Raw genomic sequence first — 113,370 nt, forward strand, 5'->3', positions numbered from 1 at the left:
CTGGCGTTGACTTTTGGCACGCTGTTGAGTTCTCAAGGAACGGACGCTTCCTTCGGACTGCCTTCCAGCAGGCCCTCCGGGCTTCGTTCTTTCGTATTTCAAGCTTATCAGATGTTTTCCGCTCCGTTTTCCGGAGTTTCATTCATTCGATTTCCCGAACTGGTTGGTGTTGCTTTTCGCGACGTCCACCACATTAGCGCATTTCGAGTGTTACCCGAAATTCACTCTCTCGCCTGATTGACGGAACGCCAATGAGCCCATATTCATGGGGGTCAGAATGAGAGTGGGTCTTGCTGAGTGGGGTGGCCGCTCCAGCGACTCGTTCAACACTAGGCCACCCGGAGGACATCGTCAAACGTCGAGGGCCGGATCTGTCCAGATCCGGCCCTCGGGACTCAGAGCCGCAGCTCAGAGTGGATTCGTTTTCAGCCAGCCTCGGCCGGACGGTCGCTCAGCCGCCGATCAGCCGGCGGCGACCAGCTCCGCCGCTGCCAGGTTCCGCTTGCCGCGCCGCAGCACGAGCCAGCGACCGTGCAGCAGATCGGCCTCGGTCGGCACCGCCTCCTCGTCCGTCACCTTGACGTTGTTGAGGTAGGCGCCGCCCTCCTTGATCGTCCGACGGGCGGCCGAACGACTCGGCGACAGGCCCACGGCGACCAGCAGGTCCACCATCGACTGGAGTTCGGGCACCACGGCCTTCGGGACCTCGGCCAGGGCTGCGGCCAGGGTCGGGGCCTCCAGGTCGGCGAGGTCGCCCTGGCCGAACAGCGCCTTGGACGCGGCGACCGCGCGCTCGTACTGGTCGGCACCGTGCACCAGCGTGGTGAGTTCCTCGGCGAGGGCTCGCTGGGCGAGGCGGGCGGCGGGGCGCTCGGTGGTCTCGCGCTCCAGCTCCTCGACCTCCTCCTTCGAGCGGAAGCTGAAGATCCGCAGGAAGTTGGGGATGTCCCGGTCGTCCGCGTTCAGCCAGAACTGGTAGAAGGCGTACGGGGTGGTCAGCTCGGGGTCGAGCCAGACCGTGCCGGACTCGGTCTTGCCGAACTTGGTGCCGTCGGCCTTGACGATCAGCGGCGTGGCCAGCGCGTGGACGGACTTCCCGTCGGCCTTGCGGATCAGGTCCGTACCGGCGGTCAGGTTGCCCCACTGGTCGCTGCCGCCCGTCTGCAGGGTGCAGCCGTAGCGGCGGTTCAGCTCCAGGTAGTCCATGCCCTGGAGGATCTGGTAGCTGAACTCGGTGTAGCTGATCCCCGCGTCGGAGTTGAGCCGTCGGGCGACGGCCTCCTTGGCGATCATGTTGTTGACCCGGAAGTACTTGCCCACGTCACGCAGCAGGCTGATCGCCGACATCCCGGACGTCCAGTCCAGGTTGTTGACCATGCGCGCCGCGTACGGGCCCTCGAAGTCGAGGAAACGCGAGATCTGGCCACGCAGGCGTTCGACCCAGCCGGCCACCGTATCCGGGTCGTTGAGCACCCGCTCGGCAGTGGGCTTCGGGTCGCCGATCAGGCCCGTCGCGCCGCCGACCAGGCCCAGCGGGAGGTTCCCCGCCTGCTGGATGCGGCGCATGGTGAGGATCTGAACCAGGTTGCCGAGGTGCAGGCTGGGGGCCGTCGGGTCGAACCCGCAATAGAACGTGACCGGGCCGTCCGCGAACGCCTTGCGCAGTGCGTCCTCGTCAGTGGACAGGGCGATCAGCCCTCGCCACCGCAGCTCGTCGACGATGTCCGTCACGGTCACGCTTCTCCTTCGATCGGGCGTCCGCCCGGTGCCGGCCCGGTTCGATCGGGCCCCGGGTCGGTACGACTCCAGCCTGATAGAGCCTACGCGGTTCCGGCCAGCGAGTTTTCCCCGAGGCACCCCTCCCGGCCGGGCCGCCCACGCACCGGGCCCCTCCCGGATACCGGAAATTCCGTTGTTCGACGGCTGTGGGCCCATTCAGAGTGGTTCCACCGCCGTGCGGCGGCAGTGACGTGTGTAAAGACGGTCGTGCCGCCGTGGCACGCCCGCGGGAAGGGGTGTGCCGAGTGCGCAACACGCTGGTTCTGAACGCGAGCTACGAGCCCCTGACGACGGTGTCGCTCCAGCGCGCCGTCGTCCTGGTGCTCCAGGACAAGGCGGTGGTGGAGCAGGCGCATCCGCTGCGCTCGATCCGGGGAACCGGCGTGGCCGTCCCGGTGCCCCGGGTGATCAGGCTGCAACGGTACGTACGGGTGCCGTTCCGACAACAGGCTCCGTGGTCTCGGCGGGGTGTCCTGGCCAGGGACCAGCACCTGTGCGCGTACTGCGGTAGGCGGGCCACCACGGTGGACCACCTCCAGCCCAGGTCGCGCGGTGGTGCGGACAGCTGGATGAACACCGTGGCCGCCTGCCCGGAGGACAACCAGCGCAAGGCGGACCGCACGCCGGAGCAGGCCGGGATGAAACTGCTGCGTCGGCCGTTCGTGCCGACACCGCAGGCCAGCCTGATGCTGGCGCTGGGCCTGCGCAGCTCGGAGGTCCGGGACCTCGCCGACTGGCTGCCGGGCCGGCCGGTCTCCGCGGCGTGAGGCGGTACTGAGGAGGACTGAAGTGGTTCCGGGACAACTCTCGGGACCGAGGACACTCTCGGTGTGAGAACGGACCGGTCGCCGACGCGAACGGCGGTGGGCGTGTGCCGGGCGGAAGGCTCAGTCCTTCGCCTGGTACCCCGCCGCCGTGCCGTAGTTGGTCGAGTGCTCGGGCACCACGACCACCTGCCCACCGCCGATCAGCACCCGCCCGGAGATCAGCAGCGAGCCGGTGCCCGACGGGAAGTTGCCACCGGTCGCCTCCTGGCCGCCCGCCAGCGGGAACCGGCTGAGGCGGGCCGGCTGGTCGCGGCGCTCGTCGGCGGCGAGCACCAGGGATCCCCCGTCGATGCCGACCGCCCGGGCGGCGCCTGCGGCGGAAGTCGGCACCTTCCAGTACTGCTTGCCGGTGTCCAGGTCGTAGCCGATCGCGGCCACCGGCCCGCCACCGTTCGCCGGGGCCAGCGTGGTGACCATCGTGCGGCCTTCGAAGTACACACCGGGAGTGGCCGAAAACGTCCCGTGGGCGACGTCCAGCCGGCCGCCGTCGACGGCCACCGGAATCTCGGCGGCCGGGTCGCCGCCGGCGCCCCAGGCGAACACCCGGTCGTCCTCGGGCTTCTCTCCCGTGGTGAGGACCACGGACGGCTCGGCCGACAGCACCGTCACCGTCTTCGGCTGGTTGTTCAGGCCCCGCCACCAGCCGATCTTGCCGTCCGCGATGTTCAGTGCGACTGCCTGGGCGGGGGGCGTCGAGTCGGCGCACGAGGAGGCGACGAGCACGGTCTTGCCGCTGACACCGCCGGAGAGGGTGCAGAACTTGCCCTGACCGGTGTACTGCCAGACGTCCTTCCCCTCGGCCGACTCCCACGCCACCGCCCGGTCGTCGCCGACGGCGACCACCTTGTCCTCGGTGACGCCGACCCGGGCCGAGTACGCGCCCTTGGTGTCCGAGACGGTCTTGGTCCAGGCGGTCTTGCCGGTCTTGGTGTCCACGGCGGCGACCAATGTGCAGGGGCTCTTCGGGTCGGCCTGCGGACGGAACAGCGCCGCCCCCAGGCCCGCCTGGCTCACACTCGCCGAGAGCCCGCACGGAACGGCGCCGACGGCCGGCGGCTCCACCGACCAGGTCTGCTTGCCGCCCGCCCGGTCGTACGCGTGCACCCCGGAACCGTCGGCCCGGACCACCGCGTCGGCCAGCAGCCAACTGCCGACCAGCGTGTCGTCGCCCCCGGACGAACCGGCCGCGGCGGGCTGCGCCGCCCACACCCTTGCGTGCGCCACCGTGAAGCCCGGCTCACCGCCGCCGCTCGCCGCCGCGCTGCCACCGCCCTCGGCGCCGACCATCAACCCGGCCGCCACCAGCACTCCCAGTGCGGCCACCCCTGCGCCGGTCCGCACCAGCAGTGCCTTGCGGCTGGGCATGTGATCCCCGGTGAGCACCGCGTCGGCGGCCTTCCGGGCCCTGGCGGAGAACGAGGAACCGGAGTCCGAAGCTGTGCCGGACCGGCCACCGGCGCCTCGACGGGCGGCCCGCGACGGCGCTGCGGGCTCGGCCGGGCGCTCGGGGGTGTGCTCCGGGGACGTCGCCGCGGGCTCCTCCGGGACGGGCACGGTCGTCGGCCCGGCCTCCTCGATGTGCACGTAACCATCCGCCGAGTACTCCGCGCCCGCCGGAACGTACAGCCCCTCCCCTAGGGGCTGCTGCGAGGCGGCGTACGACGTGTGTGGCTGCTGCTGCGTGTGGTCCGGATACTGCGGGTACGGCTGGTACTGCTCCTGGCCGCCGCCGTACTGGCCCTGGACGTAGCCGCCTTCGACATAGCCGGTCCGGCCGTACCCGCCCTGGTCGTAGCCGGTGTGCCCGTACGTGTCCTGGCCGTAGACCTCCTGGCCGTGCGGCGGCTGCTGCCCGTACTCGGCGGAGCCGTAGCCCGGCTGCGGTTGCCACTGGATCGGCTGCTGCGGCGACTGGTGCGACGTCTGGTGCTGCTCGGAGTACCCGCCGTACACGTCGTTCTGCCAGTCCGGGGGGTTCTGCGGCTGCCACGGCTGCTGGGCGTGGGCGTCTCCGAAGGGCTCCTGGGCCATCCGTTGCGTCCCTCCCGAACCGTCTGCCTGCCGATGCGCCAGTCAGCATCTCACGCCCGCACGGGAACGCGGCCCGGGCCCTCGCTCGTACGGTCCCGGGCTCTCGGCCGTGCGCGTCAGGCCGCCGACTCGGCGCGCAGGGCCTCGTCGATGCGGGTGGCGAGGGTGAAGTCCAGAGCGGTGAGGCCGCCTGCGCTGTGGGTGGACAGGACGAAACGCAGCGTGCGCCAGCGGATGTCGATGTCGGGGTGGTGGTCGAGCGCCTCGGCCTGCTCGGCGACGGCGGCGACGACCCGGATCGCCGCCGGGAAGTCCGGGGCGTCGGCGCCGCGGGCGATGCTCTCGCCTTCCCGCGTCCACTGGGGCAGTGCCGCCAGGGCCGCCGTGATCTCGTCCTCGTTCAGCCGGGCCCTGTTGCTCATCGCCGCGCTCCTGGTGGGTCGTCATCCTGGGTGCCGGGATTCCGGGAGGTCCGGGGTCCCGGTGTCAGGCGGCCTTCCGCCGCGGCCGGGCCGCCAGTTCGCCACCACAGTTGGGGCAGGCGGCGGCCATGGCCTCGGTGCAGTCCGGGCAGAAGGTGCACTCGTAGGAACATATCGAGGCGGGGCCGTCTGCGGTCAGCGACACCGCGCAGCGCTCGCAGGTCTCACGCATCTCCAGGGCCATGACGTACTCCTCCGACGTGCATACGGTCTGACGGTCGTTCAACTCACCAGCAGCTTGGTGACGGCCGCCAGGCCGACCACCACGATGACCCCGCGCAGCGCGGTCGGCGGGAGGCGGCGGCCGACCCTGGCACCGAGCAGGCCACCGAACAGTGAGCCGGCCGCGATCAGACCGGCGGCGGCCCAGTTCACGGTCGAGGTGAACAGGAAGAACAGCGCGGCGACGCTGTTGACGATCATCGCCAGGGCGTTCTTCACCGCGTTGATCCGCTGGAGGTCCTCCTGGAGCAGCATGCCCATCAGCGCCATCAGCAGCACGCCCTGCGCGGCGCCGAAGTAGCCGCCGTAGATGCCGGTGAGGAACACCCCGACCAGCAGCACCGGGCTGCCGTCCGGATCGCCGCCGGGGCGGCGACGGGCGGCGACGACCTTGGCGACCCGGGGCTGGATCACCACCAGGACGAGGGCCAGCAGGATCAACACCGGGACGATCGCGTCGAAGGCGCCGCTCGGCAGCTTGATCAGCAACAACGCGCCGACCAGGCCGCCGAGCAACGAGGCCGTGCCCATGCGCAGCACGCGGCGGCCCTGGCCGGCCAGTTCCCTGCGGTAACCGATCACGCCACTGAGCGAACCGGGGACCAGGCCGAAGGAGTTGGAGACGTTGGCGGTGATCGGCGGGATGCCGACGGCGAGCAGGACCGGGAAGGTGATCAACGTGCCGGAGCCGACAATCACGTTGATCATCCCGGCACCGACGCCGGCCACCAGGACGGCGATCGACTCCCAGAGCGTCATGGGTCACCTCTCCTCTCGGTCCTGTCCGAGGGGATCATGCCGGACCTCCCTGCCGCCCGACCAGACCCGCCCGTGATTCGGGACGTACGCCACAGTGCCGGGGCCGCAGGCTTCGCCGCAGTGAACGGCCAAGGGCCCGTCACCTCTCGGCAGCGGGCCCTCGGCGAAGCACGAATCGACCAATCACTCCGGGTCGATCTTCGGGTACTCCCGCGCAGAGTCGACCCGGGGGCGAGCAGCACCCTTCTCGGTGTCCACCGGCCGCGGGCCGGACGCCGGGTCCAGCGGCACCTGAGTGGCCGCCGGGGCGGTCTGCGGGATACTGGGCGCCGCAAGCGCGCCTCCGTTCACCCCGCCGTTGCCGGTCAGGCCGGTGAAGGCACCGCCGAGGCCCTTGAGCGCGTCGCCGACCTCGCTGGGGATGATCCAGAGCTTGTTGGAGTCGCCCTTGGCCAGCTCGGGCAGGGTCTGGAGGTACTGGTAGGCGAGCAGCTTCTGGTCGGCGTCGCCGTCGTGGATGGCCTCGAAGACCGTCCGGATCGCGGCCGCCTCACCGTCGGCGCGCAGGACCGCCGCCTGCGCCTCACCCTCGGCCTTGAGCACCTCGGCCTGCTTCTCGCCCTCGGCCTTGAGGATCTGGGCCTGGCGCTGGCCTTCGGCGGTGAGGATCGCGGCGCGCTTGTCCCGGTCGGCGCGCATCTGCTTCTCCATCGAGTCCTGGATGGAGGTCGGCGGCTCGATCGCCTTCAGCTCGACACGGTTGACCCGGATGCCCCACTTGCCGGTGGCCTCGTCCAGGACACCGCGCAGGCCGGCGTTGATGACCTCGCGCGAGGTCAGGGTGGACTCCAGGTCCATCGAGCCGATGATGTTGCGCAGCGTGGTGACGGTGAGCTGCTCGATCGCCTGGATGTAGCTGGCGACCTCGTATGTCGCGGCGCGGGGGTCGGTCACCTGGTAGTAGATGACGGTGTCGATGTTGACGACCAGGTTGTCCTGGGTGATCACCGGCTGCGGCGGGAACGGCACGACCTGCTCGCGCAGGTCGATCCGGTTGCGGACACGGTCGATGAACGGGACAACGATGTTCAGCCCTGCGTTGAGCGTCCGGGTGTAGCGGCCGAAGCGCTCCACGATCGCGGCGCTGGCCTGCGGGATGACCTGGATCGTCTTGATCAGCGCGATGAAGGCCACCACGACCAGGACGACCAAAACGATAAGGACGGGTTCCACGGACTCTCCCCTAGACGACCAGGGCGGTCGCGCCCTGGATTTCGACGACGTCGACCTGCTGCCCGGGTTGGTACACCTGGCCCGGGTGGAGTGCACGGGCCGACCAGATCTCGCCGTTCAACTTGATCCGCCCGCCCTCCCCGTCGACGGTTTCCGCGACGACCGCGGTGGCACCCTGGAGCGCCTCGATGCCCATCTTGACGTGCGGGCCCTTCTGGAGCTGCCGGTAGGCGATCGGGCGGACGAACACCACCAGCGCGACCGAGACGACGACGAAGGTCAGGGTCTCCAGGACCACTCCCCCGCCCAGTGCGCCCACACCCGCGGCGGCCAGCGCCCCGACCGCGAACATGGCAAACTCCGGCATCGCGGTGAGCACCAGCGGTATGCCAAGCCCTGCGGCGGCCGCAAGCCACCAGATCCAGCTGTCCACACGTCCATCCTAGGGAGCGAAGGCTTTCGAAGCGGACAGTTCCCGCAGGTCGAGGGGCGGAAACCGGTCGCGCGTGCGACCGGTTCCGACAGCCCTCCCGATGACGGGCGAACAGAGCCTCAGCCCAGCGGCAGACCCTGGGCCGACCAGCGGTCGCCGTGCCGCTCCAGGGTGAGCGGCAGACCGAAGCACTTGGAGAGGTTGCGGGCGGTCAGCTCGGTGTCGATCGGACCGGCCGTGAGCACCTTCCCCTGGCGGATCATCAGGACGTGGGTGAAGCCCGGCGCGATCTCCTCGACGTGGTGGGTGACCATCGCCATGGCCGGAGCGAACTCGTCCTGAGCGAGCGCACCGAGCCGGCGGACCAGGTCCTCGCGGCCGCCGAGGTCCAGGCCGGCGGCGGGCTCGTCGAGCAGCAGCAGCTCGGGGTCGGTCATCAGGGCGCGGGCGATCAGGGTGCGCTTGCGCTCGCCCTCGGAGAGAGTGCCGAACTTGCGGTCCGTGAGGTTCGCCATACCGAGGCGGTCGAGCAGGGCGAGGGCACGGGCCTCGTCCGACTGCTCGTAGGTCTCCTGCCAGCTGACCGTCATGCCGTATGCGGCGGTCAGCACGGTCTGGAGCACGGTCTGCTCGGCCGGCAGCTTGTCGAACATGGCGGCACCGGCCAGGCCGATCCGGGAACGCAGCTCGAAGACGTCGATCTCGCCGAGCTTCTCACCCAGCACCGTGACCTTGCCCGAGGTCGGGAACAGGTACGAGGAGGCGATCTGCAACAGCGTGGTCTTGCCGGCGCCGTTCGGGCCCAGGATGACCCAGCGCTCGCCCTCGGAGATGGACCACGAGACCTGGTCGACCAGCGCGCGCCCCTCTCGGACCACGGATACGTCCACCAGCTCCAGCACGTCGCTCATGCCTATGCCTTCCCCAAAAACAAGATTCTCGGCCGTCGGTGCGGGCGGCGAGCCTACTCCGGCAGCCGGTGGGCACGGAGTGGGTGCGCCGCACACGCATGGGCAAACCTACGCCACGCGGATGACCGCCGATTCCGTAGGCTGGCCGGATGCTCGCGACTCCTCCCGACAATCCGTACGAAGAGCCCCGTTCGGGGCGGCTCACCGCATGGGGCAACGCCCTGCTGGCGGGCCTGGTGCCGCCCGACGACGCCGCTGCGGCTGTCCTGGGAACGGACGAGATCCACCGAGTGTCCGGGCTCCCCGGGGACGAGCCCGGCGAGCGGCACGGGCTGACCTGGGCGCTGGGACGGCTACGGGTACTCGGTGTGAAGGGTCTTCGCCTCGCATTGCCCTCAGCCGGGCATCCGCTGGGACTGACCGGCCCAAGGGCTTTCAACGAGCGCGCCATGAGTGCGGGCGAGGCCGTCCTGGCCGTGGGCGCACCGCTTGGGCTCGTGCCGGAGGTGGAAGTTCACGGCCCGGCCTGCGACCGCTCGGTCACCGTGCTGTGGCGGTGTTCCGACGTCAACGATGCCCCGCCGGCGGACGTACCGTCGCTGCACGAAGCCGAGCGTGAACTGGCAGACGGGCTCCGGGAGGCGACCATCATGCTCACCCGCCTCGATGTGGCCGGCGCCGGACCGGAAGCCCTTCGTGCCCTCGATGCCTACCGGCGGCGCGGCCACGGCGAGCTTCTCGCTCCCGGCTACCCGCCCCGGGCCGTTCGTGTCCTGGAGTCGGCCCGCCAGGTGTCCGTCTTGCTGTCGATCGCCTCCGGCGGGCACGGCGCCGCCGTCAGCGCCTCCGAGATGGTTGCCCGCCAGACCGTCCTGGCTCCGCTGTGGCGCACCGCCCGGCGTGCCCAGGTGGCCGCCTACAACACCCTTGTCGACGAACGAGACGACCGCTGAGACGTTCCGACTCCGAGGGCCGGCAGCAACGAGCGCAAGCACCTCGGCGCGCTCGTACCTGCCGTCGGCGCCAGGGGCCAAACCTTCCTGAGCTGCGGTGGCCTCCAGCCTGCGCAGGGACCACCCCAATACCTCGGCTGCCTCAGCTGCCGAGAAGCTCTCCCCGAGGCGCCGCTCCAGGGCCTCGACCGCGGCCCGTGCCGTGGCCGCAGCCCTGTGCAAGCGTTCGGTGACCGCCTGCTCCACTGCGGCATACGAGACGGCGGCCAAGGACTCCCGGCTGTACGTCGGCCAGCCTCGGTATCCGCCGCAGGGGCGAAGATCCCCTGCGGCGGCAAGCCGCCTGACGTCCTCGGCGATCACCAGCAGGCCAGTGGTGTGCCCCAGGACCGTGGCCGCCTTGGCCGCCCCCACCGGTGGCACGACGCCCAGCGCAAGGACGATCTCCTCGGCACGGACCTTCAGCTGTGCCTCGACCATCGCCGACCAGGCGCCGGTGGCGAGGTCCGGCTCCGGGATCAGTTCACGTTCCCGTGCCAGGTTGAACTGCCATCGCCGCATCCGGAGTCGGCGCCTCAGCAACTCCGGGCCATAGGCCTCCCGGTCTCGGACCGTGTCCTGGACCGACCTCGCTGCGCGTTCGACAACCACGCCTGTACAACCGCCGGTGCACGTCTCCGGACACTCGGACAAGGGGCGGCCTTCCTCCCGCCCTCGACTTCCGCCTCCACTCCCGGCAACCGGCCTCGACCGAGACTCGGAACCCGACGGGCCGTCGAACAGGCGGCATGTCAACTGAAGCTCGTGGGCCAATACGACAGGCCCGCACTCACTGCGCATCGCGTTCATCCGGCCCTCCCTCGGGATCGGTGTCGGCGCTCAGCCTGGCACAGCTGAATGGCGGCACATCGCCCGAATTCGGGCTTCCCCTGCCGAACGGCATACCCTGGGCCGCTGTTTGACGCCTGCCTTGGCCGAAAACCTGTCGATCGGCACGGCGTCCGCGTCGACGTCCCGCGCCCCCGGCGCACTACTCCTCGCGGGTTTCGCCGTGGCGAACGGCCCAGAGTGCGGCCTGGGTTCGGTCGGCCAGGTCCAACTTCATGAGGATGTTGGACACATGGGTCTTCACCGTCTTCTCCGACAGGTGCAGGCTGCGGGCGATCTCCCGGTTGGACCGGCCATCGGCGATGTGGCCGAGTACCTCACGCTCGCGCTCGGTGAGGGTGCCACCGCGGCCCTGGGAAACGCGTGGGCCATCGTCGGAAAGCAGGGCTTCGGCCAGTTCGGGCTGAAGCAGGACGTGTCCGGCATGCACTGAACGGATCGCCCCGGCCAGCGCCTCCGGATCCACGTCCTTGTAGACGTAACCGGCCGCGCCGGCCCGCAGCGCGGGCACCATCGTGCGGTGCTCGGTGAAGCTGGTGACGATCAGGATCCGGGCCCTGCTGCCCTCACCCTTGAGCGTGCGCAGCGCCTCGATGCCGTCGACGTTGGGCATCTTGAGGTCCATCAGGACGACGTCGGGGTCGAGTTCACGGGCTCTCTCGACGCCCTCCGCCCCATCGGCTGCCTCCCCGACCACCTCGATGTCGTCCTGGACCTCCAGAAAGGTACGCAGCCCGCGCCGAACCACCTGATGGTCGTCGACCAGCAGGACACGGATCGACGGTGTGCTCTCAGGCACCGGGGACCTCCATCTCGACGAGCGTCCCCCGGCCGGGGGCCGACTCAAGGGTGAGCGTGCCGCCGACGGCGGCCGCGCGGTCGCGCATCGAGGCCAGGCCGAGGTGGCGGCCGGCTCGACGAACGGATTCCGGATCGAAGCCGCGCCCGTCGTCGTGCACCCGCAGCACCGCACCGCGCGCGGGCGTCCCGGCCAAGATGACGGAGACCCGGCCGGCGCCGGAGTGGCGCAGCGCGTTGTGCAAAGCCTCCTGGGCGACTCTCAACAACGCGGCTTCCTGAGCGGGCGGCAGCGCCCGGACGCCGGCGGCGGCGAAGGTGACGTCGGCGGCGTGCGCCCGGTCGAGGACCTGCACCTGGGAGGCCAGGGTCGCGCTCAGCCCGTCCTCCTCCAGAGCGGCGGGGCGCAGCTCCACGACTACGGCACGCAGCTCGTCAGCGGCCTCTGCGGCCAGCCGGGCGACCTCGGCGAGTTCGGCCCGGGCCCGGGCCGGGTCCCGGTCGACGAGCTTCGCGGCGGCCTTGGCAGTGAGCCGGAGCGAGAAGAGCTTCTGCGAGACGGCATCGTGCAGGTCGTGCGCGATCCGGGCACGCTCACCGGCCAACGTGAGCTCACGGCTGCGCTCGTACAGCCGTGCGTTGGACAGGGCAAGGGCCGCGTGCGCGGCGAGGATCCGCAGCAGTTCCTCGTCGTGATCGGTGAAGAGGCCGCCGCCACTCTTGTTGGCGAGGAAGATGACGCCCATCACCTCCGGCTCGTCCTCGGCCGCGTCGGTGTCCAGGATCGGCATGCCCAGGAAGGCGTCCATGTCGGGGTGGGCGGCGGGCCACCCTTCGAAGGCGGGCGCTTTGCGGACGTCCACGAGCCGGGTGGGCCCGGTCTCGTGCAGCATCGCGGCGAGCACACCGTGCTGCCGGGGCAGTGGACCGATCGCCCGCCACTGCTCGTCGGTGACGCCGTCGACCACGAACTGGGCGAAGCCCCCGTGGTCGTCGGGCACGCCCAGGGCCGCGTATTCGGCACCGAGCAGCCCCCGGGCCGAAGCGGTGATGCGGCGCAGCACCTCGCGGACCTCCAGGTGCCGGCTCATGGCGAGCAGCGCCTGGCTGACGGCCTCGATCCCGGACAGGCAGGATTCGCAGGCGGGAAGCGGACCCGGGTGGGCCCGGTGGTCTCCGGTGGTGCTGGACATACCGCCAAACTACCGCCGCCCCGACGAGCGCCGCGTCCGTCCGCGGCCGCCCCGGGCCCGGGTCCGGGGACCTAGGCCGCAGGGCCCGCCCGGGATCGCCACACGACCGAGGGGAACGCTGAGGGGCGGCTCTCCCCCATGGGAGAACCGCCCCTCAGCCTGTCGGAGAAGAGCTCAGCCCTTCTGCATCACCTCGGGCTCGTGCCGGCGCTGGAGCCGGGTCACGATGACGCCGATGATGACCGAGACGACGATCAGCACGCCCGCGTCGATCGCCCACTGGGCGACGCTGTGCTCCCAGAGCGGGTCGTAGTTGGGGTTCTGGAAGTCCTTGTTCCAGGGGCCCATGAGCTTGGACAGGTCGAGCGTGGTGGCCACGATGCCGGTGCCCCAGCGGGCCGGCATCAGCCAGGCGCCCTGCTCCAGTCCGGGCTTGCTGAAGATCTGGAAGAGGCAGCCGGTGAAGACGACCTGGATGATGGCGAACATGACCAGCAGCGGCATGGTCTTCTCGGCGGTCTTCACCAGGGCCGAGATCATCAGGCCGAACATCATCGCGGTGAAGCTGAGCAGGATCATGCCGATGGTCATCTCGATGACCGGGAGGTTCTTCACGATCAGGCCGGTCTCGGGCAGCTTGCGCGGCAGGAAGCCGACGGCGGAGATGATGGCGCCCTGGATCACGCTGAAGAATCCCAGCACGATGACCTTGGACATCATGTACGCCGAGCGGGAGAGCCCGGTGGCTCGTTCTCGCTCGTAGATCGCCCGTTCCTTGATCAGTTCTCGGACCGAGTTGGCCGCTCCGGAGAAGCAGGCGCCGATCGCGAGGATCATGATGATCGTGGCGGCCCCGCTGTTGAGGTGGAGCTGTGTCTTCGGGTTGGCCGCGAGACCCGCCTCGTTCGGTACCAGCACACTGACCGCGCCGATGACGGCCGGCAGCAGTACGGACAGCGCGAGGAAACCGCGGTCCGAGGCGAGCACCGACATGTAGCGGCGCATCAGCGTCCACAACTGCGAGCCCCAGCTCTGCGGCTTCGGCGGTTTGACGGCCTCCTGGGCGACCTGGACGTGCTGCACCTCGCCCGCCTCCGCGACGGGCGCGGAGTACTGCTGGTAGTGCACGGAGCCGCGGTAGCGGCCGGCCCAGTCGTGGTCCGGGTAGTTCTCGAAGGCCTGGAAGATGTCCGCCCAGGTCTCGTACCCGAAGAAGTGCAGCGCCTCGTCCGGCGGGCCGAAGTAGGCCACCGAACCGCCCGGCGCCATCACCAGCAGCCGGTCGCAGAGCGCGAGCTCGGCCACCGAGTGGGTGACGACCAGGATGGTGCGGCCGTCGTCGGCGAGGCCGCGCAGCATCTGCATGACCTCGCGGTCCATGCCCGGGTCGAGGCCCGAGGTGGGCTCGTCCAGGAAGATCAGCGAAGGCTTGGTGAGCAGCTCCAGGGCGACCGAGACGCGCTTCTGCTGGCCGCCGGAGAGCGCGGTGATCTTGTTGTCGGCCCGCTTGTCCAGGCGCAGCTCGTACAGCACCTCGTCGATCCGGGCCTCGCGCTCGCGCGGCTCGGTGTCGCCGGGGAAGCGCAGCCGGGCCGCGTACTTGAGGCCGTTGCGCACGGTGAGTTCGCGGTGCAGGATCTCGGACTGCGGCACCAGGCCGATGCGCGAGCGGAGCTCGGCGAACTGCTTGTAGAGGTTGCGGCCGTCGTACAGCACCTCGCCGCGGTCGGCCGGGCGGTAGCCGGTGAGGGCGCGCAGCAGCGTGGACTTGCCGGAGCCGGACGGGCCGATGACCGCGACCAGGGACTTCTCCGGGACGCCGAAGCTGACGTCGTTGAGCAAGATCTTCTTGCCGCCCTTGTGCTCGACCTCGACGGTCAGGTGGCGGGCGGAGAAGGAGACCGCGCCGGTGTCGACGAACTCCTGGAGCTGGTCGCCGACCAGGACGAAGCCGGAGTGGCCGACGGTCAGCCGGTCCTGCGGGCCCATCAGCTGACGCTGCACCCGCTGGCCGTTGAGGAAGATGCCGTTGTGGCTGCCGAGGTCGATGATCTCGTAGCGGCCGTCCGGGAGCTGACGCAGCTCGGCGTGGTGACGGGAGACCTGGAGGTCGGACACCACGATGTCGTTGTCCAGCGCACGACCGATCCGGACGGTGCGCATGGCCGACGTCAGGTTGCGGATGATGGTCGGCTGCGGGCCGCCGCCGCCGTCCTGCTGCGGCGGGGCCGGGAAGCCCTGCTGCGGGAAACCGCCGTGCTGGGGCTGCTGCTGCGGGGCCGGCTGGGCCTGCGGCGGCGCGTACTGCTGCTGCGGGAACGGCTGCTGGGCCTGCGGCTGCCCCGGCCAGGCCTGCTGCTGCGGCTGCTGGTACGGGTCGTGCTGTGGCCAGCCCTGCTGCGGGGCGGGCGGCTGGGGCGTCGGCACCGGACCGCGGCTGGTGGCGGCCTCGTGCATCGGGGTGGCCGACGCCGCGGCGGCGTGCGCGGGTGCGGAGAAGCCGAGCCGGGGGCCGTTCTCCGGGTTGCCGAGGTTGACCACGGCACCGGGGAACAGCTGGGCCTGCATGGTGCGGGCGCCGGCCACGTACGTTCCGTTGGTGCTGCCGTGGTCGTCCAGCTGCCAACCGCTGCCGTTGAAGCTCATGGTCCCGTGGTGCCAGGAGACCCTGGCGTCGTCGAACGGGAAGTCCGACTGCGGGTTGCGCCCGATGGTGTAGGACCGCCCGGGCTCCAGAGTCCGCTGCTGTCCGTTGATCTCAATGACGAGTTGCGGCACTGCTCGCCTGCCCCGCTCTCTCGGTTCCCCCGAATTGTGGCCCCCGGCCGGGGCTGCGATGTTCCTCTGACTGACGGGGGGAATCATTCCAGCCCGCCGACCGGCGATGAAAGTCACCCCGGGTGACTGTGACCAGGCTGCTACCCGCCGCGGTCCCGCGGCGTCCCGCGAGGTGGGACGGGTGCTCCCGGCCCATCGGGCGCCCGGTAGCGTGGGAGGCACCATGAACGCATCGCCCCTGGCCGCTGAGCCCCTTCCCGCCGCCCAGCACCGGACCGCGGACGAGCGCACCCTGCTCGTCAAGGTGTTCGGCAAGGACCGCCCCGGCATCACCGCCGGCCTCTTCGCGACGCTGGCCGGCTTCGGCGTCGACGTCATCGACATCGAGCAGGTCGTCACCCGTGGCCGCATCACGCTGTGTGCCCTGGTCACCCCGCCCCCCGCACCCGGCGCCGAGGGTGGGCTGCGGGCCACCGTCCACCGCTGGGCCGACGAGCAGAAGCTCCAGGCCGAGATCCTCTCCGGCATCGGTGACAACCGGCCGCGCCGCGAGGGCCGTTCGCACGTCACGGTGCTCGGCAACCCGCTGACCGCCGCCGCCGTCTCCGCGCTCACCTCCCGGATCACCGCCTCGGGCGGCAACATCGACCGTGTCTTCCGGCTCGCCAAGTACCCGGTGACGGCGGTCGAGCTGGCCGTCTCAGGTGTGGCCACCGACGAGCTTCGGGCCGCGCTGGCCCAGGAAGCGGCTACCCAGCGGGTGGACGTCGCGGTGGTCGCCGCCGGGCTGGAGCGCCGGGCCAAGCGTCTGGTGGTCATGGACGTCGACTCCACGCTCATCCAGGACGAGGTGATCGAGCTGTTCGCCGCCCACGCGGGCTGCGAGGAGGAGGTCGCCGAGGTGACCGCGGCGGCGATGCGCGGCGAGCTGGACTTCGCCGAATCGCTGCGGGCCCGGGTGGCGCTGCTGGCCGGGCTGGACGCCTCGGTGACCGAGAAGGTCCGCGCCGAGGTCCGGTTCACTCCGGGCGCCCGCACCCTGATCCGTACGCTCCAGCGCCTCGGCTACCAGGTCGCGGTGGTGTCCGGCGGTTTCACCCAGGTCACCGACCACCTGGTGGAGCAGTTGGGGCTGGACTTCGCCGCCGCGAACACCCTGGAGGTGGTGGACGGCAGGTTCACCGGCCGGGTGGTCGGCGAGATCGTGGACCGCGCGGGCAAGGCCCGCTGGCTGGCCCGCTTCGCCGAGCAGGCGAAGGTGCCGCTGGAGCAGACGGTGGCGATCGGCGACGGCGCCAACGACCTGGACATGCTGAACGCGGCCGGGCTCGGCGTGGCGTTCAACGCCAAGCCGGTGGTGCGTGAGGCCGCCGACACCGCGGTGAACGTGCCGTTCCTGGACACCGTGCTGTACCTGCTGGGCATCACCCGCGAGGAGGTCGAGGCGGCCGACGCGCTGCACGGCACCCCGACCGAGTAGAACCCCACCCGCCCTCCGGCCGAGCGGGGCCGTCCCCCGCCCCCGGCCGACGGAGTGAGGCCCGCCGGAAGAGGGCCTGTGGACGCACACGAGGGGCGCGCGGATCCAACCGCGCGCCCCTCGCGTTCGTGCACGTTCCGGGGTCAGTCCTGCGGCGTGTGGTACGAGACCAGCTCGGCCACCCCCGGCTCGACGCCCTTCCAGGAGCCGTCGAAACTGAGCACCGCGATCCCCGCCGTCGGGAAGCCCCCGAGCCGCAGCCGCTCCAGCGCGTCCGGGTCCCCCGCGTCGCCGGCCAGCACCTGGGTGAGGCCCAGCACGCCCGGGTTGTGCCCGACCAGCACCACGTCCGCGTACTCCTCCGGGGTCTCCTGGAGCACGGCGATGATCTCGCCGGGGCTGGCCTCGTAGACCCGCTCCTCGTACACCGTCTTGCGGGCCCGCTTGGCCAGCTCGTGCGCCGCCGTCTTCCAGGTCTCGCGGGTGCGCAGCGCGGTGGAGCAGAGCACGTAGTCGGGGTTGATGCCGGAGTCCGCCAGCCAACGGCCGGCGTCCTGGGCCTGGTGGCGGCCCCGGTCGGCCAGCGGCCGCTCGTGGTCGTCGACGCCGTCCGGCCAGTCGGCCTTGGCATGGCGGAGAACGATGATCCTGCGGGGCGTTTCGGCGCTCATACCCAGCAAGCTTGGCAGAAAAGCGGCCCGGCGGCGCGACGCTCCCGGGTGCCGCCACTCCGAGGGACGACGGGTGCCATCGCACCCCGCCCGCCGGGGCGTCGTGCGGCGTACGGACCGCGGTCAGCCCATCGCCGTGGCGACGGAGGCGATGACCGCCACCAGCACCGCGATGGCGGCGAAGGCGAGGGCGATGCGGCCGAGCTGCTTGCGGCCGTCGGTGGGATCGGGATCGAGAACGGGCATGTCCGGGATTCTTCCATCCCGAACACGCCCGCCGTCCGCCGACCCCACCGCCTTGGCTGGGGCTTGACCTTCCGCGTCAGGCCTCGGCCCGCACGACCGGGCCAGGCCCGTCGCTCTCCCCCGCCCCGTCGGGTGTCACGCCTTGGCCTGCTCCGCCCGGTGGACCGCCTCGTCCTCGATGTGCCGGGCGAGCGCCGCGCGCAGGCCGAACAGCATCTGCGGCACCAGCAGCAGGGCCAGGAAGCCCAGCGGCCAGTGCCACTGGCCGGTGACCTCGTAGATCCGTCCGATCAGGATCGGGCCGGGGATGGAGATCAGGTAGCCGACGCCCTGGGCGAAGGCGGACAGCTGGGCGACGCCGCCGGCCGTCCGGGCGCGCAGTCCGATCATCGTCAGCACCAGCGGGAAGGCGCAGTTGGACAGGCCCACCAGGACCGCCCAGACCCACGGAGCACCGGCCGGGGCGAGCGCCAGCCCGGCGTACCCGGCGATGCCGCAGAAGGCCAGCACGACCACGAACAGCCGCTGGTCGCCGCGGCGGGCGGCGAGGTTGGGCAGGACGTAGGAGACCGGAACGCCGATCGCCATGGTGACCGCGAGCAGCACCCCGGAGGTGCCCTTGTCGATGCCGGAGTCCTGGAAGATCTTCGGCAGCCAGCCCATCACCACGTACGCACCGGTGGCCTGGAGGCCGAAGAAGCAGGCCATCGCCCAGGCCGTACGGCTGCGGGTGATCGGCAGCTTGGCCGGGACGGCGCCGTCGGCCTCCCGCCCGCCGCGCTCGCGCTTGGCGATCAGCACCGGCAGCCAGAGCACCAGCGCGAGCGCGCCGATCCCCGCCCAGATGCCCAGGCCGTAGCGCCAGTCGCCGCCGAACGCGTTGGTCAGCGGCACGGTGACGGCGGCGGCCAGCGCGGTGCCGGCGGACAGTGCCATGGAGTACAGGCCGATCATCGGACCGACCTTCTCCGGGAAGTACCGCTTGATCACGACCGGGAGCAGCACGTTGGAGACCGCGACACCGGCCAGCGCGAGCGCGGTCAGCAGCAGGAAGACGGCGGTACCGCCGGCGAAGGAGCGGGCCAGCACGCCCGCGGTGATCGCGCCCATCCCGGCCGTGACCACGGCGATCGGGCCGAGCCGGCGGGCCGCGGCCGGGGCGGCGAAGCCGAACAGCGCGAAGCACAGCGACGGGACGGCGGTGAGCAGTCCGGCGAGCGTCGGGTTCATCCCGAGGTCGTCGCGGACCTGGTCGAGCAGCGGCCCGAGGCTGGTGACCACGGGGCGCAGGTTGAAGGCGGCGGCGGCGATCGCGACGGCGAACAGCCAGCCCAGGTACTTGACGGAGCCGGAGGCGGCGGGCCGCTCGGTGGTCGGCGGCCGGCTCTCGGTCCGGTTGGAAGCGGTGGTGTCTGCTGCGGGCATGAGGAGCATCATAGAATGATGGGATGAATTGATGCACCCTGGAATTGGCATGATGTGCCGACCGTTCATCCACCGGCCACCTCCACCCAGGCCCCACCCGAGCCGTAGTCGCAAGGAGTACCCGTGGCGCTGTCCTCGCCGAGGCGCACCCCGCTGTCCGACCAGGTGATCGCACAACTGCGTGCCCAGATCACTTCCGGTGAGTGGCCGGTCGGCTCGCGCATCCCCACCGAGGCCGCCCTGGTCGAACAGCTCGGCGTCGCCCGCAACACCGTTCGCGAGGCCGTCCGCGCCCTCGCCCACAACGGCCTGCTCGACATCAGACAGGGCTCCGGCACGTACGTGCTGGCCACCAGTGAGCTGGCCGGAGTGATGCACCGCCGCTTCGCGGACGCCGACCAGGCACAGGTCGCCGAGCTGCGGGCTGCCCTGGAGACCTCCGCTGCCGGCCTGGCCGCCCACCGCCGCACCGCACGTGACCTGGAGCTGCTGGACGGTGCGATGGCCCGCAGGGAGGCCGCCTGGCACTCCGGTGGCGCCGAGGACTTCGTCCAGGCCGACGCCGCCTTCCACCACGCCGTGGTGTCCGCCGCCCACAACGACGTCCTGCTCGCCGTCTATGCCGACCTCGGCGAGGTCACCCGCGAGCACCTGCGGCACGATGTCGGCCCCGAGCTGATCGCCGAGCGCTACATCGGCCACCAGAGCATCCTGGAGGCCATCCGGGCCGGCGACGCCCAGCGCGCCTCGGTCGAGGCCGGCCGCGCCATCGGCGCCTGCGGCACCACCGAGTGCGGCACCGCCAAGGTCTGACCCCCGCACCGGCACCCGGCCCGGCGACGAGACCCACGCGCCAACCCACACCCTCGCCCACGCCCCTGCGCACGCCCACACCCCCGACCTCGCCGGCCCCCGCCCCGAGAGCGCACCGACGTAAACGCCGCTGCCCGGCACCCCGTGAAGGGGCGCCGGGCAGCGGCGTACGGCCGGCAGTACGGCCGGGGCGTCAGGCGCCGATGGCGTGCAGACCGCCGTCGACGTGGACGATCTCACCGGTGGTCTTCGGGAACCAGTCCGACAGCAGCGCGACGATGCCGCGGCCGGCCGGCTCCGGGTCGCTCAGGTCCCACTTCAGCGGAGAGCGCTGGTTCCAGGTGTCAGCCAGGTCGCCGAAGCCCGGGATGGACTTGGCGGCCATAGAGCCGATCGGACCGGCCGAGACCAGGTTGCAGCGGATGTTCCGCTCGCCCAGGTAGCGCGCGAGGTAGCGGTTGGTCGACTCCAGGGCGGCCTTGGCCGGGCCCATCCAGTCGTACTGCGGCCAGGCGAACTGCGCGTCGAAGGTCAGGCCGACCACCGAACCGCCGTCCTGCATCAGCGGCAGCAGCGCCGTGGTCAGCGACTTCAGCGAGTACGCCGAGACGTGCATCGCGGTGGCCACGGACTCCCACGGGGTGTCCAGGAAGTTGCCGCCCAGCGCGTCCTGCGGCGCGAAGCCGATCGAGTGGACGATGCCGTCCAGGGTCGGCAGGTGCTCGCGGACCTGGTCGGCGATGCCGGCCAGCTGCTCGGGGTTGGAGACGTCCAGCTCCAGCACCTTGACCGGGTGCGGCAGCTTCCTGGCGATCCGCTCGGTCAGGCTCGGGCGCGGGAAGGCGGTGAGGATGATCTCCGCGCCCTGCTCCTGCGCGAGCTTGGCGGTGTGGAACGCGATGGAGGACTCCATCAGCACGCCGGTGATCAGGATCCGCTTGCCTTCGAGGATTCCACTCATGATCAGTGACCCATGCCCAATCCGCCGTCGACGGGAATGACGGCTCCGGTGATGTACGCGGCCTCGTCCGACCCGAGGAACCGCACGGTGGACGCGACCTCGGCGGGCGCCGCGTAGCGGCCCAGCGGCACGCCCGAGACGATCTCCGCGCGGCGCTCGTCGCTGAGCACAGCGGTCATGTCGGTGTCGACGAAGCCGGGCGCGACCACGTTGACGGTGATGTTGCGCGGGCCGAGTTCGCGCGCCAGCGACCGGGCGAAGCCCACCAGGCCGGCCTTGGAGGCGGCGTAGTTGGCCTGGCCCGGGGAGCCGGACAGGCCCACCACGGACGAGATCAGCACGACACGGCCCTTCTTGGCACGCATCATCAGCTTGGACGCGCGCTTGACCACCCGGAAGGTACCGGTCAGGTTGGTGTCCAGGACGGAGGTGAAGTCCTCCTCGGACATGCGCAGCAGCAGGGTGTCGTGGGTGATGCCCGCGTTGGCGACCAGCACCTCGACCGCGCCGTGCTTCTGCTCGATCTCGGTGAAGGCGGCGTCGACCTGCCCGGCGTCCGTGATGTCGCAGCGCACCGCGAGGACGTCGTACTTGGCCAGCGCCTCGGGCACCTCACCCGAGCGGCTGGTGATGGCCACCTTGTCGCCCGCTTCGGCGAAGGCCTGGGCGATCGCGAGGCCGATGCCCCGGTTTCCTCCGGTGACGAGAACCGAGCGGCTCAACGATCCACCTCTCTCCGTGTGTGAACACGTACGTCAGAATGCGTACGCAGTGTGACGCTATCGGGCGGTCGGCGGCGGCGGCGCATCGGGCTCCCACAGCGCCACCCCGAAGGATCTGTCGCAATCCGACAATCCGTGCCCGCCCCAGCCGTCCCGGCCGCGGACATCGCCCAGGCCCGGGCGCCGCCCGGATCCGAGCGACTGTACGGGAACAACACGGGCGGGCGCACCCGTTGCCCCCGTGGTGCGGGCCGCCCCGGGACGGGCCGTGCCGATCCCCGACCATCCCGGCGAGTGACGAAGGCAGAGCGGATGACCATGGCACGGCCCGGGAGCACCCACCGACGCGGACGACTGCTGGCCCTCACCGCCCTGGCGGCCGGCCTGGGCGCGACCGCCTGGGCCCTGCGCGACCTGCCGGCGGCGTTCGGCCGGCGGCCGGACGGCGAGCGCGAGGAGCGGGTCCGCAACTCCCCGCAGTACCGCGACGGCGTCTTCCACAACGCACCCTCCACCCTCGCCCGCGCCGCCGGCGTCCCCGGCTTCGACGGCGCCACCGCCCGTCGGATGATCTTCGAGCGCGAGGGCCGCGTCCCCGCCCACCCGGTGCCGACGGTCCGCCCCGCCACCCCGCCCGGGCCGGCCGCCGAGGGCGTGGAGGTCACCTGGTACGGGCACGCCTCGGCGCTGGTGGAGATCGAGGGCTTCCGGGTGCTGCTCGACCCGATCTGGAGCGACCGCTGCTCCCCCGCCGCGCTCGTCGGCCCCAAGCGGCTGCACCCGGTGCCGGTGGAACTGGAGGAGCTGCCGCAGGTCGACGCGGTGCTGATCTCGCACGACCACTACGACCACCTGGACATGGCGACGGTCAAGCGCCTGGTGCGCAGCCAGTCCGCGCCCTTCGCGGTGCCGCTCGGCATCGGCGCCCACCTGCGCCGCTGGGGCGTCCCCGAGCACCGGATCATCGAGCTGGACTGGGACGAGACCTGCAACCTGGGCGACCTGGTGCTCACCCTGACCGCGGCGCACCACTTCTCCGGCCGCGGCCTGACCCGCAACACCACCCTGTGGGGCTCCTGGGTGGTCGCCGGCCCGAGCCGCAGGGTCTTCTACACCGGAGACTCCGGGTACTTCGAGGGCTACGCCCGGATCGGCGAGCAGCACGGGCCGTTCGACGCCGCGCTGGTCCAGATCGGCGCCTACGACGCGGCCTGGGCGGACATCCACATGACCCCCGAGGACGCCGTCCTCGCCCACCGGGACCTGTCGGCCGGCCTGCTGGTGCCCGTCCACTGGTGCACCTTCAACCTGGGCCTGCACCCGTGGGCCGAGCCGATCGAGCGGCTCGTCAAGGCGGCCAAGGAGCAGGCCGTCCCGCTGGTCGTGCCGCGCCCCGGCGAGCGGGTGGACGTCGACAACCCGCCGGAGCCGGACGGCTGGTGGGAGACCGTCGGCTGACGGCCCGCACCGGCTCGCCTACTCACCTACTCACCTGCGCGCCGAGACAGCGGGGCCCGCCGGCACAGCGGCGACCGACGGCGCACCAGGGACCACCGGGACAACGGGCCCCGTGGACGGACCGTACTGGCCGAAACCGCAGCGCACCGGTCGAAATGCGCTGGCCGGAAACCCGCTGGACGGAAATGATGCGATGCGGGCGCCCCTTTGGCGCCGCACCGCCACCCTCCGCGACCTGGGAGCCCGATTGCCTCCGATCCCTCCGGCCGATCGCTCCGGCGCCCCGCACGGGCGCGCCGTCGACCCGCTGTTCCTCGCCCTGCCGCTGCGCTCCCTCGCCGACGCCGCTCTGACCCGGGCCCGCGAACTGGGCGCGAGCCACGCCGACTTCCGCCTGGAGCGGATCCGCAGCGCCTCGTGGCGGCTGCGTGACGCGCGTCCGGCCGGCACCTCCGACAGCGTGCAGCTCGGTTTCGCCGTCCGGGTGGTGCTGGACGGCGCCTGGGGCTTCGCCGCCGGCGTGGACCTCACCCCCGCCGCGGCGGCCCGGGTCGCCGAGCAGGCCGTCGCGGTGGCCCGGCTCTCCGGCGGGATCAGCCGGGCGGCCGGTTCCACCGAGCGGGTCGAACTGGCCGACGAGCCCGTGTACCGGGACGTCACCTGGGTGTCCGCGTACGAGGTCAACCCCTTCGAGGTGCCGGACGCCGAGAAGACCGCGCTGCTCGCCGAGCGCAGCTCCCGGCTGCTGGCAGCCGACGGCGTCTCGCACGTCCAGGCGGCGCTGCGGACCGTCCAGGAGAACAAGTTCTACGCGGACACCGCGGGCACCGTGACCACCCAGCAGCGGATCCGGGTCCACTCCGATCTGGAGGCCACCTCGGTCGACGAGCGCACCGGCGCCTTCGACTCGATGCGGACCCTGGCCCCGCCGACCGGCCGCGGCTACGAGTACCTCACCGGAACCGGCTGGGACTGGGACGCCGAGCTCGCCGAACTGCCCGTCCTGCTGGCCGAGAAGATGAAGGCCCCGAGCGTCGAGGCGGGCCGCTACGACCTGGTCATCGACCCGACGAACCTCTGGCTGACCATCCACGAGTCGATCGGCCACGCCACCGAGCTGGACCGCGCGCTCGGCTACGAGGCCGCCTACGCCGGCACCTCCTTCGCCACCTTCGACCGGCTCGGCTCGCTCCGGTACGGCTCCGATCTGATGCACGTCACCGGTGACCGCACCGCCGAGCACGGCCTGTCCACCATCGGCTACGACGACGAGGGCGTGGCCACCCAGTCCTGGGACCTGATCAAGGACGGCGTCCTGGTCGGCTACCAGCTCGACCGCGGCATGGCCGGTCTGAAGGGCTTCGAGCGCTCCAACGGCTGCGCCTTCGCGGACTCCCCCGCGCACGTCCCGGTGCAGCGGATGGCCAACGTCTCGCTCCGGCCCGCCGCCGACGGCCCGGACACCGAGGGCCTGTTCGCCCAGGTCGAGAACGGCCTCTACATCGTCGGCGACCGCTCCTGGTCGATCGACATGCAGCGCTACAACTTCCAGTTCACCGGCCAGCGCGCCTACGCCATCAAGGACGGCGAACTCGCCGGGCAGGTCAAGGACTTCGCCTACCAGGCCACCACCACCGACTTCTGGGGTTCGATGGCGGCCGTCGGCGGCCCGCAGACCTACCTGCTCGGCGGCGCCTTCAACTGCGGCAAGGCGCAGCCCGGCCAGATCGCGGCGGTCAGCCACGGCTGCCCGTCGGCGCTGTTCCGCAACGTCAACGTGCTCAACACCCAGCAGGAGGCGGGTCACTGATGACCGCGATGCAGCCCCACGAACTCGTCGAGCTGGCGCTCGGCCTCTCCCGCGCCGACGGCTGCGTGGTGATCGCCGACGAGGAGTCCACCGCCAACCTGCGCTGGGCGGGCAACGCGCTGACCACCAACGGCGTCACCCGCGGCCGCCGCCTCACCGTGATCGCCACCGTGGCCGGCGCCGAGGGCACCGCCGCCGGCGTGGTCTCCCGCGAGGCCGTCACCGCGGAGGAGGTGGAGGACCTGGTGCGGGCCGCCGAGGAGGCCGCCCGCGCGGCCGGCCCGGCCGAGGACGCCCAGCCGCTGATCGCCGACCGCCCCGCCTCTCCGGGCTTCACCGAGCCGCCCGCGCTGACCTCCGTCGAGGTGTTCAACGCCTTCGGCCCGGCCCTCGGCGAGGCCTTCGCCCGCGCCGCCGCGCGGGGCGAGCTGCTGTACGGCTTCGCCCGGCACGAGGTGACCTCCAGCTACCTGGGCAGCTCCACCGGCCTGCGGCTGCGGCACGACCAGCCCACCGGCACGGTCGAGATCAACGCCAAGACCGCCGACCTGTCCGGCTCGGCCTGGGTGGGCGCCGCGACCCGGGACTTCGCCGACATCGACGTCGCCGCCCTGCACACCGAGCTGACCAAGCGGCTCGGCTGGGGCGCCCGCAAGGTGGACCTGCCCGCCGGACGGTACGAGGCGCTGCTGCCGCCCTCGGCCGTCGCCGACCTGATGATCGTCCTCAACTGGTCCTCCGGCGGCCGGGACGCCCAGGAGGGACGGACGGTCTTCGCCAAGCCCGGCGGCGGCACCCGGCTCGGCGACAAGCTCGGCGGCCTGCCGCTGACGCTGCGCTCCGACCCGCACGAGCCCGGCCTGGAGGCCGCGCCGTTCGTGCTCGCCCACTCCAGCGGCGGGGACTGCTCGGTCTTCGACAACGGCCGGCCGGTCGCCGCCACCGAGTGGATCCGCGAGGGCGTGCTGAACTACCTGATCACCAGCCGCCACACGGCCGGCCTCACCGGCCTGCCGCTGCGCCCGGCGATCGACAACCTCGTGCTGGAGACGGCCGACCAGGAGTCGGCGCCGACCCTGGACGAGATGGTCGCCCGCACCGAGCGCGGTCTGCTGCTCACCTGCCTCTGGTACATCCGCGAGGTGGATCCGGCGACGCTGCTGCTCACCGGCCTCACCCGGGACGGCGTCTACCTGGTGGAGAACGGCGAGGTCGTCGGCGAGGTCAACAACTTCCGGTTCAACGAGTCCCCGGTGGACCTGCTGAACCGGATCACCGAGGTGGGCCGCACCGAGCGCTGCCTGCCCCGCGAGTGGAACGACTGGTTCACCCGCACCGCGATGCCACCCGTGCGTGTCACGGACTTCAACATGAGTTCGGTCAGCCAGGCCTCTTAGCCACTGACCATCGGGGGATACGAGAGACATGATGGACGAGAAGCGCCTGGTCAGGTCGAGCAAGATGCTGTCGCGCATCCTGCGGCACGAGCCCGGGCTGGTGGGGGTCACGCTGGACGAGGCCGGCTGGGTCAGGGTCGACGAACTGCTCGCCGCGATCGCCGCGCGGGGCAGGCCGCTCACCCGGGCCGAGCTGGACCACGTCGTGGCGACCAACAACAAGCGCCGCTTCGGCTACTCGCCGGACGGTCTCTCGATCCGTGCCAACCAGGGCCACACGGTGGCCGTCGACCTCGGTCTGGCCGCCGCCGTACCGCCGCCGGTGCTCTACCACGGCACCGCGGACCGTCACCTGGCGGCGATCTTCCGCGAGGGCCTGCGCCCGATGGCCCGCCAGGACGTCCACCTCTCGGCGGACACCGAGACGGCGACCGGGGTCGGCGCCAGGCACGGCCGACCGGTGGTGCTGACCGTGAACGCGGCGGCGATGACGGCGACCGGCCACGAGTTCCGGCTCAGCGAGAACGGAGTCTGGCTCACCGACGCCGTGCCCCCGCAGTACCTCTCGCGCCGCTCGTAGTCCGCCGCAGCATCGCACCACCGTTCGCCGTTCGCCGCCGAAGGGCCTGTCCGCTCCGCCGGGCAGGCCCTTCTCGTACCCGACCGGGTGCGCCCGGCCCACCCGGTCTCGTCGCCGCCCGTGTCCGGGCGTACCGTGAGGAGGCCGCGCGGCCAGGCGCGCGGGTGCGTGACGAGGGCGGTAGGACAATGGGCAAGAGCGCCGACGACGGGCACGTCTTCCGGATCACGGGAGCGCGCAGCAGCCTCACCGAGGACGTCCGGGGACGTCAGCGCCGCTACGTCATCTCGATGCTGGCCCGTACGGTCTGCGTGCTGCTCGCGGTGGTGCTCTGGGACGTCCAGCGGGTGCTGGCGTTCGCCGCGCTGGCGGGTGCCGTGCTGCTTCCGTACTTCGCGGTGCTGATCGCCAACGCCGGCCGGGAGCGGGCACCGGGGCTGCCGAGCACCTTCGACATTCCGCTCGACACTCCGCTGATGCTCGGCCCCGGTGGCACGGGTGGGAGAGGCGGGGCCCCTGCGACGGCTGGTACAGCAGAGGCAAAGGTCGCTGCCACCGATCCTTCACAGGACGTGAACTGACCATCCTTTTCAGGTCGGTTCGCCCCTGCCCGGCTCGACGAAAGCTCAAAAGAAGCTCAGATTAATCATGCAAGACCTCCCCATCCGAGGGTCTTCGCGTGACATACTGCGTACGCGCTCCGCATCCCCCGTCGGAGCGACGGACCGACGCCGGGCGGCTCCCCCCGTGGCTGCCCGGCGTCGCCATGCCCGGATTATTTCGGCCGGAGCGAGCGTGACAGACTGGCGGTGCAGAGACCCGCCGATCGTGGAGGACGGCCCGATGGACACCCCGCAGACGCCGATCTGCTCCGCCAAGGGCTGCCGGGCGGAGGCCGGCTGGGTGCTGGTGTGGAACAACCCCAAGCTGCACACCCCGGACCGCCGCAAGACCTGGCTCGCCTGTGACGAACACCGCGAGCACCTGTCCCAGTTCCTCGGGGTGCGCGGCTTCCTCAAGGATGTCGTCGCCTTCGCCGACTGGACCCCCGAGACCGCCGGGGCACCCGAGGAGCCCGTCTAACCGCCGATCGCGGACATCGGACGCTCGGGCTGTAGGAACTCCGGGTCGTCGATCCCGGCCCCGGCCTTCTTACCCCACATCGCCGCCCGCCACAGCGCGGCCAGCTCGGCGTCGTCCGCGCCCGAGCGCAGCGCGGTGCGCAGGTCGGTCTCGCCGGTCGCGAACAGGCAGTTGCGCACCTGGCCGTCGGCGGTCAGCCGGGTGCGGTCGCAGGCGCGGCAGAACGGGCGGGTGACCGAGGCGATCACGCCCACCCGGCCCGGGCCGCCGTCCACCACCCAGCGCTCGGCGGGTGCCGCGCCCCGGCGCGCGGACGGCTCCGGGGTGAGCGCGAAGCGGGCCCGCAGCAGCTCCAGGATCTCCGCCGCGGTGACCATCGACGAGCGGTCCCAGCCGTGCTGGGCGTCCAGCGGCATCTGCTCGATGAAGCGCAGCTCGTAGCCGTGCTCCAGGCACCACGCCAGCAGGTCGGCCGCCTCGTGGTCGTTGACCCCGCGCATCAGGACCGCGTTCAGCTTCACCGGTGCCAGCCCGGCGGCCTCCGCGGCGGCCAGTCCGTCCAGCACGTCCTGGTGGCGACGGCGACGGGTGAGCGTCTGGAACACCTCGGCGTCGAGAGTGTCCAGCGAGACGTTGACCCGGTCCAGCCCGGCCTCGCGCAGCGCGGTCGCGGTACGGGCCAGCCCGATGCCGTTGGTGGTCAGCGAGAGTTCGGGGCGGGGCTCCAGCTCGGAGCAGGCGGCGACGATCGCGACCAGTCCCGGGCGCAGCATCGGCTCTCCGCCGGTGAAGCGGACCTCGCGCACGCCCAGGTCGCGCACGGCGACGGCGACCAGCCGGACGATCTCCTCGTCCGTCAGCAGGTCGGGCTTGGCCAGCCACTGCAGGCCCTCCTCCGGCATGCAGTAGGTGCAGCGCAGGTTGCACCGGTCCGTGAGGGAGACCCGGAGGTCGACGGCCTGTCGTCCGAAGGTGTCGAGCAGCACGTGGGTCCTTCCCCGAGATGCGGCCGGCCCGACCACCATCATGGCGGGCCGGGCCAGCATAGTCATCGTGGGTCGATCAGTGGGCGCCCAGCCCGGTCAGCGAGCGGACCTCCAGTTCAGCGTACTTCGCCGGATCGGGGCGTTCCCTGGACAGCAGCGTGCCGAGCCAGCCGGCCAGGAAGCCGACCGGGATGGAGACCAGGCCGGGGTTCTCCAGTGGGAACCAGTGGAAGTCGGAGTGCGGGAAGAGCGAGGTCTTCGCGCCGGAGACCACCGGGGAGAAGACCACCAGCGTCACCGAGGTGACCAGTCCGGCGTAGACCGAGCTGACCGCGCCGACGGTGGTGAAGCGCTTCCAGAAGAGTGAGTAGAGCAGGGTGGGCAGGTTCGCCGAGGCGGCGACCGCGAAGGCCAGGGCGACCAGGGCCGCGGTGTTGAGCTTGTCCGCGAAGAGGCTGAGCACGATCGCCACCGCCCCGATCGCGAACGCGGCCCACTTCGCCGACCGCACCTCCTCCTTCTCGGAGGCCTTGCCGCGCCGGATCACGTTGGCATAGAGGTCGTGCGCGAAGGAGGCCGAGGAGGCCAGGGTGAGGCCGGCGACCACGGCCAGGATGGTGGCGAAGGCGACCGCCGAGATCACCGCGAGCAGGATCGCGCCGCCGGTGGTCCCGGCACCTCCCCCGAGCGCCTCGGCCAGCTGCGGAGCCGCCGTGTTGCCCGCCGCGTTCGCGCCCTTGATCGTCTTGGAGCCGACCAGCGCGGCCGCGCCGAAGCCGAGCGCCAGGGTCATCAGGTAGAAGACGCCGATGATGCCGATCGCCCAGAGCACCGACTTCCGGGCCGCCTTGGCGGTGGGCACGGTGTAGAAGCGGACCAGGATGTGCGGCAGTCCCGCGGTGCCCAGCACCAGTGCGATGCCGAGGCTGATGAAGTCGAGCTTGGCGGTACTGCTTCCGTACTTCTGGCCCGGTTGGAGGAAGGCCTCGCCCTTGCCGCTCGCGCTGGCCGCCGCGCCGAGCAGTTCGGAGGGGTTGAAGTGGTACTTGGCCAGCACCAGGACGGTCATCAGCGCGGCGCCGGCGATCAGCAGGACGGCCTTGACGATCTGCACCCAGGTGGTGCCCTTCATTCCTCCTATCACCACATAGACGATCATCAGCAGGCCGACCCCGACGATGGTCCAGCGCTTGGCGGCGTTCCCCTCGGCCCCCAGCAGCAGCGCCACCAGGGTGCCGGCGCCGACCATCTGGGCGAGCAGGTAGAAGATCGACACCACGATGGTGGAGACGCCCGCCGCGGTGCGCACCGGGCGCTGGCGCATCCGGAAGGCGAGCACGTCCGCCATCGTGAAGCGGCCGGAGTTGCGCAGTGGTTCGGCGATCAGCAGCAGCGCGACCAGCCAGGCGACCAGGAAGCCGATCGAGTAGAGGAAGCCGTCGTAGCCGCTGAGCGCGATGGTCCCGGCGATGCCGAGGAAGGAGGCGGCGGACATGTAGTCGCCGGAGATGGCCAGGCCGTTCTGGAAGCCGGTGAAGCCGCGCCCGCCGGCGTAGAAGTCGGAGGCGCTCCTGGTCTGCCGCCCGGCCCAGACGGTGATGCCGAGGGTGGCCAGGACGAAGACGCCGAACAGGGCCATCGTCAGGCCGCGGTGCTCGGTGGCGGAGCTGGCGAGCAGGCTCATTCGGCGGACTCCCGGGGGGCGTGGACGACGGCGCCGTGCGCCTCGCGGATCGCCGTGGCGGACGGGTCGATCCGCCGGTCCGCGTAGCGGGCGTACCAGGCGGCGATGGCGAAGGTGGTCGCGAACTGCAGCAGCCCGAGCACCAGGGCCACGTTGACGTGCCCGATGACCTTGGTCCGCATCAGTCCGGGGGCGTAGCAGGAGAGCAGGACGTAGAGCAGGTACCAGAGCACGAAACCGATGGTGACCGGGAAGGCGAAGCTCCGGAACGAGCGCCGCAGGGTACGGAACTCCTCGCTGTCATCGATGAGTTGGACGTCCGTGGCGGCGGTGGTGCTCGGCGGCGAATCCACGCGGGTCTCCTCACTCCTTCGGCGTATGTGTCACACGGGGGGGACGATCGAACGTGAGGGGCGTCACATGTCTGGTGTGCGCCGCGCAATGCTAGGAGCGTCCTGCCCGCCCCGGAAGGGGTTGACCGCGATCAGTCGACCGTTCACCCCCTCGCACCATCCGATTGGCCGAAAAGCAGTCCATCCCAGTGCCCGCACCGCCCATCGACCGGATCCCGGCCGCCGTCGGCACACCCCCTGGAGGAACACCACCGGCCCGTGCCGCACCCCGAACGGGGGCGGCACGGGCCGGTGCGGGAGACCGACGTCTCAGAACGCGATGCGCACTTTCAGCGCCGAGCGGTCGTCCATCGCGCGGTAACCGTCCGGAACACCGTTCAGGTCGACGGTGCGGTCGAAGACCAGGCCCGGCTCGATGGCGCCCGAGAGCACGTCCGGGAGCAGCTCGGGGATGTACGCGCGGGCCGGGGCGACGCCGCCGTTCAGCGAAACGTTCCGGCCGAACATCTGACCGATGTCGACGCCGGCGCTGCCGCCGTGCGGCACCCCGACGTAGCCCACCGCACCGCCGTCCCTGGCGATCGAGATCGCCGTCCGCATGGACTCCTCGGTGCCGACCGCCTCCAGCACCGCGTGCGCGCCCTGGCCGCCGGTCAGCTCCTTCACCGCCTCGACGGCGGCCTCGCCGCGCTCCGCCACCACGTCCGTCGCACCGAAGCGGCGGGCCAGCTCGGTGCGGGCCGTGTGCCGGCCCAGCGCGATGATCCGGCCCGCGCCCAGCCGGTGCGCGGCCAGCACGCCGCACAGGCCCACCGCGCCGTCGCCGACCACCGCGACCGTCGCACCCGGGCGCACCCGGGCCGAGACCGCCGCGTGGTGCCCGGTCGCCATCACGTCGGACAGCGCCAGCAGCCCGGGCAGCAGCTTCTCGTCACCCGCCGCCTCCTTCGGCAGCTTCACCAGCGTGCCGTCCGCGAACGGCACCCGCACCGCCTCGCCCTGGCCGCCGTCCGAACCGACCTGTCCCCAGAACCCGCCGTGCGGGCAGGAGGTCTGGAGGCCCTCGAGACAGAAGTCACACGACCCGTCCGACCAGACGAACGGCGCCACCACCAGGTCGCCCTTGGCGAAGCCGCGCACCTCGGCGCCGGCCTCCTCGACCACGCCCAGGAACTCGTGCCCGATCCGCTGCCCGGCCACCCGCTGCGCCACCCCGCGGTAGGCCCACAGGTCGCTGCCGCAGATACAGGCGTTCACCACCCGGAGCACCACGTCCGTCGGCTGCTGGACCACCGGGTCCGGCACCTCTTCGATCCGGATGTCGTTGGGGCCGTGGATCACGGTGGCACGCATGCGCTGTTCCTTAGCTGAAAACGATCTCGACCAGGTGTACGACACCCCCGCCGACCACTCTATTCCGGCCGGTCGGCCGGAACACTCCGACCGGAGCGTCCCCTCCCGCCCCTTATCCTGTTGGACCATGCAACCGATCCAGCCCGAGACGTACGGAGTGCCGCGGACCGCCCCGGTCCCCGCCCAGCGCTCCGCCGCCCCCACCGGGGGCTTCGCGGTCGTCGACGTCGAGACCACCGGTCTCGGCCGCTCCGACCGCGTCATCTCGGCGGGCGTCTACCGGCTGGACCCGGACGGCGACGTCATCGACCACTGGTACACCCTGGTCAACCCCGGGCGGGACCCGGGCCCGGTCTGGATCCACGGCCTCACCGCCGAGCTGCTCTCGGCCGCCCCGACCTTCGCGCAGGTCGCCGACGAGTTCGCCGACCAGCTGCGCGGGCGGGTCCTGGTCGCGCACAACGCGCTCTTCGACTGGAACATGATCTCCCGCGAGTTCTCCCGGGCCGGCCTGGACGCTCCGGTCGAGCAGCGGCTGTGCACCATGGTCCTCTCCCGCGACCTGCGGCTGCCGCTGCCCAACGGCAAGCTGGCCTCGCTCGCCGCCCACTTCGGCGTCCAGCAGCGCCACGCCCACAACGCCCTGGACGACGCCCGGGTGCTCGCCGAGGCCTTCCGCCCCAGCCTGCACCTTGCCCGCGACGGCGGCGTGCCGCTGCCGCTCCAGAACTGCGTCGCGGTCACCGACCTCGGCGAGGAGGAGCCCGCCACCCCCGGTCGCAGCACCTGGACCGGTGCCACGTACCGCCAGAGCAAGAAGCGCCTGCCCTGCCCGTACCCCAACCCGGGGCGCTGGGAGGACGGCAAGCCACTGGTCCAGGGCATGCGGGTGGCCATCACCGGCGACACCGCCACCGACCGCGAGGTCCTGGAGGACCGCGCGGTCGAGGCCGGCCTGCACATCGCCACCTCGGTGAGCCGCCTCACCAGCCTGCTCGTCACCAACGAGCCGGACAGCTGGAGCGGCAAGGCCCGCAAGGCCCGCGACGTCGGCACCCCGGTGGTCGGCGAGGACGCCTTCCTCCAGCTGTTGCGCGAGGTCGCCCCGCACCCCGGTGCGTGAGCCCGTTGTGAGGTCGGCGTACCGTTCCCATGTGTACCGTTTTCTGCTGACCCGACAGTGGCTGATCACCATGCTGATCGCGCTGCTGCTGATCCCCGCGACGATCAAGCTGGGCTTCTGGCAGCTGCACCGCCACGAGGCGCGGGTGGCCAGGAACGAGCTGATCGGCCAGGCCCTCACGGCCGCGCCGGTCCCCTTCGACACCCTGTCGGCGACCCCCGGCTTCGCGGTCCCCAAGGACCTCACCTGGCGCGCGGTGACCGCCACCGGACAGTACGACCCGGCACACGAGTTCGTGGTCCGCAAGCGGACCGACTCCAACGGGAGCATCGGCTACTTCGTCGTGACCCCGTTCCTGCTCGCCGACGGCAAGGGCACCGTCCTGGTCAACCGCGGCTGGGTCGCCTCCGGCAACGGGGCCGTCGAGTACCCGCCCGTCCCGGCCGCCCCCACCGGTGAGGTCTCCCTCGCCGGCCGCCTGCGCGCCGAGGAGACCTACGGCGACAGCGGCATCAAGGACCGCACCGGGCTGCCCGACCGCCAGTTCAACCTGATCAACACCGACGAGCAGGCCAAGCGGACCGGCGCCGCCCTCCTCGGCGGCTACCTCGAACTCGCCGGCACCACCCCGGCCCCGGCCGACCAGCCCCAGCTGATCCCCGAGCCCAACCACTCCGACATCGGCCCGCACATGGCCTACGCCATCCAGTGGTGGCTGTTCACCGCGATGATCCCGGTCGGCGTCTGGGTCCTCGCCCGCCGCGAGGCCAAGGACCGCGCCAAGCAGGCCGCCGAAGCCGAGGTCCCGCTCGACGCCGTCCCCGCCTAGCTAGAGCACGTCCTCGAGCTCCCGCAGCAACCGCGCCTTCGCCCGCGCGCCCACCACCGACCGCACCGGCTGCCCGTCCCGGAACACCATCAGCGTCGGCATCGACAGCACCGCGTACGCCGCCTGCGTCCGCGGGTTGTGGTCCACGTCCACACTCACCACCCGCAGCCGGTGCGCCTCCTCCCGTGCGATGTCCGCCAGCACCGGCGCCATCATCCGGCACGGCGGGCACCAGTCCGCCGTGAAGTCGACCAGCACCGGTCCTTCGGCCGCCAGCACCTCGGTGGCGAACGTCTCGTCCGTCACCGCCGGCACACCCGTGATCTGCACCATCGTCTACTCCTTCACCAGTTCACACAGAGGCGGTTCCTCGACGGCGGCCAACTCGTCCCGGGCCTTCACCGCCCGCTCGAACTGCCCCGCCACCTGAGCCCGCACGTCCTGGAGCCGGGCGATGCACTCGTCCAGCTCCCCCAACTTCCGCCGGTACACCTCCAGAGAGGCCGGGCACGAGTCCCCCTCCGGGTGCCCCGCCCGCAGGCACTCCACGAACGGCCTGGTCTCCTCCAGCCCGAACCCGAAGTCCTGCAGCATCCGGATCTCCCGCAGCAACCGCAGATCCCCCTCGTCGTACGCCCGGTACCCGTTGCCCGCCCGCCGGGCCGGCAACAATCCCAACTGCTCGTAGTACCGCAACGCCCGCGTGGTCGTCCCCGCCCGCTCCGCCAACTCCCCGATCCGCATGCCGAACCACTCCTCCCGCACTTCCGACAACGACCGTAAACCTTCCCCTCAACGTCAACGCCAGCCTCAACCCCGCAGACGCACAGCCGCGCAGGCACGCAGGCACGCAGGCACGCAGGGCGAAGCCCACCCCATCAGCAACTCCCAGCGGGCACTATGTCCCCATGGATCTCGGACTGAAGGACAAGGCCTACATCGTCACCGGCGCCACCCGAGGCCTCGGCCTCGCCGGCGCCCGCGAACTCGCCGCCGACGGCGCCCGTGTGCTCATCAGCGGCCGAACCCGGCAAGCCGTCGACACCGCCGTCGCCGAACTCGAAACTCTCGGCACCGCCCGGGGCCTCGTCGCCGACAACGCCGCTCCCGACACCCCGGAGCGCCTCATCGCCGAGGCGCGTCGGCAGTTCGGCCGCCTGGACGGCATCCTGATCAGCGTCGGCGGCCCCAAGGCCGGGCCCGTGGAGACCACCCCCGAGGACGCCTGGCGCGACGCGTTCGAGTCCGTCTTCCTCGGCGCCCTACGCCTCGCCCGCGCCACCGCAGCCGCACTCCCCGACGGCGGTGTGATCGCCTTCGTGCTCTCCAGCTCGGTCCGCCAGCCGATCCCCGGCCTGGCCATCTCCAACGGTCTGCGCCCTGGCCTCGCCATGGCCGCCAAGGCCCTCGCCGACGAGCTCGGCCCCCGCGGCATCCGGGTACTCGGCCTGCTCCCGGCCCGGATCGACACCGACCGGGTCCGCGAACTCGACGGTCTCGCCGCCGACCCGGATGCCGCCCGCACCGCGGCCAGCGCCGCCATCCCGCTCCGCCGATACGGCTCCCCCGAGGAGTTCGGCAAGGTCGCCGCCTTCCTGCTCTCCCCCGCCGCCTCCTACCTGACCGGCATCATGGTCCCGGTCGACGGCGGCGCTCTCCGCTCCCTGTGATCTCCGCCCCTTGCATCACTCCCGACTATTCCAATCCTGACTAGTCACGATCGACCAATCACCTCCGACCAGTCCGCTCCGCTCATTCCACCCGTGGCTGCCTGCGCCCCCGCCGACCCCGCCCCCGCCGCGGCGCGGCGGGGGCCGCCTGCAAGACCCGGATCCGTAGCTCGGCCGGCAGCTCCGCCAGCCGCAGGCTCCCGAGGGCGTCCGCCCGAGGCCCGTCCTCGAAGTGCTCCACCAGCGCTGCCGGGTCCCCGCCCGGCTTCAGCCGCACGGCACCGCGCAACCGTGGATGGCCGGGCGCCCGCACCAACCGCACTCCGGCCCGCTCGACCTCCGGCAGCACCGCCGTCCCACTCTCCAGCGCCTCCTCCAGCGCCCGCGCACCGACCCGCAGCCGAAGCCCGCTCACCCCCGGCGTCGGCACCGCGATGCTCGACAGCCCACTGCGCCTCAGCTGCGCCACCAGCCACCACGCCGTCCCCGCCACGAGCACGGCCAGCCCGCCGATCACCGTCGGCCACCACCACGCCGACGCCACCCAGCGCCCCCTCGACCGCGCGCTCACCACCGGCTGGTCCGGCGAGGTGAGCGGCCACCACCCCGGAGGCTGGACGCCCAGCCTCCGGTACAGGTCGAGCCCACCCGCCAGCACCAGCACCCCGACACCGAACAGCACCACCCCCACCGCCCCCAGCAGCACCCGATTGACGACCGTCCGCCTCACCCGGCCGCCCCCGGCCCCTCGCCACCGGCCACCCCGGCGCCGCCGTCCCCGGGCCCGGGCCCGGGGACGGCCGCCTCGTCCTCCCCCACCACACCCGCCGTCCCCCGCGCCGCCCGCACGTCCAACCGCATCGGCCGCCCCAGCCCCACCCTCCCCAGCTCGTCCCGCAGCTGCCGCTGCACCAACGCCGGCTCCGCCGCCCCGGCCAACGAGATCCGGATCCGCCGCCGCCCGACCCGGATCCGCAGCCGGTCGATCCCGTCCAGACCTGCCGCCCGGTCCGTCAGCAGGTGCCCGACACCGGTCCGGTCGATGGCCGCCGTCGTCCCTCCGTACGGCCGCAGTACGAGCCACCTCCGCAGCCCGGGGGCGACGGCCAGCCACAGCAGCCACCCACCGAGCAGGGTCGCCGCCCCGGCCCCCACCAGCACCCAGAGGTCGTCGAGGTGCCGCGTCGCCAGCTCATCCGCGATCTGCGCCCGCCACCTCCGCGCCGGCTGCCCCACCCGCACCGCGACCACGTCGTACAGCAGGGCACCCGCCACCACCAGCACCGCCGTCGCCACCAGCGCGGCCGCGGCCGTACGAGGCGCCCGCAGCCGCCGTACCTTCCCCGACCGGCCCCCCGGACCAGCCCCCTGGTCCGCCCCCTCGGTCCCCTCCGCCCCGGAAGCCTCCGTACTCACGACGCGCCCCCTGTCACCAACTTCTCGACCACGACCACCACTTCCGACACCCTGGTCCCGGTCAGCCCAACCACCCGCTCGGCGATCCGCCGCCGCACCGCCCCGGCCAGTGCCGCGATGTCCGACGGAAACGGCAGCTCCACCGTGACCCTGACCGTCACCGTGCTCCCCGGCACGGTCACCGAGACATGCGGCGGCGCCCCCTTCGCCCGCCCGGCGGGCCAGGCCTCGGCCAGCACCTCCCGGACGGCCCGAGCCGCGATCCGGGCGTACACCCGATCAGCCACCCGAAGCCGCCCCCGGCGTCCGGGCACGGAACCCGAAGCCGGACCGGCGACCGAACCGGAAGCCGAAGCCGGAACCGACGCGGGCCCCGCCATCAGCGGCGCCGGTCGCGGCCGCGGAGCAGCTCCCCGAGGTCGCCCAACTCGATGTCGCCCTCCAGCAGGCGCCCGACCACGAAGCCGACCAGTCCGAGCACGGCCACCAACAGGAAGGCCGCGAACCCGCCGAAGTACCCGGCGAAGCCGAGGGCCATGCCCACCACCAGGCCGACGATGGCCAGGTTCATCCGCTACTCCCTCGTCTCCCGCTACCTCGTCCAGCCGGACCCCGGCCCGCCGCCTCCGCCACGGGCCTCACCATCGCGCCGCTACTTGAGCTTCGGCCGCTGACCTGACGTCGCGACCGGTTCCTCTTCCTCCTCGTACTCCGGTTCGTCCGGCAGGTGGACGTCGTTGACCGCGATGTTGACCTCGACGACTTCCAGGCCGGTCATCCGTTCGACCGCGTTGATGATGTTCTCCCTGACCTGCCGGGCCAGTTCGGGAATGACCACGCCGTACTCGACCACCAGGGCGATGTCGATCGCGGTCTGCTTCTCGCCGACCTCGGCCTTGATGCCCCGTCCGACGCTGGGCTTGCCGCCGGGCACCCGGTCCCGCATCGCGCCGAAGGTGCGGGCGAGCCCGGAGCCGAGCGCATGGATGCCGGTGACCTCACGGGCCGCCATCCCGGCGATCTTCTCCACCACACCGACGGCCAGCGCCGTACGGCCGCGTTCCTCCACCGGCTTGGCGCCGCCCCCGGCGCCGGGCGGCGAACCGGGGGGCGGACCGCTGCCGGCGTGCTTGTGCATGGTCGCGGGCGTCGGAGTGTCAGGCATGGGCACATCTCCCGTCGTACGGCTCCAGCTATATCGCAAACCTCCCCAACTCTGGCATTCCGCCGCGTCCCCCGCCCGCCGAGCGGCGCCAACCCGACGCCCGTCCGGCCGTACGCGAACCCCCACGGCCGTACGACCCCGCACCCCGGCCGGAACGCCCCCGGCGCCGCCGGCGCCCCCGGAAACACCGAAAGGGCCCGCCCCCGGGAGATCCCCCGGGGGCGGGCCCTGCGTCGGTGCCGTACGGCGGTCAGTCGCCGATGCCGGCGAGCTCCCGCAGCCGACGGGCCTGCGCCGCCCGTTCGGCCGAACGCTGCTCGTCGAAGGAACGCCCGGCGGCCCCCTGCAGCAGGGCCTTGGTCTCGATCACCGCTCCGCGCGGAGCGGCCAGCAGGGCCGCCGCGAGGTCGCGGGCAGCCGCCTCCAGTTCCTCCCCCGACACCGCCAGGTTGGCCAGCCCGATCGCGGCGGCCTCCTCGGCACCCACCCAGCGTCCGGTCGCGCAGATCTCCAGTGCCCGCGCGTAGCCGACGAGTTCGGTGAGCGGCTTGGTGCCCGCCAGGTCCGGTACGAGGCCCAGCGAGGTCTCCTTCATCGCGAACCGGACGTCCTCGGCGACCACCCGCAGGTCGCAGCCGAGGGCGAGCTGGAAGCCCGCTCCGACGGCGTGGCCCTGGACCGCCGCGATGGAGATCAGGTCCGGACGGCGCCACCAGGTGAAGGCCTCCTGGTACGAGGCGATGGCGTCGTCCAGCTCCCCGTCGGCGGAGGCGGCCAGCTGGAGGAAGGTGGGCTCACCCGGGATGCCCTCGGGGGTGAACATGGCCCGGTCCAGCCCCGCCGAGAAGGAGACCCCCTCCGCGCGCAGCAGCACCACCCGGACACTGCCGGGCAGCTCGCGGCCGGCGTCGGCGAGGGCGCGCCAGAGCGCGGGCGACTGGGCGTTGCGCCGCTTGGGCTGACACAGGGTGACAACGGCGAGTTCGCCTTCGATCTCCAGGCGGACGCCGTCCCGCTCCCAGCTCGGGGCCTGCGGGTCGGTGGCGGGGGCGGTCATGCGGGGACCTCCGGTGGCGAGGGACTTGGCTACCGGAGAGTAACAAATCTGGGCGCGCCAGGGCAGGGCCCCGACCCCGGAAAGATCGACAGGGCCACGAAGACCGGCAATGAGTGAAAGGAAAACGAACGGAGAAAAGAAACGGGGGACGGGCGACACCCCGGACATGACGATCGGCGGCCGGTCCACACGACCCGAGGGCGGACGCCCAGCCGACGCTCAGCTGACGTCTCCTCGGTCGGCGCCCTGCCGCCGCGTCATCCAGCCTATGGCTGACGAACCGTCAGGAACCTGCCCCGGCAGTCGCCTTGCTCTTGCCCCGCGTGGCACCGCCACGACCCCGGAGAATGACTCCGGATTCGCTCAACATCCGGTGCACGAAGCCGTACGAACGACCGGTCTCCTCCGCGAGAGCGCGAATGCTCGCCCCGGAGTCGTACTTCTTCTTGAGATCGGCCGCGAGCTTCTCACGCGCGGCACCGGTCACCCGGCTGCCCTTTTTCAGAGTCTCGGCCACCCGTGCCTCCTCGTAGCGTTGCTCGGTCAGATTCCCATGATCACCCATCCACCGCGTCCTGGCCACCCATTCGACAAGGTCGATGTCGGAAATGCGTGGTCCGCCGGTGGTGATCCGAGCGCATCGGGGCGCTCACACAGAGTGTGCGCCCCCAGGTGGAAGTCGCCATTCGCCGAGAAAGAGCTGATCAGCAGCGTCGGCCCGACCACGATCGAGTGGCGGGCCGACGGGAAGTCCTCAAACGGAATCCAGGTCTACTTCATTCCCGGACACGCCGAAAGGACTAGATATTCTCATCCGAAAAGCGGATGTCGCGTCTACTTCCGGTCAGGCGAGGGAGACCAGATCGGCGTAGGCCGGGCTCCAGAGGTCCTCCACCCCGTCCGGCAGCAGGATGATCCGCTCCGGCTGGAGCGCGTCGACCGCGCCCTCGTCGTGGGTGACCAGGACGACCGCCCCGGCGAACTCGCGCAGCGCGCCCAGGATCTCCTCGCGGCTGGCCGGGTCGAGGTTGTTGGTGGGCTCGTCGAGCAGCAGCACGTTGGCGGAGGAGACCACCAGGGTGGCCAGCGCCAGACGGGTCTTCTCGCCGCCGGAGAGCACCCCGGCCGGCTTGTCGACGTCGTCGCCGGAGAACAGGAAGGAGCCGAGGATCTTGCGGATCTGCACCAGGTCGGTGTCCGGGGCGGCCGAGCGCATGTTCTCCAGCACGCTGCGGTCCGGGTCCAGGGTCTCGTGCTCCTGGGCGTAGTAGCCGATCTTCAGGCCGTGGCCGGGGATCACCTCGCCGGTGTCCGACTGCTCCACCCCGGCGAGCATCCGCAGCAGGGTGGTCTTGCCGGCACCGTTCAGGCCGAGGACGACGACCCGCGAACCGCGGTCGATCGCCAGGTCCACGCCCGTGAAGATCTCCAGCGAGCCGTAGGACTTGGAGAGGTCCGCCGCGGTCAGCGGGGTCTTGCCGCAGGGGGCCGGGTCCGGGAAGCGCAGCTTGGCGACCCGGTCGTTCTGGCGCACCTGCTCCAGCCCGGACAGCAGCTTCTCGGCACGGCGGGCCATGTTCTGCGCGGCCACCGTCTTGGTCGCCTTGGCGCGCATCTTGTCGGCCTGGGCGTTGAGGGTCGCGGCCTTCTTCTCGGCGTTGGCCCGCTCGCGCTTGCGGCGCTTCTCGTCGTCCTCGCGCTGCTGCTGGTACTGCTTCCAGCCCATGTTGTAGACGTCGATGGCCGACCGGTTGGCGTCCAGGTAGAAGACCTTGTTGACGACCGTCTCGACCAGGTCGACGTCGTGCGAGATGACGATGAAGCCGCCCTTGTAGGTCTTCAGGAAGTCCCGCAGCCAGGCGATCGAGTCCGCGTCCAGGTGGTTGGTGGGCTCGTCGAGCAGCAGCACGTCGGAGTCCGAGAAGAGGATCCGGGCCAGCTCGACGCGGCGGCGCTGACCACCGGAGAGGGTGTGCAGCGGCTGGGCGAGGATGCGGTCCGGCAGGCCCAGCGCGGCGGCGATGGTGGCGGCCTCGGCCTCGGCGGCGTACCCGCCCTTGGTGAGGAACTCGGTCTCCAGCCGGGCGTACTTCTTCATCGCGTTGTCCTGGGTGGCACCCTTGCCGTTGGCCATCCGGTCCTCGTTCTCGCGCATCTTCCTCAGCACGGTGTCGAGGCCGCGGGCGGACAGGATGCGGTCCTTGGCGAGGACGTCCAGGTCACCGGTGCGCGGGTCCTGCGGGAGGTAGCCGACCTCGCCCGAACGGGTGACGGTACCGGCGGCCGGCAGGCCCTCGCCGGCCAGCACCTTGGTGAGCGTGGTCTTGCCTGCGCCGTTGCGGCCGACCAGGCCGATCCGGTCGCCGGCGGCGACCTTGAAGCTCGCGGACTCGATCAGGATTCGGGCACCGGCACGCAGTTCGAGGGCGTTGGCGGAAATCATGGCTGGGTACTACTCCTGGGACGTGGGCGGGCGGCCGGGTGCGACGGACCCGGGGCCGGTTGACGTGAGGGGGACTTCATCGACGGTCGGCGCGGCCTTCGTGGCGCCGCCGCCCGCTATTGCCCGGAGAAAATAGCCATGGCGGCAAGTCTACCGGGCCCCACACGGCCCCCGGGGAGTCGCCGGCCAGGGGGTGCCCGCCGCTCCGCGGGCCGTCCCGGCTACTGCGGCTGCGCGGCCGGCCGATCCCCCACGGGGGCGTCGATGGCGTCCGGGGCGGGGGCGGGCGCTCCCGCTCCCGCGCTCGCCGGAGCCTGGGCCTGGGCCTGGGCCTGGGCCGCCGACGGGTCCGCGCAGCCGCCCTGCGGACGGACCGCCGCGAACGGGGCGTCCACGCTGCCGCAGGCCGTCTCGGGCGCGGCTGCCTTGGTGTCGAAGACCCTGGGCGGGACGATCGGGCCGTCGGTGATCTCCACCCTGCTGCGGTCCAGGACCTTGACGGTGGCGGTCGGGCCGGTGTTCGTCGTCCAGCCGCTGCTGTCCAGCCGGTAGCCGGTGATGCCGCCGGAGACGGCCTGCCCGCCGCTGTTGGCGCAGGTGCGCGGGACGAGCACGGCGTAGTCGGTGTGGACGGCGCGCAGCGGGTCGTAGACGCAGCTGCCGGACGGCTTGTCGTTGTAGCGCAGGTCGCCGTCGGCGTCGCGCAGGCCCATGGTCAGGTTCGGCGTGACCAGGGCGAGCCAGGGCGAGCCGTCCCGCTGGACGGTGTGCAGCGCGGCCGCGGCCCGCTGCTTGGCGAGCGCCGTGCGCTGGGCGTCGGTCCGCTTGTCGGCGCCGGGCTCGCCGTCGCCGCGCAGCCAGTCGGCCAGGCCGGGCACCGCCCGGTGCCAGCGCACCTCGTGGTCGCCGGGGCGCACCGAGGTGACCAGGCCGTCGTCCCAGACCACGATCGCGTTGTCGCCGGCCATCGCCAGGTGGAGCGCCTCGGCGCCCTCGCGGCGGTAGGACCAGGCCTGCTCGCCGGTCTGCTTGTGGAAGGCCTCCAGGCCGGGGCCCACCCGCAGGTCGAGGTCGGCCGAGCTGAGCGACTCGGAGTTCACCGGCGCCGCCCCCGCGTCGCCGGGTCCCGCCACCCGGTCGCCGAACGGCACCGGCTTGTTCGCGTGCGCCGCCGCTCCGGCCGCAAGGACCAGCATCACCGCCGAGACAGGCAGGATCGAGCGGGGGGTCAGTACACGCAGCGGCTTCCAGGACACCGCCGGAGCGTACCTTTCGCCGGGCCCGCGAGTCAGCCCGGTTCCGCCGCCCGCCCGTCCCGCCCAGCGCGCGCCCGGCACCGTGCGCCCTCCCCGCATGCCCGCCCGCCCACCTGCACCGTCGGGGCTCCGGCCGCTGCGCGGGGCGTGCCGGAGCGGGCCGGACGGGCCCGACCGGACCGTTACAGAGCTGATACATGGCCGCCGGTCGCCGAGCGTTGCGACAGACGGCGTTCGAATGGCGCCCACTTTAGGGTGACATTCGGCTTTTTCGCCCTCCGTCGGCCCTACTGTCGGCGAGCGGGGCGCCACGGTCCGTCCACGCCGAGACCGGGCGCCCCGCTCACGCGACGTCCGGAGGAGAGAGCATGCGAATCGGCCGCCTGACGCTGGCCGCCGCCACCCTGTTGCTGATGGCCACGGCCAGCGTTCCTGCCGGGACGCCGTTCAGCCAGACCGAACGGCACACCCTCTCCTCGGACGCCGTCGAGCCACGCGGCGCGGCCCCCCGCCCCCTGGTCCAGCGACCGGCGCACGAGCCCCCGTTCGGCGCCTTCGTCGGTTCCTGGGACGACTACATCCCGCAGATCGGCCGGTACGCACAGTGGCTGGGCGACGCGAACATGCAGGTCGGCCACACCTATCTGGCGGGCAACGGCTGGAGCGACGTCGAGGGCGAGCCGTTGGTGCTCGGCCTGTGGTCGCAGTGGCGGCAGGCCGACCCGTCCCGGCTGCTGGTGCTCGGCGTGCCGATGCTGGTGCCCAACGAGGCGGACGTCCCGGACGGCGAGGTCGCCAAACTGCTCGCCCAGGGGGCGCGCGGAGACTTCGACGGGCACTTCCTCAAGCTCGCGCGCCGGTTGGTCGCGCTGGGCGGCGCGGACACCGTGCTCACTCTCGGCTGGGAGATGAACGGCACCACGTACACCCACCGCTGCAAGCCCGACCCGTCCGCGTGGAAGGAGTACTGGCGGCGGATCGTCGGGGTGATGCGCTCGGTGCCCGGGCAGCGGTTCCGCTTCGACTTCGCCCCCAGCCGGGGTCTGGACGCCGTCCCGTGGACCAAGTGCTACCCCGGCGACGACGTGGTCGACATCATCGGCATGGACAACTACGACCAGCCCGCCGGGGGCACCTTCGACGACTACGTGCGCGAGCCGTACGGCCTCCAGGACCAGGTGGAGTTCGCCGCCAAGCGCGGCAAGCCGGTCTCGTACCCGGAGTGGGGGCTGTTCCGCAACGGCGACAACCCCGAGTTCGTGCAGCGGATGGTCGACTGGATCCGCACCCACGACACCGCTTACCAGACCGTCACCGACTACTGCCCGCACGGCTTCTTCCAGTGCGACCGCAATCCGCGCTCGGCGGCGAGGTTCAAGCAGCTGATGTCCGGTTCGAAGGGGGCGCCGGAGCCGTCCGGCGTACCGACGGCGCCCACCGCCCCCGTAGCGCCGGGCGTACCCGCGGTGCCGGGCCCGCCCGAGGCGCCCGAGACGCCGGCCGTGCCGACCGCCCCCGCCGTGCCCGGCGGTGCCGCCGCACCGAGCCGGACGGCGAGCCCGTCGGCCCGGCCGGCGACCGGCAAGTCGACGGGCAGGCCGACGCAGGCGGCGCACGCCCGGCACTGAGCGGTCAGCTGCGGCGGCGGGCCAGCAGCGCCTCCTTGAGCCGGGGGAAGCGGGTGCGCAGCTGGTGCGCCGCCGCCTGCCGGGTGCGCACCGCCCCGGCCCGGGCGGCGGCCGCCGGGGCCGCCCCCACCGGGCCGAGCAGCAGCCGCTGGTTGGACAGCCGGTCCGGCCGCCAGCGCTGCTTGTACGGCTCCTGGCCGCGCAGCAGGCCGAGCACCGGGACGCCCGCGCCGACCGTCTCGTCCAGTGCGGCGCTGAACAGCAGCCCGGCGATGTCCAGTCGCTCGCGCAGCACCGGGTGCGCGCCGTACATGTACAGCCCGCCGAAGGACGGGCAGAGCAGCAGCAGGTTCACCGCGACGAGCTGGCCGTCCAGGTGGAACCGGTGGACGGTGGCCTTGCCGGCGGCGACCAGACCGGTGGTGGAATCGGCCAGGTGCCGGGAGAACCGCTCGGTGCGGTGCTCGGGGGTGACACCGCGCGCCTGCCACTGCAGGAAGTGCAGCCGCAGCAGACTCTCCAGGGCCTGCGGCACCTCGGCCGCCGGGGTCGTGCTGACCGTCACCCCGGCCTCGGCGATCTTGCGGAGCTTCACCCGGCTGCGCTGGGCGGTCTTGCCGGGCACCCGCTTGAGCAGTCGCTCCATCGACACGGCCGGCAGGTACTGGCAGAGCGAGTCCTGGTGACGGCGGCGGCTGCCGCGCCAGTGCTGGTACACCCGCTGCACCGCCGCGTCGGGGTGCACCTCGCGCAGCTCCAGCCAGTGCCAGGGGCGGGTGAGCGGGAGGGTGGCGGCGAACTCGGCGGCGGCCCGGTCGGCGAACTCGTCGTCGAGCAGGACGTCGGTGTAGTCGATCAGCCCGCCGCCGAGGCCGGTCAGGCCGCCGAGCGGTCCGCCGCGGCGCAGGAAGGCGCCCGCGCCGACCAGCCGGCCGCCCCGGCGGACCAGCACCACGAGCAGGCTGCCCGGGCGGCCGTAGTGGCGCCACCAGGAGCGCTGCCAGGCGGCGGCCTGGAAGAAGGTGGCGGTCCGACAGCGGGCGGCCAGGTCGTCCCACTCCTCGGCGAGGGTGTCCAGGGCGTCGTCCTCGCGCCGCAGCTCGGTGGTCCAGGACGGCGCGGTCGACTGGGTGGGCAGGCTGCTTCTGCGGGTCTCGGTGCTCATCGGCCGCTCCCGGCCGGGGTCTTGGCCTGGGCGACGGACTGCTGCGGCACTGCGGGCTGCTTCGCCGTCGCGGGCGGCTCCTCGGCGGGGGCCTGCCCCGCGGCCGGGGGCTGCTCCGCCGCGGCGGGTTCGGCAGCGGGCTTCTCGTCGCCCTGGGGGTCGGCCTGGCCGTCGGTCTTCTCGCCCGCCTTCTCGTCGGCCTTCTCGTCGGCCTTCACGCCCGCGGCCCCGGACTTCGTCCTGGCCTTGGTCTTGGCCTCGGCCCCGGCCTTGGGCTCGGCCTCCCTCTCCGGCTTGGCCTCCGTCTTGGTCTCCACCTCGGTCTTGGCCTCGGTCTTGGCCTCGGTCCCCGTCTTGGTCTCCACCTCGGCTTTGGCCTCGGTCTTGGTCTCGGCCTTGGCCTTGGCCTCGTCCTTGGCCTCGGGCGTGACCCCGGCCTTGGGCTCGGACTTGGCCGGCTCCTCGCCGCGCGGGCGCGGCGGCGTGGGCGACGCGGCCGGCGTGGAGGCGGCGGGGACGCGCGCTGCCGGCGCGGCCTGCGGCGTTCCGGGGCTCGCGGCGGCCTCCGGCGTCCCGGCGCCACCGCGACGGCGGGTCATCATCACCAGCGCGCCCACCAGCAGCCCGGCCGCGCCGCCGACCGCGACGTCCAGCTTCCCCGAGGGCGTGGTCGGCTTGTCCGGCGCGGCGGCCGGGGCCAGCGTCACCAGCCGGACGTTGGTGTCCTTGCTGCTGGAGTTGGCGAAGGTGACCAGCGAGCGGGCCACCGCGTCGGCGGTCCTGGCGGCCTCCTGGGGGCGCTGCCCGGTGCCGGTGATCTCGATCATCGGGGCGTCCGGGGAGGTCGTCCCGTGCACCAGCGACGCCAGCTGGGACCGGGTGTGGCCGGTCTCGGCGGCCGCCACCGCGAGTACCTGCGGCTGACCGGCCAGCCGGCCGTACGCCTGGGCGAAGTTGGTCGCGAGCGCGGCCTCCCCGGGGATCTGCGCGACCACGAGGACGTAGGCGTTGGCGGCGTACGACGGGTGCGCCGCGACGGCGTACCCGGCGCCGGCCGCGGCGCCCAGCGGAACCGCGAGCACCACCGGCCACCAGCGGCGGACCAGGCGGCGGGCGCTTCGGCGCGGTGTGGTCATGGGTTGGCTCCTTGGGTCTGGTACGGCGTTCCGGCGGTGGCGGGCGGTCAGCCGCGGGCCAGCCGGTCGTAGAGGGCGCCCAGGTCGGCGGCGACCCGGGCGATGTCGTAGTGGCCGACGGCCGGGGGGTGCGGCAGCGGGTCGGCGGTGTGTTCGCTGAGCGGCCGCAGGTCGCGCAGCGCGGCGGCGTAGGCGGCGGGCTCGGAGGGGACGCGGCGGGCCTGCGGGGCGGCGCTGGGCGGCAGTTCGTCGAGCGCCGGGCACGCGCTGTGCCGTACCGGCAGCCCGGCCGCGAGACCCTCCAGGACGCCGAGGCCGAAGGTCTCCGCGGTGGAGGGGGCGGCCAGCACGTCGATGGCGGCCAGCAGTTCGGGCACGTCGTCGCGTTCGCCGGTGAGCACCAGCCGCTCCCGCACGCCGAGTTCGCCGGCCCTGCGCTCCAGCGCGGCGCGCTCGGGGCCCTCGCCGACCAGCACCAGCCGGGTGCCCGGGTCGAGGTCGGCGAGCGCCTCGACCAGCACGTCGAAGCGCTTACCCGGGACCAGTCGGCCCACCCCGCCGACCACCCAGCTTCCGTGCGGCAGGCCGAGTTCGGCCCGCAGCCGGCGGCGTACGGCGGCCCGCTCGGCGGGCGGGAGGCGGTAGCGGGAGGTGTCGACGCCGTTCGGGATCAGCTCGATCCTGGCCGGCGGGACGCCCCAGGAGCGCAGCGTCTGGGCGACCTGGCGGGAGACCGCGACGGTGGTGCTGCCGAGCCGCTCGGCCGCCAGGTAGAGGCCCTTGACGCCGCGGGTGACCGGGCGGCCCTCGATCTCCCCGGCGTGCAGCGAGTGCTCGGTGGAGACCACCGCGCGCACCCCGGCCAGCCGCGCGGCCGACCGGCCGTACACCTGTGCCCGGTAGAGGTGGGTGTGCACCAGGTCGTAGTGGCCGGCCCGGACCAGCCGGACCAGCCGGGGCAGTGCGCCCAGGTCCCGGTTGCCGCGCATGCCGAGGTGGTGGACGGTGACGCCGTCGGCGCGCAGCGCGGCGGCGACCGTGCCGGGGTTGGTCAGGGCGAGCACCTCGCACTGCTGGTGCGCCGGCAGGTGCCGCAGCAGCAGGTGGAGTTGCCGCTCGGCGCCGCCGGCGGCCAGGCCCGTGACGATGTGCAGCACTCTCACGGCCGGCGCTCCCGACGGCCTCGGCGCAGCTCGGTGACAGCGTCGCGCAGCCGGTGCCGGCCCTGTTTGGCGCGCAGCCGCCAGGCGCCGTCGCGGTCGCCGACGTAGCAGCGGGGCAGGGCGAAGCGGCCGGTGAGCGGGGAGTGCGCGATGGCGCAGGCGTAGTCGTACCCGGCGTCGCGCACGGCCAGGGCGGCGGGGAGGTCGACGGCGCCGTACGGGTAGCAGAAGCCGGTGACGGGGCCGCCGACGGCCTCCTCCAGCAGGCGCCGGCTCTCCCCGGCCTGGGTGGCGAGGGCCTCGGCCGGCAGTCCGGGCAGTGCCTCGTGGCCGAGGCCGTGCGAGCCGATCTCCCAGCCGGCGGCGGCGAGTTCGGTGACCTCCCGGACGGTGAGCAGCTTCTTGCGCGGCCCTTCGGCGTCCCAGTCGTTGTCCCGGCCGAGCAGGTCGGCGACCACGTACGCGGTGGCGGTGAAGCCGTACGCCTGGAGGATCGGCACCGCGTACCGGGCGAAGTCGGCGTAGCCGTCGTCGAAGGTCAGGCCGACCAGCCCGTCGTCCCGGCCGAGGGCGCGGGCCCGCATCAGTTCGCGGACCGAGACGCCGTGCCGGCCGCTCCGGTGCAGCCAGGCGATCTGTTCGGCGAACCGCTCGGGGCTGACGGTGAGCCGGTAGGGGTCCTCCTTCTCGACCGCCACCGAGTGGTACATCAGGATCCACGGTGAGGCGGCGCCCGGGATCGGCGGTTCGTCGGCCGGGCGGCGGTCCCTGGGCGGTCGTGCCCGGTGCGGTGGTGCGTTGCCGACGCTCGCCCGGGCCGAACGGACGGTTCCCCGTTCATTGTCCATGGGGACGCTTCCCTTCTTCGGCGACGGTTGGCGGGTTGCGGACGGGCCTCAGGGCCCGGGTGACGGCGAGGACCGGGCCGCGCACCTCGCGGGCGCCGAACCCGGTGCCGAGGGCGGCGAAGGCCAGCGCGACGACGAGGCCTCCGAGGAGGGTCGAGAACAGGGGGTCGGCGGCCAGTCCGGCGGCGGCGGTGCCGAGCACGGTGGCGCCGCCGGCAGCGGCCACCAGCCGTCCGTGGCCGCCGAGCACCAGGCGCAGCCGCAGCGGGATGCCGCGCAGCACCAGGCCGTGCAGCAGCAGGGCGGCGGCGGCGGTGATGCCGGCCGCGTTGCCGGCGGCGAGCCCGAGGGCGCCGAAGCCCGGTGTGGCGAGCAGGCCGGTGGTGACGGTGACGCCGAGGCCGAGCACCATCGCGGCGGCCGGGTACCAGTCCAGCAGCCGGCGGCGGCCGTCCTCGGGGCCCGGGTCGTCGGCCCTGCGGACCACCGGGCACAGCGAGAAGTACGGTCGGATCATCACGCCGATCAGCGCCTGGGCGGGCAGGCCGACGCTGTACACCCGGATGACGTCGGCGGTGGCGGCGGTGTCGTGCGGGCCGAAGGCGCCGCGCTCGAAGAGCAGCGAGACCACCGAGGGGGCGCAGGCCATCAGGAAGGCGGTGCCGAACAGGACGACGGCGGCCGCCTGGCCGAGGTCCTTCTCCACCCGGTCACGGGCGGCGGTGAGGTCCCCGGCGGCGAGCGCCCGGGCGACCAGCGGGAAGGTGACGGTGCAGATCAGGATGCCCGCCGTCATGGCGAGCTGGGAGACCTTGGCGGCGTAGTTGAGGTGCGAGATGGTGCCGGGGGGCAGCGCCGAGCCTAGGTAGCGCTCGACGAACACCTGGGACTGCCGGGTGAGGGTGAAGGCCGCCACCGGCAGCAGCGCGAGCGGCATCAGCACCAGGGCCCGGCGCGAGCGGCGGCCGCGGCCGGTGCCCTGCCCGCCCGGAGTGCCCTGGCGCAGCCGGCGCAGGAACGGGCCGACCAGCAGACCGGCCATCAGCAGGCTGCCGACCGCGACGCCGAGGGCGGCGGAGCGCACCCCGAGGAAGGAGTGCAGGCCGAGCAGGACGGCGAGGATGCCGAGGTTGTACGCGACGTAGATGCCGGCCGGGGCGGTGAAGCGGTGGTGGGCGCGCAGCGCGGCGGCCAGGTAGCCGGCCATGCCGAAGGGCAGCACGGTGATCGCGGTGATCCGGGTGCAGGTGACGGCCAGTCCTGGGTCGGTGAGGCCGGGGGCGAGCAGTGCGACCAGTCCGGGGGCGCCGAGGGCGGCGGCCAGGGCGAGGCCGCTGAGCGCGATCAGCAGCCAGGGCAGGGTGGCGCGGACCAGTTGGCGGACCGGGTCGGGGGCGTCCGGGTCCTCCTCGCGCAGCACCAGGGCGAGGGCGAAGGCGGGCACCATGAGGAAGGACATGGCGTCCTCGATCAGCAGCGGTGCGGCGGTCTCGGGGACGGTCCAGGCGACCAGGAAGGCGTCGGTGCCCTGGTTGGCGCCGAAGTAGCGGGCCAGCAGGAGGTCGCGCAGCAGGCCGAGGCCGGAGCCGGCGGCGCTGAGCACGGCGGTGATGCCGAAGGCCTTGGCGAGGAAGCCGCGCCGGGGGGGCTGCTGGGGCGCGGCGGCCGGGCCCTCCCCGGGGGCCGCGTTGCCGCGGGGGGCCGGGAGGCCGGTGGCGAGGGGGGCCGGCGGCTGGTCGGTGGTCACCGGGCAGCCTCCACGGTGGCCCGCTCTCCGCCGGGTGGCCCGGGGTGGGGATCCCCTGCGGCGGCGCGGGCGGCGAGGCCGAGGACGACGGAGGTCAGCACGGTGGTGGTGCCGCCGATGTCGGCGTACAGGAAGTCGATCAGCACCCAGGAGAGCAGGGCGAGCGCGGCGAGCCCGGGGCCGCGACGGTGGCGCAGGCAGCCGAGCAGAAGAGTGAGGAAGAGCGCGGCGTAGGCGCTGATGCCGATCAGGCCCTGCTCGCTGAGCACCAGGAGGTACATGTTGTGCGGGGAGAGCAGCGGCTCGCGCTGGAAGCCGATGGTGGCGTCGGCGGCGTCGCTGCCGGAGGACAGCCGCAACGGGGCGTGGCTGTCGCGCAGTTGCTGGAAGGCCTTGGGCCCGGCGCCGTGCACGGGGTGGTCCTGCCAGATCCGGCCGGCCGTGGCCCACAGGTCGTAGCGGTCGGAGACCGACTGGTCGGGGGCGGCGGAGACGGAGCCGATCGAGCTGAGCCGCTTGGTGACGCCGGAGCCGCCGAGGCCGAGGCCGCCGACCAGGACGACCGCGGCGGCCAGGCCGAGGACGGCGCCGCGCACCAGCAGCCGGGCGTCGGCGCGCAGCAGCAGCACGGTGGCGGCGAGGCCGGTGGCGATCCAGCTGCCGCGGCTGAAGGAGACGGCCAGCGGGAAGGCGAGGAAGGCGGCGGCGGCGAACATCGCGCGGCGCAGCCGGACGTCGCCGCCCGGCCCTCGCTCGCCGAGGGCCAGGGCGAGGGCGGCGAGCAGCCCGTAGCTGACCACGCTGGACATCGCCATGATGTCGAGCGCGCCGAAGGTGCCGACGGCCCTGATCGGCTGGCCGGTGTAGGAGGCGCCGGTGTGGGTGAGGTACTGCTTCGCGCCGACCACGCCCTGGACCAGCGCGGCGAGCACGAAGGAGCCGAGGACCAGGCGCTGGTCGGTGCGGTCGCGCAGCGAGCAGAGCACGGCGGCCGGGACCAGGACGAACACCTGGGTGAGCCGGACGAAGCCGGTGACGCCGGCGGCGGGGTCGATCGAGCCGACGGTGGCGACGGCGGCGGCGACCACGACGGCGCCGAACAGCGCGCAGGTGGTGCGGTCGATCGCGGGCAGCCGTCCGCGCAGCAGGTTGAGCACGGTGAGGGCGACCAGGGCCAGCGAGGCGAGGTCGGCGGCGGTGACGTGGACGGCGGCGGCGACGTCCTTCTCTCCGGTGGGCACGCAGACCAGCAGGACGGTGACCGCTGCCAGGCCACTGGTGCGGTCCGCGACCGCCGGGAGGGCCTTCCGTAAGACCGGGCGGGGGAAGGCGGGGAGGGTCAGGGCCACGCGGGGTCAGCTCCCGTCCGGGTGGAGCATCACGGCCGCGGTCCGGCACAGGATCTTGACGTCCTGCCAGAGGCTCCAGCTCTCGATGTAGCGGTTGTCGAACCTGGCCCGGTCCTCGATGGAGGTGTCCCCGCGCAGGCCGTTGACCTGGGCCAGGCCGGTGAGGCCGACCGGCACCCGGTGGCGGTCGGCGTACTCGGGGTGGGCCTGGCCGAACCGCATGACGAAGTACGGGCGTTCGGGGCGCGGGCCGACCAGGCTCATGTCGCCGCGCAGGATGTTCCACAGCTGCGGCAGCTCGTCCAGCGAGCTCTTGCGCAGCAGCCTGCCGACGGTGCCCATCCGGTGGTCCTGGGAGATGTTCCAGCGGGTGGCGGACTCGTGCTCGTTGCTCGGGCGCAGGGTGCGGAACTTGAGGACGGTGAAGACCCGGCCGTCCAGGCCGGTGCGCTGCTGGCGGAAGAGCACGCCGGGGCCGGTGTCGAAGCGGACGGCGAGGGCGCAGAGCACCAGGACGGGGGCGAGCAGCAGCAGGCCGGTGGCGGCGGCGGTGACGTCCAGGGCGCGCTTGACGGCCCAGCCGGGGCGGCGCGTCGCCGGGCGGCCGACCCGCAGACAGGGGAAGCCCCACAGGTGGTCGCCGCCGGTGACCGGGGTGGTGGGCAGCGAGCCGTACTCGCGCAGTGCGGGGACCAGCCAGACCTGGCAGCCGAGCCGGGCGGCGTCGCGCAGGGTGGCGGCGGTCTCGGCCTCGTCGGCGGCGCCGGCGGTGGCGATGACGTGCTGGACGCGGTGCCGGCGCACCTCGCGTTCCAGTACCTCGCGGCCGCCGAGCACGGGCAGGTCGGTGCCGCCGGGCAGCAGCGGCGGGTCGGCGTCGAGGAAGCCGACCGGGCGCATCCCGTACTCGCGGTGCTCGGACAGCGCGGTGGCGACCCGGCGGCCGAGCCGTCCGGCGCCGAGCACCAGGACGGGGCTGGGGTGGTTGCGGCGGAGCCGCCGGACCAGGTGGTAGAGGACGGCGCGGCCGGCGGCGGCGATCAGCAGCTGGGCGCCGAGCAGGGCGGTGAGCCGGGCGGGGCCGGCCGGGCCGCAGTCGGGCCAGTGGTCGCCGAGGCAGCTGGACAGAGTGACGGCGAAGGCGGTCGCGACCACGGCCCGGGCGGCCAGCGCGGGCAGTTCGTCCAGGACGGAGAGGCTGAGCCGGGAGCGGTAGAGGCCACCGGCCAGGTTGAGCAGGAGCAGCAGGGGCAGGAGGGCGGGGACGCCGAGCAGGGGGTCGAGCGGGGCGGCCGGGTCGACGGCCCGGTTGGCGATGCCGCCGGCGGAGCAGAGCGCGATGACGTCGGCCTGGACCAGGGCGAGCGACAGGGCCAGCCGGGAGCGGACCGCCCCGCGGGGCCGGCGGGGCGGCGTGACCGCCCGGGGGTACGTCGTCCCCGCCGGGCGGTCGAGCAGCCCCGTGCCGGGCCGGCGGGGGCCGGACAGGGGTCCACCCGCTCGCGGCACACTGTCGTGGTCAATGGTCATCAGCGCACGATCTCCCCTGCGGTGTGCCCGGGGTGACGGCGCCCCGGCACCGGCTGGCGCGGGGCGGCCGTCCCGGCCCGGTGGGCGCGGTCCTGACAGCACCTGCTGCCGCTGACGGCTTTCGGGCGTCCGGTGGCGGGGCCGATCGCGAATGGACCGATCACACAGGGACCGATCCCGAATGGAACGATCGCGAATGGGCCGGTCACGAAGGAATCGGTCACAACGGGCTCAGCCGAGAATTCCCGGCAAGAAATCCGAGCGAAGCAGGCAAAATCCGACAATACAGAACCAGGCCGTACAGTCCGGAAGTTGACTTGCCGTTTCATTCCAGCCGCCCATTAATAGGTATTTCGGATTTGACGCCTCGCCCCCGCGTCCGGTCGGGGGTGCGAATACGACAGCGCCGGAAACGGCGGGCATTCACGGCATGTGAAACGATCAGATCCGCTCTGGGACACGGGCCCGGCGCCGCCCCGCCGCCGGGCCGGCGCCCAGCAGGTGGCGGTAGAGGACGTCCACCTGTTCGACCACGGTCCGCACGTCGTGCCGGCCCGCCACGTGTTCGCGCAGCCGGGCACCACGCCGCTCACATTCGATCGGATCGGACAACGCGTCCCCCATTCGGGTGGCAAGCGCCCGTACGTCCTCGGGCGGGACCACCGCGTGCCCGAGCTCGGACGGCGGCAGGCACTCCCGGGCGCCGGACACGTCCGTCAGCAGCACCGGACGGGCGGCCGCCATCGCCTCCAGCGGGGCCAGCGCCATCCCCTCCCAGCGCGAGGGCAGCACCACCAGGTCGGCCGCCGCCAGCCACGGGCGCGGGTCCGGCACGTCCCCGACCAGCCGGATCCTGGCGGGCTCGGCGGTCCCCCGGACCAGCTCGGCCACCCGCTGCTCCTCGGGGCCGCCGCCGACCAGCGCCAGCCTGGCCCGCGGCACCCGGCGCAGCACCTCGGGCCAGGCGGCCAGCAGCACGTCCTGGCCCTTCTGCCGGCACAGCCGTCCGACGCACACCGCGAGCGGGGCGTCCAGGTCCAGGCCGAGCGCGATCCTGGCGGCGCGGCGGTCGGCGGGTGCGTAGTGGCGCACGTCCACACCGTTGGGCACCACCGCCCAGTCGGCGTGCAACCCCGCGGCCACGCCGTCGGCCCGCTCCTGGACGCTGACGCACAGCAGCCGGTGCGACCAGCGGGTGGCGAAGCGCTCCCAGCGCAGGGTGGCGGCGGCCAGCGAGCCGTCCACGGCGGCGAAGGACCAGGCGTGCGGCTGGAAGACGGTCGGCACCGCGCCGCGCACCGCGAGCCGGCCGGCCAGCCCGGCCTTGGCGCTGTGCAGGTGGACCACGTCGGGCCCGGCCGCCCGGACGATCCGGCGCAGCCGCCAGGCCTCGGCGGCCGTGCCGGGGCCCGGGGAGCGCCGGGCAGGCCAGTCCTGGACCAGCGCGCCCACCGCGGCGGCCTCCTCGGCCAGCCGCCCGCCGCGCGGGCAGGCGACCAGCACCCGGTGGCCGGCCTCCCGTTGGCCCCGGACCAGATCGGCGACGACGCGGGCGACCCCGCCGTCCACCGGTTGCGAAATGTGAAGGATCGTCATATGCACGGCGGCGAGCCTAGGGTGGCTCCCCCGTGCCGGGCGGCCCCCGTCACCCGCAGGTGGCGGTTCGGCCACCCGTACGGCTTTCGGCTCGTACGGGTGGCCGAGCTGCCCGAATCATCGAGCGATTCGATCGCCCTGACGGATTTACCCGCGTGAATCGCGCGGGCGGGGATTCCGTTGCCCGACGAGGCCCGCCGGAAGCCGGTGGCCCCGGCGGGCCTCGGTGAAACTCAGCGGGCCTCGGCAGGCCTCAACGGGCCGCATAGGCCTCAATGGGCCTCATCGGGCTCCCGCCGGCCTCAGCGGACTTCGTCGGCGAGGTTGGCCAGCACCTCGTCGTGGATCCGGTTGAGGCCCTTCGGGGCGAAGGTCCGCTCGAAGAAGCCGCCGATGCCGGTCGCGCCCTGCCAGGTGGCGGTCACGGTGACCTTGGCGCGGCCCTCGCCGACGGCGGCGACGGTCCAGGTGATCACCATGCTGGAGTTGGCGTCCTTCTCCACCAGGCGGTCGGGCTGGGGCGCCGAGACGGTGAAGAGGCAGTCGCGCACCCGCTTCTCGGTGGCCTGGAGCTTCCAGTGCACCTGGGTGCCGGCGCCGGTGCCGCCGACCCGCACCTCGTACTCGCTGTACTGCGCGGGCAGCAGCTTCGGGCGGGTCACCTGGTAGTCGGCCAGCGCCTCGTACACCCGCTCGGGCGCGGCGTCGTAGACCCGCTCGGTGGTGGCCTGCACCTGTCCCATGACCTTGCTCTCCTCGTGTGGTGGGTACGGTCTGTCCGGCAAGCCAATCACAGGGTCGCGCCCGCGACGCGGCGGGATAGGGTGGCCGGTGTGCTCGATCTGGTGACTGCTGTGCGCTACGTCGACCCGCTGCGGGCCGGCGGCTCCGTCCCCGGCGTGGTGGAGACCGACGACCTGGGCACGTACGTGGTCAAGTTCACCGGGGCCGCGCAGGGCCGCAAGGCGCTGATCGCCGAGGTGATCGTGGGCGAGCTGGCCCGGCGGCTGGGGCTGCGGGTGCCGGAGCTGCGGCTGGTCGACTTCGACCCGGCCGTCGCCGCGGACGAGCCGGACGCCGAGATCCAGGACATGCTCAAGGCCAGCTCCGGCCTCAACCTCGGGATGGACCTGCTGCCCGGAGCCCGCGACTTCCGGCCGGGGATGATCGCGGTCGACCCGGCCGAGGCCGGCCGGGTGGTCTGGCTGGACGCCCTGACCGGCAACGTCGACCGCACCGTGCACAACCCCAACCTGGTGGTCTGGCACGGGCGGCTCTGGCTGATCGACAACGGCGCCGCGCTGATCTTCCACCACCGCTGGGCGGGCGCCGGGGCGGCGGTCGGCAAGCGGTACGACCTCAGCGCGCACGCGCTCGGCGGCTCGGCCCCGGACGTCCGGCTGGCCGACGAGGAACTCGGGCCGCTGGTCACCGTGCCACTGCTGGAGGAGGTGCTGGCGCTGGTCCCGGACGAGTGGCTGGCCGACGAGCCGGGCTTCGACTCGGCGGACGCCGTCCGGCACGCCTACGTCGCCCACCTGGCCGCCAGGGTGGTGCTCTCCGGACAGTGGCTGCCGGAGGGCTTCGCCACACCCGAGCAGCTGCGCGAGGCGGAGCGGCGCCAGGCGGCCAGGACCCGGGCCGGGCGGCCCGCCTGGCTACAGGAGGTGCCGGACCTGCACGGCAAGCCGTCGGTGGAGACGGTCTGGGAGAACCACGTCGACGAGGGCTGACCGGGCCGGGCGGCCGTGGCCTCCCGGACGGTGGTGCTCCGGCATGTGGGCATCCCGGTGTGTCGGCATCCCGGTGTCCGTACGCCGGTGGGCTCCGGTGGGCTCCGGTGAGCGAACGCGGCCGGGGAGCGGGACCTCGTGGTCCCGCTCCCCGGCCCGGCTTGTTCGGATGTGTCCGCGGTCAGCGCGTCAGCGCCACCACTGGACCGACTTCTCGGCGTTGATCAGGCCGGCGCCGTAGAAGCCGTTGTCGTTCACGCCGCCCTCGCAGGTGGCCTTGTAGGCACCGGTGCCGCCCGGGTTGAACTCGCCGCTCGGGCACGGGACGGACTCGGCGTGGGTGGTCAGCATCTCGGTCAGCTCGTCCGGGCTGGCCCACGGGAAGGTGCTGGCGAGCAGCGCGACCACGCCGACGGCGTGCGGGGTGGCCATCGAGGTGCCCTGCATGTAACCGTACTTGCCACCGGGGAGGGTGGAGAGGATGCGGCCGTCCTTGTCCGGGGTGTTCGGCAGCTGGTAGCGGCGGTCGCCACCGGGCGCGGTGACGGACACGACGCCCTTGCCGTAGCTGGAGTAGTACGCCTTGACGCCCTCGGAGCCCACCGAGGAGACGGCGACGACGCCGGGCAGCTCGGTCGGCAGCGACAGGCAGTCGTTGGTGATCGGGCGGGTGCCGGGGGTGGTGTCGTCCGGGCTCGCCACGTCGACGGTCTTGTGCGCCAGGTCGATGTTCTCGTTGCCCGCGGCGGCGACGTTGAGGACGCCCTTGCGCTGCGAGAAGGCGACGGCCTTGCGGACGGCGTCCGAGATCGCGGCCTGGTCCTTGTCCGTCTTGCAGTTGAACATCCACGGGTCGACGAAGTAGCTGTTGTTCGTCACCTTGAAGCCGTGCTCGCCGGCCCAGACGAAGCCGCAGACCGCGCTCTCCGGGTAGATGAACCCGCCGTCGTCGACGACCTTGACGGCGGCCAGCTTCACGTTCGGCGCGACGCCGACGATGCCCTTGCCGTTCTTGGCGGCGGCGATGGTGCCGGCCACGTGGGTGCCGTGGTCACTGTTGGTCGGCTGCCAGGCCTTCCAGTCGGTGTTCGGCTTGCCGTCGATGCAGGAGACCGACTGCGCGGCGTCCACGTTGGCGGCGAGGTCCTCGTGGGTGGCGTCGATGCCGGAGTCCAGCACGCCGACGGTGACGTTGCGGCTGCCGGTCGAGATCTTGTGCGCCTTGTCCGCACCGATCTGACGCATGTCCCACTGGTAGGCGTCGTACGGCTCCTGGCCCGCGGCGGGCGCGGCGGCCGGCTCGGCGGCGACCTCGGCCTTGCCCTGGTCGGCCGCGACGATGCCCTTGGTGCGGCTGGCACCGACCGAGTCGACGCCCTTGGCCAGGCGCAGCTTCTCGGCGAACTTGGTGTCGTTCGAGCGGGCGATCACGACGCCGATCTGCTCGTACGACTGGACCACCGTGCCGCCGAGGCCGGCGACGGCCTTCTCGACCTTCTGCACCTGCCCGTGGTTGGCCTTGGTGTTGACGACGTAGCTGAGCAGCGGACCGGTCGTCGAGTCGGCCACGGGGGCCGCGACGGCGGTGCCGGCCGGCAGCGCCAGGGCGCCGGCGGTGGCGAGCACGAGGCCCACCGCCGCATACCGGGTGCGGCTGATCCGGGGAACTCTCATGGGGGTTGGCCTCCCGAGTCGTCAGGCGGCAGCTGCGGTTGGCAGGTGCACTGGGAATGACCGGGACGCTAATGAAGATTTACTGAAAAGCGCAAGGGGTAGTCATCTAATCGTCACATCTGAACCAAGAACAGGGGCTACCGGCCCTCGGAGTTCAACAAGGGCAACAGAGTTCCAGAGTGTTAAAAAGTGATGGTTCGCCGACGTGCGGCCGCGCCCGTCACACCGGGGTTCACACCGTGGTTCACGGCGTGCTTCGCAGCACGGTCCGCAGCGTGGTCCGCGCCGCGGTGACCAGCGAGGAGCCGGCGAGGGGGCAGCGGGGGGAGCAGCCCGGATCGCAGCGCTACAACGCGTACAACCGAAGCGCGTTGCCGGCTGCGATCTGCCGCGCCACCCGCTCGGCGTCGGCCGCGGCGCAGGCGCCGTCGGCCTGCCAGCTCGCCAGCACCCCATGCAGTCCGTGTCGGAACTGACAGGTGCCCACCAAATACAGTTCGGGCAACCCGTAGGCATCGGTGGAGAACAGCAATTTCCCGAACGGGGCCAGCTCCAGCATCTCGCCCAGCACTGCCGCCACCCGCGGACCGGTGTACGAGGCCGTCAGCCCGAGGTCGGTGTACACCGTCGGGAAGGCCTGGGCCAGCCAGGCGGCCTGCCGGTGGTACGGGTAGCCGTGCAGCAGCACCAGCGGGACGCCGCTGGGCTCGGCGGCGCGCACGAAGTCCGTCAGCAGCGACGGATCGGCCCCGTGCAGTGTGAGGTCGGGGTCGCCGAAGCCGGTGTGGAGCTGGAGCGGCAGACCCAGCCCGGCGCAGACGTCCACGGCCGTCCAGAGCAGGTGGTGCAGCAGCACCGGGTCGGTCAGCCGGCCGCTCCCGCCGCGCAGGTGGGCGCCGGCCGCGGCCACCACGGCCGTACGGTCCGGGCGTTCGGCGGGGGCCGCCAGGCCGTGCCGGTAGGCGAGCACCGACTTGACCGCGACGGCCCCGGCGGCGGCCGTCGCCAGCGCCTCGGCGACGGCCGCCGGCCAGGCCTCGGCGACGGCCGTCACCGTCTCGGCCACCGACTCCAGCCGGACCACCTCGTACACCGACGCCCCGGTGGCCTCGGCGAGTTCGGGCAGCGGCAGCAGCTCGTGGCCCGCGGCGGCGGTCAGCCCCGTGTCCACCAGGCAGATGTCCAGCCCGGCCGCCGCCAGCAGCCGCCGGGTGGCCTCGGGGGCGCCCAACTCCCGTCGCCGGGCCAGGTAGTCGGCCGCCGGGGCATGCGCCGGCAGGCCGAGCACGGGCGGGCACCAGCGCCGCACCGCCAGGCCCAGCGCGCTGTCGAAGGGCGAGCAACCGGGCGCGGGCGGACGGTCGGACTCGGTGAGCAGCCCGGCCAGGGCGTCGTCGGTGAGCTCGGCCGCCACCACGCTGTGGCAGTGGTGGTCGACCAGCGCGGGCTCCGCCGGCCGGGCCACCGCTCAGTACCGCCAGCGGGTCGCCGCGACCAACTCCTCGGGTGTGGCGGCGGCGTACTGCGCCTCCTCCGCCCGGCGCACCGCCAGCACCGCCTGGTGGAGCGGCTCGCCGAGCGTCTCGCGCAGCACCGCGGAACGCTCGTACGCGGCGATCGCCTCGGCTGGGCCCGCCGGCAGCCGGGGCACCGTGCCCGGCTCGGCGGCCGCCGGATCCCCGGTGAACTCCGGTGGCAGCGCGCGGCGCTGGTCCAGCCCGGCGAGGCCGGCCGCGATCACCCCGCCGACCGCCAGGTACGGGTTGGCGCTCGCGTCGAAGCACTTGACCTCGGCGTTGGCGGCGGCGGCCCGCTCCCCGGTGGAGCCGGTCACCAGGCGCAGCGCGGCCTCGCGGTTCTCCAGGCCCCAGCACTGGTAGGCGCCGGCCCAGTGCCGGGGGACCAGACGCAGGTACCCGGCGGGGCTGGAGCAGCCCAGCACCAGCAGTTCGGGCAGCGCGTCGAGCACCCCGGAGAGGAAGCCCTCGGCCTCGGCGGTCAGGCCGTGCGGACCCGGGCCGCCGTGGCCGAGGTTGCGGCCCTCCCGCCAGAGGCTGACGTGCAGGTGGCCGCCGTTGCCGACGCTGCCGGCCTCGACCACCGGGGCGAAGGAGACCCGCAGGCCGTGCCGGGCGGAGACGGCCCGGACGGTGTGCCGGACCAGGACGGAGGTGTCGGCGGCGGCGACCGGGCCCTCGGGGGCGACCGAGACCTCGAACTGGCCCGGGGCGTACTCGGGGTGGATCTGGAGGACGCTCAGCCCCTGCCGGCCGAGGGCGCGCAGCACGTCGCGCAGGTAGTCGGAGAGGTCGGTGAGCCGGTGCATCCCGTACGCCGGCCCGTGCGTCGGGTAGCGCGGCTCCTCCGGTGGCGCGCCGGCCAGGGCGACCGTCCACTCGACCTCGATGCCCGCCTTGAGGCTCAGGCCGCGCGCGGCCGCCGCGGCCTCGGCTCCCCGGGCGAACAGCCGCTGGCAGCCCGGGTGCGGGGCGCCGGCCTGGGTGTACCTGTCCCCCGGGGCCCAGGCCCAGCCGGGCTGGGCGGCCAGGGGGACGATCCGGTCGAGGTCCGGGTAGAGCCTGAGGTCCCCGGTGGGGCCGCCGATGATCGGGCTGGTGGTGATCGCGTCGTCGGCGAGGAACACGTCGAAGCAGGGGGCGGTGCCGACGCCCCACTGCGCGGCGTGCACCAGGCCGTCGAGCGGCACGGCCTTGACCCGGGTGATGCCGGCGTTGTCCACCCAGGTGACGGCGACGGCCTCGACGGCCTCGGTGCGCAGCCGGTCGGCGGCCTCCTCGGCGCGCCGGGCCCGCTCGCCGCGCGGTGGCAGCGCGACGGCCGCCGCGGTGCCGAACCGTTCGGCGGCGACGGGCCGTTCGGCGGCGGGCTGCTCGGCGGGACCGGGCGCGGTGGGGCCGGCGGTGGCGGTTCCGGTGGTTCCGGTGGTCATGTCCTCATGCTGCCCCGCCGACGGGGGCCGGGTAACTCCCCTATCGGGTGGTCCGCTTGGCCGCCCTGTTCACCCGTTCACTCGTTCGGGGCGAACCTGGCGGTCAACTCCCCCGCCGTGATCCGTTCCAGGGTGTCGGGGGCGGCGTCGGTCGGGCCAGGGTGGAGCCGGTAGAGCGTCCCGCGCACCCCCGCCGGGGCGGGCACGTCGGCGTGCACCAGGGCGGCGAACGCCCGGGCTCCGGTGAGGCGTTCGGCGATCAGCCGGGCGGTGTCGTCCGGCGGCCGCTCGGTGTGCCGGTCGCTCCGGCCGCCCGCCCGCAGCCGTTCGGCGAAGGCGGCCACCCGTTCGTCCGCGCCCCGGCGGTAGACGTCGAGTCCGCGGCCGGTCCGGTCGCGGACCAGCACCTCGTCGCTGCCGGCCGCGCCGACGGCGCAGGCGAGGTCCCACAGGGTGGCCCGGGTGCCGGGCGCGAAGTGGGCCGTGACGTCGGCGGCCAGTGCGCCGATCTCGGCGTGGTGCCGGGCGAGGTTGTGGAACCCGGCGGCGGCGCCCACGTCGAGGTCGGTCCAGGTGTGGCTGCGGGTCCCGAGGTCGACGATCATCGGCACGCGGATCCTGGCGCTCCCGGCGAGGTCGAACCGCTGGCGGACGCTCCCGGGGTGGAAGCCGCCGGTGCGCCGGCGGGTCGCCTCGGCAGGGGTCAGCGCCATGAACCCGGCGAAGGCCTCGGTGAGGTCCTCGAAGGGGACGTCGTTGTAGCTGAACACCACCACCACGGCGTACCGGGCACCGGCCTCGCCCAGCGCGGGCAGGTCGAGGTCGACGAACTCGGTGGCGCCGTGCGGCGGCGGGGCGCTGGTGTAGTCGCCGGAGTGGACGGCGGCGCGCGGCCCGGTGACCAGCCGGGTGTAGTCGCACAGGCCGGCGAACCGCCACTCCTCGTCGTAGAAGGCGACCGACAGGTCGAGGTCCACCCTCTGGTGCGGGCGCTGCATCCAGTGCAGGAAGAGCCGCAGCCGCTGCCCGTCCGGGAGGGGCTGCACGCTGCCGCGCGGCACCGCGACCAGGGTCCTGGCACTGGCGCGTTCGGCGAAGGGCACCACCAGGTCGGCCAGCGCGGCGTCCAGCACGGCCACCTCGTAGCGCTCCGCACCCCGGGCCGGCTCACCGGCCCGGCGCAGCAGTTCGGCCTCGATCAGGGCGCAGACGGGTGCGCTGAGCGCGGCCGGGACGGGCGTTCCCGGGTCGGCGCGGGCATGCGCCGAGGCGACCCGGCCGCGCGGGAAGTACAGCCGCCGCTCGCCGTACTCGCGCGGCGCGCGCAGCCGCCCGTACGCGCCGAGCAGCGGTCCCGGGGCGACCGCGCGCAGGGCGGCGGGCAGCGCCCCGGCGAGTTCGGCGGGCAGTGGCTCGTCGGGCAGCCAGGTGGCGTGCACCCGCAGCAGGTGGTGCAGCCGGCGCACCAGTTCGCCGGGGCGGCGGGCCAGCAGTCGGACGGCGGCGGGCAGGTCGCCCTGTCCGAGGGCCTGCTCGACCCGGGCGGCGAAGGTCTCCACGGTCAGCCGGGTGTGGCCACCGGGGGTCTCGCGCACCCGCAGCGGGGCGGGCGGCGCCTCGCGCAGCCACGGGCCGAGGCCGTGCAGGTCGAGGTCGCTCTGCCGGAGCACCGCGAACGCGGCCGCCGCGTACGGGAAGCGGGCGTGGTGCTCGTACGGGTGCAGCAGTTCGCCGGCCCGCAGCCAGGGCTCGCGGTGGCGGCGCAGGTCCTCGGCGAGGGTGCCGGCCGGGAACGCGTCCAGGACGGCGAGCAGTTCACGGCGCAGCGGGCGGGGCAGGTTGCGCAGTCGCAGGGTGCGGGCGGTCTCCGGCAGCAGGTCGGGTTCGGCGCCGGACCACGCCCAGATCAGCCGCAGCACGTCGGTGGCCGTGGTGAGGTGGGCGGCGAGCAGCGGCCGGGCGGTTTCCCGGTCGCGGTGCAGCAGGGCGGCCAGCACCGTGGCGCGGGTCTCCCGGACCGGGATCTCGGCGGGCAGCCAGCCGGCCGGGTCGGCGGGGGCGTGCCGGAGCAGCAGGGCGAGGTCCTCTCGGTCCTGCGGGCTCAGCGGGGTCTGCCGGGCGAGCATGGCGGCCAGCGCGTCGGACGCCAGTGCGTCGACGGCCGCCGCGTCAACGGCCAACGTGTCAACGGCAGCCGCGTCGGCGGGCCGGGCCAGGCGCAGCGGCTTGAGCTGCTGCCCGGGCCGCAGGCCCCGGGCGACGGCACGGGCGCCCTTGGTGTCGGGCGACAGGCGGGGCTCGCGCTCCAGCGGGGTGCCGCAGAGCGGGCAGTGGCGGCGGCCGTCGTCCTCGGCCAGTTCCTGGTAGCAGTCGCCGCAGAGCAGGTGGGCGCAGGGGGCGAGGGCGCCGATGCCGGCCTCCATGCTGTCGCGCTCGCAGAGCAGGCAGACCTGGCTCGGCTGGCAGAGCAGGTAGCCGCGGATGATCACGGAGTAGGAGACGTGCGCGTGCGAGGGCACGCCGTCGGGGAAGCGGCGGAAGAGCGGGTCGTGCCGGCGGTCGGCGCCGAGCAGCGCGTCGACCGCCCGCAGCAGCCGGGTGCCGGCCGTGGCGAGCTCGGCCGGGCGCAGCCGGCCGAGGGCGGCCCGCAGGTCGCGGGTGAGCACGTGGCCGCGCTCGGCCAGGTCGGTCTCCAGTGCGACCAGCCCCCGGGCCGTCCAGGGCTGCGGTTCGTCGGGCCCGGCTCCGGGCTCGACCAGGACCGTCCCGTGGCGGCGCAGCAGGTAGGCGTCCAGACCGGTCTCGGGCGCGGTGGCGCTCGGCTTCTTCACAGTTCTTCCCCCGGTGGATACGACGAAGCGGGGGCGGAGAGTGGGCGCACTCGGGTTCATTTTGGAGATGAGTGAGAAGGAAGCACGCCGCGGAGCCGCCCCCGCGTCGGTCACCCTAGCGAACGGCCGGGCCCGGGCCCGAACGGTTTTCCGCCCCCGTCCCGCGGGGCCTCCCGCCCCGCCCCCGAACGGTTTTCCGGCTCCGACCCCTTCCTACTCGCGAGTAGCCTCGCTACAGTGGCCGGACACGCACCACACCGCCGGGCTTCGGGAGCCGCACCGGCGGCAGGCCGCGGTCGCCGTTTCTCCGGCGCTCGCACGGTGCGCCTTCACCGGCAGGTGCCGCGGACCGCGGCGGGCCGGGTTCCTCCTCTCATTCAGGGTCGCTTCCTTCACCTTCGAGCGCCTGAACACCACGGCACATCCGCAGTTCGGCCGGAGCGGACCGGCGGCTGCCCGGGTGCGCCGACACCCCCGTCATCTCCCCAGCCCCCGCGCGTGGACCCTCCTCCGGCGGCTGCCGCCCCCGGCGTACGGGCGCGGCGGCGTGCCCGCCGGAGCACGCGCGGGCCCTTCATGACTAGGAGTCAGGACAGATGGAGCGTCCCTTCCCCACTGTCGCCGTCGTCGGCCTCGGCACGATGGGTGCCGGCGTCGCGGTGGCGGTCGCCAAGAGCGGCCGCCGGGTGATCGGCATCGAGGCCACCGAGGAATCGGCCGCCCGGGCGCTGGCCCGGATCAAGGAGGCCACCGCGCACGCGGTGCACCGCGAGCGGCTCACCACCGAGGAGCGCGCCGGACTGCTGGACCGGATCTCGGTCGGCCACGAGCTGGCGGCCGCCGCCGGGGCGGACCTGGTGATCGAGGAGGTGCCCGAGCAACTGGAACTGAAGCGGGAGGTCTTCGCCGAGCTGGACCGGATCTGCCCGGAGAGCACCGTGCTGGCCACCGGCACCACCGCGCTGTCGGTGACCCGGATCGCCGCCGCGACCGCCCGTCCGGAGCGGGTCCTCGGCCTGCACTTCTTCAACCCGGTGCACGGCATGAAGCTGGTCGAGGTGGTCCGCACCGTGCTGACCTCCGCGCGGACCGCCGAGGACGCCGCCGCCTTCGCCCGCGACCTGGGCAAGGAGCCGGTGGCGGCCGGCGACCGGGCCGGCTTCGTGGTGAACGGCCTGCTGTTCGCGTACCTGAACCAGGCCGCCGCGATGTTCGAGTCCAAGTACGCCTCGCGGGAGGACATCGACGCCGCGATGCGGCTCGGCTGCGGCCTGCCGATGGGACCGCTGGCGCTGCTCGACCTGATCGGCATCGACACCGCGCGCACCGTGCTGGAGGCGATGTACGAGCAGTCCAGGGACCGTCTGCACGCGCCCGCCCCGATCCTCGGCCAGCTGGTCGCGGCCGGACTGCTGGGCCGCAAGACCGGCCGCGGCTTCTACGCCTACGAGGCGCCGGGCTCGTCCAAGCCGGTGGACGCGGCGGCCGGGCCCGCGCTGCCGAAGGTGCCGGGCCGGGAGGTGCGCACCGTCGGCGTCTGCGGTTCGGGGACGATGGCCACCGGTATCGCCGAGGTGTTCGCCAAGGCCGGGCGCCCGGTGCTGCTGGCCGCCCGCAGCCGGGAGAAGGCCGAGCGGGCCAAGGCGCAGCTGGCGAAGTCGCTGGAGCGTTCGGTGGCCAAGGGCCGGCTGTCCGCCGAGGCCCGGGACGCCGCGCTGGCGCTGGTCACTCCGGTCGGCCGGTACGCCGAGCTGGCCGAGGTCGACCTGGTGGTCGAGGCGGTCGCCGAGGACCTGGCGGTCAAGCGGGAGCTGTTCGCCACCCTGGACGGGATCGTCAAGCCGGGCGCGGTGCTCGCCACCACCACCTCCTCGCTGCCGGTGATCAGCTGCGCGACCGCCACCTCGCGGCCGCAGGACGTGATCGGGATGCACTTCTTCAACCCCGCCCCGGCGATGAAGCTGGTCGAGGTGGTCTCCACCGTGCTGACCGCGCCGGACGTCACCGCGACCGTGCTGGCGCTGACGGCCGAGGTCCGCAAGCACCCGGTGGAGTGCGGCGACCGGGCCGGCTTCATCGTCAACGCGCTGCTCTTCCCCTATCTGAACGACGCGGTGCGGATGCTCCAGGAGCACTACGCGACGGTGGACGACATCGACACCGCGATGAAGCTCGGCTGCGGGTACCCGATGGGTCCGTTCGAGCTGCTGGACGTGGTCGGCCTGGACGTCTCGCTCACCATCGAGCAGGTGCTGCACCAGGAGTTCCGCGAGCCCGGGCTGGCCGCCGCACCGCTGCTGGAGCACCTGGTCGCGGCGGGCTGCCTGGGCCGCAAGACCGGCCGCGGCTTCCGCGACCACGCGCGCCGGTGACCACGCCGCAGGCCGGGGGCGGCCCGTACGAGGCACCGTACGAGACGCCGCGCGAGAGCCCGTACGGGGTGTCGTACGGGCCGTCGCGCGGGGCGCAGCCGGCCGGACCGCACTCCCCCGGGCCGCAGCCACGCGCGGGCGCGGCGCCGGGGAACAGCGCCCCGCCGTACGGCTCCGCGCCCTCAGCGCCCTCAGTGCCCTCCACGCGTCCCGGTTGGAGCCCGGGGACGGTGTCCTCCCGCTGGCCCCGCCCGGCGGTGGCCGGCCCGGTCACACCGGTCCGGCGGGGAAGGGCCGCGGCCGCGCCGTCCGGGCCGTGTAGCGTTCCGGACATGGATCGGGTTCAGTCAACCTCCCCGCAGCACCCCGCCGGGCCGCACCGCGGCGCCGACCGGACCGCCTCCTCGACCGGGGGCACCGGGCCTGACGGCGGGCCGGGCAGCCGCCGGGCGGCGGCGCAGCGCCAGCAGATGCGTCAGGACCTGGCCACGGCCGCGATGGAGCTGTTCGCCTCGCAGGGCTACGAGGAGACCACGGTCGACCAGATCGCGGCCGCCGCCGGGGTGGCCCGGCGCACCTTCTTCCGGTACTTCCGGTCCAAGGAGGAGGCGATCTTCCCGGACCACGACGACACCCTGGTACGGGTGGCCGACCTGCTGGCCAGCGCCGAGCCGGAGGAGCACCCGCTGGACGTGGTCTGCCGGGGCATCAAGGAGGTGCTGCGGATGTACGCCTCCACCCCGGGGGTGTCGGTCGCGCGGTACCAGCTGATCCGTCAGGTCCCGGCGCTGCGCGAACGGGAGATCGCCGTGGTGGCCCGCTACGAGCGGTTGTTCACCCGCTACCTGCTGGGGCGCTTCGACACCGGCGAGTCCATCCCGTCCGGCTGGCAGCGCGGCGGCGAGGACGACTCGATGCTGGCCGAGGTCTCCGCGGCGGCGGTGGTCGCGGCGCACAACCACGTGCTGCGGCGCTGGCTGCGGGCGGGCGGCCGGGGCGACGTGGAGGAGCAGCTGGACCACTCCTTCGAGGTGATCCGGCGAACCTTCTGGGCCTCCAGCGCACCGGGTGCCAGACGCCGGGGATCGGTGGTGGCACCGGGTGCCAGTGGGACCCCCGGGGACACCGGCGCCGAGAGCGCACTGAGTGCCAGTCCCGGAGGTGAGGTGCTCATCACAGTCGCCAGGACGGACGCTCCACTGGACGTCGTGGTGGACAGCATCCGGGCCGCACTGAGTGGCGCCCGACAGCTGTAAGCGCAGCATTCACGCAGGTCAGAGCGATATCGAGGGCCCGCGCCGAACGGTCGGCGCGGGCCTTCCCCATGCCCGCGCGACGCGCGTCACGCAGCCTCCGAAGCCGTCGGAATTCCTGGCACCCGGTGTCTTTACGAGTGGCACAGGGTGCCACTACCTTGTTACCCACCAGTCGCGGCGCCGCGGCTCCCCACCTCGGCGCGCCGCGGTCCGGCGTTCCCACACCCCGGGAACAGTGCCAGAACGGCCCGGTCCACCCCCGGGCGCCAGCCTGACCCGCCCACCACCCACTTCAGCGAAGCCGGTGTCCGCTCCCGGCTCCCCCAGACGCCCTGTGCCCCTCACACAGGTACGCCTTCGGAGGCAGCCATGCAGGAAATCCTCGACGCGATCCTCAGCCCCGACACCACGTCGGCGGACTTCGCGGCGATCAAGCTCCCCGAGTCCTACCGGGCCGTGACGCTCCACAAGGACGAGGAGCAGATGTTCGCGGGCCTCGCCAGCCGCGACAAGGACCCGCGCAAGTCCCTTCACCTCGACGACGTCGCCCTGCCCGAGCTGGGCCCGGGCGAGGCCCTGGTCGCCGTCATGGCCAGCGCGGTGAACTACAACACCGTCTGGAGCTCGATCTTCGAACCGGTCTCCACCTTCGGCTTCCTGGAGCGCTACGGCCGGCTGTCGCCGCTCACCGAGCGCCACGACCTGCCGTACCACGTGGTCGGCTCCGACCTCGCCGGCGTGGTGCTGCGCACCGGCGCCGGGGTCAACGCCTGGAAGCCGGGCGACGAGGTCGTCGCGCACTGCCTGTCGGTCGAGCTGGAGTCCCCGGACGGCCACGACGACACGATGATGGACCCGGAGCAGCGCATCTGGGGCTTCGAGACCAACTTCGGCGGTCTGGCCCAGCTGGCCCTGGTGAAGACCAACCAGCTGCTGCCCAAGCCCGGTCACCTCACCTGGGAGGAGGCCGCCTCCCCCGGCCTGGTCAACTCCACCGCCTACCGCCAGCTGGTGTCGCGCAACGGCGCCGGCATGAAGCAGGGCGACAACGTGCTGATCTGGGGCGCCAGCGGCGGCCTCGGCTCGTACGCCACCCAGTACGCGCTGGCCGGCGGCGCCACCCCGATCTGCGTGGTCTCCAGCGACCAGAAGGCCGAGATCTGCCGCGCCATGGGCGCCGAGGCGATCATCGACCGCTCGGCCGAGGGCTACCGGTTCTGGAAGGACGAGCACACCCAGGATCCGCGCGAGTGGAAGCGCCTGGGTACGAGGATCCGCGAGTTCACCGGTGGCGAGGACGTGGACATCGTCTTCGAGCACCCGGGCCGGGAGACCTTCGGCGCCTCGGTGTACGTCACCCGCAAGGGCGGCACCATCGTCACCTGCGCCTCCACCTCCGGCTTCATGCACCAGTACGACAACCGGTACCTGTGGATGTCGCTCAAGCGGATCGTCGGCTCGCACTTCGCCAACTACCGCGAGGCCTTCGAGGCCAACCGCCTGATCGCCAAGGGCAGGATCCACCCGACCCTGTCCAAGGTCTACTCCATGGAGGAGACCGGACAGGCCGCCCTGGACGTGCACCACAACAAGCACCAGGGCAAGGTCGGTGTGCTCTGCCTGGCCCCCGAAGAGGGCCTCGGCGTACGCGACGCGGAGTTCCGCGCCCGGCACGTCGACGCCATCAACCGCTTCCGCAACGTGTGAGACGGGTCCGATGACTGAGCCCCAGAAGCGTGACCGTCCCTGGCTGATGCGCACCTACGCCGGCCACTCCACCGCGAGCGACTCCAACGCGCTCTACCGGCGGAACCTGGCGAAGGGCCAGACCGGTCTGTCCGTCGCGTTCGACCTGCCGACCCAGACCGGCTACGACTCCGACCACGTGCTCGCCCGCGGCGAGGTCGGCCGGGTCGGCGTCCCGGTCGGGCACGTCGGCGACATGCGCACCCTGTTCGACGGCATCCCGCTCGAACGGACCAACACCTCCATGACGATCAACGCCACCGCGATGTGGCTGCTGGCGCTCTACCAGGTGGTCGCCGAGGAACAGGGCGCCGACGTCGCCAAGCTCACCGGCACCACCCAGAACGACATCGTCAAGGAGTACCTGTCGCGCGGGACGCACGTCTTCCCGCCCGGCCCGTCGGTGCGGCTGATCACCGACATGATCGCCTACACGGTCGGCAGCATCCCCAAGTGGAACCCGATCAACATCTGCAGCTACCACCTCCAGGAGGCCGGGGCCACGCCCGTCCAGGAGATCGCCTACGCGATGTGCACCGCCATCTCGGTGCTCGACGCCGTGCGCGACTCCGGCCAGGTGCCGGCCGAGCGGATGGGCGAGGTGGTCGCCCGGATCTCCTTCTTCGTGAACGCCGGTGTGCGCTTCGTCGAGGAGATGTGCAAGATGCGCGCCTTCGCCCGGCTGTGGGAGAAGGTCACCCTGGAGCGGTACGGCGTCACCGACCCCAAGCAGCGCCGCTTCCGCTACGGCGTCCAGGTGAACTCGCTCGGCCTGACCGAGGCCCAGCCGGAGAACAACGTCCAGCGGATCGTCCTGGAGATGCTGGCCGTCACCCTCTCCAAGGACGCCCGGGCGCGGGCCGTCCAGCTGCCCGCCTGGAACGAGGCGCTCGGCCTGCCGCGGCCCTGGGACCAGCAGTGGTCGCTGCGCATCCAGCAGGTACTGGCGTACGAGTCGGACCTGCTGGAGTACGGCGACCTCTTCAACGGCTCCGAGGTCGTCGAGACCAAGACCGCCGAGCTGCTGGCCGGTGCCGAGGCGGAGATCGCCAAGGTGCTGGAGATGGGGGCCAAGGCCGGCAACCGCGGCATCATCCCGGCCGTCGAGTCCGGCTACCTGAAGTCCAACCTGGTCGCCTCGCACGCCGCCCGCCGGGCCCGGATCGAGTCCGGCGAGGACAAGATCATCGGGGTGAACTGCTTCGACACCACCGAGCCGAGCCCGCTCACCGCCGACCTCGACACCGCGATCATGGTGGTGGACCCGGCCTCCGAGCAGTCCGTGCTCGCCGCCCTGGAGGCCTGGCGCGCCGGGCGCGACGAGACCGCCGTCCAGGCGTCGCTGGCCGAACTCAAGGCCGTCGCCGCCACCGAGGCCAACCTGATGCCGGCCACGCTCGCCTGCGCCCGGGCCGGCGTCACCACCGGAGAGTGGGCCTTCGCCCTGCGCGAGGTCTTCGGCGAGTACCGCGCCCCCACCGGCGTGGGCGGCGCCCCCGTCGCCGTGGCCGCCGAGCCCGGCGGCGAACTGGAGCAGGTCCGGGCCGCCGTCGCCGCGACCGCCGAGGAGCTGGGCGCGGGCAGACTGCGCCTGCTGGTCGGCAAGCCCGGCCTGGACGGGCACTCCAACGGCGCCGAGCAGATCGCCGTCCGGGCCCGCGACGCCGGGTTCGAGGTGGTCTACCAGGGCATCCGGCTGACCCCGGAACAGATCGTCTCCGCCGCCGTCGCGGAGGACGTGCACTGCGTGGGCCTGTCCATCCTCTCCGGCGCGCACAGCGAGCTGGTGCCCGACGTCCTGAAGCGGCTGCGCCGCGCCGGGGTGGAGGATGTCCCGGTGATCGTTGGTGGCATCATCCCGGCAGCGGACGGCGAGGCCCTCAGGGCCGCCGGCGTCGCCGCCGTGTTCACCCCGAAGGACTTCGGCATCACCACCATCATCGGCCGGATCGTGGACGAGATCCGGCTGGCCAACAAACTCCAGCCGTGGACGCCCGCACCGACCGCGGCCACGAACTGACCAGCTGACCAGCTGACCACTGGGAAGGAACCCTCGATTCTTATGACTGCTCCCCACCCGTCGCCCGCCACCACCCTTCCTCCGAGCGGCTCCGCCGCCGGCTTCGACCGTCTGCGCCCGCGCCGCTCGTGTCTCGCCGTGCCGGGCAGCAACCCGCGCTTCCTGGAGAAGGCCCAGGGCCTGCCCGCCGACCAGGTCTTCCTCGACCTGGAGGACGCCTGCGCCCCGCTGGTCAAGGAGAGCGCCCGCCACAACATCGTCGACGCGCTCAACAACGGCGACTGGGGCGGCAAGACCCGCGTCGTGCGGGTCAACGACTGGACCACGCACTGGACCTACCGGGACGTGATCACCGTGGTCGAGGGCGCCGGCCCCAACCTCGACTGCATCATGCTGCCCAAGGTCCAGGACGCCGGGCAGGTCAAGGCGCTCGACCTGCTGCTCACCCAGATCGAGAAGACCATGGGCTTCCAGGTCGGCCGGATCGGCATCGAGGCTCAGATCGAGAACGCCAAGGGCCTGATCAACGTCGACGCCATCGCCGAGGCCTCGCCCCGGCTGGAGACCATCATCTTCGGCCCCGCCGACTTCATGGCCTCCATCAACATGAAGTCGCTGGTCGTCGGCGAGCAGCCGCCGGGCTACGGCGCCGACGCCTACCACTACATCCTGATGCGCATCCTGATGGCCGCCCGCGCCAACGACCTCCAGGCGATCGACGGGCCGTACCTCCAGATCCGCAACCAGGAGGGCTACCGCGAGGTCGCCCGCCGCTCGGCCGCCCTCGGCTTCGACGGCAAGTGGGTGCTCCACCCGGACCAGGTCGCCGCCGCGAACGAGATCTACTCGCCCTCGCAGGAGGACTACGACCACGCCGAGCTGATCCTCGACGCGTACGACTACTGCACCTCCGAGGCGGGCGGCGCCAAGGGCTCCGCGATGCTCGGCGACGAGATGATCGACGAGGCCAGCCGCAAGATGGCACTGGTCGTCTCCGGCAAGGGCCGGGCCGCGGGCATGCAGCGCACCACCAAGTTCGAGATCCCGGAAAGCTGAGGGCCCGAGGCATGCAGTTCGGACGCACCTACGAGGAGTTCGAGGTCGGCGCGGTCTACAAGCACTGGCCCGGCAAGACCGTCACCGAGTACGACGACCACCTCTTCTGCCTGCTCACCATGAACCACCACCCGCTCCACATGGACACCAACTACGCGGAGAAGACGACGGACTTCGGCAGGAACGTCGTGGTGGGCAACTACGTCTACTCGCTGCTGCTGGGCATGTCCGTCCCTGACGTCTCCGGCAAGGCGATCGCCAACCTGGAGATCGAGTCGCTGCGCCACGTCGCGCCGACCTTCCACGGCGACACCGTCTACGGCGAGACCACCGTGCTCGACAAGTGGCCGTCCAAGTCCAAGGACGACCGCGGCATCGTGTACGTCGAGACCAAGGGGTACAAGCAGGACGGCACGGTCGTCTGCATCTTCCGCCGCAAGGTGATGGTGCCGACCGAGACGTACACCAAGGAGCGCGGCGGCGAGCAGCCCGGCCGTCCGACCCCGCTCTCCTGATCCTCTCCCCTTTATAAGGGGGACCCTCCGTCCGTGGAGGATCCCCCTTGCCGAGAGACCCCGGACGGGCAGGCCGCCGTCATCGGCCGCGCCCCACCCGGTACCGGGGGCCCTGCTGCCGCAGCCACGCCGGCAGGGCCCCCGCAATCCCCCCCCCCGGGGGATTCCCCGACCTTCCGCAGACCCTCAGACCATTTCGGAGCCGCACGATGGGACGCCTCGCACAGACCGAAGGCCTCACCGAGATCCAGCGGGACATCCTCGCCACCGTGCGGGATTTCGTCGACAAGGAGATCATTCCGGTCGCGACCGAGCTGGAACACAAGGACGAGTACCCGACCGCCATCGTCGAGGGCATGAAGCAGCTCGGCCTCTTCGGTCTCACCATCCCCGAGGAGTACGGCGGCCTCGGCGAATCGCTGCTCACCTACGCCCTGGTGGTCGAGGAGATCGCCCGCGGCTGGATGTCGGTCTCCGGCATCGTGAACACCCACTTCATCGTGGCGCACATGATCAACGCCCACGGCACCCAGGAGCAGAAGGACCACTTCCTGCCGAAGATGGCGGCCGGCGAGATCCGCGGCGCCTTCTCGATGTCCGAGCCGGGCCTCGGGTCCGATGTTTCGGCCATCTCCACCAAGGGCGTCAAGGACGGGGAGTTCTACGTCCTCAACGGCCAGAAGATGTGGCTCACCAACGGCGGCACCTCCACCCTGGTAGCGGTCCTCTGCAAGACCGACGAGGGCGGCGACACCCCGTACAGGAACATGACCACCTTCCTGATCGAGAAGGAGTCCGGTTTCGGCCCGAACCCCGGGGTTCCCGGCCTGACCGTGCCCGGCAAGATCGAGAAGATGGGCTACAAGGGCGTCGACACCACCGAGCTGATCCTCCAGGACGTCCGGATCCCGGCCGACCGCGTCCTCGGCGGCGTCCCCGGCCGCGGCTTCTACCAGATGATGGACGGCGTCGAGGTCGGCCGCGTCAACGTGGCCGCCCGAGGCTGCGGCGTCGCCCGCCGCGCCTTCGAGCTCGGCATCTCCTACGCCCAGCAGCGCTCCACCTTCGGCAAGAAGATCGCCGAGCACCAGGCGATCCAGTTCAAGCTCGCCGAGATGGCCACCAAGGTCGAGGCCGCCCACCAGATGATGGTCATGGCCGCCCGCAAGAAGGACGGCGGCGAGCGCAACGACCTCGAGGCCGGCATGGCCAAGTACCTCGCCTCCGAGTACTGCAAGGAGGTCGTCGAGGACGCCTTCCGCATCCACGGCGGCTACGGCTTCTCCAAGGAGTACGAGATCGAGCGCCTCTACCGCGAGGCCCCGATGCTGCTCATCGGTGAAGGTACTGCGGAGATCCAGAAGATGATCGTCGGACGCCGGCTCCTGGAGGAGTACCGGATCGCCGAGTGACCCCCCGGCCGCCCGTTCGACGGACCACGTCGCCGGGCGGCCCCTCGAACCGCCGGTCGACGGGCGTGCGGGCCCGTCCCGGCGGAGCGCCGTGCCCCGTCACGGGCCCGGCCTGGTCCGCCAGGGTCCGGCACGGCCCTCCGGAAGCGGCCCCAGGGCGTACAGCTGCATCGACGCGCCCTGCGGCCGCTTCGGCACACCTGCTCGCGGCCGCTACGGCCGTTACGCCCACCGGGTTCCGTTCGCCCACCCGTTGAGACAAGAGTCACCAGGCGTGTCCGGGCCCTTGGGAACCGGACCGGGCCGAGCTACGGTCGTGGGAGTGGACGCGCACACGCGCCGCCACCGGACACCTGAACGAGCAGGCGGGTTGCCCACCCACCGTGTGCTCCCGATAGCATCCACCGGGACAGCAAGCCGTCCCTCTATTACCGATTCCGCGGTGGCCCCCGTCCAGCGGCCATGATCCCCCGCGACAAAGGTCTTCGATGCCCATCAGCCCGTCCCCTCACACCTCCGTCACGGACCGCGATGCCCTCGCAGCCCCGACGGCCGGTCGGCGACCCCGCGTGACCATCGCGCGCGGAGCCACCCCCTGGTTCGTCCCCACCCTCGCCACGGCCGCCGTGACCACCGCCCTCACCAGGCGCAGCGGCAAGTGGGCCCTGGCTGCGGTACCCGCCTGCGCACTCGGCGCCGGCATGCTGTGGTTCTTCCGCGACCCCGAGCGTGAGATCGGCACGGGCAGAGTGATCTCCCCCGCCGACGGCGTGGTGCAGAGCATCGATGCCTGGCCGGACGGCCGCACCCGGGTCGCGATCTTCATGAGTCCGCTGAACGTCCACGTCAACCGCGCGCCCCTGCCGGGCACGGTGACGTCGGTCGAGCACGTCGCGGGCGGCTTCGTCCCCGCGTTCAACAAGGACAGCGACCAGAACGAGCGGGTCGTCTGGCACTTCGACACCGAGCTCGGCGACATCGAGATGGTCCAGATCGCGGGGGCCGTGGCCCGCCGCATCGTGCCGTACGTCGACGCCGGTACCAAGGTCGAGCAGGGCGACCGGATCGGTCTGATCCGGTTCGGGTCCCGGGTCGACACCTACCTGCCGGCCGGCGTCGAGGTCGGCGTCGAGGTCGGCCAGAAGACCACAGCCGGGGTGACGCGCCTTGACCGTGACTGATCCTGAGACAATCGTCGGCCTGGACGACGAGGAGACGGCCCTGCGCCGCCGCCGCTGGGCGCGCGACCGCGAGCTGCGCGCTCCGCGCTCTCCCCAGCACCTGTCCACCGCCGACTTCCTGACCCTGGGGAACGCCGTCTGCGGCTTCCTGGCGATCTACTCGATCACCACCGGGGTCCTGGTCCCGCACATCACCAACCCGGACGCCGCTCCGGACCGGCACAGCGCCGCCACCGCGGTCACACTGCTGCTGATCGGCTCGATGTGCGACCTCTTCGACGGCCTGGTGGCGCGCAAGCTGCGTTCCTCGGCCCTCGGGGCGGAACTGGACAACCTGGCGGACCTGATCAGCTTCGGCATCGCGCCGGCCTACTTCGTCGCGGTCTGGGGCATGGTCTCCCAGGGTTCCAACAGCAAGCTGTCGGCGCTCATCGCCATCACCGTGCTGCTCGCCGTGGTGCTGCGGCTGGCCCGCTTCTCGGCCGTGAAGATGCGGCCCGGGGTGTTCCAGGGCATGCCCTGCCCGATGGGCGCGATGACGGTGATCGCCATCGTGCTGCTCGACCCGCCGTTCCTGCCCGGTCTGCTCGCCATCTTCGGCGCGGCGTACCTGATGGTCAGCCGGATCGAGTACCCGAAGCCGCAGGGGCTGCTGGCCACCGCCACGCTCTGCTGGATCGTGGTCTCCATCGGCTGCCTGGCCGCGTGGGCCACCGGCCTGCCCGGCGGCGACAGGCTGATGCACGTCGGTGCGTTCGCCCAGATCACCCTCGCCGCGATGGCGCCGCTGCTGGTCATCCGCCGCAAGGTGGGGCAGAAGGTCGGCGACGTCCGCGCCCGGCGGGCGGAGTCGCGGGTCGGCTGATCCCCGCAATTGTCATAAGAGTCAGGGCCCGGAACCTGTTGGTTCCGGGCCCTTCCTCGTGTGTCACAACAGCCGGGACAGCCGGGGCGTCGTCGGTACGGGCTCAGACACCGTCGGTACGGACGCCGGGGCGGCCGTCGCTGCGGACCCCGGACTCCTCCGCAATTGTCATAAAACTCAGGCGCCACCGGTGTGCACGCTGAACGCCGAGCGCCGCGCCGCCCGGGCCACGACCGGGTCCGGGTGCACGCCCGAGACCGCCGTCAGCACCGAGGCCGCCCGCGGGTGCCCGGACTGCCGGGCCCTGGCGAAGAGCCGGACCGGGTCGCCGGCCGAGGCGCCCTCGACGTGGCCCACCAGCAGCTCCGTCTCACCGTGGTCGAGCACCGCGGCCGCGGTGTCCACCCAGAGCCAGGCCGCGTCCTCCGCACCCAGCACGTCCGCCGGGGAGACGCCCTCGTCCGCGCGCTCCGCCAGCCAGAGCAGCGCGTAGGGGCGCAGCACCGGCTCGTCCACCGACGCGCGCACCGCCTGCTCGGCCGGACCCCCGGCCACCCGCAGCGCCTCGAAGGCGAGCCCGCGCACCAGCGCGTCGTCGCCCTGAGCGGCGTCCAGCAGCTCGCCCACCGCCCGGTCCGCCGGACGCGCCGCGACCCAGGCACGGAACTCGGCGCGGGCCGGGCCCGGCGAGTAGTCCGCACAGGCGTTCAGCAGCTCGAAGGCGCTCTGCTCGATGTGCCCGGCCGCGGTCTGCGCGACCGTGCAGATCTCCTCCAGCTTCGCCCGCACCGCCCAGTGGCCGAGCGGCGACAGCTCTGCGGCATCGTTCCTGCGCACCAGGGCGCCGACCGCCGCCAGGCCGTCCAGCATCCAGTCCAGGACGGCGGCCACGTCGGAGGGCGCGGGCGGGGTGTCGATCTGCGGCGCCCGGCAGGTGCCGCGGACGGCGGAGACGGCGGAGGCGGCGTGCGGCACGGGCGACAGGCCCGGACCGCCGAGACCGGCGCCGACCCGTCGCTCGTCCAGTCCGCGGCGCAGCAGCTCCAGCAGCTCGCTCTCGGCGACCGGGCCGTCCACCAGGTGCAGGAAGGAGAGCAGCTGCGGGGCCTGGTCCACGGCCTGCCCGGCCAGTACGGCGAACACGCCGCGCAGCGCGGCGGGCGGCACCGGGGCGAGCAGGGTCCAGGCGTCGAACAGCGCCGACCAGCCTCGCACCACGGCCTCGTCGTCGTGCTCCCAGGCGTGCAGGCGCCAGCCGGGGCCGGCTCCGCCGTCCCGGGCCTCCACCAGGCCGACCAGCAGCGCCTGTCCCCAGGCCTTGGCGGCGGCGCCGACGGTCATGGCCAGCGCCCGGCCCGCCGTCCGGGCGTCGTCCGGGAGCAGTTCGCCGCGCTTGTCGACCTCGGACAGCTCGCCGGCCCAGCGGGCGATCCGGACGGCGTCGACCAGCATCCGGCGGGCCAGCGGCGCCAGCTCGGAGGGTGCCGGGAAGCCCTCCGGCACGGGAACCCGGCCCCGACCGGGAGCCGGAGCGGGCCCTCGTCGCCGGGGTACTCCGTTACGGGGGACACCCGCCCCGCCCTGCCTGCCACCGGCGGGCCGTTGGGCCGTTCCGGGGAGACGGGTCACCGTCGCACCGGTACCGATCGTCGGCGGGAGCGGGGCATCACGGTCGCGCGGGTTCCGAGACGTCACGTCGAGCAGTCTTCCCCTTGTACCGGCCTTCTGTCACATCCGGTTGTCCGTACGACCGGGCGACCGCCTGTGCCACCTCCGCAAGATCGGGCAACCACGGCAAACTGCCTGGCCGGAAACGTGTGACACGGCCATGCCACCCAAGGCGCCTCCGTTGCCGGGAATGTCCGACCGGTCACACTGTGTAGCGACAGGGGTTGAGAGGAGGGGCAAGTTTTTGCCCCGGCCGAGGGGGTGGATTTCCTGGGGGAATCCCGTTCCGCCAACGCCCGGCGGGGCTGTCCAGCCCCAATCCGGACGGATGGCGCACGGACCGGCGGGGTCATAGTGCACGAGAAGTCGGCCGGTTCGACTTCTCGTGCCGCCCGGCGAAATAGAGAAACGTTCATTCGTGAACAGGTGAAGCTCTCGGGAAAAGCGCCGGAGCCCGGCGGGCCTCTCCCCCACGGGCACGTCCCGCCCTAGAGAAGCGGTGTGAGCCAGCGGCGGAGAAGCTCCGTGTAGTGATCGGGGGAGGCGTTCCAGAGGGTGGCGTGGCCGGCGCCGGGGAACGCCCGGAGGCTGACCACGTCGGGGTGGGCGGCGGCCAGCTTCTCGGCGGTGCGGAAGGGGGCGATCGGATCTGCCGGACTGTGCAGGAGGAGGGTCGGGACGCGCAGGTCGGTGCCCTCGGCGATCCGGCTGAAGTCGGCGAGGTCGACGCCGGTGCGACCCTCCGCGGCGAGGGCGCCGAGTTCGGCGGCGACGCCCCGGAAGCCGGCCCGGGCGGCGTCCCGGCGGGCGGAGGCCGGCAGGTCGAGCACGGGCGAGTCGAGGATCAGCCCGCGGATGGCGTACGACCAGGCCGAGCGGGCCGCCGTCTGGAGGACCATGGTGGCGCCGAGGGACCAGCCGTAGAGGATCACCTTGCCCGCACCGTTGTCGAGTGCCAGCCGTACCGCCGACTCGATGTCGCGCCACTCGGTCTCGCCGAAGTGGCTGAGCCCGTCCGGGGAGGCGGGGGCACCCTCGTCACCGCGGTAGGTGACGGCGAGGACGGGCAGCCTGAGCCGGTCGAGGACGGGGAGCACCGGGAGGGTCTGTCCGCGGTCGGACTCCGGGCCGTGCACCAGGATCACCCAGGTGCCGCGCCGGCCGTCGAGTCGCCAGGCGGGCAGGGCGCCGAGTTCGCCGTCCGCCGTGGTGTCGGTGAAGGCGAGGCCGAGCGCCTCGGTGGGGTCGCCGAGGTGGACGCGGGGAGTGAAGCGAACCTCGGTGCCGGGGGTGAGGGTGCCCAGGTCGGCGCGGACCAGCCGGCGGGTGACGCTCTGCTCGTCGCGGTGCAGGACCTCCTCGACGACCGCGTGCCCGCCGTCCGCCCACTCGACCGCCCAGCGGCCGGGGCGCAGGCTCTCGGGACCGCGGGAGAAGGTGATCCGTCCGGGAGCGAGACCGCGGACCACGACCGGCCCGGACTCCTGGACGGCGGTCGCCGGACGGACCATCCGCTCGGAGGCCCGGCGGCCGACCACCAGCACGGCGGCCCCGACCGCGGCGGCCGCCACGACGGCGGCGGTTCCCCAACGCATTTCGCTCCCCGCTCTGTTGCTCACGCACCGGACGGTGCTCGGGCACCAGTTCACCGGCGCCCCGCCCGCCCGGCCACCGGACTGGGCCATCCGGGTCATGCGGGCGATGCCCCGGCGGTGCTGAGGAGGTGCCAGAAGCCCGTGGCGAGGAGGACGGGGGCGATCGGAGGTACCCAGGCGGAAGGGGACGGGCTCGTCCCGGTGAAAAGTCACAAGAGTCACGAGAGTGGTGGGAGTGGCGAGACTGGCGACGGGAGCCGGCGAGAGCGGACCGGGCCGGTGCCGGGCCGGGCGATCGGAGGGGGCGTCAGCGATGTCCGGGTGTGACCAACCCCTCCGTGACCTCGGTTGACTCCCGGTTCTGGCCCGTGATGGGATCCTGGGGCCAAACGGAGGGCATGGAGAGGAAGCCGGTGGAAGTCCGGCGCGGTCCCGCCACTGTCACCGGGGAGCACGCTCGGAACATCGCCACGGCGGGCCGTCGAAGGCCGCTGGAAGGCTCCGAGGGTGCGTCCGACCCGGAAGCCAGGAGACTCTCGCCCCCGTCACGTCGATCCAGGGCGCGGACCCTGAGTGAGGACACGCACCCGATGCAGGCTGCCCCGCCCCGCCGGACTTCGAGCTGCCTTCCGCCGTGCGCCCGCTGACCCCGCGCCCGGTGGCCCCACCCACGTCGGCCCCGCGCCCGCTGACCCGCGCCGCCGCGTTCGCGCTCGGCGCCGTCGCGGGCCACGCCGCGGACGCCCGCTTCGGCGACCCCCGCCGGGGCCACCCGGTGGCCGCCTTCGGCAGCGCCGCGACCGCCCTGGAGCGACGGCTGTGGCGCGACGACCGCGCCGCCGGAGCCGGGTACACGGCGCTGTGCGTCGGCGCGGTCGCGGCGGGCGCGCTCGCCCTGGACCGTACGGTGGGCCGGCGCCCGCTGGGCCGGGCGGCGCTGGCGGCGGCCGCGACCTGGACGGTGCTCGGCGGCACCTCGCTGACCCGGGAGGCCCGCACCATCGGCCGCTCGCTGGCCGCGGGCGACCTCGCGGCCGCCCGCGAGCGGCTGCCGCACCTGTGCGGACGGGACCCGAGCGCACTGGACGAGCAGCAGATCGCCCGGGCGGTGGTCGAGTCGGTGGCCGAGAACACCGCCGACGCCGTGGTGAACGCGCTGACCTGGGGCGCCCTGGCCGGCACCCCCGGTCTGCTGGCCTTCCGCGCCGTGAACACCCTGGACGCCATGGTGGGCCACCGCTCGCCGCGCCACACCCGGTTCGGCTGGGCCTCGGCCCGGCTGGACGACCTGGCGGGCTGGCCGGGCGCCCGGCTGACGGCGCTGCTGACGGTGGCCGCCGCGCCCGAGCCCAGGACGGCCTGGCGGGTCTGGCGGCGGGACGGCTCCGCGCATCCGAGCCCGAACGCGGGCCAGGCGGAGGCGGCCTTCGCCGGCGCGGTGGGCGTTCGGCTGGGCGGGACGCTCCGGTACGGCGAGCGGGTGGAGCACCGTCCGGTGCTGGGCGCGGAGCTGCGCCCGGTGACGGTGGACGACATCGAGCGGGCCTGCGCGCTGTCCCGGCGGGTGGGCGCACTGGCGCTGGGTACGACGGTCGCGGGGCACGTCCTGCTGCGGGCGTTCCTGGGGAAGAAGAGGGGAAGGGCATGACGAACGCGCTGCTGGTCGCGGGGACGACCTCGGACGCGGGCAAGAGCGTGGTGACGGCCGGGATCTGCCGTTGGCTCGTCCGCCAGGGTGTGCGGGTCGCGCCGTTCAAGGCGCAGAACATGTCGCTCAACTCCTTCGTCACCGCCGGCGGCGCCGAGATCGGCCGCGCCCAGGCGATGCAGGCGCAGGCCGCCCGGGTGGAGCCGGAGGCGGCGATGAACCCGGTGCTGCTCAAACCGGGCGCGGACGGCCGCAGCCAGGTGGTGCTGCTCGGCAGAGCGGTCGCCGAGGTGGGCGCGCTGGACTACCGCGAGCGCAAGCCCGTCCTGCTGGAGCGCGCCCTGGAGTGCCTGGCCGACCTGCGCCGCCGCTACGACGTGGTCGTCTGCGAGGGCGCCGGCTCGCCCGCCGAGATCAACCTGCGCGACCGCGACATCGCCAACATGGGCCTGGCCACGGCCGCCGCCCTGCCGGTGGTGGTGGTCGGGGACATCGACCGCGGCGGGGTCTTCGCGGCGATGTACGGGACGCTGGCGCTGCTCTCGGCGGAGGACCAGCGGCACGTGGCGGGCTGGTTCGTCAACAAGTTCCGCGGCGACGCGCGGCTGCTGGCGCCCGGGCTGGAGATGCTGCACGAGCTGACCGGCCGTCCGGTGCTGGGCACCCTGCCGATGCTGCCGGGGCTGTGGCTGGACGCCGAGGACTCGCTGGACCTGTCCACCGTGGTGGACCGGGTGGACGGCCGCGGGCCGCTCGGCGCGGACGTGCTGCGGGTGACCGTGGTGCGCTTCCCGCGGCTGTCCAACTTCACCGACCTGGACGCGCTCGCGCAGGAGCCGGGCGTGCTGGTGCGCTGGGCGACCCGGCCGGAGGAGCTGGCCGACGCCGACCTGGTGGTGCTGCCCGGCACCCGGGCCACCGTCGCGGACCTCGCCTGGCTGCGCGGACGCGGCCTGGAGCCGGCCCTGAGGGCGCGGGCGGCGGCCGGGCTGCCGCTCCTCGGCGTCTGCGGCGGCTACCAGATGCTGGGGCGCTCGATCGTGGACGAGGTCGAGTCGAAGGCGGGCGCCGTCGAGGGTCTCGGTCTGCTGCCGACGCACGTGCGGTTCGGCGTGGAGAAGGTTCTGGCGCGGCCGGTCGGCGAGGCGTTCGGGCAGCGGGTGGAGGGCTACGAGATCCACCACGGGGTGGTGACGGTCGAGGGCGGCGGGGAGGTGTTCCTCTCCGATGGCCACGGGCAGGGCCTGGACGGCTGCCGGGTGGGCTCGGTCTGGGGCACGACCTGGCACGGCGCGCTGGAGAACGACGGGTTCCGCCGCGAATTCCTGCGCGAGGTGGCCGGGTTGGCCGGCCGGGCGTTCGTCGCGGCGCCGGACACCTCCTTCGCCGCGGCGCGCGAGGCCCGGCTGGACCGGCTGGGCGACCTGATCGAGGAGCACGCCGACACCGACGCGCTGTGGAAGCTGATCGAGGGCGGAGTGCCGGCGGCCGGATCGCTGCCGTTCGTCCCGCCCGGGGCCCCTGGGAGTGACGCATGAGCCGGACAGGACCGCGAGACCAGGCTGGTCTGCAGAGCCAGGCAGGACCGCGGGACCAGGCTGGTCCCGCGGAACCGGGCACGACAGGAGTGGGGTACGGCATGAGTGACGTCCGCTATCCGTTCACCGCGATCGTCGGCATGGCCGACCTGCGGCTCGGGCTGCTGCTGAACGCGGTCTCCCCGGCCGTGGGCGGCGTGCTGGTGCGCGGCGAGAAGGGCACCGCGAAGTCGACCATGGTGCGCGCGCTGGCCGGCCTGCTGCCGTCCATCGCCACCGTGGACGGCTGCCGCTTCGCCTGCGACCCGGCCGCGCCCGACCCGCAGTGCCCGGACGGGCCGCACGTCTCCCCGCCTTTCTCCGAACGGCCTTCCCAGCTGGTCGAGTTGCCGGTCGGCGTGGCCGAGGACCGGATCGTCGGCTCGCTCGACCTGGAGCGGGCGCTGGCCGAGGGCGTCAAGGCCTACGAGCCGGGGCTGCTCGCCAGGGCGCACCGCGGCGTGCTCTACATCGACGAGGTCAACCTGCTCCAGGACCACGTGGTGGACCTGCTGCTGGACGCCGCCGCGATGGGGCGCTCCTACGTCGAGCGCGAGGGCGTGTCGGTGCGGCACGCGGCCCGGTTCCTGCTGGTCGGCACGATGAACCCGGAGGAGGGCGAGCTGCGGCCGCAGCTGCTCGACCGGTTCGGCCTGACCGTCGAGATCGCCGCCACCCGCGACCCGGTCGAGCGCGCCGAGGTGGTCCGCCGCCGGCTCGCGTACGACGTGGACCCGGCCGGCTTCGCCGCGCGGTTCGCCGAGGAGGAGCGAGCACTCGCCGAACGCATCACCACCGCACGGGAGTTGCTTCCCAAGGTGGAGCTGCCGGATGTGGCACTGCGTCAGATCACCGCCGTCTGCGCCGCGTTCGAGGTGGACGGGCTGCGCGCGGACATCGTGATGGCCCGCACGGCCGTCGCGCTGGCCGCCTGGGACGGGCGCACCGAGGTGCTGGAGGAGGACGTCCGCAAGGCGGCCCGGCTTGCGCTGCCGCACCGGCGCCGGCGCAACCCCTTCGACGCGCCCGGACTGGACGAGGAGCAGCTGGAGCGCACGCTGGAGGAGCAGGCACAGGGCGACGACCCCGAGCCGGACCCCGAGCCCGAGGGCGACGGTCCGGGGCCCGACGGCGACGGCCCCGGCAACGGCGACGGCCCTGACGGGGGCGGCCCGGACGGCGGCGGGGCGCCCGATCCGTCCGACGGCGGCACTCCGGAGGCCACCGCCCCCGACGGCACCGGCGGTGCCGAGAGCGCCGAGGGCGCCGAGGGCGCCGAGGGCGGCGAGGGCGCCGAGGGCGGCGACGCACCCGCGCAGCAGCCCGTACCGGCCCAACACCCGGCCCCCGCACGGGAGTCGTCGCCGGTCGCGGCCGGAGACCCGTACCGGACCCGGCTGTTCACCGTCCGCGGCACCGGCCACGGCGCCCAGGGCCGCCGTTCCCCCGCCGAGACCACCGGCGGGCACACCGTCCGCGCCCGCCGCCCGCAGGGCGCGCTCGGCCGGCTGCACCTGACCGCGACCCTCCAGGCCGCCGCGCCGCACCAGGCCGCGCGCGGGCGCAGCGGTCGGGCGCTGGTGCTGCGCAAGGACGACTTCCGCGAACAGGTGCGCCAGGGAAGGGAGTCCAACCTGGTGCTGTTCGTGGTGGACGCCTCCGGTTCGATGGCCGCCCGGCAGCGGATGACCGCCGTCAAGGGCGCGGTGCTGTCGCTGCTGATGGACGCCTACCAGCGCCGGGACAAGATCGGGATGATCACCTTCCGCGGCTCGGGCGCCGAACTGGCGCTGCCGCCCACCTCCTCCGTGGAGGTCGGCGCGGCCCGGTTGGAGTCGCTGCCCACCGGCGGCCGGACCCCGCTGGCCGCCGGCCTGCTGCGCGCGCACGAGGTGCTGCGGGTGGAGCGGCTGCGCGACCCGAACCGGCGCCCGCTGCTGGTCGTGGTGACCGACGGCCGGGCCACCGGCGGGCGGGACGCGCTCGCGCAGTCGCACCGCGCGGCCGCGCTGTTCGCGGCGCAGGGCGCCGCGAGCGTGGTGCTGGACTGCGAGTCGGGCCCGGTCCGGCTGGGGCTGGCCCACACCCTGGCCGGGCTGCTCGGCGGCACTGCCGTCAGCCTGGACGAGCTGCGCGCCGAGGGCGTGGCCTCGCTCGTCCGCGCCAACCGCTCCGAGAACCGCTCCGAGAACCGCTCCGAGAGCCGTTCGGCGAACCGCTCCGTGAACCGTGCGACCACCACCATGCGAAAGGCGGCCTGACCGATGCCCAAGGGTGTCCCCGAGAGCGTTCCCGACGACGGCATGACCACCCGCCAGCGCCGTACGCTGCCGATCACCGCCGTGCACACCGGCCCGGGCAAGGGCAAGTCCACGGCCGCGTTCGGCATGGCGCTGCGGGCCTGGAACCAGGGCTGGCCGGTCGGGGTGTTCCAGTTCGTGAAGTCCGCCAAGTGGAAGGTCGGCGAGGAGAACGCGCTGCGCGTGCTCGGCGCCTCCGGCGAGGGCGGCACCGTCGACTGGCACAAGATGGGCTCGGGCTGGTCCTGGATCCAGCGCTCCGCCGAACAGGAGATGTCCAGCGAGGAGGCGGCCAAGGAGGGCTGGGAGCAGGTCAAGCGGGACCTCGCCGCCGAGACCTACCGCTTCTACGTGCTGGACGAATTCACCTACCCGATGCACTGGGGGTGGATCGACCCGGACGAGGTGGTGGCCGTGCTCAGGGACCGCCCGGGCAGCCAGCACGTCGTCATCACCGGCCGGTACGCGCCCGAGGCGCTGACCGGATTCGCCGACCTGGTCACCGAGATGACCAAGGTCAAGCACCCCATGGACGCCGGCCGCAAGGGCCAGCGCGGTATCGAGTGGTAGACCGTTGAGCAGCATTCCCCGCCTCGTCGTCGCCGCGCCCTCCTCGGGCGCCGGCAAGACCACCGTCGCCACCGGCCTGATCGCCGCGCTCGCCGCGCGCGGACTGGCGGTGTCGCCGCACAAGGTCGGCCCCGACTACATCGACCCGGGCTACCACGCGCTCGCCGCCGGGCGCCCGGGCCGCAACCTGGACGCCTTCATGTGCGGGCCCGAGCGGATCGCGCCGCTGTTCCTGCACGGGGCGGCGGGGGCGGACGTCGCGGTGGTCGAGGGGGTCATGGGCCTGTTCGACGGGGCCTCCGGGCGCGGGGAGCTGGCGTCCACGGCGCACGTCGCCAAGCTGCTGCGGGCACCGGTGGTGCTGGTGGTGGACGGCTCCTCGCAGTCCCGCTCGGTGGCCGCGCTGGTGCACGGCTTCGCCTCCTGGGACCCGCAGGTGCGGCTCGCCGGGGTGATCCTCAACCGGGTCGCCTCCGACCGGCACGAGCACCTCCTGCGCGAGGCGCTGGAGGAGGGCTCCGGCGTACCGGTGCTGGGCGCGCTGCGCCGCTCGGCCGCGGTCGCCACGCCGTCCCGCCACCTCGGGCTGATCCCCGCCGTGGAGCGCTCGGCCGAGGCCCTGAAGGCGGTCGCCGACATGGGCGAACTGGTCGCCTCCTCGGTCGATCTGGACGCGCTGCTCGAACTGGCTCGGACGGCGCCGGAGTTGGACGCCGAGCCGTGGGACCCGGCGGCCGAGGTCACCCCGGTGGCCGGCCGGCCGCGGATCGCGGTGGCGGGCGGCGCCGCGTTCTCCTTCTCGTACGCCGAGAACGCCGAACTGCTGGGCGCCGCGGGCGCGGAGGTGGTCCCGTTCGACCCGCTGCACGCCACGGCGCTGCCCGAGGGCACCGCCGGACTGGTGATCGGCGGCGGATTCCCCGAGCTGTACGTGCGCGAGCTGAGCGGCAACGACCGGCTGCGCGCCGCCATCGCCGCGTTCGCGGCCGCGGGCGCGCCGATCGCCGCCGAGTGCGCCGGGCTGCTGTACCTGGGGCGGGAGTTGGACGGCCTGCCGATGTGCGGCTTGCTGGCCACCGACGCCCGGATGACCGAGCGGCTCACCCTCGGCTACCGGGAGGCGGTCGCGCTGCACGACTCCCCGCTGGCCCCGGCCGGCACCAGGCTGCGCGGCCACGAGTTCCACCGCACGGTCTGCGAGCCCGGCGCGGGCGAACTCCCCGCCTGGGGCTGGCGCCTGCCGGCCGGGCCGCGTACGGAGGGCTTCGCGGAGGGCAACGTGCACGCCTCCTACCTGCACCTGCACTGGGCGGGTGCGCCGGCGCTGGCGGCGTCGTTCACGTCCGCGGCGGCGGCGTTCGCGGCGGGGGCGGCGGGGGCGGCGGGGGCGCCCGGGGCGGCGTAGGGCGCGACCTCCTGGCGCACTGCCGGTCCCCGATGCCCTGCCGGCCTCGACGCCCTCCGGCGGGGAAACGCCGCGACGCCGCGGGGTGCCCGGCCTATGCTGCGCGCATGCATGTGATCGTCCTCAACGGCGGGTCCAGCTCGGGCAAGTCGAGCATCGCCGGACGCCTCCAGGAGTTGCTCCCGGAGCCGTGGCTGCACCTCGGCACGGACACCATGGTCGACGCGCTGCCGCCCTCGCTGCGCAGCGGCGGCGAGGGGATCGGCGGACTGGAGGACGGGGACGGCACGGTCCGGGTCGGTCCGGTGTTCGCGACGCTGGACGCCGCCTGGACGGTCGGCGTGGCGGCGATGGCCCGGGCCGGGGCCCGGATCGTGGTGGACGAGGTGTTCCTCGGCGGCACCGCCTCGCAGGCCCGGTGGCGAGCGGCCCTGGAGGGCCTGGAGGTGCTCTGGGTCGGGGTGCGCTGCGACCCGGCGGTGGCCGCGGCCCGGGAGGCCGCGCGAGGCGACCGGGTGGCGGGGATGGCCGCCGCACAGGCGAAGTCGGTGCACCGGGGCGTCACGTACGACCTGGTGGTGGACACCTCTCGGGCCTCCGCGGCGGACTGCGCGCAGGTCATCGCCGCCCGGGTCGTCGCCGCACAGGTCGAGGCCGCGCGGATCGGGGCCACGCGGGCGACGGCCGGCGGTTCGCCCGACGCCCGGGCTGACACCGCCTCGTAGCCCTTCGCGCTACTCCCGGTCGAGCAGCACGGTGAGGTAGCACGCCATCTCGGCGCGCAGTTCCTCCGGCGCCGGGATGTGCCAGTGCCCGCTGCCCGCCGTCGCGTTGAACAGCACCCCGTCGCACCAGCGGATCAGGCGGCGGGCGTCCGCCGTCGGGTCGGCCGAGCCGCACCGCGCGAGCAGGACGGCGGCGAGGTCGGCGAAGCGGGTCCCCAGACGGTCGTAGACGGCGCGCAGTTCGGGCCGCCGGGTGGCCTCCAGCGCGAGCTCCAGGCGGGCCAGGGTGAGCCGGCGCCCACTGGTGAGCGCCCGGTACAGCACGTCGGCACCGACCCGTACGAGGAGGGCCCGCGCGGCGGCGGGGTCGGGCGGCGCCGCGGCGGGGGCCTGCCCGGTGAGGACCGGGTGGTCCTCGGTCTCCCGCTCGACGATCCGGGCGAGCGCGAGTTCGAGCAGGGCCGCCCTGGTCCGGGCGAGGTTGGAGGTCGAGCCGGCGGGCAGGCCGGCCTCCTCGTCCACGGCGCGGTGGGTCAGCCCGCGCAGACCACGCTCGGCGATCAGGGTGACGGCGGCGTCGGCGATCAGGGTCGGGCGCGGGGGCGTCATGGGTCCGATCATGGCCTTTCTCCTCGGGCGATCCCAATTCACTACAGCAGTAGTGTCCCGCGAACTACACCTGTAGTACGGTGCTGGCAGACGGAGACTACAGATGTAGTCCGAGGAGAGGAGCCCTCCCGTGGACGCCCAGCAGGACAGGCGGCAGCGCAGGCAACAGGACGGCAGGCACCAGACCGACAGGCAGGCGATCGTCATCGGCGGCGGCATCGGCGGACTCACCGCCGCGCTCGCCCTGCACCGCCAGGGTGTCCCGGTACGCGTCCACGAGCGCGCCGAATCTCTCGAACCGGTCGGCGCCGGGCTCGTCCTGGCCCCCAACGCCCTGCGTTCCCTCGACCGGCTCGGCGTCGGCGAACGGCTGCGCGCCCTCGCCACCCCGCACCCCGCCGTCGGCCTGCGCCACCCCTCCGGCCGCTGGCTCGCCCGCACCAGCACCTCGGCCCTGGAGGCCTGCTTCGGCGACATGATCGCCGCCGTCGCCCGCGCCGACGTCATCGCCGCCCTGGTCGACGCACTCCCGGAGGGCACCGTCCGCACCGGCTCGCCCGCCACGCTCGTCACCCCCGGCAGCACCGCCGAGCCCGCCGTCGTCCGCACCGGTGACGGAGAGGAGAACGCCGCGCTGGTCGTCGCCGCCGACGGCATCCGTTCCGCGACCCGCGGTCTGCTCTTCCCGCGGCACCCCGGCCCCCGCTACAGCGGCTTCACCAGCTGGCGCACCGTCGTCGCCCCCGGCCGTCACCCGGCCGCCGCCGGCGAGGTGTGGGGCCGCGGGCGCCTCGCCGGGATCGTCCCGCTCGCCGACGGCCGGGTCTACGTCTACGGCGCCGCCCTCGCCCCGGCCGGCGAGCGGGCCGCCGACGGCGACGAGCGCTCCGAACTCCTGCGCCGGTACGGCGACTGGTGCGCCCCGGTGCCGCAGCTGTTCGCCCTCGCCGAGCCCGGGCGCGTGCTGCGCCACGACGTCTGGGACCTCACCGACCCGCTGCCCGCCCACCACCACGGCAGGGTCGCCCTCCTCGGCGACGCCGCCCACGCGATGTGCCCCTTCCAGGGCCAGGGCGCCTGCCAGGCCATCGAGGACGGGCTCATCCTCGCCTCCCTGCTCACCCCCGCCACCGACCCGGCCGCCGTCCTGCCCGCCTACACCGCAGCCCGGCTCCCCCGCACCACCGCGGTCGCCGCCGGCTCCCGTCGCATCGGCGGCCTCGTCGCCCTCCGCTCCCCCGCCGCCACCTGCCTGCGCACCGCAGCCCTCACCCTCGCCGGACTCCTCCCCGCCCGCACCCTGCTCGGCCCCTCGGCCCGGACGTACGACTGGCAGCCACCGGACCTGGGCGAGGCGGGCTGAGAGCACCCCCGGACGCCGACAGCCGAGCGCGGTGGGCTGAACGACCGGCTGTGTGCCGGGCGCGCGCCGGCGAGCCGCGCGCCGGACGTCGGCGTCACGCGCCCTTGCCGAAGGTCCCCCTGAGCGGGTCGCCCCGGTGACAGGCGGCGCAGCGCACCCGGGTGTAGATCGCCACCGGTCCCATGAAGACGTCCTCCCGCCCGTCGGCCGGGGACTCGGAGGCGGCCGGCTTCCCGCAGTCGAGGCAGACCCGTCGGGAGCGGGCGGCGACGGAGCAGGCGCGGCAGATCAGGTGGGTCGGGTGTTCCGCGTGCACGACGACCGGCTGCGGCCCGCCGTACAGCAGGTGGTCGCACCACGTGCAGGACTCGTCCGCCTGCGACGCCAGCATCCGGGCCCTGGTCTCCTGCTGCCACTTCGCCGCGTTCTGCAGCGGCACCCTCACCGGCGGCCCCCACCCGGCGGAGGTGAGCCACTGGGCGCCCTCCGCACCGGCGGCCCGCAGCTGGTCGTCGACGGCGATGTCCCTGGGGGTCTTCTCTTTCATCGGGGCCTCTCCTCCGGTGGGCTTCCACGGGGGATAACGCCGCCGGGACACCGCTGGACACGCGGCCCGTCGGCCGCGGCCGACGGAACCGCAGGCGAAACCCGTACCGAGCGCCCCCGGAGCGCGCCGGCCCCAGAGTGCGCCGGCCCCGGCTCAGAGGATCGGTTCGGTGTCCCCGTGCGCGACGAGGAGCTTGCGCAGCAGGGCGTCCAGCCGGGCGCGCTCGTCCTGGTCGAGGGCCGAGAGGATGCGTTCCTCGTTGCGGACGTGGCCGTCCATGGCGCCGTCGATCAGCTCCTTGCCGGCCGGGGTGAGGCGGACCAGGACGGCGCGGCGGTCGGTCGGGCAGGGGTTGCGCTCGACCAGGCCCTTGGCGGACAGCCGGTCGACCCGGTTGGTGATGGCGCCGGAGGTGACCATCGCGGACTTGAGCAGCGCGCGGGCGTTGAGCTCGTACGGCTCGCCGGAGCGGCGCAGGGTGGCCAGGACGTCGAACTCGGAGGAGTCCAGGCCGCAGCGGGTGAAGTACTCGCGCAGTGCGTTGTCGACCCGGACGTTGAGCCGTCGCAGCCGGCCGACCAGGGCCATCGGCCCGGAATCCAGGTCGGGGCGGGCCATGGCCCACTGCTCGACGATGTCGTCCACGGTGTCGCGCTGCTGCATGCCCGCCGCCTTCCCGGAGCCGTCTGTGCGAAGCTGCCGGGTCGCCCACCTGTCCGAAGCCGTCCGGGCGACCCGATGCGGATATCTTAACATTCACATACTTGACGTTCGCCAACTCCCAGGCGTAAAAATACCTCAACGTTCAGATAATCAACGTTCAGGGGAACGTCATGGCCGTCATCGACCGCAAGCGCGCGGGAATCGCCGCCACCGCCGCACTCGCCCCGGCAGCCTGGGGCACCACCTACCTCGTCACCACCCAGCTGCTGCCCGACGGCCGCCCGCTGCTGCTCGCCGCGCTCCGCGCGCTCCCGGCCGGGCTCCTCCTGCTGCTGATCGGCCGCCGACTTCCCAAGGGGCGCTGGTGGGGGCGCGCAGCCGTACTCGGGATGCTCAACATCGGGCTGTTCTTCCCGCTGATGTTCGTCGGCGCGTACCGCCTGCCAGGCGGCGTCGCGGCCACCATCGGGGCGATCCAGCCGCTGCTCGTCGCCGGGTTCTCCATCGGTGTGCTGCGTGTGCGGCCGGGCCGGCGGGCGGTGGTCGCCGGGCTTGTCGGGGTCGGCGGGGTCGCCCTGCTGGTGCTCAAGAGCGGCGCGCGGCTGGACGGCGTCGGGATCGCGGCGATGGTCGCCGGGGTCGCGCTGATGGCCATGGGCACCGTCCTCACCCGCCGCTGGGGGCGCCCCGAGGGCGCCACCCTGCTCGACCTCACCGCCTGGCAGCTCCTGGCCGGCTCGGTCTTCCTCGTCCCGCTCGCCGCCCTGGTCGAGGGCGCGCCGCCCGCCCTGAGCGCCGCCAACCTGGCCGGCTTCGCCTACCTCGGCCTGTTCGGCACCGCGCTCGGCTACGTCCTCTGGTTCCGCGGCATCCAGCAGCTCGGCGCCGGCCCGGCCTCGTTCCTCGGCCTGGTCAACCCGGTCGTCGCCACCCTCGGCGGCCTCCTCGTCCTCGGCCAGACCCTCACCCCCTGGCAGGTCCTCGGCCTCCTCCTCGCCCTCGCCGCCCTGCTCGCCGGCCAGTCCCCCGCCCGCCCCACCCCGGCACCGGTCGCAGCACCGGCCCCCACCCCCGCCCCCGCCGCGACACCCGCTCCGCTCCCCGAACCGGCGGCCGCCCGCTGAGAGCCCTCGCACACCTGCGGGCATCCGCCTCGCAGGTGTCCGGCCGTTTCCGGCCGCCCGTCCCGATCTCCAGGCCTGGCGTACGGCGCCGCCGCGCGGGTAGGGAGCCGTTGGCCACGACCCAACCGCGAGAAGGGGATTGCCCCGATGGACGGTTCCGACGAATTGTGCTCCGCGATCACCGCACAGATCGAAGAGTTCGCAACGGCCGACGACGCGGGCGTGCGCAGCGTTCTGATCAGTACGCTCGACGAACCCCGGATCAACGTCGCCCACCGGGCGGACCTCGTTCTGCCCTCGGCGAGCCTGGCCAAGATGATCCTCGGGGTCGCGCTCTTCGAGTCGGCCGAGCGCGGCGAACTCGACCCCGACGGCCGTGTCCGGGTCGGGAGCCTTCCCGGCACGATGTACCCGAGCGCGCTCCAGGCTCTCGATCCCGATTCGACCGTCACGGTGCGGGAGTTGTGCGGGTTCGCCCTGGTGACAAGCGACAACCCCGCCGCCGAACACGTGCGGACTGTCCTGGGCCAGGGGCGGATCGACGCCACGATCAAGGCCCTCGGACTGCACAACACGGCCTTCCCCGCCGGGTTCTCCGAACGGGAGCTCGGGCCGCTCGGCCGTGCCAACACCACCACCGCCGAGGACATGCTGCGGCTGGTCGAGCACATCGAGCGGACACCTCACCTGGAACCAGTCCGGCACTACCTGGTCAACAACCTCCGCAACGACCGGATCCCCTCCCGCCTGGACGACGACGTACCGGTCCGGCACAAGACCGGAAGCCTGCGCGGCATCGTGAACGACACCGGCATCGTCCTGCATCCCGTCAACCGCATCGCCATGGTCTTCCTGACCGAGGGCCAAGCGGACAACGTCCGCACAGCCCAGGAGATCGGGGAGGTCTCCGAACGGATCGTCCGGATCATCACAGAAGGGGCGGCGTTCTGACCCGGCCCGAGGGGGTGGCGTGTGACCGTGTCTCGTGAACGCCAACTACGCAAGATCCTTGCGCTGGTCAACACCCTCGCGCTGACCTTGGGGCTGGTGTGCGTCGTGACCGCGGCACTGCTGGCCCACCAGCAGGTCCTCGCCACCGTGCTCAGCCTCATCGGCGGCGCCTTCGTGTCGGCGGCGGCCGTCACACTCGCGATCGGCTCCCTCACCGTGCGGGAAACCACGGAGCAGGTGGACAGCGCGGTGCTCCGCGGGATGCAGGACGTCCTGGGCCCGGTACGCGACCCCCTGTTCGCCGGAGCGCTGTCCGCCTACCGCTACGACTGCCTGCTCTCCCCCGCACCGGACGGTGACGCCCATCCCGACTACCTCTACCAGAGCTTCCGGGTCTCCTACCGGATCGAGGCCCTGCCCGGAACGGTGACGATCGTCTGCCTCGCCTCCAACGACGATGCCGGCCTGGACGGCTTCACCGGACCCGAGTGCCTGCTCCGGTGGATGATCGACGACAACCTGGACCCGGACGACCCCGAGATCTTCACCGTCGCCGCAGTCCGGGTGGACAATCGGGCCCTGGAACGTACATCCACGACGCACGAGGACGTCGTCGGTGGGCGTGCCAGGATCGAGCACTTCTCCGTCCCGCGCGGGGCCCAGGTCACCGCGGGCCACTTGGTGGAGCTGAGCGTCACCGCACGCAAGTTCGCGGGCACCGACCGGAGGGTCCGCGTCCAGGCCCAGGTGTTCCGCCATGTCACCGACGCCGAGTACCGGCTCACCGTCGATCCTGCGCTCCGACCGACCAGACTGAGCGTGAACGCCTCGGAGATCAGTGCGCTCGGAGCCTCTCACGGTGCCAGTGTGCGGGCCACCTTCCCGGCACCGTTCAACAACACGGCCGGACTGATCCAGCTCCCGTTCCCCCTCCAGCCCGGCAGCGTCATGGCATTCACCATCGACCGGGACGTGGCCTGACCCCAACCGCCGGTTCAGCCGGTGGCGCGGATGTAGATGTCGGCGGCGCCGGCGAGGCCGCCGGGGATGGTGGCGACGTAGATGCGGCGGGCGGTGGGGGCGTGGGCGGGGAGGTCGGTGGGGGTCGGGTCCGCGGTGGGGGTGGGGCTCGGTGCGGGGGTGGGATCTTCCGGCGCGAGGTCGGTGGCGGGAGCCTCGTCGGCGGTGGGGGCCGGATCGGCGTCCGGGTCCACGGGGTCGGCGGGGTCGGCGGCGAGCTGGCCGGCCTCGGCGGCGGGGGCGGCCTCCGGCGAGGGGCTCTCGCTGGGCGTCGCGTCGGCGGACGGGGCGACGGACGGGGTCACGGACTCCGTGGACGGGGCGGCGGCGGTCGGCGGCGAGGACTCGGGGAGTTCCGAGGCCTCGGCCGGCTCGTCGCCGCCGAGGGCGGCGAGCAGGTCGGGCGGGAGCGGGGCGACCGGCCCCGGCGTGGGGAGGTCGTAGGCGCTGAGGAAGTCGCCGAGGCCGGGGGCCCTCCCGCCGCCGAGGCGGTAGTGCAGGTAGGCGACCGGGGCGCCGTCCGAGGTGTGGGTGTAGACGGCGCCGACCGGGACGTAGAAGCGTCCTGCGCCGGGGTGCTGGGAGGGGTGCAGGCCGGCCAGGCGTTCGGCGCGGTCCCGGTCGGTCTCGCGGCCGGTGCGGCCGACGGTGAACGCGTTGACGCCGCGCACCACGAGGGCGGCGGCGACGGACACGCACAGCACCAGTCCGACGGCGACGGTGCGCCGCAGGACCGGTCGGCCGTGCAGGGCGGGCCAGGAATCGGTCACCATGCGTTCGGGCGGGATACCGTCCACGGTTGTCTTGCTCCCCCGTTCGATCAGGGCGCTCGATCGGGACGTCCGGCCGGTACGCCCGGCCCGGACGCTCGACCGGCACGTCACACTCTGCACGACGTGGGACCGTAGCCGAGAGTTCCTCAGCCCAGGTAGGCGGGGGCCACCGCGGCCTTGGTGACCTGCTGCGCGCCGCCCGAACCGTCGGCCGGAACGGTCCACAGGTCCGCACCGTAGTCGCCGGGCAGGGCGTACACCAGGGTGCCGTCGCCGGACCAGAGCACCTGGTCGTCGATGTTGCGCCGCTCGGCGGTGGCGGTCTCGGTCATGGTGGCGAGGTCGAGCACGTAGAGCCGCCACGGGGCGTCGACGGGCAGGCCGGGAACGCGCTTCTTGTACGCGACGCGGGTGCCGTCCGGGGAGAGCGAGGGGCACTCGACGTTGTCGTGCAGGGTGGTGAGGGTGCGGGCGGCGAGGTCGCCGCGGACCAGGTGGGTCCGCCCGGCGCTGGCGAGGGTGGCGTGGAAGGTGTTGTCGTCGGCGAAGGTGACGCCCCAGATGTTGACGTCGTGCGCCTGGTACGGGTGTCCGTCCAGGACGACCGCGAAGTCCTCCAGGTTCTCCCGCAGGTTCCAGTCCCTGACGTCCACGATCGAGGTGCGGGTGGAGAAGTCGCTGCCCGCGTACGAGTCGCCGCTGACGAAGACCGTCCAGGCGACGAGGTGCCCGGAGGGCGAGACCCGGGAGCGGGTGGGGATGCCGGCGGCGGGGAAGGACCGGAGTTCGCGCAGGTGGTCGTCCAGGACCACGGCGCGGTAGGTGTCCTCCAGCGCGCCGTGCTGGGCCTGGAGGCAGATGCCGGTGCCGGCGGCGGCGTGGAAGCGCAGGCACTGGACGCCGGAGGCGGTGCGCGGGCCGTCGGGGCGGTCGGCTGGGACGGTGGTGATCTCGTCCCGGTGCGGGCCCCAGGCCATGTTGCGGAACAGCAGCTGCCGTCCGTGGCCGGACGCCCCGAGCGACACGGCGCCGGAGGCGACCTCGGGACCGCCGGGCTGGACCTGGTCCCGACGGGCGGTGCGGTCGGCGGCGTGGAGCACGGCTCCGGTGCCGACCGCACCGAGCAGCACGACGGCGACCAGCAGGACGATCACCCTGGTCCGGTTCTGCAGGTTCACGGCTTCTCCTCGGCGGCGGGGGCGGGTTGGGACGTGCCGGTGACGGGCCCGGCCGCGGTTCCCGGTCTCCCGTCACCGGCGGCGGCCGCATCGGCTTCGGACGGGCGCAGCACGGCCGCCGCGCCGAGCACGCACAGCGCCAGCGCGCCCGCCGACCAGCCCAGCGCCGCCGGGCCGCCGACCGCGCCCCACAGCGCGCCGAACAGCAGCGAGCAGGCGAACCTGGCCAGCGCCTGCCCGGTGCCGACCAGGGCGAGCCCGGCGCCGCGCTGCCCGGCGGGCACCGTGTCGGCGGCCGCGGCGGCGAGCACGCCGTCGGTGGCCGCGTAGAAGGTGCCGTGCAGCAGCAGGACGCAGAGCGCCGCGGGCACCCCGCGCAGCGGCGAGAGCAGAAGCCCGTACGCGAGCAGCAGCACCCCGTGTCCGGCGAGGAAGAGCCGGTGGCGGCCGATCCGGTCGGCGAGCGCGCCGAGCGGGACGGCGAGCAGCAGGAAGGCGGCGGCGGTGCCCAGCGGCAGCAGCGGGAACAGGCCGACGGGCAGGTCCAGCCGGCGCTGGACGAGCAGGTAGAGGAAGGAGTCGCTGACGGTGGTGAGGCCGAGCAGGACGGCGCAGAGCGTCAGCCGGCGCAGGCCCGGCAGGCGCAGCAGGGTGAGACTGTCGCGGAGCGAGGGGGTGGAAGTCGACAAGTCGTCACGACTGCCGCGGTTCGGCACGAACAGCAGCAGGATCAGCACGCCGAGCGCCGCGACGCACGCGCTGACCGTGAACACCGCGTCGTAGCCGTGCCGCTCGCCGCCGTCGGCGAGCAGCGGGCCGCCGGCCAGCCGCAGCACCAGGAAGGCGGTGAGCGGGCCGAGCAGGGCACCGGCCGTGTCCATCGCCCGGTGCACGCCGAACGCCCGGCCGCGGTGCGCGGGTTCGGTGGCCAGCGAGATCATCGCGTCCCTGGGTGCGGTGCGCAGGCCCTTGCCGGTGCGGTCGACGGCGATCACGGCGCCGATCAGCGGGACGGTGTGGACGAACAGCAGCAGCGGACGGCACAGCGCGGACAGCCCGTACCCGACGGCCGCGACGGCCTTGTGCCGGGCGGCGCCGTCCCGGCCGCGGCGGTCGGCGAGGTGGCCGCCGACCAGCCGGACCAGGGCGCTGAAGCCGTTCTGGATGCCGTCGAGCAGGCCGAAGCCGAGCGGGGAGAGGCCGAGACCGGTGAGCAGGTAGAGGGGGAGGACGGCGGTGACCATCTCGGAGGAGATGTCGGTGACCAGGCTGACGGTGCCGAGGGCGATGACCGCCCCGGGCACGGTGCGCAGGGCGGCGCCCCGCCGGGCCTGGCCGGTGGCCGGCGCGTCGGGGGCCTTCGAACTGCGGGAGTCCGCGACGTACACGGGCGTCAGTTCCGGATTCCGGTGGTGGCGGTGCCGCGGCCGGCCGGGCCCCGGGCGGGACGCGCCGAGGAGGAGGAAACGGAGGCAGGGGCACCGGCCGTGGGCGTGCCTGGGGTGCGCGGTCGTGCGAAGGCCATGGGGGTCCTCCGGATGTCGGGGCTTCCCGGGCGGGAGCGCCGAGAACAGTAGGAGCGCCGTGGTGTCGTGTACCTCACAACGGAGGTGAAGAACAGGCGAACAGCTGCCGCGCCGGGCGGGCCCGCCGGCACGGACCGGCGCCGGAGGTCGCACCTGTCGCGATTGACCCGTTCCGGCCGGGCGTGGTGGGATCTCCGGAGCTTGTGACGAAGGAGTGCGGCACGTGATCGGACTGGTCGCAGCCGTCCCGGCCGACGGGCCCGAGGACGCCCCGGTCCTGCGGATCGCCGCCCCGGACGACCGGCACGACGGGCACCGCCGGGACGACCGGCACGACCGGGACAGCGAGTACGAGCGGGACGACCCGGGCGGCAGCCTGCCGGTCCTCCCCCGCACCCTGGTGGCCGGCATCGGCGCGAGCAGCCGCGCCGAACGGACCGAGGTGCTGCGGCTGCTGACGGACACCCTCGCGGAGGCCTGCCTGGCCCGCTCCGCGGTGGCCCGGCTGGCGACCGTGGCGGGCAAGGCGGACCACCCGGCGGTGCGCTGGGCGGCCGAACACCTCACCGGGGTACCGGTGGACGAGTACCCGGCGGCGGCGCTGGCGGGAGTGCCGGTGCCGAACCCCTCCGCCGTGGTCGGCGCGGCCGTCGGCACCGCGAGCGTGGCCGAGGCGGCGGCGCTCGCGAGCGCGCCGGGCGGGCGGCTGGTGGTCGCCAAGCGCAGGTCGGCGGGGGCGACGGTCGCGATCGCCCGGGCGACGGTGCCCGGACGGATCGCGCTGCTCGACCTCGGCCCCAAACCCGGCCCCGTCCTCGGCCCCGGGTCCGGGTCCGGGTCCGGATCCTGCGTATCGGGGCCGCGGGTCCGGGCGGAGCTGCGGAGCGCCTCGGCGGTGGTGGGCACGCCGGCGGCGGTCGCGGCGGTGGCCGGTGTGCTCCGGCCGGACACCTGGCGGATCGCGGTGCCGGACGGCCCCCGGGCACCGCTCGACGCCTCCGGGAGGGCGCTCGACCGCACCGGGACGGCCGTCGCCCTCGCCTCCCACGGCCACACCGTGGCCCTGGTCACCCTCGGTGACGGCGCGCGGCTCACCGTGCCGCCCGGCCCGTACGAGGTCCACCCCGTCCACCTACGGCCCTGACCTCCCGCCCGCGCCCGAACCCGACCGCCCACGCCGTCCACATCGCCCCCACCATCCGCACCGCCCACAAGGAGACCCCACGTGACCGCCCCCGAACCCGACCTGCGCCACCACGGCGACGCCGAGGTGCGCGCCGACGGGCTCGGCCTGGTCGACCTCGCCGTCAACGTCCGCACCGGCACTCCCCCGGCCTGGCTGCGCGAGCACCTCGCGGCCACCCTCGGCGACCTCGCCGCCTATCCCGACCAGAGCGCCGCGCGCGCCGCGGTGGCCGCCCGGCACGCCCGCCCGGTCGAGGAGGTGCTGCTCACCTCGGGGGCGGCCGAGGCCTTCGTCCTGCTCGCGCGGGTACTGACGTCACATCACATCGTCGTCGTGCACCCGCAGTTCACCGAGCCGGAGGCGGCACTGCGGGACGCCGGGCACCGGGTGCACCGGGTGCTGCTCTCCCCCGGCGACGGGTTCCGGCTGGGCGCCGTCCCCGAGGAGGCTGACCTGGTCGTCCTCGGCAACCCGACCAACCCGACCTCCGTCCTCCACCCCGCCGAGGCCGTCGCCGCGCTGGCCCGGCCAGGGCGCACCCTGGTGGTGGACGAGGCGTTCATGGACGCCGTGCCGGGCGAGCGGGAGTCCCTGGCCTCCGTCCGCGACCTGCCCGGCCGGGTCGTCGTGCTGCGCAGCCTCACCAAGACCTGGGGCCTGGCCGGGCTGCGGATCGGCTACGTGCTCGGCCCGGCCCCGCTGATCGCCGACCTCGGCGCCGCCCAGCCGCTCTGGCCGGTCTCCACCCCCGCGCTGGCCGCCGCCGAGGTGTGCAGCGGCCCGGACGCGCTCGCCGAGGCGGAGCGGGCGGCGGCCGAACTGGCGCTCCGGCGCGAGCACCTGGTGAAGGGACTGGCCGCCTTCCGGTCGGTGCGACTGCACGGCGAACCGGCCGCCTCCTTCGTGCTGGTACGGCTGCCGGAGGCGGCGGCCGTCCGGGAGCGGCTGCGCGCGCACGGCTTCGCCGTCCGGCGCGGGGACACCTTCCCGGGGCTGGGCCAGGAGTGGCTGCGGATCGCCGTCCGGGACGAGGAGATCACCGACCGCTTCCTCGACGCCCTTGGGGCCGTGCTCGGTTCGGCGTGACGGCAGGCCCGGCCGGGCGGACGGCCGCGTTCAGTCCATCGTGATCCGGTCCCCGGTCCTGATCACGCCCGGCACCACCACCCGGGCGTACACCCCCGCGCAGGGCAACGCCGGCATGCCGTCCAGCGGCACCACCCGGTTCCGCTCGGCCGGGATGCGCAGCGCCTCGGGGCGGCGGGGCAGCGGCCCGTGCCGCAGGGTGGGGACGGCGCAGCGCGGGGTGGGCGCGATGACTCGCAGGAGCAGGGTCGGGCCGATCGCCAACTCCCGCCCCACCCAGGCGTTCTCGACGTAGCCCTCGCCCTCGGTGCGGATCACCAGGTTCGGCCGGTAGCGCTCGGCCTCGCTGCCGGTGGCGCGCAGGGTCGAGGTGGTGATCAGGTGCAGCGGCGCGAAGTCGAAGAAGCCGCCGTCCGGTACGGCGCGGCCCAACTCGTTGACGGTGAAGTCGGTTTCGGCCGCGCTTCCGCGAGCCAGCACCTCCTCGGGAACGGCCCGTTCGACGGTCGCGCCGGGCGGGCGCTCGTCGATCAGCGCGACCTCGCGGCCGAGCGCCTCGGACAGCTCCCGCTCGTCCGCGCCCCGGCCGTCCGGGCCGCTGACGGCCACGCGGCCGTCCGTCGTGGTCCTGGCCGTGTACCCGAGCAGGCCGGCCCACAGCCGGGGGCGCTTGGCGCTGGCCACCCGGCCGGTGGCCAGGTCGAGCAGCGCCCGCTCGCGGTCGCCGGCCAGGCCCCGGCCGGTCACCTCGGCCCGGTCGAGTTCCTCGCCGAGCAGCCCCTTCACCGGGTAGCGCCGCAGCCGTTCGACCGTACCGGCCACTCGCGTTCCGTTCGCTCCCGCCTCGGCCACGCCCGTCACTCGTCCTCCTCCGCCCATTCCCGCAGAGCCTCGAAGTGCAGCTCCCGCAGTCCGATCCGCGGGTCGACCCAGAGGGCCAGTGCCGGGGCCGGGTGGTTCGCCTCGATCCACTCGATGTCCTGCGGGCCGAGTTCGTCGTCCACCCAGACGAACGGGCGCCCGGCGGCCCAGGCGACCACGTCCCTGGTCTTCCAGTGCAGCCCGTCCGGGTCCTCCCGGAACTCCTCCGTCCAACGGATGTACGGGAGTTCGGGCAGACCGAGCGGCGGGGCGATGAAGGTGTTCGCCTCGTCCGTCCAGGTGCTGGCCCACACCAGTTCGTACGGCAGCGCCAGCAGTTCCTCACCGTGCGACGGGTTCAGCCAGACCCGCAGCGGCTTCACCCGCTCGCGCGGCAGCGGTGCGTGGCGGGCCACCCAGGACTCCGGCAGCATCCGGTGCGTCCAGTAGCCGTCCGGGCGGCGGGTCTTGGGCGCCGCGTAGGGGTTGAGCGGCCCGTCGACGTCGAGCAGGAGCAGCGGCCGCCCGGTCATGCGGCCTCCGCCCACTCCCGCAGCCTGGCGAAGTCCCCGGCCAGCAGGCCGATCCGGGGATTGACGTGCAGGGTGAGGGCCGGCCCCGGGTGGTGGGCGGCGATCCACTCCTCGTCCTGCGGGCCGAGTTCGTCGTCCACCCAGACGAACGGGCGCCCGGCGGCCCAGGCGACCACGTCCCTGGTCTTCCAGTGCAGCCCGTCCCGGTCCTCGCCGAACAGGTCGGACCAGCGGATGTACGGGAGTTCGGGCAGACCGATGTGCGGGCCTATGTGGGTGTTGGCCTCGCCCATCCACCCGGTGGCCCACACCAGTTCGTACGGCAGCGCGAGCAGTTCCCCGCCGTGCGACGGGTTCAGCAGGACCCGCAGCGGCTTGACCCGCGCGGCGGGGGGCCTGGCGTGTCTGGCACGCGTGGCCTGCCGGGCCCGGACCGCCGCCAGGTGCTCCTGCTTCGCCACCCACCAGGCGGGGCTCAGCCGGTGGGTGTCGTAGCCCTCGGGCCTCCGCTCCGGCGCGGCGAAGGGATTGAGTGGTCCGTCCACGTCGAGGAGGAGCAGGGGCTGCTGGGTCATGCCTTGAATTCTCGGTCCGCCGGGGGCGCTTGACCAGCGATTTGCGGGTCACGATCGGGCTCCCCCACCGCCGTCCCCACCGCCGTCCCCGCCCCCGCCCCCGCCGCCGTCACGGGCGGGTCCACAGGTTGCGGGCGGCGAGCAGCGGCAGCACGCCCTCGCCGAACCAGTACGCCTCCTCCAGATGCGGCATCCCGCTCAGCACGAACTCGTCGATGCCCAGCCCGTGGTACTCGCAGATCAGGTCCGCGACCTCCCGGTGGCTGCCCACCAGCGCCGTCCCGGCGCCACCGCGCAGCAGCCCGATGCCTGCCCACAGGCCGGGATGCACCTCCAGCCGCCGCGCCGAGCCGCCGTGCAGCGCGAGCATCCTCCGCTGTCCCTCCGACTCGCTCTCGGCGAGCGCCCGTTGGGTCTCCCGTACCCGGCCCGGGTCCATCGCGGCGAGCAGCCGCTCGGTCTCCGCCCAGGCCTGCGCGGCGGTGTCCCGGGTGATCACGTGCAGCCGGATGCCGAACCGGACGGTCCGGCCCCTGGCGGCGGCCAGTTCGCGGATCCAGCGGATCTTCTCCCCCACCTGGGCGGGCGGTTCGCCCCAGGTCAGGTAGACGTCCGCGTGGTGGGCCGCGACGTCGCCGGCGGCCGGGGAGGAACCGCCGAAGTACACCGTCGGCACCGGGTCGGGCAGCCGGTTCAGCCGCGCTCCCTCGACCCTCAGGTGCGGCCCGTGGTGGTCGACCGTCTCGCCGGCCCAGAGCCGGCGGGTGATGTCCAGGAACTCCCCGGTCCGCGCGTACCGGGCGTCCTTGTCCAGGAAGTCCCCGTAGGCGCGCTGCTCGGCGGACTCCCCACCGGTCACCACGTTGAGCAACAGCCTTCCGCCGGACTGCCGTTGGTAGGTCGCGGCCATCTGCGCGGCCAGTGTCGGGCTGATCTGCCCGGGCCGGAACGCCACCAGGTACTTCAGCCGCTCGGTCACCTGGCTCAGCATCGCGGTGGTCAGCCAGGCGTCCTCGCACCAGGCCCCGGTCGGTGTCAGTACCCCCTCGAAGCCCAACTGCTCGGCGCTGCGGGCGATCTGCCCGAGGTAGCCGACGCTCGGCGGCCGGTGGGAGCCGGCCGCGCCGGGCGTGGAGCCGTGACCGCCGCCGACGATCAGCCGGCTGTCGCCGTTGGTGGGGAGGAACCAGTGGAAGGTGAGAGCCATGGACGGACACACTCCTGGGGCGGGGACTGCCTGCGGTCGGTTGACGGAACCCACCGACTGCGACACCCCGCCGCCCACACCCGTCCCAGGTCCACGTGCAGCCTGCGCACGAGAAGCGGTCGGCCCGAAGCGGTCATGCCCCGATTCTCCGCGACTCCTCCACCCCGATCAAGACGCCCGAGCAGGACGCCCCGAGCAGGACGCCCGGCCAGGACGCCCCCGCCGTCGGCGGGCGTACGAACGTCCCGGACAGCCGAACGGCCGCAGGCCCCCTCCTGCACCTGGAGGGGGCCTGCGGCCGTGGCGTGCGCGCCTCGTGGCGCGGCGGATCAGACCTGGCCGGCCTTCTCCAGGGCCTCGCAGCAGGTGTTGATCATGAGCCGGGTGACGACGTAGGGGTCGACGTTGGCGTTCGGGCGGCGGTCCTCGATGTAGCCCTTCTTGTCCACCTCGACCTGCCACGGGATGCGCACCGAGGCACCACGGTCGGAGACGCCGTAGCTGTAGGAGTTCCACGGGGCGGTCTCGTGCTTGCCGGTCAGGCGGGACTCGATGTCGGCGCCGTACTGGGTGACGTGCTCCAGCACCTTCTCCTGGGAGCTGCCGAGCGCCTCGCAGGCGGTGATGATGGCGTCGTAGCCCTCGCGCATCGCCTTGGTGGAGAAGTTGGTGTGGGCGCCGGCGCCGTTCCAGTCGCCGCGGACGGGCTTCGCGTCGAGGGTGGCGTCGATGCCGAACTCCTCGGCGGTGCGGTAGAGCAGGTAGCGGGCGACCCACATGTCGTCGGAGACGGTCAGCGCGTCGACCGGGCCGATCTGGAACTCCCACTGGCCGGGCATGACCTCGGCGTTGATGCCGCAGATGGCCAGGCCGGCGCCGATGCAGCGGTCCAGGTGCAGCTCGACGATCTCGCGGCCGAAGACCTCCTCGGCGCCGACGCCGCAGTAGTAGCCGCCCTGCGGGGCCGGGTAGCCGCCCTCCGGGAAGCCGAGCGGGCGGGAGCCCTTGAAGAAGGTGTACTCCTGCTCGATGCCGAAGATCGACTCCTGCGCGGCGTACTTCTCGGCGACCTCGCGCAGCAGTGCGCGGGTGTTGGAGACGTGCGGGGTGCCGTCCGTCTCCAGGACCTCGCAGAGGACCAGGATGTTGTCGCCACCGCGGATCGGGTCCGGAATGACCCGCACCGGGTCCAGCACGCGGTCCGAGGCGTGGCCCTCGGCCTGGCTGGTCGAGGAACCGTCGAAGCCCCAGGTCGGGATCTTGTCGGCGTTGGGCAGGACGCGAGTCTTGGAACGGAGCTTCGCGGTCGGCTTGGTGCCGTCGATCCAGATGTACTCGGCCTTGATTGCCACGGCGTGTCCCTCGCATTGCTGGCTGGTGGGTGCCCGCGTAGCGTCGCAAGCCGCCGTTTCCCGGTTGTTCCTCTCGTGTAACGCGCATGTGAACCAACCGTCCGCATCGGCACGGTCACGGTGCGGGAGTGCCGGGGATGGCACTCCCGCCGTTCCGGGTGCCGTCAGTGACGGCGGGCGTGCGCGGCGCGACGGCGCCGGGTGGCCCACAGCGCGGCCGCCCCGCCCGCGACCAGCGCGGCGGCGCCGGCCGCGAGCGGGCCGGTGGCGCTGCTGCCGCCGGTGGCCGCCAGCTTCTCCGACGGCTGCGACGACTGCCGCGACTTCTCCGGCTTCTCCGCTCCGGCCTGCGGGTCGGCGGCCCGCGAGGCGGTGGTGTCGGCGACCGGCTGGGCGGCGGGCGCGCTGGTGGGCGCGGCGCTCGGGGCGGCCGGGCCCGACGGGGTGGCCGGCGGCGCGGTGGGCTTCTCACAGCTCACCGAGGCGACGGTGATCTTCCCGGTGACCTTGGCGACGTTCAGGTTCAGCGGGTTCACCTCCACCTGCACCTCCAGGGCCGAGGCGGCGGCGGTGGTCGTGGTGACGGTCTTCTTGGAGAACTCCACCGAGACGCTGCCGATCAGCGGCACCTCCACCTTGGTCGGCCCGTACAGGCCGATGGTGACCGGCTTGCCGAGCACACTGAGCCTGACCGGCGCGATCACGTCGGCGGTCGGCTTCCCGTCGACCGGACAGGTCGCCTCGGCGCTCATCGTCTCCAGGCCCAGCAGCGCGGTGGCGGGCAGGCCCGGGGCGTGCACGTCGGCGTTGACCAGCTTGACGGAGGCGGTGGCGCCCTTGGCGTCGACGCGGGTCACCGACTTGCCGACGTCCGCCTTGACCAGGGTGACCGGACCCTGCTGGTCGACCCCGGCCACCGTGGCGGTGAGCATCGAGCCGTCGCGCTGCGCGGGCGACTCCACCTTGTTCAGCGCGATGTTCACCGGGACGTCCACCGCCTTGTTCAGCAGGCTGACGTCCAGGTCGAGTTCGGCGGTGACGGCGCGCGCCTTACCGGGCGACGGGGCGGGTTCGGCCGCCTGGACGGGCGCGGCGGTGAGCAGCGTGCTCGCCACCAGCGCGGTGGCCGCGGCAGCGGCGGAAGCGGAAACGATTCGGCGAGAAGACATGGCGATACCCCCACACGGATGAAACGATGAGACGCCAGTCTTCTCGAACAATCCGTCACATGAGTAACACGGAACGTCATTTCACTCGTTGGAGTGAGATTGACGTTTCGTGCTGACTCAACTCCGCTCCGGAATCGCCGAATTGCGGTCGCAAACCGCTACGGCAGCCGCCAGTCCACCGGCTGCGCCCCCTGCCGCACCAGCAGCTCGTTGGCCCGGCTGAACGGCCGCGAGCCGAAGAAGCCGCTGTTCGCCGAGTACGGGCTCGGGTGCGCCGACTCGATCGCCGGGATGTCCCCGAGCAGCGGCCGCAGGTTGCGGGCGTCACGCCCCCACAGGATCGCCACCAGCGGACCGCCGCGCGCCGCCAGCGCCCGGATCGCCTGCTCGGTGACCTCCTCCCAGCCCTTGCCCCGGTGCGCGGCCGGCTTGCGCGGCGCGGTGGTCAGCGCCCGGTTGAGCAGCAGCACGCCCTGCTTCGTCCACGGGGTGAGGTCCCCGTCGGACGGCTGCGGCAGGCCCAGGTCGTTCCCGTACTCCTGGTAGATGTTGATCAGGCTCGCCGGGATCGGCCGCACCTCCGGCCCCACCGAGAAGCTGAGCCCGACGGCGTGGCCCGGGGTCGGGTACGGGTCCTGCCCGACGATCAGCACCCGCACGTCGGCGAAGGGCTGCTGGAAGGCCCGCAGCACGTTCGGGCCGGAGGGCAGGTAGGTACGGCCTGCGGCCAGTTCGGCGCGCAGGAAGTCGCCCATCGCGGCGACCCGTCCGGTGACGGGTTCCAGGGCGGTGGCCCAGCCGGGCTCGACGATCTCGTTCAGTGGACGCGGTGCCATGGTCGCCACCCTATCGGCCTACACCGACAGGGCGTTCAGCGGATGATCATGTGAACGAGGCCCGGCGAGGGCCCGGCGAGCGCCGCCCGGGCCACCCGCCCGAAGCACCCGCCCCGCCACCCCGGCCCGCCACCGCGGCCACCCCGGCCGCCCCGGCCGCCCCGACGCGGCTACCCGACCGGCCGCCCCCGCAGCACCACCAGCCGCGGGTCGGCGAGCACCCGGACGTCCGCCCGCGGGTCCTGCGCGTACACCACGAAGTCCGCCGGCGCGCCCTCCTCCAGCCCCGGCCGCCCCAGCCACTCACGCGCCCCCCAGCTCGCCGCCGACAGCGCCTCGGCCGGGCTCAGCCCCGCCCTGACCAGCTCCGCCACCTCGTCCGCGACCAGCCCGTGCGCCAGCGAGCCGCCCGCGTCGGTACCGACGAACACCGGGATGCCGGCCTCGTGCGCGGCGCCCACGGTGTCGTACCGGCGCTCGTGCAGCCGCCGCATGTGCGCCGCCCAGGCCGGGAACCTGCCCTCGCCGCCGGCCGCGAGGTCGGGGAAGGTCGCGATGTTGACCAGGGTCGGCACGATCGCCACCCCGCGCTCGGCGAAGACCGGGATCAGCTCCTCGGTCAGCCCGGTGGCGTGCTCGACGCAGTCGATCCCGGCCGCCAGCAGGTCCGGCAGCGACTCGGCGGAGAAGCAGTGCGCGGTGACCCGCGCGCCCTCCTCGTGCGCCGCCGCGATCGCCTCGGCGAGCGCGTCGCCCGGCCAGCAGGCGGCGAGGTCGCCGCGCTCGCGGTCGATCCAGTCGCCGACCAGCTTCACCCAGCCGTCCCCGCGCCTGGCCTCGGCCCGGACGTAGGCGGCCAGGTCGCCGGGCTCGATCTCGTGCGCGTAGTTGCGGATGTAGCGGCGGGTGCGGGCGATGTGCCGCCCGGCGCGGATGATCCGGGGCAGGTCCTCGCGCTCGTCGATCCAGCGGGTGTCGGCGGCCGAGCCCGCGTCGCGGATCAGCAGGGTGCCGGCGTCCCGGTCGGTGAGCGCCTGCTTCTCGCTGGTCTCGGCGTCCACCGCGCCGTGCGCGTCCAGGCCGACGTGGCAGTGGGCGTCCACCAGACCGGGCAGCACCCAGCCGGTCACCGTCCGCACGTCCCCGGCGGTCGGCGGGCGGGTGAAGCTCACCCGGCCGTCCACCACCCAGAGTTCGTCCCGGACGTCCTGCGGACCGACCAGCACCCGACCCCGCACGTGCAGCACCGCGCCATCGCTCATGGCCGCACTCTACCGACGGGCGGGTTCCGTGTAAGCGGTCGCCATGGGGCAGACTCGTTGCCGGCACCCCCACCCCGCGAAAGGCGATAAAGACGTGAGTCCCTTCCTCGACCTGCCCCCGCTCAGCGCCGCCGAGTTCGCGGCGATCGAGGACCGGGTGGCCTCGCTGCTGCACACCGAGGCCGACGTGATCGTCACCCAGGGCGAGGCCCTGCTCCCCCTGGAGGCCGCGATCCGCGGCGCCGCGCACCCCGGCTCGACCGCCCTGAACATCGTCACCGGCCCGTACGGGCAGACCTTCGGCAACTGGCTGCGCTCCTGCGGCGCGAAGGTCGTCGACCTGGCCGTCCCGTTCGACAGCGCGGTGAGCGCCGAGCAGGTGGCCGAGGCCCTGGAGAGCACGCCGGAGATCGACTTCGTCTCCCTGGTGCACGCCGAGGCCGCCACCGGCAACACCAACCCGGTCGCCGGGATCGGTGCCGCGGTGCGCGAGCACGGCGCGCTGCTGATGCTCGACGCGGTCGCCTCCGTCGCGGCCGAGCCGCTGCTCACCGACGAGTGGGGCGTCGACCTGTGCGTCATCGGCGGCCAGAAGGCGATGGGCGGCCCGGCCGGGGTGTCCGCCGTGTCCGTCTCCGAGCGCGCCTGGGAGCGGATCACCGCCAACCCGGCCGCCCCGCGCCGCTCCTACCTCTCGCTGCTCGACTGGAAGGAGCGCTGGACCGACGCCGGCCGCACCGTACTGCCGCACGCCCCGGCCCAGTTGGAGATGCTCGCGCTCGGCGCCTGCCTGGACCGGATCGCCGCCGACGGCCTGCCCGCCGTGATCGCCCGCCACCGCGCCGCCTCCGCCGCCACCCGGGCCGGGGTCCGCGCGCTCGGCACCCTGTCCCCGTACGTCGTCGAGGACGCCCACGCGGCCCCGGTCGCCACCACCCTGCGCACCCCGGACGGCGTCGACGCGACCGCCCTCGCCGCCCGCCTCGACCCGGCCCTGCCGGTCCAGCCGGGCGGCGGCGCGCTGGCCGGCTCGATGCTGCGGGTCAACCACTACGGCCGGGCGGCCTCGCCGGACACCGTCCGCGCCTGCCTCACCGGCCTCGCCGGGGCGACGGACGCCGACCCGGCGCCCGCCCTGGCCGCCGCCGAGGCCGCCTGGAGCGCGGCCGTCGCGGCCTGAGCGACCCGCCCGCACACGGCGGCGGCTCCGCGGGACGTCCCGCGGAGCCGCCGCCGTACCCGGGCTCAGTGCCCGTTGACGTCCACCACCTCGACGCCCCGGATGTTCCGCTCGATCTCCTCCGCCGACAGCGCGATCGCCAGCGCCCAGTAGTAGACGACCAGCGAGAACGCCACCACGACGGCGATGTCCCACCACAGCGGCAGGTTCCCCCGCGCGCCCACCCCGAAGGTGCCCTGCCAGGAGATCAGGCCCATGCCGACCAGGTAGACCGGCAGCCACTGCCCGGCCCCGAAGTCCATCCGGGGCGCGTTCGGCACCCCCTTCGAGCGCGCGTACCAGGAGTACCCGCCGAGCAGCAGGTAACCGGTCACGATCGCCAGGCCCAGTCGCCACAGGGTGTCCCAGCCGGACCAGTAGACGACCAGGCTCGCCACCACGAAGGCCAGCGGCGAGACCACCGCGCCGCCGGGCAGGTGGTACGAGCGCTCCATCCCCGGCAGCCGCTTGCGCAGCACCCCGAAGGCCAGCGGCGCGCCCGCGTACATCAGCACCACCGCCGAGGTGATGAACCCGACCAGCCGCTGCCAGCTCGGGAAGGGCAGGAAGCAGATCACCCCGGCCGCCCAGGCGATGAGCAGGCCGAGCCAGGGCACCGCGCGCTTGTCGGTGGACTGGAGGGCCGGCGGCGCGTAGCCGTTGCGGCTCAGGCCGTAGGTGACCCGGGAGCTGGAGGTGATGTAGACCAGCCCGGTGCCGGCCGGTGAGATCACCGCGTCGACGAACAGCACGGTGGCCAGCCAGCCGAGGCCGATCAGGGTCGCGAGGCCGGCGAACGGCCCGCTGATCCCCGGGTAGTCGAGGGTGCTCCAGCCCTGGGCGAAGGTCTCCGGCGGCAGCGCGCCGATGAACACCACCTGGAGCATCACGTAGACGACGGTGCCGACCACGACCGAGCCGAGCACGGCGCGCGGGATGTCCCGGCGCGGGTTGCGGCTCTCCCCCGCCCACTGGATGGCCTGCTCGAAGCCGAGCAGCGCGAAGATCACCCCGCTGCTGCTGATCGCCGTGAGCACGCCCTTGGCGCCGTCCGGCGCGAAGCCGTGCACGTCGAAGTTGGAGGCGTGGAACTCGGTGAGGCCGAGCGCGAAGATCGTCAGCACCGGGATGGCGACCTTCCACACGGTGGCCGCGCTGTTGGTGTGCGCGAGCAGCCGGACGCCGAGGAAGTTGACCGCGACGAACACCCCGAGCAGGAGGGCCGCGACCACGAAGCCGAGCCCGGTGAGGGTCAGGTCGTCGTGCAGCAGGCCGCGCGCCCAGGTCCAGTGCCGGGCGTAGTTGATCATCGCCTGCACCTCGATCGGCGCGATGGTCGCGGCCTGGAGCCAGGTGAACCAGCCGAAGGACATCCCGGCGAACCCGCCGAAGGCGTAGTGCGGGTAGCGCGCCGTGCCGCCGGCCACCGGGAACAGCCCGCCCAGTTCGGCGTGCACCAGCGCCAGCAGGATGATCGCCACCGCGCCGATGCCCCAGGACAGCAGCGCCGCCGGCCCGGCCGCCACCACCGCCTTCTGCGCCCCGAACAGCCAGCCGGATCCGATGATCGCCCCGACCGAGGCCCAGAGCAGTCCGACGACGCCGACTTCGCGCCGCAGCCCGGTGCGCCCCGAGGCCGGCGGGTTGGAGGAGGAGTGGGCCATGGCCGGTCACCTCTCGAAGCAGGAGGAATTCCTCCGACAGTGCCGCAGCCCCACCGCCTCCCCGCCCCGGGACACCCCGCACCCCGCTCCCCTCACTCGAACAGCCCGTCGGGTGCGACCTCCCGGCACAGTTCCCGCAGCGTTCACCTGCCGGGCACGCGGAACTCACCGGGGGCAGGCAGGCTCCAGACCGCGGAGTGAAGTTGGCTATACAACTTCAGCCGATACGACAGCCGTAGTCCCGCCGAGGAGGAGACCGATGACCGAGCTGCCGCCGTACTGGCTGCGCGACAACTGCCCGTGCGCCGAGTGCCGGGACCCGCGCAACGGACAGAAGCTGTTCCAGATCGGCGACCTGCCGCAGGGGCTCGCGATCGCGACGAGCACCGAGGCCGACGGACACCTGGAGGTGCTCTGGTCGGACGGGCACCGCTCCCGCTACCCGCTGGAGTGGCTCGACGAGACGGACGGGGGCGACGGGCGCACCGAGCGGGACAAGCGGCTCTGGACGGCCGCGGACTTCGCGCCCGGCATCCCGGAGGCCCGGTGGGAGGCCTACCTGACCGACCCGGCCGAGCAGGCCGCCGTGCTGGCCGCGGTACGGAGCGACGGTTTCGCGGTGCTGCGCGGGGTGCCGGCGCTGGAGCGGCAGGTGCTGCGGGTGGCGGAGAGCTTCGGGTACGTCCGGGTCACCAACTACGGGGAGCTGTTCGACGTCCGGGTCGAGCCGGACCCGAACAACCTGGCCTTCACCAGCGTCGCCATCGCCCCGCACAGCGACAACCCGTACCGGGACCCGGTGCCGACGCTCCAGTTGCTGCACTGCCTGGAGAACTCGGCGACCGGCGGCGACTCCGGCCTGGTGGACGGGTTCAAGGCGGCGGCCCTGCTGCGCGAGGAGGCGCCGGACGACTTCGGGACGCTCACCCGCACGCCCGTCCCGTTCGTGTTCCGCGACCACCGCACCGAACTTCGCGCCGACCGCCCGCTGATCGACGTGGGCGCCGACGGGAGGATCCGCGAGGTCAGGTTCAACAACCGGTCGATCGGCACCCTGCGGGGCGAGGGCCTGGGCGCCTTCTACACCGCCTACCGCCGCTTCGCCGCGATCACCCTGCGCCCCGAGCTCCAGCTCACCTTCCGGCTCACCCCCGGCGACTGCCTGATCTTCGACAACACCCGTCTGCTGCACGCCCGTACGGCCTTCCAGCAGGACGGCCACCGGCATCTCCAGGGCTGCTACGCCGACGTGGACGGGCTGAACAGCACCCTCGCCGTGCTGCGCCGCCGCGCCGCCGCGCTGGACGCGATCGCCGCCCTGTTCGCGGGCGAGGGCGCCGGGGAGTACCTGGGCGAGGAGGTCACCATGGCCGAGCACATGCTCCAGGCCGCCGCTGCCGCCGAGGCCGCGGGGGCGCCGGACCACCTGGTCGCCGCCGCACTGCTGCACGACATCGGGCACTTCTTCGACGCGCACGGCCAGGAGTCCTCACACGGACAGAATCTGATGAAGGGTCAGGACAACCGGCACAGCGACTCGGGGGCCGACTGGCTGGCCCGCTGGTTCGACCCCGAGGTCACCGAGCCGGTCCGGCTGCACGTGGCCGCCAAGCGCTACCTGTGCGCGGTCGAGCCCGGCTACCGGGAGAAGCTCTCCGCCGCCTCCGAGTACACGCTGAACGTCCAGGGCGGCCCGATGGACGAGCGCCAGGCCGCCGCCTTCGCCGAACTCCCGGGCGCCCGGGACGCGGTGGCGGTGCGGCGCTGGGACGAGCAGGCGAAGGTGGCCGGCGCGCCGACGCCGGGCTTCGCTCACTACCGCCCGCTGCTCGCCGCGCTCATGCGGTAGCGGGGCAGGACGGACGGGGCAGGCAGGGCGGACGGAACGGGCGGGGCGGGCGGGGCGGGCCGGCCCGCCCGTCCGGTCGGGCCCGGGCTCAGTCCAGCTCCCGCGCGTGCCGCGAAAGCGCCGAGGTGGCCAGGGAGTTGTGCACGCTGAACGCCACCGTCCCCGGCAGGTAGCGGTCCTGGGACCACTCCACCGGCGTGCCCGTCGGGTCGGTGGTGCGGCGCCGCTCGCGCAGCAGCGGACCGCCCCGGCGGCAGCCGAGCAGCCGGGCGTCCTCGGCGTTGGCGG

The 113,370-nt window shown here is 73.3% G+C and carries 100 protein-coding genes, 1 pseudogene and 1 riboswitch (1 of these 102 only partly in view); of the genes and pseudogenes, 39 read left to right on the forward strand and 62 right to left on the reverse strand.

Annotation, left to right across the window (positions count from 1 at the left end; translation table 11 throughout):
• Positions 1-237 (forward strand): hypothetical protein (locus ACZ7C5_RS32695; protein ID WP_470324066.1); only part of this gene is annotated, 237 nt, incomplete at its 5' end.
• Positions 238-462: 225 nt separating this feature from the next.
• Here the strand turns inward: ACZ7C5_RS32695 and tyrS are convergent.
• Entirely contained in the window at positions 463-1,731 is a 1,269-nt protein-coding gene (gene tyrS, locus ACZ7C5_RS32700; RefSeq protein ID WP_470324118.1) for a tyrosine--tRNA ligase, read from the reverse strand.
• 293 nt (positions 1,732-2,024) lie between these two features.
• On the opposite strand from tyrS, the gene ACZ7C5_RS32705 reads away from it, so the two are divergent.
• A complete protein-coding gene (locus tag ACZ7C5_RS32705; protein ID WP_470324067.1) occupies positions 2,025-2,546 on the forward strand; it encodes an HNH endonuclease in 522 nt (173 codons plus the stop codon).
• Positions 2,547-2,666: 120 nt separating this feature from the next.
• Here the strand turns inward: ACZ7C5_RS32705 and ACZ7C5_RS32710 are convergent, their stop codons facing one another.
• The 7 genes from ACZ7C5_RS32710 to ACZ7C5_RS32740 all read right to left on the reverse strand — a co-directional run bounded on the left by ACZ7C5_RS32710 (position 2,667) and on the right by ACZ7C5_RS32740 (position 8,677).
• Positions 2,667-4,637: an outer membrane protein assembly factor BamB family protein gene (locus tag ACZ7C5_RS32710; RefSeq protein ID WP_470324068.1), complete on the reverse strand. Its 1,971-nt coding sequence runs from the start codon at positions 4,635-4,637 to the stop codon at positions 2,667-2,669.
• Positions 4,638-4,753: 116 nt separating this feature from the next.
• Positions 4,754-5,059 (reverse strand): 4a-hydroxytetrahydrobiopterin dehydratase, encoded by a 306-nt coding sequence (locus tag ACZ7C5_RS32715; protein ID WP_401092645.1) that lies wholly within the window; start codon positions 5,057-5,059, stop codon positions 4,754-4,756.
• Positions 5,060-5,123: 64 nt separating this feature from the next.
• A complete protein-coding gene (locus ACZ7C5_RS32720) occupies positions 5,124-5,303 on the reverse strand; it encodes a DUF1272 domain-containing protein (protein ID WP_401092647.1) in 180 nt (59 codons plus the stop codon).
• 38 nt (positions 5,304-5,341) lie between these two features.
• Positions 5,342-6,100 (reverse strand): sulfite exporter TauE/SafE family protein, encoded by a 759-nt coding sequence (locus ACZ7C5_RS32725; RefSeq protein WP_470324069.1) that lies wholly within the window; start codon positions 6,098-6,100, stop codon positions 5,342-5,344.
• A gap of 183 nt (positions 6,101-6,283) precedes the next feature.
• The gene (locus tag ACZ7C5_RS32730) at positions 6,284-7,333 is read right to left on the reverse strand and encodes an SPFH domain-containing protein (protein WP_470324070.1); all 1,050 of its coding nucleotides are present in this window, start codon (positions 7,331-7,333) and stop codon (positions 6,284-6,286) included.
• A gap of 10 nt (positions 7,334-7,343) precedes the next feature.
• On the reverse strand, positions 7,344-7,766 hold the full coding sequence (locus ACZ7C5_RS32735) for an NfeD family protein (RefSeq protein WP_317620422.1): 423 nt from the start codon (positions 7,764-7,766) through the stop codon (positions 7,344-7,346).
• Positions 7,767-7,885: 119 nt separating this feature from the next.
• Positions 7,886-8,677 (reverse strand): ABC transporter ATP-binding protein, encoded by a 792-nt coding sequence (locus ACZ7C5_RS32740; protein ID WP_188300480.1) that lies wholly within the window; start codon positions 8,675-8,677, stop codon positions 7,886-7,888.
• A 149-nt stretch (positions 8,678-8,826) separates the two neighbouring features.
• Here ACZ7C5_RS32740 and ACZ7C5_RS32745 point away from each other — a divergent pair, with 149 nt between their 5' ends.
• Positions 8,827-9,630: a hypothetical protein gene (locus ACZ7C5_RS32745; RefSeq protein ID WP_470324071.1), complete on the forward strand. Its 804-nt coding sequence runs from the start codon at positions 8,827-8,829 to the stop codon at positions 9,628-9,630.
• Positions 9,631-10,660: 1,030 nt separating this feature from the next.
• On the opposite strand, the gene ACZ7C5_RS32750 is transcribed toward ACZ7C5_RS32745, so the two are convergent.
• The 3 genes from ACZ7C5_RS32750 to ACZ7C5_RS32760 form a co-directional block, all read right to left on the reverse strand.
• A complete protein-coding gene (locus tag ACZ7C5_RS32750) occupies positions 10,661-11,317 on the reverse strand; it encodes a response regulator (protein ID WP_401092654.1) in 657 nt (218 codons plus the stop codon).
• Positions 11,310-12,407 (reverse strand): GAF domain-containing sensor histidine kinase, encoded by a 1,098-nt coding sequence (locus tag ACZ7C5_RS32755; RefSeq protein ID WP_470324119.1) that lies wholly within the window; start codon positions 12,405-12,407, stop codon positions 11,310-11,312. Before ACZ7C5_RS32755 ends, ACZ7C5_RS32750 begins: the two co-directional genes overlap by 8 nt.
• Before the next feature lie 276 nt (positions 12,408-12,683).
• Complete coding sequence (locus tag ACZ7C5_RS32760) at positions 12,684-15,287, reverse strand: FHA domain-containing protein (protein WP_401092656.1); 2,604 nt, start codon at positions 15,285-15,287, stop codon at positions 12,684-12,686.
• Positions 15,288-15,510: 223 nt separating this feature from the next.
• On the opposite strand from ACZ7C5_RS32760, the gene serB reads away from it, so the two are divergent.
• Positions 15,511-16,767, forward strand: coding sequence for a phosphoserine phosphatase SerB (serB, locus tag ACZ7C5_RS32765; protein ID WP_401092659.1), 1,257 nt, complete (start codon positions 15,511-15,513; stop codon positions 16,765-16,767).
• 143 nt (positions 16,768-16,910) lie between these two features.
• Here serB and ACZ7C5_RS32770 read toward each other — a convergent pair whose 3' ends face one another.
• The 3 genes from ACZ7C5_RS32770 to ACZ7C5_RS32780 all read right to left on the reverse strand — a co-directional run bounded on the left by ACZ7C5_RS32770 (position 16,911) and on the right by ACZ7C5_RS32780 (position 19,109).
• Positions 16,911-17,438 carry a SixA phosphatase family protein gene (locus tag ACZ7C5_RS32770; RefSeq protein ID WP_401092661.1) on the reverse strand — a complete coding sequence of 176 codons (528 nt, stop codon included), beginning with the start codon at positions 17,436-17,438 and terminating at the stop codon, positions 16,911-16,913.
• A 123-nt stretch (positions 17,439-17,561) separates the two neighbouring features.
• Positions 17,562-17,684, reverse strand: a complete 123-nt coding sequence (locus tag ACZ7C5_RS32775; RefSeq protein WP_262987086.1) for an SGM_5486 family transporter-associated protein — start codon at positions 17,682-17,684, stop codon at positions 17,562-17,564.
• A gap of 135 nt (positions 17,685-17,819) precedes the next feature.
• Entirely contained in the window at positions 17,820-19,109 is a 1,290-nt protein-coding gene (locus tag ACZ7C5_RS32780; protein WP_401092665.1) for a CynX/NimT family MFS transporter, read from the reverse strand.
• 123 nt (positions 19,110-19,232) lie between these two features.
• Here ACZ7C5_RS32780 and ACZ7C5_RS32785 point away from each other — a divergent pair, with 123 nt between their 5' ends.
• Positions 19,233-19,922, forward strand: coding sequence for a FadR/GntR family transcriptional regulator (locus ACZ7C5_RS32785; protein ID WP_401092667.1), 690 nt, complete (start codon positions 19,233-19,235; stop codon positions 19,920-19,922).
• 193 nt (positions 19,923-20,115) lie between these two features.
• On the opposite strand, the gene fabI is transcribed toward ACZ7C5_RS32785, so the two are convergent.
• Positions 20,116-20,883 (reverse strand): enoyl-ACP reductase FabI, encoded by a 768-nt coding sequence (gene fabI / locus ACZ7C5_RS32790; protein ID WP_188300471.1) that lies wholly within the window; start codon positions 20,881-20,883, stop codon positions 20,116-20,118.
• A gap of 2 nt (positions 20,884-20,885) precedes the next feature.
• Positions 20,886-21,605 (reverse strand): 3-oxoacyl-[acyl-carrier-protein] reductase, encoded by a 720-nt coding sequence (gene fabG, locus ACZ7C5_RS32795; RefSeq protein WP_188300470.1) that lies wholly within the window; start codon positions 21,603-21,605, stop codon positions 20,886-20,888.
• A 294-nt stretch (positions 21,606-21,899) separates the two neighbouring features.
• Here fabG and ACZ7C5_RS32800 point away from each other — a divergent pair, with 294 nt between their 5' ends.
• From ACZ7C5_RS32800 to ACZ7C5_RS32825, 6 genes are all read left to right on the forward strand, one after another.
• Entirely contained in the window at positions 21,900-23,063 is a 1,164-nt protein-coding gene (locus tag ACZ7C5_RS32800; RefSeq protein WP_470324072.1) for an MBL fold metallo-hydrolase, read from the forward strand.
• Positions 23,064-23,310: 247 nt separating this feature from the next.
• A complete protein-coding gene (locus tag ACZ7C5_RS32805) occupies positions 23,311-24,873 on the forward strand; it encodes a TldD/PmbA family protein (protein WP_470324073.1) in 1,563 nt (520 codons plus the stop codon).
• A complete protein-coding gene (locus tag ACZ7C5_RS32810; protein WP_470324074.1) occupies positions 24,873-26,270 on the forward strand; it encodes a metallopeptidase TldD-related protein in 1,398 nt (465 codons plus the stop codon). Before ACZ7C5_RS32805 ends, ACZ7C5_RS32810 begins: the two co-directional genes overlap by 1 nt.
• A 31-nt stretch (positions 26,271-26,301) precedes the next feature.
• A complete protein-coding gene (locus ACZ7C5_RS32815) occupies positions 26,302-26,850 on the forward strand; it encodes an RNA 2'-phosphotransferase (RefSeq protein WP_401092689.1) in 549 nt (182 codons plus the stop codon).
• A gap of 188 nt (positions 26,851-27,038) precedes the next feature.
• Entirely contained in the window at positions 27,039-27,431 is a 393-nt protein-coding gene (locus tag ACZ7C5_RS32820) for a DUF3099 domain-containing protein (RefSeq protein WP_401092675.1), read from the forward strand.
• 262 nt (positions 27,432-27,693) lie between these two features.
• The gene (locus tag ACZ7C5_RS32825; protein ID WP_401092677.1) at positions 27,694-27,933 is read left to right on the forward strand and encodes a hypothetical protein; all 240 of its coding nucleotides are present in this window, start codon (positions 27,694-27,696) and stop codon (positions 27,931-27,933) included.
• Here ACZ7C5_RS32825 and moaA read toward each other — a convergent pair.
• The 4 genes from moaA to ACZ7C5_RS32845 all read right to left on the reverse strand — a co-directional run bounded on the left by moaA (position 27,930) and on the right by ACZ7C5_RS32845 (position 32,309).
• On the reverse strand, positions 27,930-28,919 hold the full coding sequence (moaA, locus tag ACZ7C5_RS32830) for a GTP 3',8-cyclase MoaA (RefSeq protein ID WP_401092678.1): 990 nt from the start codon (positions 28,917-28,919) through the stop codon (positions 27,930-27,932). The two genes, ACZ7C5_RS32825 and moaA, sit on opposite strands and share 4 nt — an antisense overlap.
• Positions 28,920-28,995: 76 nt before the next feature.
• Complete coding sequence (locus tag ACZ7C5_RS32835) at positions 28,996-30,603, reverse strand: solute symporter family protein (RefSeq protein WP_470324075.1); 1,608 nt, start codon at positions 30,601-30,603, stop codon at positions 28,996-28,998.
• Complete coding sequence (locus ACZ7C5_RS32840; protein WP_188300464.1) at positions 30,600-30,956, reverse strand: DUF485 domain-containing protein; 357 nt, start codon at positions 30,954-30,956, stop codon at positions 30,600-30,602. The genes ACZ7C5_RS32835 and ACZ7C5_RS32840 overlap by 4 nt, the downstream gene beginning before the upstream one ends.
• Positions 30,957-31,265: 309 nt before the next feature.
• Positions 31,266-32,309: a zinc-dependent alcohol dehydrogenase family protein gene (locus ACZ7C5_RS32845; RefSeq protein ID WP_470324076.1), complete on the reverse strand. Its 1,044-nt coding sequence runs from the start codon at positions 32,307-32,309 to the stop codon at positions 31,266-31,268.
• Between the two features lie 127 nt (positions 32,310-32,436).
• Here ACZ7C5_RS32845 and ACZ7C5_RS32850 point away from each other — a divergent pair, with 127 nt between their 5' ends.
• The gene (locus tag ACZ7C5_RS32850; protein ID WP_470324077.1) at positions 32,437-33,432 is read left to right on the forward strand and encodes a DEDDh family exonuclease; all 996 of its coding nucleotides are present in this window, start codon (positions 32,437-32,439) and stop codon (positions 33,430-33,432) included.
• A gap of 31 nt (positions 33,433-33,463) precedes the next feature.
• Positions 33,464-34,261, forward strand: coding sequence for an SURF1 family cytochrome oxidase biogenesis protein (locus ACZ7C5_RS32855; RefSeq protein WP_401092685.1), 798 nt, complete (start codon positions 33,464-33,466; stop codon positions 34,259-34,261).
• Here ACZ7C5_RS32855 and trxA read toward each other — a convergent pair whose 3' ends face one another.
• Entirely contained in the window at positions 34,262-34,594 is a 333-nt protein-coding gene (gene trxA / locus ACZ7C5_RS32860) for a thioredoxin (protein WP_223245275.1), read from the reverse strand. It lies immediately after the preceding gene.
• A gap of 3 nt (positions 34,595-34,597) precedes the next feature.
• Positions 34,598-35,005, reverse strand: coding sequence for a MerR family transcriptional regulator (locus ACZ7C5_RS32865; protein ID WP_401091257.1), 408 nt, complete (start codon positions 35,003-35,005; stop codon positions 34,598-34,600).
• 164 nt (positions 35,006-35,169) lie between these two features.
• Between ACZ7C5_RS32865 and ACZ7C5_RS32870 the strand changes: the two genes are divergently transcribed.
• Positions 35,170-35,931 carry an SDR family oxidoreductase gene (locus ACZ7C5_RS32870; protein ID WP_401091248.1) on the forward strand — a complete coding sequence of 254 codons (762 nt, stop codon included), beginning with the start codon at positions 35,170-35,172 and terminating at the stop codon, positions 35,929-35,931.
• Between the two features lie 82 nt (positions 35,932-36,013).
• On the opposite strand, the gene ACZ7C5_RS32875 is transcribed toward ACZ7C5_RS32870, so the two are convergent.
• The 9 genes from ACZ7C5_RS32875 to ACZ7C5_RS32915 all read right to left on the reverse strand — a co-directional run bounded on the left by ACZ7C5_RS32875 (position 36,014) and on the right by ACZ7C5_RS32915 (position 43,268).
• A complete protein-coding gene (locus ACZ7C5_RS32875; RefSeq protein WP_470324078.1) occupies positions 36,014-36,661 on the reverse strand; it encodes an alkaline shock response membrane anchor protein AmaP in 648 nt (215 codons plus the stop codon).
• Positions 36,658-37,227, reverse strand: a complete 570-nt coding sequence (locus tag ACZ7C5_RS32880) for a DUF6286 domain-containing protein (RefSeq protein ID WP_470324079.1) — start codon at positions 37,225-37,227, stop codon at positions 36,658-36,660. The genes ACZ7C5_RS32875 and ACZ7C5_RS32880 overlap by 4 nt, the downstream gene beginning before the upstream one ends.
• A 116-nt stretch (positions 37,228-37,343) precedes the next feature.
• Positions 37,344-37,634: an Asp23/Gls24 family envelope stress response protein gene (locus ACZ7C5_RS32885; protein ID WP_401091243.1), complete on the reverse strand. Its 291-nt coding sequence runs from the start codon at positions 37,632-37,634 to the stop codon at positions 37,344-37,346.
• Positions 37,635-37,726: 92 nt separating this feature from the next.
• Positions 37,727-37,918, reverse strand: a complete 192-nt coding sequence (locus tag ACZ7C5_RS32890) for a hypothetical protein (RefSeq protein WP_188300456.1) — start codon at positions 37,916-37,918, stop codon at positions 37,727-37,729.
• 81 nt (positions 37,919-37,999) lie between these two features.
• Complete coding sequence (locus ACZ7C5_RS32895) at positions 38,000-38,512, reverse strand: Asp23/Gls24 family envelope stress response protein (protein WP_411293260.1); 513 nt, start codon at positions 38,510-38,512, stop codon at positions 38,000-38,002.
• Positions 38,513-38,762: 250 nt separating this feature from the next.
• Entirely contained in the window at positions 38,763-39,569 is an 807-nt protein-coding gene (locus ACZ7C5_RS32900; RefSeq protein WP_401091239.1) for an enoyl-CoA hydratase/isomerase family protein, read from the reverse strand.
• A gap of 283 nt (positions 39,570-39,852) precedes the next feature.
• A complete protein-coding gene (locus ACZ7C5_RS32905) occupies positions 39,853-40,086 on the reverse strand; it encodes a helix-turn-helix domain-containing protein (protein ID WP_188300454.1) in 234 nt (77 codons plus the stop codon).
• A gap of 327 nt (positions 40,087-40,413) precedes the next feature.
• A complete protein-coding gene (locus ACZ7C5_RS32910; protein ID WP_401091237.1) occupies positions 40,414-42,012 on the reverse strand; it encodes an ABC-F family ATP-binding cassette domain-containing protein in 1,599 nt (532 codons plus the stop codon).
• A gap of 221 nt (positions 42,013-42,233) precedes the next feature.
• On the reverse strand, positions 42,234-43,268 hold the full coding sequence (locus ACZ7C5_RS32915) for a hypothetical protein (RefSeq protein WP_470324080.1): 1,035 nt from the start codon (positions 43,266-43,268) through the stop codon (positions 42,234-42,236).
• 368 nt (positions 43,269-43,636) lie between these two features.
• On the opposite strand from ACZ7C5_RS32915, the gene ACZ7C5_RS32920 reads away from it, so the two are divergent.
• Positions 43,637-44,896, forward strand: coding sequence for a glycoside hydrolase family 26 protein (locus ACZ7C5_RS32920; protein ID WP_470324081.1), 1,260 nt, complete (start codon positions 43,637-43,639; stop codon positions 44,894-44,896).
• A gap of 4 nt (positions 44,897-44,900) precedes the next feature.
• Here ACZ7C5_RS32920 and ACZ7C5_RS32925 read toward each other — a convergent pair whose 3' ends face one another.
• The 9 genes from ACZ7C5_RS32925 to ACZ7C5_RS32965 all read right to left on the reverse strand — a co-directional run bounded on the left by ACZ7C5_RS32925 (position 44,901) and on the right by ACZ7C5_RS32965 (position 56,173).
• Positions 44,901-46,061 (reverse strand): GNAT family N-acetyltransferase, encoded by a 1,161-nt coding sequence (locus ACZ7C5_RS32925; protein WP_401091231.1) that lies wholly within the window; start codon positions 46,059-46,061, stop codon positions 44,901-44,903.
• On the reverse strand, positions 46,058-47,197 hold the full coding sequence (locus ACZ7C5_RS32930; protein ID WP_470324082.1) for a YveK family protein: 1,140 nt from the start codon (positions 47,195-47,197) through the stop codon (positions 46,058-46,060). The genes ACZ7C5_RS32925 and ACZ7C5_RS32930 overlap by 4 nt, the downstream gene beginning before the upstream one ends.
• Before the next feature lie 47 nt (positions 47,198-47,244).
• The gene (locus ACZ7C5_RS32935) at positions 47,245-48,360 is read right to left on the reverse strand and encodes a glycosyltransferase (RefSeq protein WP_401091227.1); all 1,116 of its coding nucleotides are present in this window, start codon (positions 48,358-48,360) and stop codon (positions 47,245-47,247) included.
• On the reverse strand, positions 48,357-49,208 hold the full coding sequence (locus ACZ7C5_RS32940) for a polysaccharide deacetylase family protein (protein WP_470324083.1): 852 nt from the start codon (positions 49,206-49,208) through the stop codon (positions 48,357-48,359). The genes ACZ7C5_RS32935 and ACZ7C5_RS32940 overlap by 4 nt, the downstream gene beginning before the upstream one ends.
• Positions 49,198-50,955, reverse strand: coding sequence for a lipid II flippase MurJ (locus ACZ7C5_RS32945; RefSeq protein WP_470324084.1), 1,758 nt, complete (start codon positions 50,953-50,955; stop codon positions 49,198-49,200). The genes ACZ7C5_RS32940 and ACZ7C5_RS32945 overlap by 11 nt, the downstream gene beginning before the upstream one ends.
• Positions 50,952-52,304, reverse strand: coding sequence for an O-antigen ligase family protein (locus tag ACZ7C5_RS32950; protein WP_470324085.1), 1,353 nt, complete (start codon positions 52,302-52,304; stop codon positions 50,952-50,954). Before ACZ7C5_RS32950 ends, ACZ7C5_RS32945 begins: the two co-directional genes overlap by 4 nt.
• Positions 52,305-52,310: 6 nt before the next feature.
• The gene (locus tag ACZ7C5_RS32955) at positions 52,311-53,834 is read right to left on the reverse strand and encodes a sugar transferase (protein WP_401091220.1); all 1,524 of its coding nucleotides are present in this window, start codon (positions 53,832-53,834) and stop codon (positions 52,311-52,313) included.
• Positions 53,835-54,275: 441 nt separating this feature from the next.
• Positions 54,276-55,430: a glycosyltransferase gene (locus ACZ7C5_RS32960; protein ID WP_401091218.1), complete on the reverse strand. Its 1,155-nt coding sequence runs from the start codon at positions 55,428-55,430 to the stop codon at positions 54,276-54,278.
• A 302-nt stretch (positions 55,431-55,732) separates the two neighbouring features.
• Positions 55,733-56,173: an SRPBCC family protein gene (locus tag ACZ7C5_RS32965; protein ID WP_188299600.1), complete on the reverse strand. Its 441-nt coding sequence runs from the start codon at positions 56,171-56,173 to the stop codon at positions 55,733-55,735.
• Between the two features lie 90 nt (positions 56,174-56,263).
• Here ACZ7C5_RS32965 and ACZ7C5_RS32970 point away from each other — a divergent pair, with 90 nt between their 5' ends.
• Positions 56,264-57,163: a HipA family kinase gene (locus ACZ7C5_RS32970; protein WP_401091214.1), complete on the forward strand. Its 900-nt coding sequence runs from the start codon at positions 56,264-56,266 to the stop codon at positions 57,161-57,163.
• Positions 57,164-57,352: 189 nt separating this feature from the next.
• Here the strand turns inward: ACZ7C5_RS32970 and ACZ7C5_RS32975 are convergent, their stop codons facing one another.
• The 4 genes from ACZ7C5_RS32975 to ACZ7C5_RS32990 all read right to left on the reverse strand — a co-directional run bounded on the left by ACZ7C5_RS32975 (position 57,353) and on the right by ACZ7C5_RS32990 (position 64,618).
• Entirely contained in the window at positions 57,353-58,837 is a 1,485-nt protein-coding gene (locus ACZ7C5_RS32975; RefSeq protein WP_401091213.1) for a S8 family peptidase, read from the reverse strand.
• A gap of 346 nt (positions 58,838-59,183) precedes the next feature.
• Complete coding sequence (locus ACZ7C5_RS32980; protein WP_470324086.1) at positions 59,184-60,302, reverse strand: amidohydrolase family protein; 1,119 nt, start codon at positions 60,300-60,302, stop codon at positions 59,184-59,186.
• A gap of 3 nt (positions 60,303-60,305) precedes the next feature.
• Positions 60,306-61,787: a type I glutamate--ammonia ligase gene (locus ACZ7C5_RS32985; protein ID WP_470324087.1), complete on the reverse strand. Its 1,482-nt coding sequence runs from the start codon at positions 61,785-61,787 to the stop codon at positions 60,306-60,308.
• A gap of 77 nt (positions 61,788-61,864) precedes the next feature.
• Positions 61,865-64,618 carry an MXAN_6230/SCO0854 family RING domain-containing protein gene (locus ACZ7C5_RS32990; protein WP_470324088.1) on the reverse strand — a complete coding sequence of 918 codons (2,754 nt, stop codon included), beginning with the start codon at positions 64,616-64,618 and terminating at the stop codon, positions 61,865-61,867.
• Between the two features lie 596 nt (positions 64,619-65,214).
• Here ACZ7C5_RS32990 and ACZ7C5_RS32995 point away from each other — a divergent pair.
• From ACZ7C5_RS32995 to ACZ7C5_RS33035, 9 genes are all read left to right on the forward strand, one after another.
• Positions 65,215-66,990: a 3-hydroxyacyl-CoA dehydrogenase family protein gene (locus ACZ7C5_RS32995; RefSeq protein WP_401091206.1), complete on the forward strand. Its 1,776-nt coding sequence runs from the start codon at positions 65,215-65,217 to the stop codon at positions 66,988-66,990.
• Between the two features lie 332 nt (positions 66,991-67,322).
• Positions 67,323-68,246, forward strand: a complete 924-nt coding sequence (locus ACZ7C5_RS33000) for a TetR family transcriptional regulator (RefSeq protein WP_401091204.1) — start codon at positions 67,323-67,325, stop codon at positions 68,244-68,246.
• Between the two features lie 369 nt (positions 68,247-68,615).
• Complete coding sequence (gene ccrA, locus ACZ7C5_RS33005; protein WP_401091202.1) at positions 68,616-69,953, forward strand: crotonyl-CoA carboxylase/reductase; 1,338 nt, start codon at positions 68,616-68,618, stop codon at positions 69,951-69,953.
• A gap of 10 nt (positions 69,954-69,963) precedes the next feature.
• Positions 69,964-72,012 carry a protein meaA gene (locus ACZ7C5_RS33010; protein ID WP_188297305.1) on the forward strand — a complete coding sequence of 683 codons (2,049 nt, stop codon included), beginning with the start codon at positions 69,964-69,966 and terminating at the stop codon, positions 72,010-72,012.
• Between the two features lie 42 nt (positions 72,013-72,054).
• Complete coding sequence (locus ACZ7C5_RS33015) at positions 72,055-73,068, forward strand: HpcH/HpaI aldolase/citrate lyase family protein (protein ID WP_470324089.1); 1,014 nt, start codon at positions 72,055-72,057, stop codon at positions 73,066-73,068.
• 11 nt (positions 73,069-73,079) lie between these two features.
• The gene (locus ACZ7C5_RS33020) at positions 73,080-73,583 is read left to right on the forward strand and encodes a MaoC family dehydratase (protein WP_401091198.1); all 504 of its coding nucleotides are present in this window, start codon (positions 73,080-73,082) and stop codon (positions 73,581-73,583) included.
• A gap of 209 nt (positions 73,584-73,792) precedes the next feature.
• On the forward strand, positions 73,793-74,995 hold the full coding sequence (locus ACZ7C5_RS33025; RefSeq protein WP_401091196.1) for an acyl-CoA dehydrogenase family protein: 1,203 nt from the start codon (positions 73,793-73,795) through the stop codon (positions 74,993-74,995).
• A gap of 488 nt (positions 74,996-75,483) precedes the next feature.
• Positions 75,484-76,176: a phosphatidylserine decarboxylase gene (locus ACZ7C5_RS33030; RefSeq protein ID WP_049655656.1), complete on the forward strand. Its 693-nt coding sequence runs from the start codon at positions 75,484-75,486 to the stop codon at positions 76,174-76,176.
• Entirely contained in the window at positions 76,163-77,041 is an 879-nt protein-coding gene (locus ACZ7C5_RS33035; RefSeq protein ID WP_401091193.1) for a CDP-alcohol phosphatidyltransferase family protein, read from the forward strand. Before ACZ7C5_RS33030 ends, ACZ7C5_RS33035 begins: the two co-directional genes overlap by 14 nt.
• A 177-nt stretch (positions 77,042-77,218) precedes the next feature.
• Here ACZ7C5_RS33035 and ACZ7C5_RS33040 read toward each other — a convergent pair whose 3' ends face one another.
• Positions 77,219-78,544, reverse strand: coding sequence for a hypothetical protein (locus ACZ7C5_RS33040; RefSeq protein ID WP_188297309.1), 1,326 nt, complete (start codon positions 78,542-78,544; stop codon positions 77,219-77,221).
• Positions 78,545-79,197: 653 nt separating this feature from the next.
• Positions 79,198-80,304 (reverse strand): alpha/beta hydrolase family protein, encoded by a 1,107-nt coding sequence (locus tag ACZ7C5_RS33045; protein ID WP_401091191.1) that lies wholly within the window; start codon positions 80,302-80,304, stop codon positions 79,198-79,200.
• 404 nt (positions 80,305-80,708) lie between these two features.
• Positions 80,709-80,839: riboswitch (cobalamin riboswitch) on the forward strand.
• Positions 80,840-80,962: 123 nt separating this feature from the next.
• Between ACZ7C5_RS33045 and ACZ7C5_RS33050 the strand changes: the two genes are divergently transcribed.
• The 6 genes and pseudogenes from ACZ7C5_RS33050 to cpt all read left to right on the forward strand — a co-directional run.
• Complete coding sequence (locus ACZ7C5_RS33050) at positions 80,963-81,952, forward strand: cobalamin biosynthesis protein (RefSeq protein WP_470324090.1); 990 nt, start codon at positions 80,963-80,965, stop codon at positions 81,950-81,952.
• On the forward strand, positions 81,949-83,490 hold the full coding sequence (locus ACZ7C5_RS33055) for a cobyric acid synthase (protein WP_470324091.1): 1,542 nt from the start codon (positions 81,949-81,951) through the stop codon (positions 83,488-83,490). The genes ACZ7C5_RS33050 and ACZ7C5_RS33055 overlap by 4 nt, the downstream gene beginning before the upstream one ends.
• A gap of 101 nt (positions 83,491-83,591) precedes the next feature.
• Positions 83,592-85,790, forward strand: a complete 2,199-nt coding sequence (locus tag ACZ7C5_RS33060) for a putative cobaltochelatase (RefSeq protein ID WP_470324092.1) — start codon at positions 83,592-83,594, stop codon at positions 85,788-85,790.
• Positions 85,791-85,793: 3 nt separating this feature from the next.
• Positions 85,794-86,399: a cob(I)yrinic acid a,c-diamide adenosyltransferase gene (gene cobO, locus ACZ7C5_RS33065; RefSeq protein WP_401091183.1), complete on the forward strand. Its 606-nt coding sequence runs from the start codon at positions 85,794-85,796 to the stop codon at positions 86,397-86,399.
• A gap of 4 nt (positions 86,400-86,403) precedes the next feature.
• Positions 86,404-87,804 carry a cobyrinate a,c-diamide synthase gene (locus ACZ7C5_RS33070; RefSeq protein WP_470324093.1) on the forward strand — a complete coding sequence of 467 codons (1,401 nt, stop codon included), beginning with the start codon at positions 86,404-86,406 and terminating at the stop codon, positions 87,802-87,804.
• A gap of 113 nt (positions 87,805-87,917) precedes the next feature.
• Positions 87,918-88,439 (forward strand): annotated as a pseudogene (gene cpt / locus ACZ7C5_RS33075) (chloramphenicol phosphotransferase CPT); the annotation flags it as partial.
• 99 nt (positions 88,440-88,538) lie between these two features.
• Here the strand turns inward: cpt and ACZ7C5_RS33080 are convergent.
• Positions 88,539-89,150, reverse strand: a complete 612-nt coding sequence (locus ACZ7C5_RS33080; RefSeq protein ID WP_470324094.1) for a TetR/AcrR family transcriptional regulator — start codon at positions 89,148-89,150, stop codon at positions 88,539-88,541.
• Positions 89,151-89,268: 118 nt separating this feature from the next.
• Between ACZ7C5_RS33080 and ACZ7C5_RS33085 the strand changes: the two genes are divergently transcribed.
• The gene (locus ACZ7C5_RS33085; protein WP_470324095.1) at positions 89,269-90,501 is read left to right on the forward strand and encodes an FAD-dependent monooxygenase; all 1,233 of its coding nucleotides are present in this window, start codon (positions 89,269-89,271) and stop codon (positions 90,499-90,501) included.
• 94 nt (positions 90,502-90,595) lie between these two features.
• On the opposite strand, the gene ACZ7C5_RS33090 is transcribed toward ACZ7C5_RS33085, so the two are convergent.
• The gene (locus tag ACZ7C5_RS33090) at positions 90,596-91,048 is read right to left on the reverse strand and encodes a hypothetical protein (protein WP_401091176.1); all 453 of its coding nucleotides are present in this window, start codon (positions 91,046-91,048) and stop codon (positions 90,596-90,598) included.
• 153 nt (positions 91,049-91,201) lie between these two features.
• Positions 91,202-91,711, reverse strand: a complete 510-nt coding sequence (locus tag ACZ7C5_RS33095) for a MarR family winged helix-turn-helix transcriptional regulator (protein WP_470324096.1) — start codon at positions 91,709-91,711, stop codon at positions 91,202-91,204.
• A 170-nt stretch (positions 91,712-91,881) separates the two neighbouring features.
• Between ACZ7C5_RS33095 and ACZ7C5_RS33100 the strand changes: the two genes are divergently transcribed.
• The 3 genes from ACZ7C5_RS33100 (at position 91,882) to ACZ7C5_RS33110 (ending at position 94,767) form a co-directional block, all read left to right on the forward strand.
• Positions 91,882-92,835, forward strand: a complete 954-nt coding sequence (locus tag ACZ7C5_RS33100) for an EamA family transporter (RefSeq protein WP_470324097.1) — start codon at positions 91,882-91,884, stop codon at positions 92,833-92,835.
• A 147-nt stretch (positions 92,836-92,982) separates the two neighbouring features.
• Positions 92,983-93,786 (forward strand): serine hydrolase, encoded by an 804-nt coding sequence (locus ACZ7C5_RS33105; RefSeq protein ID WP_470324098.1) that lies wholly within the window; start codon positions 92,983-92,985, stop codon positions 93,784-93,786.
• 21 nt (positions 93,787-93,807) lie between these two features.
• Complete coding sequence (locus ACZ7C5_RS33110) at positions 93,808-94,767, forward strand: hypothetical protein (RefSeq protein WP_470324099.1); 960 nt, start codon at positions 93,808-93,810, stop codon at positions 94,765-94,767.
• A gap of 14 nt (positions 94,768-94,781) precedes the next feature.
• Here ACZ7C5_RS33110 and ACZ7C5_RS33115 read toward each other — a convergent pair whose 3' ends face one another.
• From ACZ7C5_RS33115 to ACZ7C5_RS33125, 3 genes are all read right to left on the reverse strand, one after another.
• Positions 94,782-95,579, reverse strand: coding sequence for a hypothetical protein (locus ACZ7C5_RS33115; protein ID WP_401091170.1), 798 nt, complete (start codon positions 95,577-95,579; stop codon positions 94,782-94,784).
• Positions 95,580-95,725: 146 nt separating this feature from the next.
• Positions 95,726-96,751: a TolB family protein gene (locus tag ACZ7C5_RS33120; protein ID WP_470324120.1), complete on the reverse strand. Its 1,026-nt coding sequence runs from the start codon at positions 96,749-96,751 to the stop codon at positions 95,726-95,728.
• A gap of 2 nt (positions 96,752-96,753) precedes the next feature.
• Complete coding sequence (locus tag ACZ7C5_RS33125; RefSeq protein WP_401091168.1) at positions 96,754-98,145, reverse strand: MFS transporter; 1,392 nt, start codon at positions 98,143-98,145, stop codon at positions 96,754-96,756.
• Between the two features lie 361 nt (positions 98,146-98,506).
• On the opposite strand from ACZ7C5_RS33125, the gene ACZ7C5_RS33130 reads away from it, so the two are divergent.
• Positions 98,507-99,427 (forward strand): cobalamin biosynthesis protein, encoded by a 921-nt coding sequence (locus ACZ7C5_RS33130; RefSeq protein ID WP_401091167.1) that lies wholly within the window; start codon positions 98,507-98,509, stop codon positions 99,425-99,427.
• 81 nt (positions 99,428-99,508) lie between these two features.
• Positions 99,509-100,555 carry an Rv2231c family pyridoxal phosphate-dependent protein CobC gene (gene cobC, locus ACZ7C5_RS33135; RefSeq protein ID WP_470324100.1) on the forward strand — a complete coding sequence of 349 codons (1,047 nt, stop codon included), beginning with the start codon at positions 99,509-99,511 and terminating at the stop codon, positions 100,553-100,555.
• Between the two features lie 30 nt (positions 100,556-100,585).
• Here cobC and ACZ7C5_RS33140 read toward each other — a convergent pair whose 3' ends face one another.
• From ACZ7C5_RS33140 to ACZ7C5_RS33175, 8 genes are all read right to left on the reverse strand, one after another.
• Positions 100,586-101,416, reverse strand: coding sequence for an MOSC domain-containing protein (locus ACZ7C5_RS33140; RefSeq protein WP_470324101.1), 831 nt, complete (start codon positions 101,414-101,416; stop codon positions 100,586-100,588).
• Positions 101,413-101,949: an HAD domain-containing protein gene (locus ACZ7C5_RS33145; protein ID WP_470324102.1), complete on the reverse strand. Its 537-nt coding sequence runs from the start codon at positions 101,947-101,949 to the stop codon at positions 101,413-101,415. Before ACZ7C5_RS33145 ends, ACZ7C5_RS33140 begins: the two co-directional genes overlap by 4 nt.
• A complete protein-coding gene (locus ACZ7C5_RS33150) occupies positions 101,946-102,524 on the reverse strand; it encodes an HAD domain-containing protein (RefSeq protein WP_401091023.1) in 579 nt (192 codons plus the stop codon). The genes ACZ7C5_RS33145 and ACZ7C5_RS33150 overlap by 4 nt, the downstream gene beginning before the upstream one ends.
• Positions 102,525-102,633: 109 nt before the next feature.
• Positions 102,634-103,731, reverse strand: coding sequence for an LLM class flavin-dependent oxidoreductase (locus ACZ7C5_RS33155; protein ID WP_470324103.1), 1,098 nt, complete (start codon positions 103,729-103,731; stop codon positions 102,634-102,636).
• A 329-nt stretch (positions 103,732-104,060) separates the two neighbouring features.
• Positions 104,061-105,083 carry a glutamine synthetase gene (gene glnII, locus ACZ7C5_RS33160; protein ID WP_188299825.1) on the reverse strand — a complete coding sequence of 341 codons (1,023 nt, stop codon included), beginning with the start codon at positions 105,081-105,083 and terminating at the stop codon, positions 104,061-104,063.
• A gap of 164 nt (positions 105,084-105,247) precedes the next feature.
• A complete protein-coding gene (locus ACZ7C5_RS33165) occupies positions 105,248-106,252 on the reverse strand; it encodes an SCO1860 family LAETG-anchored protein (protein WP_470324104.1) in 1,005 nt (334 codons plus the stop codon).
• Positions 106,253-106,410: 158 nt separating this feature from the next.
• Positions 106,411-107,088, reverse strand: coding sequence for a uracil-DNA glycosylase (locus tag ACZ7C5_RS33170; RefSeq protein WP_401091018.1), 678 nt, complete (start codon positions 107,086-107,088; stop codon positions 106,411-106,413).
• Between the two features lie 170 nt (positions 107,089-107,258).
• Positions 107,259-108,350: an amidohydrolase family protein gene (locus ACZ7C5_RS33175; protein WP_401091017.1), complete on the reverse strand. Its 1,092-nt coding sequence runs from the start codon at positions 108,348-108,350 to the stop codon at positions 107,259-107,261.
• A 94-nt stretch (positions 108,351-108,444) separates the two neighbouring features.
• Between ACZ7C5_RS33175 and ACZ7C5_RS33180 the strand changes: the two genes are divergently transcribed.
• Complete coding sequence (locus ACZ7C5_RS33180) at positions 108,445-109,530, forward strand: pyridoxal-phosphate-dependent aminotransferase family protein (RefSeq protein ID WP_470324105.1); 1,086 nt, start codon at positions 108,445-108,447, stop codon at positions 109,528-109,530.
• A 65-nt stretch (positions 109,531-109,595) separates the two neighbouring features.
• Here ACZ7C5_RS33180 and ACZ7C5_RS33185 read toward each other — a convergent pair whose 3' ends face one another.
• Complete coding sequence (locus ACZ7C5_RS33185; protein WP_470324106.1) at positions 109,596-111,233, reverse strand: APC family permease; 1,638 nt, start codon at positions 111,231-111,233, stop codon at positions 109,596-109,598.
• Positions 111,234-111,492: 259 nt separating this feature from the next.
• Between ACZ7C5_RS33185 and tmpA the strand changes: the two genes are divergently transcribed.
• Positions 111,493-113,082 carry a 2-trimethylaminoethylphosphonate dioxygenase gene (tmpA, locus tag ACZ7C5_RS33190; RefSeq protein ID WP_470324107.1) on the forward strand — a complete coding sequence of 530 codons (1,590 nt, stop codon included), beginning with the start codon at positions 111,493-111,495 and terminating at the stop codon, positions 113,080-113,082.
• A gap of 88 nt (positions 113,083-113,170) precedes the next feature.
• On the opposite strand, the gene ACZ7C5_RS33195 is transcribed toward tmpA, so the two are convergent.
• On the reverse strand, positions 113,171-113,370 hold the 3' end of the coding sequence (locus tag ACZ7C5_RS33195) for a GntR family transcriptional regulator (protein WP_188300203.1). Its footprint extends 535 nt past the window's final position; the window shows 200 of its 735 coding nt (coding positions 536-735); the start codon falls outside the window, past its right edge; it ends in the stop codon at positions 113,171-113,173.

The sequence above is a fragment of the Kitasatospora sp. NPDC036993 genome, assembly GCF_055607525.1.

What these genes read in the sequence shown, in the direction of transcription:
- ACZ7C5_RS32895 (WP_411293260.1), bottom strand. Translation starts at nt 38,512, where the DNA reads ATGCCTGACACTCCGACGCCCGCGACCATGCACAAGCACGCCGGCAGC.
- ACZ7C5_RS32985 (WP_470324087.1), bottom strand. Translation starts at nt 61,787, where the DNA reads ATGACCACCGGAACCACCGGAACCGCCACCGCCGGCCCCACCGCGCCC.
- ACZ7C5_RS33105 (WP_470324098.1), top strand. Translation starts at nt 92,983, where the DNA reads ATGGACGGTTCCGACGAATTGTGCTCCGCGATCACCGCACAGATCGAA.
- ACZ7C5_RS32825 (WP_401092677.1), top strand. Translation starts at nt 27,694, where the DNA reads ATGGACACCCCGCAGACGCCGATCTGCTCCGCCAAGGGCTGCCGGGCG.
- ACZ7C5_RS32995 (WP_401091206.1), top strand. Translation starts at nt 65,215, where the DNA reads ATGGAGCGTCCCTTCCCCACTGTCGCCGTCGTCGGCCTCGGCACGATG.
- ccrA (WP_401091202.1), top strand. Translation starts at nt 68,616, where the DNA reads ATGCAGGAAATCCTCGACGCGATCCTCAGCCCCGACACCACGTCGGCG.
- ACZ7C5_RS32725 (WP_470324069.1), bottom strand. Translation starts at nt 6,100, where the DNA reads ATGACGCTCTGGGAGTCGATCGCCGTCCTGGTGGCCGGCGTCGGTGCC.
- ACZ7C5_RS32955 (WP_401091220.1), bottom strand. Translation starts at nt 53,834, where the DNA reads ATGACCATTGACCACGACAGTGTGCCGCGAGCGGGTGGACCCCTGTCC.
- ACZ7C5_RS32960 (WP_401091218.1), bottom strand. Translation starts at nt 55,430, where the DNA reads ATGACGATCCTTCACATTTCGCAACCGGTGGACGGCGGGGTCGCCCGC.
- trxA (WP_223245275.1), bottom strand. Translation starts at nt 34,594, where the DNA reads ATGGTGCAGATCACGGGTGTGCCGGCGGTGACGGACGAGACGTTCGCC.
- ACZ7C5_RS32815 (WP_401092689.1), top strand. Translation starts at nt 26,302, where the DNA reads ATGGACGAGAAGCGCCTGGTCAGGTCGAGCAAGATGCTGTCGCGCATC.
- ACZ7C5_RS33155 (WP_470324103.1), bottom strand. Translation starts at nt 103,731, where the DNA reads ATGGCTCTCACCTTCCACTGGTTCCTCCCCACCAACGGCGACAGCCGG.
- ACZ7C5_RS33000 (WP_401091204.1), top strand. Translation starts at nt 67,323, where the DNA reads ATGGATCGGGTTCAGTCAACCTCCCCGCAGCACCCCGCCGGGCCGCAC.
- ACZ7C5_RS32900 (WP_401091239.1), bottom strand. Translation starts at nt 39,569, where the DNA reads ATGACCGCCCCCGCCACCGACCCGCAGGCCCCGAGCTGGGAGCGGGAC.
- ACZ7C5_RS33100 (WP_470324097.1), top strand. Translation starts at nt 91,882, where the DNA reads ATGGCCGTCATCGACCGCAAGCGCGCGGGAATCGCCGCCACCGCCGCA.
- ACZ7C5_RS32925 (WP_401091231.1), bottom strand. Translation starts at nt 46,061, where the DNA reads ATGAGCACCGAGACCCGCAGAAGCAGCCTGCCCACCCAGTCGACCGCG.
- ACZ7C5_RS33170 (WP_401091018.1), bottom strand. Translation starts at nt 107,088, where the DNA reads ATGGCACCGCGTCCACTGAACGAGATCGTCGAGCCCGGCTGGGCCACC.
- ACZ7C5_RS32910 (WP_401091237.1), bottom strand. Translation starts at nt 42,012, where the DNA reads ATGATTTCCGCCAACGCCCTCGAACTGCGTGCCGGTGCCCGAATCCTG.
- ACZ7C5_RS33020 (WP_401091198.1), top strand. Translation starts at nt 73,080, where the DNA reads ATGCAGTTCGGACGCACCTACGAGGAGTTCGAGGTCGGCGCGGTCTAC.
- ACZ7C5_RS32870 (WP_401091248.1), top strand. Translation starts at nt 35,170, where the DNA reads ATGGATCTCGGACTGAAGGACAAGGCCTACATCGTCACCGGCGCCACC.
- ACZ7C5_RS32845 (WP_470324076.1), bottom strand. Translation starts at nt 32,309, where the DNA reads ATGCGTGCCACCGTGATCCACGGCCCCAACGACATCCGGATCGAAGAG.
- ACZ7C5_RS33090 (WP_401091176.1), bottom strand. Translation starts at nt 91,048, where the DNA reads ATGAAAGAGAAGACCCCCAGGGACATCGCCGTCGACGACCAGCTGCGG.
- ACZ7C5_RS32850 (WP_470324077.1), top strand. Translation starts at nt 32,437, where the DNA reads ATGCAACCGATCCAGCCCGAGACGTACGGAGTGCCGCGGACCGCCCCG.
- serB (WP_401092659.1), top strand. Translation starts at nt 15,511, where the DNA reads ATGAACGCATCGCCCCTGGCCGCTGAGCCCCTTCCCGCCGCCCAGCAC.
- ACZ7C5_RS32835 (WP_470324075.1), bottom strand. Translation starts at nt 30,603, where the DNA reads ATGAGCCTGCTCGCCAGCTCCGCCACCGAGCACCGCGGCCTGACGATG.
- ACZ7C5_RS32740 (WP_188300480.1), bottom strand. Translation starts at nt 8,677, where the DNA reads ATGAGCGACGTGCTGGAGCTGGTGGACGTATCCGTGGTCCGAGAGGGG.
- ACZ7C5_RS33030 (WP_049655656.1), top strand. Translation starts at nt 75,484, where the DNA reads ATGCCCATCAGCCCGTCCCCTCACACCTCCGTCACGGACCGCGATGCC.
- ACZ7C5_RS33095 (WP_470324096.1), bottom strand. Translation starts at nt 91,711, where the DNA reads ATGCAGCAGCGCGACACCGTGGACGACATCGTCGAGCAGTGGGCCATG.
- ACZ7C5_RS33165 (WP_470324104.1), bottom strand. Translation starts at nt 106,252, where the DNA reads ATGTCTTCTCGCCGAATCGTTTCCGCTTCCGCCGCTGCCGCGGCCACC.
- ACZ7C5_RS33045 (WP_401091191.1), bottom strand. Translation starts at nt 80,304, where the DNA reads ATGCGTTGGGGAACCGCCGCCGTCGTGGCGGCCGCCGCGGTCGGGGCC.
- ACZ7C5_RS32780 (WP_401092665.1), bottom strand. Translation starts at nt 19,109, where the DNA reads ATGCCCGCAGCAGACACCACCGCTTCCAACCGGACCGAGAGCCGGCCG.
- ACZ7C5_RS33115 (WP_401091170.1), bottom strand. Translation starts at nt 95,579, where the DNA reads ATGGTGACCGATTCCTGGCCCGCCCTGCACGGCCGACCGGTCCTGCGG.
- ACZ7C5_RS32710 (WP_470324068.1), bottom strand. Translation starts at nt 4,637, where the DNA reads ATGGCCCAGGAGCCCTTCGGAGACGCCCACGCCCAGCAGCCGTGGCAG.
- ACZ7C5_RS33055 (WP_470324091.1), top strand. Translation starts at nt 81,949, where the DNA reads ATGACGAACGCGCTGCTGGTCGCGGGGACGACCTCGGACGCGGGCAAG.
- ACZ7C5_RS33010 (WP_188297305.1), top strand. Translation starts at nt 69,964, where the DNA reads ATGACTGAGCCCCAGAAGCGTGACCGTCCCTGGCTGATGCGCACCTAC.
- ACZ7C5_RS33015 (WP_470324089.1), top strand. Translation starts at nt 72,055, where the DNA reads ATGACTGCTCCCCACCCGTCGCCCGCCACCACCCTTCCTCCGAGCGGC.
- ACZ7C5_RS33185 (WP_470324106.1), bottom strand. Translation starts at nt 111,233, where the DNA reads ATGGCCCACTCCTCCTCCAACCCGCCGGCCTCGGGGCGCACCGGGCTG.
- ACZ7C5_RS33080 (WP_470324094.1), bottom strand. Translation starts at nt 89,150, where the DNA reads ATGATCGGACCCATGACGCCCCCGCGCCCGACCCTGATCGCCGACGCC.
- ACZ7C5_RS32745 (WP_470324071.1), top strand. Translation starts at nt 8,827, where the DNA reads ATGCTCGCGACTCCTCCCGACAATCCGTACGAAGAGCCCCGTTCGGGG.
- ACZ7C5_RS32965 (WP_188299600.1), bottom strand. Translation starts at nt 56,173, where the DNA reads ATGGGACAGGTGCAGGCCACCACCGAGCGGGTCTACGACGCCGCGCCC.
- ACZ7C5_RS33150 (WP_401091023.1), bottom strand. Translation starts at nt 102,524, where the DNA reads ATGACCCAGCAGCCCCTGCTCCTCCTCGACGTGGACGGACCACTCAAT.
- ACZ7C5_RS33145 (WP_470324102.1), bottom strand. Translation starts at nt 101,949, where the DNA reads ATGACCGGGCGGCCGCTGCTCCTGCTCGACGTCGACGGGCCGCTCAAC.
- ACZ7C5_RS32770 (WP_401092661.1), bottom strand. Translation starts at nt 17,438, where the DNA reads ATGAGCGCCGAAACGCCCCGCAGGATCATCGTTCTCCGCCATGCCAAG.
- ACZ7C5_RS33060 (WP_470324092.1), top strand. Translation starts at nt 83,592, where the DNA reads ATGAGTGACGTCCGCTATCCGTTCACCGCGATCGTCGGCATGGCCGAC.
- ACZ7C5_RS32930 (WP_470324082.1), bottom strand. Translation starts at nt 47,197, where the DNA reads ATGACCACACCGCGCCGAAGCGCCCGCCGCCTGGTCCGCCGCTGGTGG.
- ACZ7C5_RS32755 (WP_470324119.1), bottom strand. Translation starts at nt 12,407, where the DNA reads ATGAGCCGGCACCTGGAGGTCCGCGAGGTGCTGCGCCGCATCACCGCT.
- ACZ7C5_RS32975 (WP_401091213.1), bottom strand. Translation starts at nt 58,837, where the DNA reads ATGAGAGTTCCCCGGATCAGCCGCACCCGGTATGCGGCGGTGGGCCTC.
- ACZ7C5_RS32920 (WP_470324081.1), top strand. Translation starts at nt 43,637, where the DNA reads ATGCGAATCGGCCGCCTGACGCTGGCCGCCGCCACCCTGTTGCTGATG.
- ACZ7C5_RS32820 (WP_401092675.1), top strand. Translation starts at nt 27,039, where the DNA reads ATGGGCAAGAGCGCCGACGACGGGCACGTCTTCCGGATCACGGGAGCG.
- ACZ7C5_RS32890 (WP_188300456.1), bottom strand. Translation starts at nt 37,918, where the DNA reads ATGAACCTGGCCATCGTCGGCCTGGTGGTGGGCATGGCCCTCGGCTTC.
- cobO (WP_401091183.1), top strand. Translation starts at nt 85,794, where the DNA reads ATGCCCAAGGGTGTCCCCGAGAGCGTTCCCGACGACGGCATGACCACC.
- ACZ7C5_RS32720 (WP_401092647.1), bottom strand. Translation starts at nt 5,303, where the DNA reads ATGGCCCTGGAGATGCGTGAGACCTGCGAGCGCTGCGCGGTGTCGCTG.
- ACZ7C5_RS32940 (WP_470324083.1), bottom strand. Translation starts at nt 49,208, where the DNA reads ATGGACAATGAACGGGGAACCGTCCGTTCGGCCCGGGCGAGCGTCGGC.
- fabI (WP_188300471.1), bottom strand. Translation starts at nt 20,883, where the DNA reads ATGAGTGGAATCCTCGAAGGCAAGCGGATCCTGATCACCGGCGTGCTG.
- ACZ7C5_RS33025 (WP_401091196.1), top strand. Translation starts at nt 73,793, where the DNA reads ATGGGACGCCTCGCACAGACCGAAGGCCTCACCGAGATCCAGCGGGAC.
- ACZ7C5_RS32810 (WP_470324074.1), top strand. Translation starts at nt 24,873, where the DNA reads ATGACCGCGATGCAGCCCCACGAACTCGTCGAGCTGGCGCTCGGCCTC.
- ACZ7C5_RS33175 (WP_401091017.1), bottom strand. Translation starts at nt 108,350, where the DNA reads ATGAGCGATGGCGCGGTGCTGCACGTGCGGGGTCGGGTGCTGGTCGGT.
- tmpA (WP_470324107.1), top strand. Translation starts at nt 111,493, where the DNA reads ATGACCGAGCTGCCGCCGTACTGGCTGCGCGACAACTGCCCGTGCGCC.
- ACZ7C5_RS32715 (WP_401092645.1), bottom strand. Translation starts at nt 5,059, where the DNA reads ATGAGCAACAGGGCCCGGCTGAACGAGGACGAGATCACGGCGGCCCTG.
- ACZ7C5_RS32865 (WP_401091257.1), bottom strand. Translation starts at nt 35,005, where the DNA reads ATGCGGATCGGGGAGTTGGCGGAGCGGGCGGGGACGACCACGCGGGCG.
- ACZ7C5_RS32775 (WP_262987086.1), bottom strand. Translation starts at nt 17,684, where the DNA reads ATGCCCGTTCTCGATCCCGATCCCACCGACGGCCGCAAGCAGCTCGGC.